Source organism: Paenarthrobacter sp. NPDC056912 (assembly GCF_042786555.1).
Lineage (GTDB): Bacteria > Actinomycetota > Actinomycetes > Actinomycetales > Micrococcaceae > Arthrobacter.
Map to the genome: position 1 here is coordinate 114,688 of NZ_JBHUCD010000008.1, position 95,170 is coordinate 209,857.

Sequence of the window (95,170 nt, forward strand, 5' to 3'; positions counted from 1 at the left end):
GCAGGAAGTCATCCGCGTGGACCACGCCCGCACGGCTGCCCAGTTCGTCCAGATGGGCCGCAACGTGGAGGGCCGAACCCTTGCCCAGGCTGTGCAGTGGCACGCCGAACACCGCGTGCTGCTCGACGGCACCCGGACTGTGGTTTTCAACTAGCACCACTGCCTGAGCCGTCTGGTCCAACTAGGCTGGGCTCCATGGCTCCCTCTTACACGTTTGCCGGGGACACCCCGGCCATCCACGAAACCGCCTTCGTGGCACCCACTGCGTCCATCATCGGAAAGGCCACGTTGGCTGAGGACTCCAGCGCTTTCTACGGCGTCTCCGTCCGCGCAGATACGGCCGCGATCAGCGTGGGCGCGGGCTCCAACCTGCAGGACAACGTAGTCCTGCACGCCGACCCCGGCTTCCCCTGCACCGTGGGAGAGCGCGTCTCCGTGGGGCACAGCGCAGTGGTCCACGGGTGCACAGTGGAGGACGACTGCCTCATCGGGATGAGCGCCACCATCCTCAACGGCGCCGTCATCGGATCAGGCTCGCTCATCGCTGCCGGTGCCGTGGTTTTGGAAGGAACGGTGATCCCGCCGCGCTCCTTGGTAGCAGGCGTACCCGCCAAAGTCCGCCGCGAACTAACGGACGAAGAGTTCGAGGGCGTCAAGCACAACGCTGCCCACTACAAGGAACTCGCCGCGGCGCACCGGGAAATGCACGCCTAACAACGAATGCCAGGCCTGCTCTGCGTCTTAACCCATGGGTTTGGGACGCAGAGCGGGCCTCACAACGCGCAGACGAGGCAATTCATGCGTTGGAGTATGTCGGGCAAGCTTGACTCCTTGTGTTCACTTCTTGACTGCAACGTCTCTTGTGAGGCAATCTTCTTGTCATGCCCGCTACGCAGCGCTCAACGAAGAGCCAACCAAGAAAACCCGGCTCGCAGTCCGCGCTCCGCCACCTCAATCAACAGCGCATCATCGAATGCTTGTTGAGTGGGCCCTCCACGCAGGCTGAACTCTCCCGGCAGACCGGGCTCTCCACGGCCACAGTGTCCAACATCGTGAAGATCATGCAGGACGCAGGCCTGGTTTCCACCGAACCCATCACCAGCTCCGGACGCCGGGCAACCAACGTAAGGCTGAACAGCAACGGTGCCGTCGCCGTCGGAATCGACTTTGGCCGCCGCCACCTGCGTGTGGTCCTCGCATCGCTGGGCTATCACGTCATTGCCGAGGATTACATCGAGTTGCCGCTGGGGCACCAAGCCGAAGAGGGCATCGCGGCAGCCGTCCGCCTTCTCGCGAAACTACTCGACGAAAACAGCATCGACCGCAGCGCCGTGGTGGGGGCGGGTGCGGGCATTCCCGGACCCATCGACCGGCGAACAGGCACAGTGGCACAGGGGGCAATCCTCCCCGAATGGGTGGGCATCGACATCCTCCATCGCCTTGAGGAAGCCCTGAACTGCCCCGTTTTCGTGGACAACGACGCCAATCTTGGGGCTCTCTCCGAAGTGACGTGGGGACCTCACAGCGGAGTCTCCAACCTGATGTTCCTCAAAATCGGTTCCGGCATCGGCGCGGGGCTGATCCTCAACGGCTTCCCCTACTACGGCAACGTGGGAATCACAGGAGAAATCGGCCACGCAACCATCCATGAGCACGGACTGGTTTGCCGCTGCGGGAACAGGGGTTGCCTGGAAACGATAGCGTCCACCACCACCATGATCGAACTGCTGGGGCGCGGCCAGGACAGACTCCTGACACCCCAGGACATCGTCAGGAATTGCCTTGCCGGCGACTCCGCCACCCAGCGGGTGGTGGACGACGCCGGCCTTGCCGTGGGACGCGCACTGGGCAACGTTTCCAATCTGATCAACCCCGAAGTGATCGTGGTGGGCGGCCCTCTCGCAGGCCTCGGCGATCTCCTCCTGGACCCCGTCCGCCGGGGCCTGGTGAGGCACGCAGTACCCGTGGTGGGCGAGACGACTCACCTCGCCATGTCCTCCCTCGGGGCACGTGCCGAAGCCCTCGGAGCGGCCGCATTGGTGTTCCAACACGCCGGTATTACTGGTAGGTAACGAAATCGTTAGCTGGTTCTTGCGTTCAAGTCTTGACGACAAGATGGGTGATCCAGTTTACTTTTTCATCAGACAGCTCCGCCATTTGGGGAGCCGACAACGAAGTCATGCATTGGAGGCGTAAGGGCTGATGACATCCCTCGACACGCAAGGTGAACCCATCCTTTTGGAGATGCGTTCCATCACGAAGGAATTCCCGGGTGTGAAGGCCTTGTCGAATGTGAGCCTGCGCGTCATGGCCGGCGAAATCCACGCCATCTGCGGCGAAAACGGCGCCGGGAAATCCACGCTCATGAAGGTCCTCTCCGGCGTCTACCCCCACGGAAGCTACACAGGCGACATCGTGTACCAGGCCGAAACCCAGCAGTTCAAGGACATCCGCGCAAGTGAAGCGGCAGGCATCGTCATCATCCACCAGGAATTGGCGCTGATCCCCGAGCTCTCCATCATGGAGAACATCTTCCTGGGGAACGAACCCACCAAGTGGGGAGTGATCGACTGGGCAGAAGCCCGCAAGCGTTCCCTCGAACTCCTGGCACGCGTTGGCCTGCGGGAGGATCCCGATACCCCCATCAAGGAAATCGGCGTCGGCAAGCAGCAGCTGGTGGAAATCGCCAAGGCGCTGAACAAATCCGTTCGCCTGCTGATCCTGGACGAGCCCACCGCGGCCCTGAACGAATCCGATTCCCAGCACCTGCTGGACCTGATCCTGGGCCTCAAGGGCAAGGGCATCACGTCGATCATCATTTCCCACAAGCTCAACGAGATCGAGCAGATCGCCGACGAGATCACCATCATCCGCGATGGAAAGTCGATCGAGACGCTGAACGTCAAACGGGATGGCGTGGACGAAGACCGCATTATCAAGGGCATGGTGGGCCGGACGCTCGAGTCCCGTTTCCCGGACCATGAACCGAAGCTCGGCGAAGTCTTCTTCGAGGTCAAGGACTGGACGGTGGGTCACCCGCAGATCCAAGACAGACTGGTCTGCAAGGGTTCCAACTTCTACGTTCGCCGCGGTGAAATTGTTGGCTTTGCCGGTCTCATGGGAGCCGGGCGCACGGAGCTGGCTCGATCCCTCTTCGGACAGTCCTATGGTCGCTTCATCAAGGGCCAGGTCTACAAGGACGGCAAGCCGGTCCACCTCCGCAGCGTCCGCGCCGCCATCGACGCCGGCCTCGGCTACGTCACCGAAGACCGCAAATCGCTGGGCCTGAACCTGCTCGACGACATCAAGACCACCACGGTCGCCGCCAACCTCCGCGCTATCAGCAAATACTCGGTGGTGGACACCCGCAAGGAATTCTCCGTAGCGGAGGAATACCGGAAATCACTGCGCACCAAGACCCCGTCCGTGGAAGAAGGCGTAGCCAAGCTCTCAGGCGGCAACCAGCAAAAAGTGGTTCTTGCCAAGTGGATGTTCACCGACCCCGACCTCCTGATCCTGGACGAACCCACCCGCGGAATCGACGTCGGCGCAAAGTTCGAGATTTACGGCATCATCCAGAGGCTGGCCAACCAAGGCAAGGGAGTGATTGTCATTTCCTCGGAGCTTCCTGAGCTCCTGGGCCTGTCCGACCGTATCTACACCATTTTTGAAGGCGCCATCACCGGCGTCCTGGACAAGAACGAAGCAAGCCAGGAAAGCCTCATGAAGCTCATGACTTCCGCCCGCAAGACCGCCTGACCGTTGGCCCAGCCTTACCCCTTCCTGACACAAGGACCAAAACAATGAACGCGCTCAAGAAGCTATTTGGTGGCAATACCCGCCAGTTTGGCATGATCTTCGCCCTGGTGGCACTTATCGTCTTCTTCCAGATCTTCACCGGTGGCCGTACTCTCACCCCCGGCAACGTGATCAACCTGTTCAACGGCAACTCCTACATCCTGATCCTGGCCATCGGCATGGTCCTGGTGATCATTGCCGGCCACATCGACCTCTCCGTGGGGTCAGTTGCAGCCTTCGTGGGCGTTTCCGTGGCCCTCGCAATGCGGGACTGGGGTCTGCCCTGGTACATGGGCGTCCTCTTCGGCCTGGTCCTGGGGGCTGTGATCGGCGCCTGGCAAGGACTTTGGACGGCATATGTGGGCATCCCGGCCTTCATTGTGACGCTGGCCGGCATGCTCATATTCCGCGGCTTCAACCAGTTCGTGGGCAAGTCCAACACCATCCCGGTTTCCAAGGAATTCCAGTTCATTGGTTCTGGCTACCTGCCCGAAATCGGACCCGATACCGGCTTCAACAACCTCACCGTCCTGCTGGGCCTGGTGGCCGTCGCGTTCGTTATCATCATGTCGCTGCGTGCCCGTGCCTCCAACAAAGCACTCGGAGCCGACGTTCCTGAGCTTTGGGTAGAGGTCACCAAGCTGGTCCTGATCTGCGGCGCCATCCTCTACGCGACGTACCTGTTCGCTACCGGTCGTCCGGGAACCTCGTTCCCCATCCCCGGCCTGATCCTGGCAGTACTCGTCCTTATCTACAGTTTCGTCGCGGACAAGACGGTCCTTGGCCGCCACATCTACGCCGTGGGTGGCAACCGCCACGCCGCCGAGCTGTCCGGTGTGCAGTCCAAGAAGGTCAACTTCATGGTCATGATGAACATGTCCATCCTGGCGGGCCTTGCCGGCATGATCTTCGTAGCCCGCTCCACCGCTTCCGGTCCGTTCGACGGCGTCGGATGGGAACTGGATGCCATCGCAGCTGTCTTCATCGGTGGCGCTGCCGTTACCGGTGGTGTTGGTACCGTGATCGGTTCGATCGTCGGTGGCCTTGTCATGGCCGTCCTCAACAACGGCCTCCAGCTCTTGGGCGTCGGCGCCGACCTTACCCAGATCATCAAGGGCCTGGTGCTCCTTGCAGCTGTCGCCTTCGATGTCTACAACAAAACCCAGGGCAAGCGGTCCATCACGGGCCTGCTGATGAGGGCTTTCCGGCGAAACGAGATCAACCCGGACGAAGCCACGCCCACCAAAGAGGTCATCTCCAAGGAAGCCTGACCGGTTTCCCACGACTCGCTCCACCCCACCCACACAGAAAGTGAACCAAGATATGCGAATGTTTGGTAAAGCAGGAAAGGCAGCAGCAGTCGCTGCCATCGCGGCACTGGCGCTGACAGCCTGCGGCCGCACTGACAGCGGCTCAAGCAGCAGCACAGCAGGCGGGGAAGCGTTCCCCAAGGACTCGCTGATCGGCGTCGCACTTCCGCAGAAGACAAGTGAGAACTGGGTCCTCGCGGAGAAGCTCTTCAACGATGGCCTCACCAGCGCCGGCTTCAAGGCCGACGTCCAGTTTGCCAACGGCGGCGTTTCCGAGCAGCAGAACCAGATCAGTGCCATGGTCACCAAGGGTGCCAAGGTCATCATCGTGGGAGCCATCGACGGCGCCCAGCTGGGTACGCAGCTTCAGCAGGCCAAGGAATCCGGCGCCACAGTCATCGCTTACGACCGTCTGCTCCTCAACACCGAGAACGTGGACTACTACGTGGCGTACGACAACTTCAAGGTCGGTGTGCTCCAGGGGCAGGCCCTGCTGGACGGCATGAAGGCCAAGAAGTCTTCGGGTCCGTACAACATTGAGCTCTTCGCCGGTTCCCCGGATGACGCCAACGCCAAGGTCTTCTTCGACGGCGCCATGAGCGTCCTGAAGCCGAAGATCGACGACGGAACCCTCAAGGTCCTGTCAGGCCAGACGTCCTTCGAGCAGGCTGTGACCCAGGGCTGGAAGGCTGAAAACGCCCAGCGCCGCATGGATACGCTGCTTACCGGCAGCTACGGCACCGCTTCACTGGACGGCGTCCTTTCGCCGAACGACACCTTGGCCCGTGCAGTGCTGACGTCCGTCAAGGCCGCCGGCAAGCCGCTCCCCGTGGTGACCGGCCAGGACTCCGAAGTTGAGTCCGTCAAGTCGATCATGGCTGGCGAGCAGTACTCCACCATCAACAAGGACACCCGCAAGCTCGTTGAGCACGCCATCACCATGGTGAAGGATCTCCAGGCTGGCAAGCAGCTGGAAATCAACGACAAGGACTCCTACAAGAACGGCGTCAAGACCGTCCCGGCATTCCTCCTGCCTCCGCAGATCGTTACGGCAGAGAACGTCAAGACGGCTTACGTCGACGATCCGGTACTCGGCCCGATCACCAAGTAGCACCGCTTCACAGCAAGCCCCGGTCCGCCATTGGCGGGCCGGGGCTTTCGCTTTGCTCGAATAGTGCTGGATCATTCCCGGCTTTCCCCTTCCAGGGGCTCGGAATGCCGGCGTTCGTGCTGGGGCGCTGGCGAATGATTCAGCAGAATGCTTTCACAGCCCACGCATAGCTTCGGCTGGTGTGCCGCACAGCAGCACTCAGCAGTCTTGGATCTGCAGCCCGCGTCCCAGCGGGCGCACAAATGTGCAGGTCCAAAGGAGAAACGTGAGCGTCCTTGCCCGAAGCGTAGGCAATGCCTTCCGCAACAAGATCAGAACGGCGGCGGTTGTCGCGGTGCTGGCCGTAGCCATCGGCCTGGCACTGGCCATGCTCGTAGCCAACCAGGCCGTGGGTGCCAAGGTCCAGGAGCTCAACGCTTCCGTGGGCACCACCTTGACGGTGAACCCGGCCGGCGGGCAAGGCTTCGAAGGCGGCGGCGAACCGCTCACCTCCACCGAAGCCCAGACCGCGGCTTCGGTGGCCAACGTAACCTCGGTTGTCGGCACCAAGGCGCTTCGCCTCCAAACGGCAACCACGACGACGACATCCACCGGCGCGACCACCGACACCACACAGCAGGCCGGCCCGGGCGGCGGCTTCGGTCCGGGCGGGCAGCAGGCCACGGTCAGCACCAACCTGGTTGCAGCCGTCGACGCCGGCACGCTGGGCGCCCGCAACAACACCAACGCCAACGGCGGCACCGGAGCCACGGGGAGCACCACCCAGCCGACCCGAACTCTCCCCATTACCGCAACGGGTATCGGCGCAGAGGTGGACAGCACCGGCAAAGCGCTCGATATCACCAGCGGGACGGGCCTTGGAGACTACACCACCGCTGACGCGAAGGCCTTGGTGGGTACATCACTGGCCGAGAAGAACAGCCTGGCTGCAGGGTCTACCTTCACCATCCAGGACAAGACCTTCACGGTGGCCGGCATCTTCGACGCCGGAACCACCTTTGGCAACAACGCCGTGTACGTGACCCTCCCGGAGGCCCAAACACTGGCCGATACCCCGGATGAACTCTCCACCATGATCGTCACGGTCAACAGCATGGAGAACGTGGACAGCACCAAAACCGCGGTCCAGGCAGCACTCGGATCGGACAAGGCCGACGTGACGCAGGGCCAGCGCAACCTCGAAACTGCTGTCAGCTCATTGGACAGCGTCAAGAACATTTCCTTGGTCGCCTTCATCGCGGCCCTGGCCACCGCCGGACTCATCATCCTGCTCATCATGGTGATGCTGGTCCGCGAACGTCGACGCGAAATCGGCGTGTTGAAGGCCATCGGTGCCCGTAACCGGACCATCGGCCTGCAGTTCGTGCTCGAATCCCTTGTTCTGGTTGCCCTGGGCAGCGTGGTGGGCGCAGCGATCGCCTCACTCGCCAGCGGCGGCATCGCTTCGGCGCTGATCAGTTCGAATACCAGCACGACGGCGGCTACCACCACCCAGCGCGGCGCTGGGTTGGCCGGGGCCATGCCGAACGGTGGAGTTCCCGGTGGCGGCGGCTTCGGCGGCGCCCAGGGCGGCCCATTCGGTGGCGCGTCCCAGCTGCTCACGTCCGTCACGGCGAGCGCCTCCCCCGGCGTGATCGCTGCAGGCATCGCCGCGGTGTTCGCGGTGGCCATTATCGGCGCGCTGGTCCCGGCGCTGCTGACCGCCCGTATCCGTCCCATCGAAGTACTCCGAGGAGAATAGCCGTGATTGAAGTAAAGGACCTCGTCCGTCAGTTCAAGTCCGGTGACCGGACCATCAAGCCCGTCAACGGTGTCAGCTTCGAGCTCGAAAAGGGTTCCCTGTCGTCCATCGTGGGCAAAAGCGGCAGCGGCAAGAGCACGCTGTTGTCCCTCCTAGGTGCGTTGGACAAGCCCACCAGCGGAGACGTCGTCGTGGATGGCGTCAGCCTGGCGGGACTACCGGACAGCAAGCTGACCGAATACCGTCGCCGGGACATCGGCTTTGTGTTCCAGCAGTTCAACCTGATCCCCAACCTCAGTGCGGTGGACAACGTCATGCTGCCCATGGAGTTCGCAGGTGTCCGTAAGGCGGCCAGGCTGAAGCGGGCCAAGGAGTTGCTGGAGCAGGTGCAGTTGGATCCGGAGAAGCAATCGCGCCGCACCAACCGGCTGTCAGGTGGCGAGCAGCAGCGCGTGGCGATTGCCCGGGCACTGGCCAACGAGCCCAAGCTGATCCTCGCTGATGAACCCACCGGCAATCTGGACGAGCAGACCGGCGAGCACATCATCGAGCTGCTGAGTTCGCTGAGCCGCGACCACAACACCACCATCCTGGTGGTCACCCACGACCGCAGCCTCGCTCAGAAAACCGAACGTTGTTTCAGGCTTCAGCAGGGCAGGCTTACCGAGGAGGTCAAAAGCGGATCGCGTCGATGACCTTGACGCGCACCGCCACGAGTGCGGGGATGGCTCCGGCGAGTGCGCCGACAAGGACGGCAGCGCCGAACCCCAACAGCGCGGCGTCGATGGGGAAGGCCGGATATTCAGTGAGACCCGGCGCCACTTTGGACTCGATCCAGGGGTTCTTCACCACGGCGACGGCCAGCATGACGCCCGCGAGGCCGGCCACGGCTGTGGCCACCACGGATTCCATCATGACGCCCACGAAGATCCGGCCCGAGGTTGCAGCGAAGCTTCGCCGGATGCCGATCTCGCGGACCCTGTAACGGACGGTGACCATGGAGATATTCAGCATCCCCACGGCGCCGAGCAGGAGCACCAGCCCGGCTACGCCGCCCACGATCCACTGCGCCGGCCCCAAGGGGTCCCCGTAGGCGGCGTAGTCCATCCGGCTGGCTTGGGCATAGGTCCCGGGGAACTGGCCTTGAAGGTCGGCCGAGATGGCGGCGGTCAGGGCATCGGCGTGCTCCTCCCCCACCCAGACCTTGAACTCCGACATCTGGGCGTCTATCCCGGTCATGGCGGCGCCCTTGGAAAGGATGAAGGCGGCGGGCGGTTGTTGCGGATAGGCATCCGGTACGACGCCGATGATCACCGCCGTTGCCGGCTGGTCTCCCGGGATGCTGACTGTGGGATCGGTGGTCAGGTTGGGCCTGCCCGCTTGATTGTAGAAGGCCTCGGAAACCACGACGGCGGGCGCGAGCCTTTGCTCGTCGTCCGGGGCGAACCAGCTTCCCTGCTGGAGCGGAACGCGGTGGATGACGCCGTAACCGATGTCCACGATGGTCATCTCAACGTTCGTCACTCCCCTGGGAAACTGGAATCCTTTCTGGGACCTGCCCACGTGGGTGGAAGTGGTGATGCCGAAGCGCTGTTGGATGCCCTGATAAGCCTTCTCGAGCTTGACCGGGTCAGGTGAGACCGGCCCGTTGACGCTCAGGGACAACGTGGCGACACGGCCGCCGTTGCGCTCGGACTGCACCTTGATGCCCTCGCGGACCAGGCTGCCCACCCCCACCACGGACGTCAACGCCGCCACGGACAACGCCACTCCGAGCAGGGCCAGCAGGATCCTGACTTTGTTGATGCGCAGTTCCTGCCATGCTTCAACAAGCGTGGAAACGAAGCCGGTCATGCGCCTACTCCTGCTGCTTCGGGTACTGTCAGCGGGCTCAACACTCCGGAGTCGAGGCGGTAACAGGCACGGGCCAGGGCGGCCACGTTGGTGTCGTGCGTGATGGTCACCAGGGCCGCTGCTGTTTCCGTGGCGACAGTGTCCAGCAGCGCCATGACCGATTGGCCGGTCTCGACGTCCAATGCACCGGTGGGTTCATCGGCCAAGATCAATCTCGGCCTACGAACCAGGGCGCGGGCAATCGCCACCCGCTGCTGCTCACCGCCGGAAAGCATGTTCGGCATGGTGTTGGCACGCTCGGCGAGGCCAACCCTGTCCAACATGTCCATGGCGAGTTCGCGACGGCGCCAGAACTCCCTTCCCTTGGCATAGAAGAGCGGTGTGAACACGTTGTCCAGGGCGCTTCGGCCGGGCAGCAGGTTGAACTGCTGGAACACGAATCCCACAGTGGAGCCGCGCAGCCTTGCCCTGGCGTTGTTGCCCAGCCTGTCCGCGGGCTGGCCCAGGAACTCGAGCTCTCCAGAGCTTGGAACATCCAGGAGCCCCAGCAAATTGAGCAGCGTTGACTTGCCGCAACCTGATCGGCCCACGATGGCCGTATGGTCGCCGCTGTGGACCTCAAGGTCGACGCCCCGGAGGATATGCAGTTGTTGGAAGTCCGGCAGCGTCACTGATCGGGTTACCGAACGGAGGCTGACCAGGGTTTCCTTGGTGGTTGTCTCCTCCATGCCGTCAGCCCGCCGGAGCGTAGGCGATCTGGCCCGGACCCATCATGGGATCCTGGACAGCAGGCGCACCGGGTACGAACTCAAGGACTTGCTCGCCTTCGGCAAGTCCCGCGGTCACTTCCACAACATTTCCGTCGTTGAGTCCCAGCTGGACTTTTCGCTGCTCGGGAGCAGCCCCCGTCCCGCCGGGACCGGCAATCCAAACGATCCCGTCCTTCACGCTTCCCTTCACCGAGGTCAAGGGAACGGTCACCGCATCCGGGGCCACGCCGGCGCTGACCGTCATGGTGGCACCGAGGCCGGCGAAGACCTCCTGGCCCGCGGGGATGGCGCAGCTGAGCGTGCCCGTGGGAGAACTGCCCTCCTCGGGCTGGCTTCCGCCACCGGGACCTGCCAACGCTGCGCCGATTCCCATGCCGGCGCCTCCGCCAGCGGAGCCCAAACCACCCGAGGCAGCGCCGCCGTCGGACGCGTTGTTCTTGAGTGTTACCTCAGTGCACTGGAACGGAGCCGGTCCACCCACCAAAGCGATCTCCGCCGGACCGGGCTTGCCGAGCAGGCGGTATTGCTGGGCAGCGGTGACAGATCCTGCCACCGTGTACGTGCCGGGATCGACCTTGCCCACGGACTCGCCCACGGTGACCTGTTGGTCGATCAGCGTGGTCAGGGACTGCAGGGTTCCGGCGCTCGGAGCCACGACGTCGAAGTAGTCGTACACGGGCTTCGGTGCGGTTGGCGTGCCGTCCTTGGTCGTCTGCGTACTGGTGACCGCCCGCTCGGCTTTGACCTGGAAGAGTGCCTCACCCTTGGCTACAGTGGCACCCTGCTCCACGAAGACCTTGATGACTTTGCCGGCGGAAGTGCTGCGCACAGGTTCGGCGGCGTCGCTCTGGACGGTGCCTTTGATTTCGACCGTGTTGGTAACGGTGGCTCGTGTCGCGGGGACCACCGGGATATCCACCTGGACCAACGGTGCGGGCTCGGAAGCGGCCGATGTAAGGCCATCTATGAAAGCGATCTTGACCAAAGCCACCGCGATAATCGCGAAAACCAACAACCAGGCAACCGGCAAAATGACGCGCCGAAAAGTACCCATCCCTGCTCCATTTCGGTAACTCCCCACAGAACCTCTGCGAGGGATGATTGCCTAAGCCTAAGCGAGGAATTTCATGGCGCGGGGCATTCGTTTGACTTGACAGAATGCTTAGCGTGTCGGTTGGCGGACCGCCCGGCGCACCCCTTCGCGCCCTGCGCGCCAGTGGTTGCGGGCGCGAACGGCGGCAACGGGTGCACGGGCTCAACAGCTTCTGAGAGGATAACAAGCATGACTCTCCCTATCGCCAAGCCGTGGCTGTTTTCCCAGACCAACCAGGATCCCCGAGCAGCTACGGGCCGTCGTCTGAGGTGGGGCGTCGTATCCACAGGGAACATCGCCAACAGTGTTTCCCAAGACTTGTCCTTGCTGGAGGACGCGGAACTGTACGCGGTGAGTTCACGCACCCAGGCTTCAGCGGACGCGTTCGCCACCGCTGCCGGATTCGCCAAGGCCTACGGGGACGACGGCGGTGTGCCCGGCTACCAGCGCTTGTTCGACGATCCCGCAGTGGATGTGGTGTACGTGGCCACTCCCCATGCGCAGCACTTCCAGATCGCCTCAGCCGCACTCCGCGCCGGCAAGCACGTCCTGTGCGAGAAAGCACTCACCATCAACGCCCGTGAAGCCACCGAGCTGGTGAAGCTGGCCAGGGAAAACAAGGTGTTCTTCATGGAGGCCGTGTGGAGCCGCTTCCTGCCGAGCATGCAACGGGCTTTCTCCATCGCGGCATCGGGCGAGCTTGGCGAGATTCAATGGGTCGGCGCGGACCTCGGTTTCCCGGCACCCTACGACCCCTCAGCGCGCATCTGGGCCCTCAACGACGGCGGCGGGGCACTCCTGGACCTCACCGTCTACCCCTTGCTCTGGCCACTGGGTACCTTGGGATTCCCGCAGTCCGTCACGGCGATCGGCTCATTGAACGAGGACGGCGTGGACACCCAGAACGCCCTGACCCTCGGCTACGCCAACGGCGCGCAGGCCCAGCTCACTTCCTCGCTGTTGGCGCACGGTCCGCGCACGGCAACTGTTGCTGGCGGGCTCGGCTATTTGCAGACCGTCGGCTCCGTGAACAACCCGCGAGAGTTGCTCATCCGGGTTGGTTGGGACGAGCCGCGCCACGAACGCTTCGACGTGGTGGGCATCGGCTACACGTACGAACTCCGCGAGGTGACACGCTGCGTGCAGCAGGGACTCACCGAAAGCCCGGTCATGCCCCTTGACGACTCCATCAACGTTATGCGCCTCTTCGACGGGGTGCGGTCCCAGCTGGGTATCCGGTACCCGAACGACGCACGGTGAGCGACGCCGCCCGGCGAGTGCCGCCGTCGTGAGTTAACTCGGGCGGGTTAACGCCCTTGTCGGGCCGTTTGCCGTACGAGCTTCCGGTCCAGCGACCAAGCGCCGGGGCCGAGGAACACGAAAGCCACGGAGATGGCGGCGTAGATAATGAGTAGCTCCGCCGTCACCCCCGCACTATCCGTCAGCAGCGGCTTGCCCGCTTCCGTCACGAACCAGATCCCGGCGAACATGATCGCCGCGAGGAATCCGGCCACGCGGGTCAGGGCGCCGAGCACCAGTAACAGGCCAAGGCCCAGCTCACCGGCGATCACCAGCCAGGCCACGATCTCGGGCTTCTGCACGCCCATGGCAGCAACCGACGCGGCGAAGGCTGCATGTCCTGCCATGAGTTTCTGAATGCCGTGGACCATGATGAGCGCGCCGAACACCACGCGCAAGATGGTGACGCCGCGGGCGGAGGACTTGGGAGAGGGGTGAAGGAATTTCACCCGTCCCAATCTTCCATGCCGGACGCCACCAGCCAAACGGACGCCGCCAAACGCCAGACACTAGGACAGCAGCGCGGGGATGTCCTTGACGCCGTCCAGGATGTGATGGTGCGGGTGCGCTGCCAAGTCGCCACGGCCCAGCTTGCCGGTCAGGACGCCGACTGCCGTGACACCGGCATTGTTGGCGGCGGCGAGGTCGTTCACCGTGTCGCCGGCGGCCATCACTGCGCGGACATCCTGCACCCCGGTCAGTTCCATGGCACGGTGGATCATGTGCGGCGCCGGCCGGCCAGCGGCTACTTCGTCGGAACACACGACGGCGTCAAGGAGGTTATCGTCGGAAACGCTCCATCCCAGACGCTCAAGAAGCGGCTCGGCGACGTCGCGTGAGAAGCCGGTGGTCAGCGCCAGCTTCACGCCTTGGCGGCGGAGTTCGCGGAACGCGTCCTCGACTCCTTCCAAGGCCACCGGCGGGTTGGCGTCGTAGAACTCGACCAGCAATTCCTTGAACCGGACGAACGCAGCGGCCACTGTTTCCGGATCCGCCGACCCTCCGCCGGCCTCGATCAAGGCCGTGATGGCTTCAACTTTGTCCGCACCCATCCATTCCTGGACGGCCTCGGGTGTGGTGCCCACACCGGTCTCTTCAACACAGCGGGCAAGGGCAACGTAAACGTCGCCGTGTTCGTCGATGGTGGTACCGGCCATATCGCAGGCAACAAGCTTGATCATGGGGTGGCTCCTTCAGTGTGGATGCGGACCAACGCGGCCCTGCGTTCCACGGTGTTGTCGATAGTGAAGTTTGTGAGCGCCGGCAAATAACGGTCCTCGGAATATTCAAGGGGTTGCCCGTCACCGGAACGGGTGATGCGGCGTTCGCGCAGCAGCGGAATGCCTTCAGGCTGCTCCAGCAGTTCGGCGTCCTCGTCATTGGCGGCCACGGCGTCGATCGTGTGCCGGGCACTGTGCAGGTCCACACCCTGGTCCTTGAGGAACGCGAAGATGGATCCCGAGTCCGTATCGAAGTCGAAGAGCCTGCGGCCTACCTCCAGGATGAACGTGGTGCGTTCGATCATGGCCGGGGACTTATCCAGGTAGCGGACGCGCAGCACCTCCACCACCGTGGTTCCGGGGACAAGGCCCAGTGCCTCGGCGGCTTCCGGGCTGGCCTCGCGGCGGGCCACTTCCAACGTCCGCTGGCCAGGCGTCTTGCCGATTCCCGAAGCCCACTCGGTGAAGGAGTTGAAGGTGGAGAACGATTGCGACGGCACAGAGGCACGAACCATGGGCGGACGTCCCCGCCCACCCGTGACGGCACCTTCGGCGCGCAGGAAAGCGAGTGCCTGGCGGATCGGTCCGCGGGACGTACCGAACTCGCGGCACAGCTCCGCCTCGCTGGGCAGCTGGAAGCCGGGAGGCCAGTCACCGTCAGTGATCCGGCGCATGAATTCCTCGCTCAACCTGACATGAAGGGGTGTGTTCTGCTGTGTGCTCACCAGTTGATAATACAAGTCAGACCGGACAAAAACACCGGTTTTGAGAGGCTCCAGATGAATTTGGAGTGAACTCAAATGAACAGACGTTAAATTCAGATTAACTTGTATATACAAGTGCCAATCTGGCTTGATTCCCCTCGATCCAGCGGCCAATCTCAATGGTGTGAACAACCCAAGCACCTCCTCCACGCACTTCAACAACAGCGCAAGCCAGCCCACCGACGTCGTGATTGTCGGCGCCGGCATCGTTGGCCTGGCGCATGCCGCGCACGCAGTTGCCAACGGCCTGACCGTCACCATCATTGAGCGCGACCATCACGCCGCCGGTGCCTCCGTCCGCAACTTCGGCCATTGCTGCATCACCGCGCAGTCCGGCGAACTGTACGAGCTCGCGCAGACCTCCCGGAAGTACTGGCTCGAGTTCGCCGAACAGGCTGGCTTCTGGGCTTCGGAGGCGGGCGCCGTGGTGCTCGCCCGCACCGAAGCCGAGATGAACGTCCTCCGCGAACTTTCCGCGGTCCGCGAGCCGGGCCAGGTTGACGTGCTCACCGCCGCTGAGACCCGCGCCCGCTTGGGTGCTGACGCTTCAACCGCCGAAGAAGCGAACGACGGCGGAGGTACTTCGGGCACAGAATGGCCAGGGCTCGTTGGCGGTGCCTTCCTCCGGGACGACCTTCGCGTCGACCCCCGCACCACCGTCGCAACGCTTGCCGAATGGCTGAGCCGGCAGCCCGGCGTCGAACTTCACTGGAACACTGCGGCGCTTGGCTTCAGCCAGGGTACCCACGGGGTGACGGTCCAGACGTCGCGCGGTGAGCTTCAGGCCGGGCAGGTGTTCGTGTGTGTCGGCCATGACGTGGACTATCTGTTCCCGGACCTGGCCGTTGAGCACCAGATCCAACGGTGTGCATTGCAGATGTCTTTGGCCGCCAAACCGGCTGGTGTCGACTTCGCGCCCGCTGTTCTCACGGCGACCTCCATGCTCCGGTACCCGGCATTCACGGATATGCCCGCCGCTGCCGCCCTCCGCTCCGAGGTGTTGGAGAACCAGCCCGAGCTCCTGGATATCGGCGCCAACGTCATGTTCACCCAGCGGCCCGACGGCACCATCATCCTGGGCGACTCGCACCACTATCACCACACGGCCGATCCCTTCCTGGACGAGGCCGTCAGCACAACCCTCAACACCGAAATCGTTGCCAGGCTCGGCGAGCAACTGGAGATCATCCAGCGCTGGCAGGGCGTCTACGCATCCTCGGACGTCGCCCCGATCCTGGTCCGCGAAGTCCAGCCCGGCGTCACGGTAGTCTCCGTGACCTCCGGCGTCGGCATGACCCTGTCCTTCGGCCTGGCACACCGCAATGTGTCGCGCTTGTCCTGAATCTCCCGTTCTCCCTCCCCTCCCTTCGCATAAGGATTCCCCATGAAAACCACGCCCTTCACAGGTTCCGCCCTTGCCCTCGCCGCCGCACTGGCACTGACTGCGTGCGGCGGTTCAGCCCAGTCTTCTCCAGAGGCAGCGTCCACCATCTGTCCCAACGGCGAGATCAAGTTCGGCATCGAGCCCTACGAGGACCCTGCCAAGCTCAAGCCCGCGTACGATGTCCTGGCCGCAGCGCTCTCCAAGAAGCTCGAATGCCCTGTCAGCGTGCAGGTTGTAGAGGACTACGCTGCCGAGGTCCTGGCCATGCGCAACGCCAAACTGGACCTTGGCCAATTCGGTCCTCTCGGGTATGTCTTCGCCGACGCGAAGGCCGGCGCCGAGCCTCTGGTGTCCTTCGGCACCGCCGAGAAAGAACTCAGCACCTACACTGCCGGGATCTGGGTTCCCAAGGACAGCCCCATCCATGGGATCGGCGACCTCAAGGGCAAGTCACTGGCCTTGGGCAGCGTTGGTTCGACGTCGGGCGATGTCCTTCCGCGCTTCGGTCTCCGCGAAGCCGGAATCGCCGATGCCGACATCAAGATGGACTACACCGGGGGCCACCCGGAGGCGCTGCTGGCCCTGACCAACGGCAAGGTGGATGCTGCCGAAATCAACTCGCAGACCCTGGCCACCGCCATCGCAGCCGGCACGTTCACCCAGGACGACTTCCGCCAGGTCTGGACCTCGAACCCCATCCCGAACGACCCCATAACGGTCCGCGGCGATGCTGCACCTGAGTTCAAGAAGGCCGTCAAAGAGGCGTTCCTTTCGCTCTCGCCGGAGGATGTCGCCAAAGTAGGCGAGTTCCTGGATGTCACTCCTCCGGGCCCGCTGCTGGAGGTCACCAAGGACAACTACAAGCCGCTGTTCGATCTCGCTGAGACGATGCACCTCACCGAGAAGGACCTGTAATGCTTCTCTCCGTCCAGGGCTTGCGGAAATCCTTCGCCGGCCGGACTGTCCTTGATGGCGTGGATTTCTCGGTGTCCGCCGGCGAACTCGTCGCGTTCCTCGGTGCCAACGGCTCCGGCAAGTCCACCACCCTGCGCTGCGTCATGGGCATCACCTCCCCGGATGCCGGGACCATCAGCATCGGCGGACAGGCCTTGGACTCGCTGCAAGGCCGTGAACTGCAGGAAGCCCGGCAACGGATGGCCATGATCTTCCAGAAAATCCATCTGGTCCCCCGCCGCACGGCCCTGGACAACGTCTGCGCCGGCGCCCTTGCCCGTATTCCCACGGTGCGGTCCCTCACCCCTTTGCTGTTCCCTGCCGACGTTCAGCAGGAAGCCCTCGACTGCCTGGACCGCGTTGGCCTGGCCGACCGCGCCTTCGACCGCGTCGGCCGGCTCTCCGGCGGACAGCAGCAGCGCGTCGCCGTAGCCCGGGCACTGTGCCAGCGGGCCGGCGTCGTACTCGCTGACGAGCCGGTCTCCGCACTTGACCCGCACGCCGCCGAGCAAGTCATGGCTTTGCTGCGCGAGCTCGCCCATTCCGAAGGCCTGGCAGTGGCCGCCGTCTTGCACCAGCCAGACCTGGCGCTGCGGTACGCCGACAGGTCGATTGGGCTTCTTCAGGGCTCCATGACCTTCGATTTGCCCTCCGCAGAGGTCACGGCCGACCACCTCGACACGTTGTACGCCCCGGACAGGAAGCTCGTAGCATGACACCCCAGACCCTGATCCCTGCCGTCGCGCGCCGGGACTCAACCAGCAAGACCCGCGTGGCACTGGTCCGCCCGAAGAAGCCGCTGCGATGGATCACGACGGCGGCAGTGGCTGCCGCCGTCGTCGGACTTCACGCTGTGGCCATCGAAGGGACGGACTTCAAGCCCGAACTTCTGGTGGACGGGTGGAAGGGCATGGCCGCCTTCATCGGCGATGCTTTCCCGCCGGACCTGAGCTGGGATCGCACGATTCGGCCGGGACTTGAAGCCACGCTGGTAACCCTGTGGATCGGCCTCCTGGGCACTACGTTGTCTGTGCCGTTTGCCCTGCTCCTGGCCGCGCTGGCTGCGGAAAACACCAGCCCGCACCGGCTGGTGTACCAGGCTGCGCGTGCGGTGTTGTCCTTCTTCCGAGCCGTGCCTGACATCGTGTTCGCGCTGATTTTCGTGACAGCCGTGGGGCTTGGTCCGTTCGCGGGCGTGCTCGCCCTGATCTGCCACAACACGGGCGTGATGGGAAAGCTGTGGGCGGAGTCGATGGAGGAGATCGACGCCGGGCCGCAGGAAGCGTTGCGAACGGCGGGCGCCAACCGGATCCAGCAGGTAGCCAATGCCACGCTTCCCATGGTGGTCCCCCAGTTCGTGGGCCTGCTGCTGTACCGCTTCGACGTCAACGTAAGGTCCTCGCTGGTCCTGGGCTTGGTGGGCGCAGGTGGCATCGGTCTGCTGATCAACCAGTCCATCAAGTCGTTCCAGTTCGACTCCATGCTCACGCACATCCTGATCGTGCTGGTGCTGATCATCGTGGTGGACCAGTTCTCCGCGTGGATCCGGAAGCGGTTGGCTGCCTAACCCCGTTCCGACCCAACTGAATAACAGCAAACGCTCCCATGAGCGGTCATTGCGTCGTTTGCTGCTATCCAGTTGGGTGAGTAGGGGCAGAATGGGAGATGGCCCTGTTTGGGGCTGTGGTTGGAGTCACGGACGTTGTGGATGGAGCAGGCATGCAGGTTGACGTTGTAGTTGTTGGCGGAGGAGCCATGGGATCGGCCGCCGCGTGGCAGCTCGCCCGAAGCGGCAAGTCCGTGATCCTTCTGGAGCAGTTCGAAGCCGGTCACCACATCGGCGCTTCCCACGGAACTACCCGCAACTTCAACACCGCCTACGCCGAAGCCGACTACCTGGACCTGCTGGCGGAGTCCAAGACACTGTGGGACGAGCTGGCGGCAGAAAACGGTGCGCCGCTCCTGGACCTGGTGGGGTTGGCGAACCACGGAAACATTCCACGCCTGAAGCAGGTCCGCGAAGCACACGAACAACGCGGCATCGAGAGCTACTTCATCTCCGCCGACGAAGCCGCCAACCGCTGGTTGGGCATGAACTTCAGCACCGACGTCCTGTTCGTACCGGGCTCAGGCCGCGTCCGATCCGCAGATGCCCTGGTAGCGCTCCGTAAATCCGCCGAGGCCCACGGCGCGGTCTTCAAGTACTCGACGCCGGTCCGCGACATTCGTGTTACCGGCGGCGAATCGGTGGTGGTAGTTACCGAGGAAACCGAGTACACAGCCAATCGTGTGGTGGTCACTGCCGGAGCCTGGACCCCCAAGCTCATCGGAAAGCTCACGGACCTGCCCGCATTGGTGGTCACGCAGGAACAGCCGGCCCACTTCACTCCACTGGATGACACCTTCGTGTGGCCGAGCTTCAACCACAGCCCGGACCCTGATCCGAACAACGAACTCTACGAGTACTGGTTCAGCCCCGTCTACGGCATGCTCACCCCCGGCGAAGGCGTCAAGGCCGGTTGGCACGGCGTCGGCCCCGTCATGGACCCCGACGAGCGCACGTTCGAGCCCATCCCCCAGCAGCTCGAAGCCTTGGTGCGGTACGCAGAAGAGTGGCTTCCCGGCGTCGACCCTTCCACTGCGGTTCCCATCAGCTGCACCTACACCACCACTCCCAACGAGGACTTCGTGCTGGACCGTTTCGGTCCGCTGGTGGTGGGCGCCGGTTTCTCCGGTCACGGTTTCAAGTTCACGCCCGCCATCGGCCGGGTGTTGAAGGACATCGTCGACGGCGGCATGGCACCAGAGCGGTTCCGCGCGCCCCGTTAACGGCAACTGACTCGCAATTGTGGTTGTTATGAGCTCTCAAAACAACCACAACTGCGAGTCAGTTGGGAATTAGCTAAGCGTCGCGAGGACCTTGTTGAACGTAGCCGACGGGCGCATGATCTCAGCGGCCTTGGCAGCGTCCGGACGGTAGTAGCCGCCCAGATCGACGGCGGGACCCTGGACTGCTGCGAGCTCGCCGACGATGACTTCCTCGTTGGAGGTCAGTGCCTCGGCGATGGCTGCAAAGGCAGCTGCCAGCTCGGCGTCTTCGGTCTGCTTGGCCAATTCCTGGGCCCAGTACGTGGCCAGGTAGAAGTGGCTTCCACGGTTGTCCAGCTCGCCCACGCTGCGGCGCGGGGACTTGTTTTCCAGCAGGAACGTACCCGTGGCGCGGTCCAGCGTGTCAGCCAGGACCTGCGCGCGGGCGTTACCCGTGGTGGTGGCCAGGTGTTCGAAGCTGACGGCCAGGGCGAGGAACTCACCGAGGCTGTCCCAGCGAAGGTGGTTTTCCTTCACGAGCTGCTGGACGTGCTTGGGAGCGGAACCACCGGCGCCGGTCTCGAAAAGGCCACCGCCGTTGATCAGCGGAACCACCGAGAGCATCTTGGCGCTGGTACCGAGTTCCAGGATCGGGAACAGGTCCGTGAGGTAGTCGCGGAGGACGTTGCCCGTGACGGAGATGGTGTCCTCGCCCTTGCGGATGCGCTCCAAGGTGAAGGCCGTGGCCTCAACCGGGGAGAGGATCTCGATCTGCAGGCCCTCGGTGTCGTGCTCCGTGAGGTACTCGTTGACCTTGGCGATCAGGTTGGCGTCGTGCGCGCGGCCCTTGTCCAGCCAGAAAACGGCCGGAGTCTGCGAAGCGCGGGCACGGGTGACGGCCAGCTTGACCCAGTCGCGGATCGGGACATCCTTGGTCTGGCATGCGCGCCAGATGTCGCCCGGCTGGACCTGGTGTTCGGTCAGGACGTTGCCCTTGCTGTCCACGAGCTGGATGGTGCCGGCTGCCTGGATTTCGAAGGTCTTGTCGTGGCTGCCGTATTCTTCGGCCGCCTGCGCCATGAGGCCTACGTTGGGAACGGTGCCCATGGTGGTGGGATCGAACGCGCCGTGTGCGCGGCAGTCGTCCAGCACGGTCTGGTACACACCGGCGTAGGAGCTGTCCGGGATGACTGCGAGGGTGTCAGCTTCCTTGCCGTCCGGGCCCCACATGTGGCCGGAGGAACGGATCATGGCCGGCATGGAGGCGTCAACGATGATGTCCGACGGTACGTGCAAGCTGGTGATGCCCTTGTCCGAGTCCACCATGGCCAGCGCCGGGCCGTCTTCAAGGCCCTTGGTGATGGCTGCCTTGACGCCTTCGCGGACGTCCTCCGGCAGGTCTTCAAGGCCGTTGAGGATCGCAGCGAGACCGTTGTTGGGGCTGATGCCCGCGGCTGCCAGCTGCTTGCCGTAGGTGTCGAAGAGCTCAGAGAAGTAAGCCTTGACGACGTGGCCGAAGATGATCGGGTCCGAGACCTTCATCATGGTGGCCTTCAGGTGTGCGGAGAAGAGGATGCCCTCTTCCTTGGCGCGGACAACCTGTGCTGCGAGGAACTCATCCAAGGCGTCGGCGCGCAGGACGGTAGCGTCCACGACTTCGTCGGCCAGGACGGGGAAGTCCTTCTTCAGGACCTTGACGGTGCCGTCTTCACGGACCAGCTGGATGCTCAGCGAATCGTCGGCCTTGAGGACAACGGACTTCTCGTTCGAGCGGAAGTCGTTCTCGCCCATGGTGGCAACGTTGGTCTTGGACTCGGCGGTCCAGGCACCCATGGAGTGCGGGTTCTGGCGGGCGTAGTTCTTTACCGACAGGGGTGCGCGGCGGTCAGAGTTGCCTTCACGCAGCACCGGGTTCACTGCGGAACCCTTGATCTTGTCGTAGCGCGAGCGGATATCCGTCTCGGTGTCCGAGGAGGGGTTGTCCGGGTAGTCCGGGAGGGCGAAGCCCTGGGCCTGGAGCTCGGCGATGGCAGCCTTGAGCTGCGGCACGGAGGCGCTGATGTTGGGCAGCTTGATGATGTTGGCTTCCGGCTGCTTTGCCAGTTCACCAAGTTCAGCCAGGGCGTTGCCTGTGCGCTGCTCTTCGGTCAGGAAATCGCCAAATACGGCGATGATGCGGCCGGCCAGCGAAATGTCGCGGGTCTCCACCTCCACACCTGCGGTCGAGGCATACGCTTCCACAATCGGCAGGAATGAGTAAGTTGCCAGCATCGGCGCTTCGTCTGTGTGGGTATAGATAATCTTGGCCATTGGCGGGGTTCTCCCTGAAAGTCTGCAGATTTCAACATCTCTAACTTACCCGAGTAGACCGTTTTGGCGGCCCTTCGTGTCCGGGATCACGTGTTCCGTTACCGCTCGCCACAGGAAGCAACGCCCGACGGCGACCTGACCACCGCTGTTGCCTGCCGACGTCGTGCGCTTGGGTCCTGAACCGCTCGACAAGAAGTGACAGCAAAATATCACAAACTACGAAACATCTCTTTACAAACTTGTCATACGTTGGATACCTTCAATTCCGTCAGTCGGCGGTCGCCATCACTGGCCGCCTCACTCCCTCGATAGGTAGGAACAACGTGACAAAAACCAAGACCCTGGCCACAAGCCTGCTGAGTCTGTCCGCTGCCGCAATCCTGGCGCTGGTCGGAACCACCAGCGCCAATGCGGCCCCCGTCAAGGACGCGGACTCCAGCGGCGCTGCAGTCAGCAGCCATGTAGCAAGCGATAGCGGAGCTGCAGACTACTGGACGCCGGAACGCATGAAGAACGCCACGTCCGGCGATGTCCTCGCCAGCAAGGCACTGGACCGCGGCAAGCTCCTCAACCTCGGCAAAGCCCCGGTCACTGAAGCCCCGGGCGCCGTGAGCAGCATCGCGGGCCAGCAGGCCGCCCCGGATTCCAAGGCCATCAACCTCAAGGTCAACCAGAGCGAGACGCCGGTCAAGCACATCGGCAAGATCTTCTTCACCCTGGGTGGCTCCAACTACGTCTGCTCCGGCAACTCCGTGACTGCGGCCAACAAGAGCACGGTCTCCACCGCCGGCCACTGCGTCAACGAGGGTCCCGGCGCCTACGCGACGAACTTCGTCTTCGTGCCGGCCTACCTCAACGGCGCAGCACCCTACGGGAAGTGGACGGCAAAGGCGCTGTACTCCCCCACCCAGTGGGCCTCCAACGGCAACATGCAGTACGACACCGCCTTCGCCGTTGTGAACACGCTCAACGGCCAGAAGCTCGCCGACGTCGTAGGCTCCTCCGGCGTTCAGTTCAACGCTGCACGCGGCCTGAGCTACAAGTCCTTCGGGTACCCGGCAGCTGCTCCGTTCAACGGTGAATCGCTCAAGAGCTGCTCCGGCACGGCCACCAACGATCCCTACAACCCGCAGTTCAACAGCCAGGGCATCCCCTGCAACATGACCGGTGGTTCCTCGGGCGGTCCGTGGTTCATCGGCAACAGCTCCAGCGGCTACCAAAACTCCGTGAACAGCTACGGCTACGGCAGCAACTCCTCCACCATGTACGGGCCTTACTGGGGCACCGTGATCCAATCCACCTACAACACCGCGGCGGCTTCGTAACCGAATTAGCAAGTCCCTGTTAAATACGACGGCGGCCGTCCCCTTCCGGGGGCGGCCGCCGTTGCGTTGTGGTGCAGGGAGATCTTCTAGTGGAAGAAGTGGCGTGCGCCGGTGAAGTACATCGTGATGCCGGCAGCGTTGGCTGCGGCGATGACTTCCTCGTCGCGGACCGAGCCGCCAGGCTGGACCACGGCGCGGACACCGGCGTCGATCAGGATCTGCAGGCCGTCAGCGAACGGGAAGAACGCATCCGAGGCTGCAACGGCACCGCGTGCGCGCTCAGGGGCGTCGCTCGCGTCGGCGTTGGACGCGCCGCCAGCACCTTCGACGTCGGACTCCACCGTCACGCCCAAAGTGTTGGCGCGCTCGACGGCAAGGCGGCAGGAGTCCAGGCGGTTGACCTGGCCCATGCCGATGCCCACTGCGGCACCGTGGTTGGCGATCAGGATGGCGTTCGACTTGGCTGCGCGGCAGGCGGTCCAGGCGAAGGCGAGGTCCGCGAGGGTTGCGTCATCGGCGGCTTCGCCGGCTGCGAGGGTCCAGTTGGCGGGGTTGTCGCCGTCGGCGTCCACCTTGTCGGACATCTGGACCAGCACGCCACCGGAAACCTGGCGCATTTCAGCCGGGTAGCGGCCGTAGCCCTCGGGCAGGGCGAGCAGGCGGATGTTCTTCTTCTTGGAGAGGATCTCCACGGCTTCCGGCTCGAAGTCCGGTGCGATGACAACTTCGGTGAAGATGCCCGCAACGGTCTGTGCCATTCCGGCGGTGACCGTGCGGTTCGCGGCAATGACGCCGCCGAAAGCGGAGACGGGGTCGCAGGCGTGGGCCTTGGCGTGGGCGTCGGCGATCGGGTCGGCAGCGTCGGCGGAACCGACAGCCACACCGCACGGGTTGGCGTGCTTGATGATCGCGACTGCGGGCTCAGCGAAGTCGAACGCTGCGCGGAGGGCGGCATCGGCGTCGACGAAGTTGTTGTAGCTCATAGCCTTGCCGTGCAGCTGGTCGGCCTGGGCGATGCCCGCCGGAGCGGCCTTGTCGACGTAGAGCGCGGCCTGCTGGTGCGGGTTTTCGCCGTAGCGGAGGACCTCGGAGCGCTCCAGGGCGAGACCTGCGTACGCGGGCCAGTCGATGACGCCGTCGCCGTCTTCGTCCAGGAACTGGGTTGCAGTCCAGGTGGCAACGGCATTGTCGTAGCTGGCCGTGTGAGCGAAGGCCTTGGCGGCCAGGCGGCGACGGGTGTTCAGGTCGAAGCCGCCGTGGGCTGCGGCGTCCACAACTGCGCCGTAGAAGTGCGGGTCCGTGACGATGGCGACGGCGGCGTGGTTCTTCGCGGCCGAACGCACCATGGCGGGGCCTCCGATGTCGATCTGCTCAACGACGTCATCCTGCGCTGCGCCGGACTTCACGGTCTCAACAAACGGGTACAGATTCACCACCACGAGGTCGAACGTTTCGATCTCCATGCCGGCAAGGGTGTCCATGTGGGCCTGGACGCGACGGTCGGCCAGGATGCCGCCGTGCACGCGGGGGTGCAGGGTCTTGACGCGGCCGTCCAGCATTTCCGGGGAGCCGGTGACTTCTTCGACTTCCTTGACCGGGATGCCTGCGGCGGCGATCTTCTTGGCGGTGGAGCCGGTGGAAACAATGGCGACGCCTGCTGCGTGCAGGCCCTTCGCGAGCTCCTCCAGTCCCGTCTTGTCGTAAACCGAGATCAGTGCACGGCGGATGGGAACACGGTCAAGCTGCGTCAAGCTCACAAAAGTCTCCGTCTTAGTTCGCGTAAATGTCGCGGGTGGTGGGGATACGGAGAGTTTATCGTGTTTCGTTGCCGAGCCGGTTTTGCGTCCTCGCTCGTGGATTGCGGGGCCCACTCTGCGCGCCATCGTTCCGACTTGGGACGCACACCAGACCCCACAAATTCGGCACCCCGTTGCAGGGCGCACTATGCGCGCCATCGTTCCGATTTGGGACGCACACCGGGCCCCACAAATCACGACGGCGGTCGCAGCCACCCACGCGAACTCAGGGCATCCCTGATCTTCCGCTCGGAATGTGCCCAGCCAGCATTCATCTGGACCTGTGAGAACTTCAGCACGATCCACCCCATGGCTCGGAGCCGATCATCACGCTCAATGTCCCTTACCCCATTGCACCGGGTCACTCCGATGATGGTCACCCTCATATTCGAGAGCGATCTTGTACTCCTTGTACTGCAGGTCGGGCGTGGATATGTAGATTCCACGCTCGTTGAAGATCGGTTGGGTAACCGCCGGCTCGGGCAGGCCGGCGTCGTCAATCTTCACACGCAAGCGGGACTCTTGCGGGGAGTCCACACCTGAGCGCAACAGCGGCAAGACCTCTCGTGCCATCCGAATTCCCTTAACCTTGGGGCGTCGATCAATGACTTCCTGGATGGCATCGATGGAAGCGAGCGGATTCTCCCGCGCCAACAAGTAGTCGCCGGAGGCTACGAGGGAAGCCCGCCCCATATGTCGTGAGAGATCCACCCACGTCCACTCCGGAGATGTCAGGTTGATGCCCTTGAAGACCCGGACATCCCTGGCCAGGAGCGGAGCCCGATGCCCAACCACTCCCCGACGTTTTACGCGGCCTATCTCCTGGCGTCGAGTGACGTGGATCAGGCCATTGCGGCCTTCCTCTTCCAGATAAAGGGGCAGCGGAATGGACCACAGAAGCGCAGCGGTCACATGGCTCACGGCGCAGCGTGGCGTCACGGAGGAGTGCAACCGGCCTAGCAACTCGAGGTCAGGCTCGCCGGTTCTTGGCACTCGTATGCCCCTGCTGGGCGTGATGAGGTCGCCAGTCTGAAGGCGCCATCGCGGGACTCCCGCGGCGTAGGCGTTTTCCACGAGGAAGCCACGAGGATCGAGGGAGGCTGGCAAAGGTGTCGGGTTCCGCATTCAACCATGCTCCCGAAAAACGATATTCAACATTCGGTTATCCACAGATTCGCCCCTTAGCGCCGGGGCGACCCCTCCTCCACAAACCGTTGTGAGGCCCGGTTTGCGCCCGATATCCAAACAATGGCACGCAAAGCGGGCCCCACAACGACACGCACGCAACATAGGGTTGAGCCATGGAAGCCCGCAACGATGTCGTTCTTATTGCCGATGTAGGGAAGAGCCGCTGCCGCGTGGAATTGCGCAGGGGTTCCGAGTTGCTGGGCGCCGCCGACCAGCACGGCTTCCCCGGGGTTCACGTGGACAACGGACCCGCTCTCGCGTTCGACCTCCTGCTCGAGACCGTCAGTCAGTTGCCGCCCGGGCTCCCCCTCGACTCGCTCACAGGAATCGGCGCTGCCGTGGCCGGCGTCGAAGCCTCTGCGGAAAAGTCACGGGAGCTCGCTGTGATGCTTGCCCAACGCTTCAGCGTCCCGGCAGCGGTGCTCTCCGATGCCACGGCCGCCCAACTCGGAGCACTGCAAGGCGCACCTGGCACCACCCTGATTGTTGGCACAGGCGCCGTGGCCTTCCGTTTCGACGACGCTGGTGTCCTCCACCGGGCCGATGGCTGGGGTCCCTACCTTGGCGATCGCGGCAGCGGACGGTGGATCGGTCAGCAAGGCCTTCAGGCTGTTCTTGAAGCGTACGACGGCGGCCCGGCAACGTCGTTGTCAGCTGCGGCTGCCGCTTTGGTCGAGTCGCCGGAAAGGCTTCCGGGTTGGCTCGCGGAGTCGGAAAATCCCTACAGGGCGATGGCCCGGTTCGCGCCGTCGGTGCTCAGCGCAGCGGAGGCGGGTGACGCCGTCGCGAATGGCATCATCAGTGAGGCGTGCCGCATCCTGACCCACACCGTTCAGCTGGCTGCAGGTGGCGATTCCGGTTCGGCGCCACGCGTGGCGCTCCTCGGCGGAGTGGTCAGTTCCGGGTTCTTCGCGGGACTCTTGCGCAAGTCCTTTGCTTCGGCTGGGATTGAGGTGGTGGCCCCGCTCGGCGATGGCTTGGACGGCGCTGCCCTCGCTGCGACGCGCCGCGGGCTCCTCCAGGAAAGGTACATCCACCGTGACGGAACAAACCGGCCCCACTGACGCGGACAAGCTCGCGGGCCTGCGCACGGAACTTGCCGGCTTACAGACTGAGGCTGCCACTGACGGTCTCAGCGAGTTGGACATCCTGGGCACTGACGAACTCGTCGCGGCCATGAGTGCCCACACTGCCGGGGTACATGCCGCCGTCGACGCCGCCAGCGCGGCGATCGTGCAAACCGTCGACGCCGTTGCGGAGCGGCTCCAGCGCGGTGGTCGCCTACTGTACGTGGGAGCCGGAACGGCCGGGCGGCTGGGTGTTCTCGACGCTAGCGAGTGCCCGCCGACGTTTGGCACCCCACCGGGACTCGTCGTCGGACTTATCGCCGGCGGTGTCCAGGCTATCCAGAAACCGGTGGAATATGCGGAGGACAACGCAACCGCGGGCGCACGCGATCTGCACGACATCAATGTGACCGAAGCGGACGCGGTTGTGGGTATTACGGCCTCGGGCCGTACGCCGTACGTGATCGGCGCGCTGGAAGAGGCCCGCAAGCGGGGTGCCTTCACGGCGTCGCTGGCGTGCAACAAGGGCTCGGCGGTGAGCCATTTAGCGGACGTCGCCATTGAGGTTGCGGTGGGGCCGGAGTTCATCGCGGGCTCCACGCGGCTGAATTCGGGCACCGCCCAGAAACTTGTCCTCAACATGATCAGCACGCTGGTGATGGTGAAGCTCGGCAAGACCTACGGGAACCTGATGGTTGACCTTCGCGCCACGAACGAGAAGCTGCTTGCCCGCTCGCAGCGGACCGTCCAGCACGCAACCGGCGTGGACGCGCACGTAGCAGTGGCGGCTTTGGACTCAGTTGGCGGGTCCGTCAAGGCGGCCATTTTGGTGCTCTTGACGGGCATCGAGGCTGGTCAGGCCAAGAGCGCCCTGGAAGAAGCCGGCGGTTTCCTGCGAAGGGCCATCGAAAACCAGAAGTAACCCGGACAGCGGTGCCGTGCCCAGCGCATAAAGTTGCATGCAGGAGGGCAAATGAATACATACACAGCCGTGCCCAGCGGCGAGCAAGTTGTGCAGGAACTGCCGTGGCGGTGGAAGGTCCAAGGCAGAATCTTCGTGATCGGCGGCCTGGGGTTCATGTTCGACGCCTGGGATGTCACCCTCAATGGCATCCTGATTCCGCTCCTGTCCAAGCACTGGTCCCTGCAGCCCGCCGACGCTGCGTGGATCGGTACGGCCAACCTGATCGGCATGGCCGTGGGCGCGTTTACGTGGGGCACCATCGCCGACACCATCGGGCGCAAGAAGGCGTTCACAGCCACCCTCCTGATCTTCAGCATCTTCACGGTTCTCGGCGCCTTCGCCCCGGACATCGTGTGGTTCTGCATCTTCCGTTTCATGGCCGGCTTCGGCTTGGGCGGCTGCATTCCCGTCGACTACGCGCTGGTGGGTGAGTTCACGCCGCGCAAGCAAAGGGGCAAGGTCCTCACGGCCATGGACGGATGGTGGCCGATCGGCGCTGCCCTGTGCGGCTTCATCTCGGCCGGTCTTGTGGCGGCCTTCGGCGACTGGCGCCTCACGATGCTGGTCATGGTGCTTCCCGCGTTGCTCGTTTTCTGGGTTCGGCGCAGCGTCCCCGAGTCCCCCATGTTCTTGATCCGCAAGGGACGGCGCGCTGAGGCTGCCGCCGTCATTGACAGTTTGGTGGAAGCCACCGGCGCTTCCCCACGGGCGTACAGCCTGCCGGAACCGCAGGCCGCGCCCCGGCTCTCCGCGGGTAGTGCATGGACGCAGTTGCGGAACGTCTGGACCTTCAATTGGAAGATCACCACGGCGGCCTGGGCCCTGTTCTTCAGCATCCTGCTGGTCTACTACTTGTCCTTGACGTGGATGCCGCGGATTCTCATTGGCGCCGGCTTCGAGGAGTACAAGGCGTTCGTCACGACGGCGAGCATGGCCGCCGTCGGACTCTTGGGCGTCGTGGTCGCCGCCCTGCTGGTGGAACGGGTGGGCCGCAAGTGGATCCTTGCCGTCACCGGTCCACTGTCCGCACTGACGCTGGTGATCGTGGCTTTCGTGGTGGATGTTCCCTCCGCTGCCGTGTTCTGGCTGCTGGTCTTCGGATTCGTGGTCCAGGTGGCCATCCCGGTCCTCTATGCCTATGTGTCCGAGCTGTATCCCACCGAACTTCGAGGCTCGGGCTTTGGCTGGGCTTCCACGTTCTCCCGCATCGGCGCAGGCTTCGGTCCGCTGGTGTTCGCGTCGTTCTTCTGGCCGGAGTTCGGGCTGGCGCAGTCGTTCGCCATGGCAGGTGGCCTGGTGCTGCTGTCCGTGCTGTGGATGGCTTTCTTTGCCCCGGAGACCAAGCAGACAATTCTCGAATAAGCCAACAGAGCCGCAGTTGCGCGCGTTTACGAGGCCTCGGAGTCATGCGGCGATCGAAAAACATGATTATTGAAGGGTGTCAATTAACATGGTGAAGTTCTCGAGTCGTTTGGTCGCTGACGTTGTTCAGTCGTCCTGGCAGCAAGTTGCCGACGGTGCCCGATTCGACGACGCTGGCGCGTCCGTAGGGTGTCCGTTACAACGGTCCGACGTAAGTTGAAGTCCTCGGGAGGGGGCTGGCCCCGCATGGGCAGGACCCTGACCGGCCGTTCCCTGTCCTTTGATGAACGAAAACAGATCTCTTTGCTCAGCGGCATGGAATCCGTGCGGGAGATCGCCAGACGTTTAGGCCGGTCGCCGTCGACGATCCCACGGGAACTTCGGCGGAATGCTGATGAGGTCTAGCGCTACCGGGCGACGACCGCCCATACACGCGCTCAGGGCCAAGGCGGCCCGGCACAAGAGCGCTAAGCTCAGCAGCAACCAAACCTTGAGCGGGGTGGACTGAACGGGGAACTGGTCAAGAACCTGCGTGCCAGCCGGCCCTGCCCAAAGACCAACGCCGCCCGGACGAACGCCGCGGCAGAATCCCGGACAAGGTCATGATCGCCACCCGCCGAGGTCTAAGACCGGGCGGCCAGGGAACTGGGAGGGAGACCTGGTCGCGGAGGCTCTCGCTGACCCGGGAAGGGCGCCGAGATGCGCAGGCACACGGAAGTGCTGGTCGCAGCCGATATCGATATCTACTTCTGCGCTCCCCGCTCACCATGGCAACTCCGCTCGAACTACAACACCAACACAGACCTGAGCACCTACAGCCAAGCAGACCTCGATTACGTCGCCCCCGAACTCAATGGCAGACCCCGCCAAGATTCGACTTCTGCGCCCCCAATAAGATGATCAGAATGGTCCTGTTTAACCGCTAGAAACCGCCCGGGAAAACGGGCAGATCCTACGGTTCTTCATTCGTCGTCTTGCATATCTATTTGGTAACGAACCAAATTTAATCGGGAATTCGCGTCACGATTACGTCAAATCCGTTTCAAGGCGAATCCTACAAAGATTTGAAATTTAGAAAATTAATCATTTAGTATCTCAAAATGAAGAATAAGCAGAATCGTCCTGTTGATTTGGTGCCGACCTTTTCTCCGAGCATTGGTTCTGTTCGGTTAGGGACAGCTGTCAATGCGTCCAAGCGTATGTTCGCGGTAGCAATGTTTGTCGTATCCCTTGGGCAGGGAGCCGCTGCGACAATAGCTGTGCTGTTCTTCACTCGGGTCGCTGGTGTGCCCTTACTTACCTTCGGGATCGTGAGTACAGTGGCGGCTGTCGTTGGGCTTGGTATGGGGGCGTGGCTCGGCAAGCTCTCTGATCGCGTGCCGGTACGAGGTCTCTACGTTGTGCTAATGCTGACCCAGGCGTGCGGCACGGCGATGTACGCCCTAATTCCGGGTGTCATTGGCTTCGCGATATTGCTCTGTAGCGTAACCGCCGCCCAGCGCGGTGCCGCAGCGGTCCGCGGGAAGTTTATCGCTTTGCTCGTCGAAAGAGCCGGCCGTGTTGAATACCGCGCACGCATCCGTGCACTAACCAATGCGGCTGCGGCAGTTGGTGCAGGAGTAGGCGCGCTCGTCCTGACTAGCGAAAGCACTGCGCCCTATACGGTCGCGATGCTCGTCATAGCCACGACCTTCCTGATTTCGGGCGCTTTCATCTGGTCGTGCAGGACAGAGAGCCACGCCCGAAACGTTCACTCGGACGCCGATGTAAGCCGGTCGACGGGCCGCGAGGGCAGCGAGGCTGCTGCTTTCGGGAACATCCCATTCCTGGCAGTCACCGCCCTCAATGCCGTCCTATTACTCCATTCCGGGATTATCAATATCGCGATACCTCTGTGGGTAGATCGTCAGACTGATGCTCCACTGTGGATAGTGGCCGTGATTATCGTTATTAACACACTAGGCGTGGTCCTATTCCAGGTACCGGCCACTCGACTAGTCAAGGACATTGAGTCCGCGACGCGCGCCGCCCGTGGGGCCGGCCTCGTGCTCGCAGCGTCCTGCGTGATACTGGCGGCCAGCAGCTTCTCGAGTGGGGTGGTAACCATCATCCTTCTGCTCTTCTTCGCCGTCGTCCACGTTGTTGCCGAACTCCTCCAGGCGAGTGCGGGCTGGACATTCAGCTTTGAGATGTCACCGGAATCTCGGATAGGCGAGTACCAAGGCGTCTTCAACGCCGGTCAGGACCTCGGCGCAATGCTTTCGCCCATGATGTTCTCGATGATCGTGGCCGCTGGCAGTCCCTGGCCCTGGGCTGTCCTCGGGGTGGCGTTCTTGGTTGTTGGATTTGTGATCAGGCACATAGTGCTTCGTGCACCAGTCCTGGACGAGGGATCGGCGGCCCAACAGGACAAACCAGTTGGAGCATTCGCTCGGCCGCCCGCACTTACAAGAAAGGAAGTTATTGAACGATGAATCGAATTATGGTGCTTCAGCAACCATCTTCGACCTCACCTATCGACGAGTGGATTCTCGCAGCATCGCCCGACACGGAGGTGATGATCGTGACAGGAATCGATTCGCGTCGGCTGCCGCCCGATGAGGATTCGCCGGCTGTCTGGGTGACGCTCGACGACTACTTCGGCGCGGGCTCAACTGCGTCGATTGTAGCCGCAGCCGAGTCCTTCCAACCTTCGTTGATTGCGAGCAACGCGGAAGATGATGTAGTCCGTGCGGCCGCGGTGCGGACGCTTCTCGCCCTTCCTGGTACCCCTGCTTGGCTCGCTCGTGAATTCAGGGACAAGGTCGCCATGAAGGCGCTTTTCGAACGCGCCCAAATCCAAGCAGTGAGGTGGCAGGCTATCGACTCCCTGACCGACCTCCTCGGAGCGATCGAGCGATTCGGCGACGTCATTGTCAAGCCGCGGGCATCCTCAGCCTCGCGCGGGATCATCCGCTTACAATCCGTCGAAGAGATTCGTGGCCATGCCGCCTCTCAACCGTCATTCCTGGACGACGTTGCTTCGGGACGCCTGATGGCCGAACAGTACACTCCGGGTGAGGTCTTCCACATAGATGTGCTGCTGGACGACCGCACCATCCGGCTGTTCTCTCCTTCGCGTTATCTTCACCCGCCGCATACTTTTGCTGAACACGACGTGGCCTCCGTGATGATTGACCTCGGCAGTAGCAGCTATGACGAACTTCGGGCAATGACCGAACGGCTGGTTGCGGCACTTCCGCCCAACAGCGGAGTAACGATCCTTCACTTCGAGGTCTACCGACACCCTGCGATGGGCTTCGTGGCCGGCGAAGTGGCCTGCCGACTGGGCGGGGGAATGATCAAGGCCGCCGTACAGGAAGCATTCAGTGCAGATCTGTCGCGAGAAGGGTATCTCCTTGCCGCCGGTTTGGTTGGCGCCAAATCCGAGATCTCCCGGTCCGCGTGTGTAGGTTTCGTCCTGTGGACACGGTCAACTCCTCCACCCATGGAAGACCTCCCGGCATGGACATCCAGGTACTGGAAGAAGGATCGAGACGCAGGAACGGCTCAGGACTCAATGGACACCATTGGGGGCACGCTCGTGTTCGCTAAGGACGAGGACCAGCTTGTGAGCAGGATGACGCAGCTGTGCGACCGGGAGCTCGTGTGATCGACACGACCGTCGGGTACGACGGGTTGGCGTTCGACCGCTCGCTCCACGCTGATTTCACAGCCGAACGAGTGAGGAACGCGAATCCGAACCCACTCCTCGATGCGATGCTCATGATCCGAAGCTTATTAACGATTGTTTGTAAAAGCCTATTTGTAAGGGAAATCAATGATCCTGACCGGACCCCAGATTGCTACTGCAGTCGCAGAGGGCGACATCGTGATAGCACCGTTCTCTCCAGCGAATGTGAACCCGAATAGCTATAACTTCACTCTCGGATCTACCTTGCGCGTCTACGACAGCGATGTCCTCGACCCGAGGGTGGCCAGTAGGTTCCATGAGTTCACAATCGGCGAGGAGGGATTTGTACTCGAACCTGGGCGGCTCTATCTCGCGCACACTCGCGAACGGCTCGGAGGGCACGTCTATGCTCCAACCTTCGCCGCGCGCTCCTCCGTAGCGCGCCTCGGGGTTTTCATCAACCTTTCGGCCTCGCTGGGCGATATCGGGTTCGTCGGGCAGTGGACTCTGCAGCTTTACACTGCCCAGCGAGTTCGGGTGTATCCCGGTATGTCCATCGGCCAAATGATGTGGTGGTGTACAGAGGGGGAGATCGACTTGTACGACGGAAAATATCAAGATGCGAAGGGGCCACGCAGCAGCGACATCCACCTCGACGTGCATAAACACGAGAGCCGAAATTCTCTTCCTCGTCTCGGCGCTGATGTCGACCCGGAGGATGTCGGCGGGAAGTTCGCGACACTATCGGTTCTGTCGCGGCAGTTCCCGGTCCCTCCAGCATTTTCTGTACCGCTCTCCTTTCTGGAGCGGTCGATTGAACAGAGCCTGCGGGACGAGATCGAGACAGCGATGGAGGACATCCGCGCTACAGTTGGCTCCTACTTCCTCGACGGCGTGGCTCGACTCGAGCGAGCTGCTTCGCAGTTCCATTTGACGTCCGACTCACGGGACTTGATCCTGACCGCACTCCGAGAACTGCGTCAGTCGGGGAAGCCGGTCCGTTTCGCGGTTCGCTCATCCTCGCTTCGTGAGGACGGCACTGCTGTCAGCGGAGCCGGAGTGTTCGCGTCAATACTCGATCTGTCCAGTGATGACGAGGTCCTCGCCGCTGTCGAAACAGTCTGGCGCTCGTGGTATTCAGCGCCTGCGGTCGCAGCTCGTGTACGGGAGCACGACTTCGAAGCACGATCGGAACTTGCCCTTTTCATTCAGGTTATGGTCAAACCGCGCCGTGCCGGCGTCGCGTTCACTGCAGACGAGGGTGACCTAGTCCGGATAAGTGCTGTCAATGGCCTTGGCGACGCGCTCATGGCAGGAATCGTCGCAGGGACATCAGCCGAGATCTGCGGCGGTGACCTTGGCGGTGACCACTCCAATGTCGTCGACTTGGCACGACAAGTACGTGACGTCCACGCCCATGAAGTTGATCTCGAATGGGCAGAGGACGATGAAGGAACGTGGCTTCTTCAGGCGCGCCCCGTAACGCGAGCACTCGACGCGGACAAGTCGAGCGACATGCCAGTCTTCGACGCTGCTCGGTTATATGGCGAGGACGTCCCAGGCTTCTCGCTGGGCGACGTCGCACCCATCTATGCGTCCTATGTGACGAAACGCGGTCCGGCCCACGCCCTTGCAAAGTCCCACGGACTTCGAACCGGCAACGGAGCAGTTCTTCGCTACAACCAAGCTGGCTTGGATCGGGCGATCGAAGCCGGATCCATTCTCGACATGATCCTAGGCACAGGCGCTCCGGAATTTGTCGCTGACCTTGGCGCTACCATTCGGCAGATCATCGAGCCGGAGGAACGACTCGCACATGTGCTGACTCAAGCGCTCCACGGTCGCCCGGAGGGCGCTTTCGCCCAAGCGGTCATCCGCGAGTTTGTACGCGGCGACGCCGGATTCATCTCCCATAGAGTTCCGGGGAAAGTTGTCGTCGAGATCTCGACGGACGGCCTGCTCGCGTTGAACCGTGGGACCGCGGCTGCAAGCACACTGGTCCTCTACGACGACGGGACTGTTGAATCAGATGCAGGCGTTCCTAAATCAAGCGCTGTAGCAATCCAGAGGAACGCAGCCGCGATCCGCGATTTCAGCGATGCGATGGCCGAGAAGTACGGTTCTACGGCTTTGGAATGGGTCGAGCTTTCGGGTGGACTGTTCTTCACCGACTACTCGCAGCAACGGTCAGGTCAAACGGAACTAAGTGTTGCACTCAACGTGATTGCCCCCGGTACCGCAAGGGGTCCCCTCGTCGACCTACGCAGCTACGATGAGGTGCTGACCCGACTCTCAGTGGGCCCGGCTGTGAGCATCAACCATAGCTCCGACCTCAGTGGACATGCCGGTCTTGAGGAAATCGCCCGTGTCATCCGGGCATCGACACGGCAACCTATCGTGAGAGCGACGTCACCATTCGCAGTCCTATCGGTGTTCCTCTCCGACGTCGCCGGGTTCGTCTTCGACGGCGGATCCAGCCTGTCACACCTAGGAATCCTCCTCCGAGAGCATGGTGTCCCCGCTGTAGTGGGAGCCACGACGGCCGGCGTCGGCGAGCACTTGATCGCAGACGGGACGGTGACCGCGCTGTGACGACCACGATACCCAACCCTCTGCTTCTTATTGGTGCTCCAGGCATGGTGGACGGACTGCGACCGCAGGACCTGCAATGGGGCGTGCTCGTGTCCGAACTACCGCGGGCCGCACATACGGAGATTCTCATCGATGGCACCCCCGCCAATACGGTCCTTGTCCGCTGGTGTGTTTCGGAGTCGACCGAGGTCGCCGTCATAGGGCCTGCTGGGACCATTCGCCTACCGTTCGGCAAGCTCTTCGATCAGATGCTGCCGGTAGGCGCACTCCGAGATCTCTCAGCCGCGGGAGGATACGTAGGGCCACTTCTACCCCAAGCGATCGTAATGCCCGTATCGAACGGAGAAGCGCATGTGTTCACCCGCCTGCGGTACTCCGACCAGGACGCCATATTTATCCGAGTAACGGACGCGCCGTTCCCTTGGGATGGCGGTGTTAGTCCAGCGCTGATTGAATCGATTGCACGGAGGAACAACGAGCATCAACTTTTCCTCAATAACCACCAGTGCTATTACGAGCGATACTTCCGCGGCGAAGAGATCGAGCACAAGTACACCCTTTCCGGCGGTGACATCTGGACGGCCACTGTCGAGTTGTATAACGAGGTCCGTACGGGTTTCTTGCAGGGTTTCGTCCCGGAGTACCGGGACGAATTTCAAACCTGGGACTATGGCAATCATTTGCACGCCATCGAGGAGCCGGAGTCAGAACGGGGTTACATCTCCTTCATACCGCTCGTTGGCGGAGGCTACACAGTGAAGAGGAAGTGGTTCGCAGAGGACGCATTCCGGCGCGGCGAACGAATGTCTCGTGAAACCGAATACATCCCGGATTTCTTGGCATACATTCGCGAGAGTACGGGTCTGAGCGCACGAGCGCTGCCATCATTCCGGCGCGTCCGCTACGACATCAATTTCGAATCCATCCGAACAGGTCACGTGTACGGGATCTTCTTTGACGAGTGCACAATCGAAGACGCACCTGAACACCGACTCATGCAGTGTGAACTTGAGTACTTGCGGACGAGGTCGGTATTGCGACGTGACGAGGGAGAGATCGTCAGCGAAATGGAAGAAGTCGCGCTTTGGCTTGAATCCTTCCTCGATCAGAAAGGATTCTCGTCGAAGCGGGGAACCTACTCGAAATTGTCTTTTCTTCGGGATGCCGTGAGCTCGGACGGACGACTTTTGGAGCGATATGTCTGACGAAACATTGGTGCTCTGTGATCTGGACGGGACACTTTACGAACGGGGCTCGCTGATCCCCGGCGCGCAGGAGGCCGTAGCTGCAATGAGGTCGGTTGCGACGGTCCGTTTTATGACAAACACAGATTCGTCTCCCACCGTCGACATCACCCGTCGACTTGAAGCGTACGGGCTCGGTTCCGTCGACATCGCCGAAGTATTCACGCCAGTCGCTGCTGCCGCGAAGAGGCTCTCTGGCCTGGATCGCGCCGTGTTATTGGTCAACCAAGGGGTCAGTGCTGAACTGGGAGCTGTCGTCCGGCCTGCTTTGGTCCGCGGCGAATCTGCGGGTGCCGTGGTCGTCGGTGATGTCAGGGGTGTGCTCGACTACGAGCTACTCGATCTGGCGTTCGACGCAATTAGAAATGGGGCAGATCTGTTGGCGTTGCAGCGGGGACGCTACTTCCGGGCAGCAGACGGCGATCACATCGACACAGGAGCCGTCGTCGCTGCCCTCGAGTTCGCGACCGGCGTGCAGGCGCAGATTCTGGGCAAGCCGAGCGTCGATTTCGTTGAGCTCGCGATCGCTTCTGCAGGTAGCCGGAACGAATTTGGACGAGTTATTGTCGTTGGCGATGATCGGTCGAGTGACATCCGGATGGCCGCAGATTCCGGCCTCGAATCCATCCAGGTGCGAACTGGCAAGGCCGCGGATCAGGCTGGTGATCAATGTTTGCCGGAGGCCGATCACGTGGTCGACACAATCCGCGAGGCTGTGCGTTTGATAGGCCTTCGCCTATGAGAGTGCTATGGCACATCTGGGACGGGGCGGCGGCGTGGATCGTCGACGCGCTAGTAGCGCACGGTTCTCTGCCCACGACGGCTGCCCTCCGGAAGAACGGTCGATGGGGCAGTGCAGGAGCACCACGTCCGAACTGTCAGACGCCGACCGGACTGGCGACTCTACTTACCGGCAAATCTCCCGCAGAACATGGGATTGCGGGCTTCTGGGTCCCCGGCCCGGAACCGGCCACGCGCAAGTCCCCAATACGGGGATTTACTGAAGGCCTCCTCCGAGTGAAGCCGGTCTGGGAAAGGAAAGGCTTCCCATCCACGCTGATTTCGGTCCACGCGCCATGGGTCATCGCGAACGATGGTTCGGTGCCGCATTCCACATTATTGGCGTCTGATGCCTTGAACGCCCGCGTGGCGGACGAGGGATGGGTCGCCATACCCGAAGGAAGCACTGGCTCAGAGTTGCCGTTCGCCGACCCTGGCAGCCCAGACGCCGTCGTAGTCCGCCGCCCTGACGGGCAGCTGTTCCTCGTCCAAGGCGAGGAGTCGATTCCGCTCGATGGACGATGGCGCAGTGTGTGGACCGAAGAAGGCCAGGGACGGTGGTACCGCACGAATCGGCACGCCGACGGCACGCTCGTCGTTGTTCGCTCCGGTATGTGGCGAACACGATTCGTGGGCCAGGTCGCGGACGTGGAACGGGCCCGGGCGTCCGAAGGGTATTTCGGCCCCTTCCTAGGGGACGGAATGGGGGCGCTCTATCGCTCCGGTGTTTTCGGGAAACGCATCGGGGACGGGGGCACCGGTGAAGCGGAAGACATCCTGCTTGACGCTGCGGAGATTGTCATCCGGACGATGTGGGGTCCGTTCGAGAATGCACCCCTAGGCGAGCTCGCCGTCTACTACGCACCTGTCGCAGACGACATCGGGCACGAACTAGTCGGGCTCCTGGACGCGCAGGATCCTGACATCCAGAGTGTGGCATGGGACGTCATCAGACGTGCCTATCGATTGCTCGATGACGGGCTGGCACACATTATTGAACGTAACTCACCGGATGTCGTGATCATCTCAGCCGATCATGGGATGGCCCCGATTCGACACACCTTTCTGCCGAACGTGGTGCTCAGGGACGCCGGCTTCGCACGGTCGGACGCGGCGGGCGAAGCGGACCCTAACGCGTCCGATGTCTGGTACCACGTGGCGGGGACTGGACTGTTGCTGGCGAATCACCGAGGTCTCTCTGGCGGGTGGCTCGATGAGGCCGAGGCAAGAACCGCGTTGGGAGCGGCCATGAGGATCCTGCTAGGAGCAGTCGACGAAAGAGGGGTGCCGGCGGTTCACTCCTTCGCCGATGCCCACGGTAACTCGGTCTCTCCGGCCGATCCGCCCCGTGACGAGGTGTACGTGGTGTTCCGATCAGATGTTCTCCCGCGTGCGGACCTTCCAGAGGCCTCGTCCGCATGGGGCGCGCCACTGCGTTCAGGTGCCCACGTGACGAATGATGGCGACCCTCGGCTCCGGGCCACCTACACGGTGTCAACCATCGGGAGACATGAACGATCCATGGAGCACCACATCGAAAACACGGACATTGTGGGAATCGTCTATGAATACCTGCGGGAGGAGGCGGCGTGGTCCGGATCGCTGTAATCGGGCATTCGGGGGCGGGGAAGTCGACATTTGTCTCGTGTGTACAGGCCTTTTATGGAGCCGAAGGGAAGTGCGTAGAGTCAATAAAATTGGCGACCCCGCTGTACGAGCTTCAGCAGGCGTTCCGGCTGGCGGCTGGAGTTGACTTCTCTTTGGAAGTCCAGGACCAGCTCCTAATGGAGGACATCGCCCGACATCTTCGCCGACTGAACCCACGCGCGCTCGTTGATCACTTCCTGGATAAGTCGCCGCCAGCGCCGCAGAGGTTGTTATCAACGACGACCTCCGCGATCCATACATCGACGCGGTGGCCCTCCGACGGCACGGATTCCATATGGTCAGAATTATTGCGTCCGACAAGGTTCGTCACGCGAGGCTCCGTCTGCGCGGGGACGTCTCCACATCCGATGCATCTGCTGCAGAGATTCACTCTATCGACGTCGAGGCTCAAATCGAGAACGTCGGCTCAATCAAACAATTCGAGAGAAGCATCATCAAAGTATTGGAGAAAATGCAATGATCCTCACTGGGCGACAAATAGACCATGAGCGCAGCCTCGGCAGGCTGGTAATCGAACCGTTCCTACCGGAACGGCTTGAGCCGAACAGCTACGGGTTTACCTTGGGCGACACAGTGATGACGTACGCCGACACAGTCCTCGACCCGAGGTCAGAACCGCGCATCCTTGAGGAAGTCATTTCCGCAGATGGATACGAGTTCCTGCCCGGTCGAATCTACCTCGCCTCTACGGCTGAGCGAATGGGTAGCGACAATTATGCCGCGACGCTGCACGCCCGTCTGTCCACTTCGCTGCTCGGGGTCTGGATACAGTATTCCGCCCCGTTGGGTCATGCCGGGGCGATCATCCCTTGGACTCTCGAGATCAAGGTCGAGCGTCCTGTTCGGCTCTATCCGGGAATGCTCATTGGCAAGTTGGCCTTCTGGAAGATGCACGGGCCTGCCCAGACATACGACGGTAAGTACACCGGCTCCCAGGGTGCCATGGCCTCTCGGATTTGGACCGAGACCAGTGCTCCTGGACAGCATGCTCCCTTGCTGGTGTCCGAAGAAGTGCTGGTCTGATGTCTGTCCACGATTTGATCGTGGTCGGTACGAACAAGGCACATGCTCTCGGATTCCTCTGGCCTGATCCGGCAGTTCACCTCATCACAGAGCCTTGGTACGAGTCCGACTACCGCGGACTTGGTGTCCAGTCCATCTCGGTCGTCCCCGACGTCCGGGACGTGGAAGCAGTGCGTCGAGCCGCTGACTCCGTCATCTCATCTTCGCCGAGGCTCCGAGTACTCGCGCCGTCCGAACGAAGCGTCCTGGCCGCCGGCTTTCTCCGAACCTGCTACGGTCTCGAGGGAACGGGGTTTGAGACGAGTGTGAACTTCACATCCAAGCCGATCATGGCGAGGAAGTTCGCTGAGGCCGGGGTTCCGGTCGCGGGGAACGCATGGGTCACGACCGCGCCGGCGCTCGTGGATGAGGTCTCGCGCCGTGGCCACGATGTGGTCATCAAGCCCGCCATGGGCACCGGGAATGCGGGTGTCTTAAGGATCTCCGGGGGCGAGCAGCTCCAAACCTATGCCGAAAGCATCTCAGTGCCACCACCGGGCGGTTGGCTCGTTCAGGATAGAGTGGCCGTCGAACATGAGTTCCATCTCGACGCGCTCGTCGTCAACCATCAATTGTGCGGACCAGTCGTATCCCAGTACTTCGAGCCGTGCCTCAACTGGACGACAGGGACGTTCTTTGGTTCGTTCGTCCTCGACGAGGCCAACCCTACAGCGCTCGACATCATCAGTTTGGGCAATCGGGCAGTAAGGGCGCTTGGCCTCCGTTCCGGAGTCGTTCACCTCGAAGTGTTCCAGGATCGCTACGGACTCATCTGCAACGAGATCGCCTGTCGGCCCGGAGGAGACGGCGTCACACTCTCTGTCTCGGCAACGCGCGGCCGGGACTTCTGGACGGACGTCATCGCGCTGGAACGAGGATGGAGCTCCGATCATTCCTCATCCATTTTTCCCGGGTACGGGTGGGTCGCGTTGCCGCGAGGGTCTGGTCGGGTGCGTTCGATAAGTGACCGTCGAGAGCTGGAAGGAATCGACGGTGTAGTAGCGGTAGACCTCACGGTCCGAGAGGGCGACATAATGCGTCGATCGAACGGCGGATACGCCGCGGCCGGTTTCTGTCTGGTTCAGTCCCGTGACGATCTACCCATGGAACGCATCAGAGAGCAGATCCGTGCCCAGTTCATTCTTGAGGCCGACCCCGTTGCTTGAGAGCCAACTTTGCGAGGTTTGCCAGGGTCTGGACCAGGAGGCGGCGCTCCACTACCTTGATGCGTTCGTGCAGGGTTTCCTCGGTGTCAGCCGGGAGGACAGCCACGGCCTCCTGGGCGATGATGGGGCCCGTGTCCACGCCGGCGTCAGCCCAGTGGACCGTACAGCCAGTGACCTTCACACCATAGGCCATGGCATCGCGGACTCCGTGGGCGCCCGGGAAGGACGGGAGCAGCGCGGGATGGGTGTTGACGTACTTTCCGCCGAAAGCATCGATGAAGTCGGCGCTCACGATCCTCATGAAACCGGAGGAAACCACCACGTCCGGCTTGTAGGACAAGACCTTGTCCCGCAAGGCAGCGTCCCACTCGTCCCTGGTTGCGAAGGAGTTGAAGTTCACTACGAAAGTTTCAATGCCCGCTTCGTCAGAGCGTTCCACGCCGTACGTATCGGGGCGGTCGGCACCCACGGCGGCGATCTCGACATCCAGTTCACCCGACTTCACGGAGTCCATGACTGCCTGAAGATTGGAACCGGTACCGGAGACGAGGACAACAATGCGCATTGCACTAGCTTATGGGCGGCTCGCGTAGGCTGGAAAACATGAATCCCGACGTCGCTCCAAGGCCGAGCCAGCAACCCCGCTCCGAGGCCGAAAAGTCCGCATTCGCCGTGACGCAAATTCTGTTTCGTGCGTTCCTCTTGACGGCGTTGGGATCGTTCTTCGTGTTCTCCCTGAACGTGAATTACGTGTGGTTGAGCGCCATACTCACGCTCGCCGGTTTGGTGCTGGGCATCGTGGTTCTGGTGCGGACTGTGAAGTTCAAGCACCCGAAGTTGGTGTTGTTCGGGACAATCTCAGGGCTGGTGGTTTCGGCAGTGATGTGTCTGCTGATCCTGTCATCGGTGCTCTTCTTCAAGCAGGTCAGCACCTATCAGGACTGTTCCCGCGGTGCCTTGACTGAATCCGCCAAAACACAGTGCCTCACCGAGTTCGAGAACTCAATGCCTGCCCCCATGCGGTAAGCACGGCTGAGGCTCCCACCGCAAACCCGACCAGGCCAGCCTAGGCGTGTTCGTCGTCGTACGCTGCTTCGTCCAGGTTGGCCTCGCGAAGCTTCTGGCGGCGTTCCAGCCAGGGTCCCACTGCGTAACCGATCACGACGCCGATGCCCACTTCCGCGGCCAGCCAGACTGCCGTCCACAACGGGTGTGGCCCGATTTCCGTGAGCCGTCCAATGCCGGCCGAACCGCGCGCGATCCAGGCAAGGGCACCACTCAGCAGCCCGGCAACGGCTCCAATGAAAACGCCCAGGAACAGGGTGGATACAGTCGCCGTGAACCAGCGCGCCTTGATCTTGATGGAGAGCCACTCGTCAAAGTGGTTCTCGCCCTCGCGCAGGAACCACCAGCCCGCCAGGATGCCGGCCACTACCGGCAACGCGAGTGCCATGGCCCCGGCGTCGAGCTGTCCTGCGGGCAACCCGCCGAAGATCGGGACCGCAGGAAGGGGTCCGACGGCGGTGCCCAGCGGACCCACGTGGGAACCGACCCCTAGGGAGAAGCCCGCACCGGAGGACCAGGCCAAGGCGAAAATGACCAGGTTGGGCAGGAAGCCTAGTTGCGCGATGGTGAGGACGCCGCCGCCCAAAGCGCCCGCTTGGAGACCTTCGTAGACGGCGATGATGTCCGTCCAATGCATCACAATGGTCGCGGCCAAAAGCAGTGCGGCCAGGCAGACGGCTGCCATGGTGGCGACGAAACCGGCCTTCAACGCCGAGCCCACGTAGGAGCCGGCCCATCGCGAATGCTGGCTGGTGCGTGCGAGCCAAGCCACGGCGTCCACGCCGATCAGGCGGCTCCAAGAGCCGGCTTCACGTCGGGCGCCCACCACCATTCCCAGGCCGAAGGAGATCAGCGGAATGGTCATTGCCAACCAAAGATTGATGACTACTTCCGGGGTGCGGCACACGAATCCGGTGGCTGTGCCGAATGCTGCGTAGACAACGAAGGCACCCAGGAACGCCTGCCACAACTGGTCCGTGTACGACGCCCGGGCAAGCCGCCTGCCCGCCCGCCACGCCAGCATGAACGGAATGAGCGTCAGGCCCAGCGGGATGAGGGACAAAAGGCCCGAACCTGGCTGGGCTGCCGTTCCCAGGTTGACCTGCGCCAAGTCCAGCGGAACGCCGTGAATCAACAGCCACGCCTGGCCTGCCAAACGAGCAAGGAAGTCGACGTTGCGGTTCTGAAAACCGTCCGTCGCCCACACCCCCACCAGCGGCAGCACGACAACGATGGCCGAAATGAAGGCTGCCTGCGCCGCTTCCAAACCACCCTGCAGCCAAAGGGGCATCGGGAGTCCACGGTTTCCGGTCTGATCAGCGCGCAGTTTCATCGTGATCTATCGTGCCATGTCGGGCACCGCTCCCCCGGCAGGCTGCCCTTGAACTGCCGCGAATTCCAGCGCTTTTTCCCGGAACGGGCCGTAAGATTGGAGGTGTTCTCAAGGGGTGAATGGAGGACACTGATGACCACCTCAGCTTCACACGCCAACGGCGTCCACTTCGGCAGGCAAGACATCCAAGTGGTCGGCTTGGGCGTGGGTGCCGCGATCGCGTTGGTGGGTGTCCTCGGGTTCATCCCCGGCATCACCACGCAGTACTCCGAGTTGCGGTTCCTCGGACCGGATTCCCATGCGATGCTCTTCGGCGTCTTCCAAGTGTCTGTCCTGCTCAACGTCCTGCAGCTGGCCATCGGCGTGGCCGGGTGGTCCATGTCCCGCACGGCGCATGGTGCCCGCAACTATCTCATGGGCTTCGGCGCCCTCTACGTTCTCCTCAGCATTTACGGACTGAGCGTGGGCGTGGACTCCGCCGCAAACTTCCTGTCCCTGAACACAGCCGTCAACTGGGCACACATGGTGCTGGGCATTCTGATGATGGCCGCCGGCTGGATGTTCGCGCAGTACTACACAGACGATAAAAAGGCCCGGAAATAATCGAAGCCGGGAACTAGGAGCGGCCAATGGATAGGTGTCACAACTAATAACAGAAAGTCGTACTAGCAGCTGGTGCAACCTCCCTTCGGATTCTCTCCAACAGGTTGCACCAGCCTTCTTTGTGCTGCGCCCCTTGTGTCTCGCCGAAGGGTTAGCTCTCGGCACATTGGAGCTTGGTTTCCGCCGAGACCTCACCCCTCGCGAACCGTGCAGGGTAAGGTTCGACGGCGGATGGCCGGGGAAGGCGAACATGCCGGCCGGGGCGCCGCCCGGCCGCCGCACAAGTGACGCACAATTGTGCTGGACTTCCCTGCTCCGCCCGAACAAGACTGTGTACACGAGCAACCACTTGGCCTATGGGGGTCAACCAATGTGGCCGGTTCACACAGTCTGAAGGGACAGGTCAATGGACGACCTCGCAGCCTTCTTTCCACTGATCGCCGGAATTCTTGGCGTCGTTTTCGTGATTGGTTTCGTGTGGCTGGCCACCAAGGCGATGTGGAAGGTCGCGGAACCGAACGAAGCCCTGATTATCTCCGGCCTCACACGAGGCACGCTGGAGAATACCGACGGCATGGACTTCAAGATCGTCACAGGCAAGGGCGCCTTGGTGGTCCCCGGACTTCAGACGGTGAGGACGCTCGCCTTGACGCTGAACGAAACCGAGCTCAAGGTTTCCTGCGTCACCTCTCAGGGGATCCAGGTGATCGTGGATGGTGTGGTGATCTACAAGATCGGTGACGCCCCTCCGTTCATCGCCAACGCGGCTCGGCGGTTCCTGGGGCAGCAGCCCAAGATGGAGAGCCAGGTTTACAACGTCTTTGAGGGGCATCTTCGCTCGATCATCGGCAGCATGACCGTGGAGGAGATCATCCGCGAGCGAGACAAGCTCGCGTCATTGGTCCGCAGCGCGAGCGGCGTGGAAATGGAGAAGCTTGGCTTGGTAGTGGATTCGCTGCAGATCAAGGACCTGCAGGATCCCACGGGATACATCCAGAACCTGGCCAAGCCGCACATCGCACAGGTCAAAATGGAGGCCCGCATCGCCGAGGCAACACGAAACCGCGAAGCTGCTGAGAAGGAAGCCGAAGCCGCTGCCTTGATTGCCGACGCGCAGAGCCTCTCGGCCATCAAGCAATCCATGGCGCAAGCGAACGCCGAGCAGGCCCGCGCCAACGCTGCCCAGGCCGGGCCGTTGGCCGATGCCACAGCCCGCCAGCAAGTGGTGGTCCAGGAAACTGAAGTCGCCAAGCTCGAAGCCGACCGGGAAGAACAAAAACTACAGACCACCATCCGCAAGCCTGCCGACGCCAGGGCCTACGCCCAGCGAACCGATGCCGAAGCAAAGAAGGCTGCGGACATCAGCGCTGCAGAAGCCTTGGCCAAGCGTACGGAGCTGGAAGCGCAGGCCAATGCACGACGCGCGGAACTCGAGGCCCAAGCCAACGCGGGAGCTGCAGCCGCCATGGCCGGCGCTACCAGGGTGACCGGTGAGGCTGAGGCAGCGGCGACGACGGCACGTGGCAATGCGGCGGCCTCCGCGGTGAAGGCCAAGGCGCTGGCTGAAGCAGACGGCATCAAGGCACGCGGCGAGGCTTTGGAATCCAACCAGGACGCTGTCATCTCACAGCAAATCGCGGAAAACATGCCGGCCATTGTGTCTGCCGCGGCAGAGCCGTTCTCCCGCATCGGGCAACTCACCGTGCTCAACGGCGGTGACGGTCTCAACAACATGGTGGGCGGGATCCTCTCCCAGGTGGGTAGTTTCCTGCCGTCGCTTGCTGCGGCGCTGCGGGGGAAGGAAGCCCCCGCCTCCACGCGTCCGGCTCCCGCTGCGCCGCCGGTGAAGCCCGCGAAGGCGCCCGATGCATAAAGAGGTCAACCGCACCCTCACCGGCAAGATCGGCAGGGTCACCGGAACCATCGCCCCGGGCACCCTCGGCGAAGTCATGCTCCCTTTCCACGGCGGCACCAGCGCCTTCTTCGCCCACCCGTTCGACAAAACGAGCGTCTTTCCAGTAGGCGAGAAGGTGCTGGTGATCTACTACGAGCCGCCGCAGACCGTGTACGTGGATGAGCTGCCGGAGGTGCTGCGGGAGTAGCTGCCCGCATTCGCCGAGGGGCGACATCTCGGCACTTTCGAGCCCGCTTTCCGCCGAGATCTCACCCCTCGTGGTCCCGGCCCAAGCCTTCGAAATCGGCGCGGAGAGTCAAGAACAGCTCCTCCACCGTTAGACTCCGGAACGTGGATTTTTTGGTATGTGGCGATTTTTTCTCCATCACGTGTGGGACTTGGATCGCGCTCTTGAACGGATTCGTTGGTGCTTCCGTCGCAGCAGTCCTAGGCGCGCTAGTAGCATTGGGTGTTGTCATTCTTACGAATAGGTTTCAACGCAAACAGTCCGCAAAGGTCTTAACTGAGCAGCGGGCCGGTTTGGAACGCCAGCTTTCCGAGCAGCGCGCTGCCTTGGAGCGACAACTCCAAGAACAACGTGATGAAGCTTCCCGGCAACGCGAGTTCCTGGCAATCAGCGACCTAGTAGCAGCCGTGCAGCTGGGGGCCAACACGATTGGCAGCGAACAAGACCTGGGGCAAGTTTTCGCTAACACGGAGGCGGCAGTAACACGGTGGGGCTTTGAAATCGCTTCGGATGCAGCCAAGACTGAATTTGATTCTTGGCCTCCACTATTGTGGATGATCCAAACGCAAGCTCGAGTGGCGTCTTTCCAACGAAGTAAGGATCCTGCGACGTATGCGTCCGCACTCAACGCCGTGGTGACCGCAACTGCAACTGTGGTTAAGACGGCCAAACGTTGGCCATCGGCTTCTGAAGTAGCGCGTTCCGAGTTACTCCACAACATGGCAACGGTCAGAGTACGGCTAGCCGCCGAGGCGGAACAGCTAAAGGCTGCTGTTCTCAACAATGCCCGACTCGTTGATGATGATCCTTCTCGGATGAAACGAGAAACGAGTCCAGAGGAAAGCGTGCCCAGTAGGGGCGTTCTGTAGCCATAGCGCCCAGCGCCCCACGTCTCCGCTCAAAGCGTCCTCTTGCTCGTCACTGGCCCGGTCATGGGTGTAGGGAGAAGGCCTACAGAATCGCCGTCATCACATTCCAGCCCGCACCAACTTGGCTTCCCGTCGGCCACGCAGCTCCCCCACTCCCTGAGTAGAGCCAGAGCTCGCCGGTCGCATTGCGGGCAAGAATGTCAGGATGCCCGTCGCCGTCGAAGTCCTCCGGTCCAACCAAGGAGTTCAGGCCGTTCCATCCCATGCCGGTGACGCGCTGCGGCAACCAGCCACCTGCGCCGCTGCCGGGGTAGAGCCACAGAACGCCGGCGGAATCCCGGGCAGTGACGTCGGGGGTTCCGTCGCTGTTGAAGTCGCCTACACCGGTGATCTCCGTCAGGGCGGACCAGCCGCTGCCGATCTGCACCGGTGACAACCAGCCGCCGGAGCCGTTGCCGCGGTACAGCCTGAGGATTCCCGATGCGGTCCGGGCCGCCACGTCAACGAACGCGTCGCCGTTGAAGTCGCCGACTCCCTCAATCGCAGTCATACCGGCCCAGCCGGTGCCCACAAGGACGCGTGCCGTCAAACCGCCCGAGCCATTGCCCGGGTAAAGCCACAGCAGCCCGCCACCGTCGCGGGCCAGGACATCGGCGTTGCCGTCACCGTTGAAGTCACCGGGAGCAACCAGGGCATTCATGACATTCCAGCCTTGCCCCATCTGGACGCGAGACAGCCATCCGCCTGAACCGTTGCCCCGGTACAGCCACAGCACGCCGGCCGCGTCCCGCGCCAGGACATCAGCCTTGCGGTCGCCGTTGAAGTCGTTCTTGACCGGCTGATCCACGCCTGCGTCAATGACCCCGACGGAGGTCCGTGCGTAACTGACCACATAGACCCTGTCAGTGGTGGTGTTGACGGCAGCAGAAACGGGCTGGTTTCCCGTGTAGACCACCGAACTGCTGTTGTCCCGTCCGTCGATAACGGTAGTTCCGCCGCCGTAAGTAGGTGCGTAGATCTTGTTGTTCGTCGAATTCACCACAACTTTGTTGACGCGTGACGTCGTGTTGATCGTGGTGGTCTCGGTCTGGGTTGCACCGTCGAAGATCTTCACCCCGCCGTCGACCGCCAGACCGTCCACGGCCACGTAAATCCGGTTGGTGGCAGTGTTGACGGCGACGTTTCCCAGCTTGGTGGAGGATGCGATGGTCGCAGTGACCGTGTCGCTTGCACCGTCAATCACCAACAGGGTGGCGGCCGGGTTGGCGAGCGTTGAAGCGTAGACCTTGTTGGTCACAGAGTTAACTGCCAGAGCGAGGATGGGACTTCCACTGGGAGCGATGGTTCCTGTGACGGTCCCGCCCGCCCCAATGACCTTGATGGTGCCGTCGGATAGAACGTAGGCCTTGCCGGTCGCAGGATTCAGCACGATGTCCTGCGCACCGCCGGCGAGCGCCACGAACGAGGTAGCAAGGGTGGAACCGTCAATGATGGTCACGCCACCCTTGACGCCCACATAGATCTTGTTCGTCGCCTCGTTGACCGTCACTGTGTAAGGATCAGCACCCACGGTAACTGACGCCGTCGTGGCCTCCGTGGCCCCGTCAACCACGGCGACGGTCCCGCCGATCTGGCTTGCATAGATCTTGTTGGTGACGCTGTTGACGGCAACGTCCCAAGGCATGTCGCCGACGTTCAGGATGCCTGACGCGGTGACTCCGTTGATCACGGACACCCCTTCAAACGTGGCCACATAGGCCTTGTTGGTCACCGGGTTGACTGCGATTGATCCCGGCCGTTCACCGACCGGGACGAAATCTGTCGCCGCATCAGCCGCGGCTGGCGAAACGGGCGACGCAAAGGTTCCCAGCAGCAACGCCAGGCCCAAGCCGGCGGCGACTGACCGCGCCGCTGCCCGCCGCCGTCGTCGTACGTTTACTCCCCCAAGCGCGCGCGAACTATCCCCAACAGCAAACATGGCAAGACCCCCAGAACTAAGACGCCCAGCGCGTCGATGAACCAGAGTCTACGCGGCACCAACCACAAAACATGAGCCCCACCTGTTAACCAACTCTTCCTCCACAGGCCACCCGTTCGAACCCGCACCGCCAACCGCCGCGACCACCGTGGAAGGCGTGAGGATCGCAATCGTCGCCGAGTCATTCCTGCCATTGATGAATGGGGTAACCCACTCGATACTGCGGGTGCTGGAGCATCTGCAGGAACGCGGGGATGAGGTGATGGTGATCGCGCCGTCGACGTCGGACACTGATGTTTCGAGCGTCGAGAAGGGTGCGTATGTGCACCGGCTTCCCTCGGTGCCGCTGGCCGGTTACACGAATGTGCGGGTGGCGTTGGGTGGTGTGAATCGGGTCAAGCGAATCCTTGCCGATTTCTCGCCCGACGTGGTGCACCTCGCCTCCCCTTTCGTCCTCGGCTGGCGCGCCGTGCAGGCCGCCCATCAGCTTGGCATCCCGACTGTGGCCATCTACCAAACCGAGGTTCCCAGCTACGCCGCCCGCTACGGCGTGCCCTTCCTGGAGAACTGGGCTTGGAACCGTGTAGACAACATCCACCTCCTGGCTACCCGAACCCTGGTGCCGTCCACTTTCGCGCTGAACCAGTTGCGCGGTCGCGGCATCTTGCGCGTGGACATGTGGCGTCGCGGTGTGGATACCGCACGCTTCAACCCCGCGAAACGTTCGACGGCGTGGCGCAGCGCCGTAGCGCCGGACGGTCACCGGATCATCGGCTACGTCGGCCGACTCGCCGTGGAGAAACAGGTTGAAGACCTCGCTGTTCTTGCTGACCTGCCGAACACCAAGCTGGTGATTGTGGGTGATGGTCCGCAGCGCGCCGCACTTGAGGCCCAATTGCCGGACGCTCATTTCGCCGGGTTCCTCGGCGGCGATGCGCTGGCCGAGGCCGTTGCCTCATTCGATTTGTTTGTCCATCCCGGCGAATTCGAGACCTTCTGCCAGACCATCCAGGAAGCCATGGCATCAGGCGTTCCCGTGGTGGCGACCGGCCGCGGCGGGCCCTTGGACCTCGTGGAAAACTCGCGCACCGGCTGGCTGTACGAACCCGGAAACCTCACCCAACTGCGTGACTACGTGCAGGATCTGATCGGCGACGACGCCAAGCGCCGCGCGTTCGCTACGGCAGCAACCGCGTCGGTTCAAGGCCGGACGTGGCCTGTGCTCAGCGCCGACCTGGTGCGGCACTACGACGAAGTCATCTCCGGTGTGCCTGAAGAAGCCGGCCCCACCGAACTCACCTCAAGCAAAGGACCCTCCTCATGAAGATCTCCGTGATCGGCTGCGGCTACCTCGGTGCAGTCCACGCCGCCACGCTCGCGTCCATGGGCCACACCGTGGTGGGGGTGGACGTCGACTCGCACAAGGTTGACCAGCTCAACAAGGCGCTGGCTCCCTTCCATGAACCTGGCCTGGACGAACTTCTCCAGGACGGCAGAACCACAGGCCGTCTTCTGTTCACCACCGATTTCTCCTTGGCAGCGGACGCGCAGGTCCACTTCCTGTGCGTGGGTACCCCGCAGTCCAAGACCTCTGACACCGCCGATCTCTCCTACCTGATGGGCGCCACGAAGAGCCTCCTGCCGCACCTGGCCAAGGGGGCCGCCGTCGTCGGTAAATCAACGGTGCCGGTAGGCACGGTGGAGGCTCTTCGCGCGATACTGGCCCGACGATCTGACGTGCTGCTTGGCTGGAACCCCGAATTCCTGCGCCAGGGCACCGCCGTCAAGGACTCGCTGGTTCCCGATCGCCTGGTCTACGGGGTCCCGGGCGGGAAGGGTGCCGCTGCCGGCGCACCGGTTACCGCCGTTCTCGACGCCGTGTATGAGCCACTGATCACCGCCGGAATCCCCCGGTTGGTCTGCAACTTTGCGACGGCTGAGCTGATCAAGTCGGCGTCGAACGCGTTCCTGGCCACGAAGGTCAGCTTTATCAACGCGATGGCCGAACTGTGCGACGCGTCGGGCGCTGACGTGAGCGAGCTCAGCGAGGCCATGGGCCTGGACCCGCGCATCGGCAACCGGTACCTGCACGCCGGACTCGGGTTCGGCGGCGGCTGCCTGCCCAAGGACATACGGTCGTTCCGTGCGCAGGCCCGTGAGCTTTCCGTGCCGTCTGTGGATGAGTGGATGGGCCTGGTCGACTCGGTGAACCTGGACCAGCGTTCCCGCGCCGTCGACGTAGCCCGCGAAATGTGCCGTGGCTTCCTGTCCGGCCGAACAGTGACCATCCTCGGCGCCGCCTTCAAGCCCGACACCGACGACATCCGCGATTCCCCCGCACTGGACGTCGCCCAGCAACTCGCAGCAGCTGGTGCACACGTGACCGTCACCGACCCCAAAGCCATCAACCACGCCTGGATCCGCTACCCGCAGATCCGCTTCGAGGCCTCCACCAAGCGTGCCCTCGAAGGCGCCGAACTGGTGCTTCTACTCACCGAATGGGACGAATACGTCTCGCTTTCGCCGTCGGTAGTCGGGTCACTGGTACGACGCCGGATGGTGCTGGACGCCCGGAACGTCCTGGACGCCGAGGCCTGGCGGAGTGCGGGGTGGACGGTCCGCGGGTTGGGTACCGGCGCTTCGGTGGCGGCGGAAGAGCGGACGACGATGGTGAACAGGCACGCGCGGGCGTAGTTCACCCGCCCTCGCGTCAATGGATCCGTTCCGACGCGGGTAGCAGGCGCGGCGCCTCCGGATCAGCGTTGTCGACTACTCGGGTGGCTCTGTTCCACGGCTCGGCATTCTCAAAATAAAGACGCTGGCCTCCCACATACCTGCGCATCGACGGATGTTCCGGATCCGGATGGCCGCCGTCCCTAACAGCCATGCGGCGGGCAGTTTCGGTGAACGGGACATCAAGGAAAATCGAATAGTCCCAGTGGCCGGTCATCTCGTCTCGATGAAGGAACATACCCTCGACCAGCACCAAAGCGTCATCGGGTGCACACCGCGGATCAGGCTTCAGCCTGGTGTTACGGCGGACATCAGTGACTGCCGGCAGGTAGACACCATTTCCGCACTTTCCCAGCGGTTGCAGGACGTACTTATCCAAGGCGGCGTAGTCATAGGTATCCAGCCAAAATCCTTCGGGCGACGTCCTGCCCCGGCGGTGGCGCACTTCTTGAAGGTTGAGGAAGTCATCCACGTGGATTGTCACGACGGGTCTGCCCTCCAGTGCCGGGGCGAGATCCTTTGCGAAGGTCGATTTGCCGCTTCCGTCGGCTCCGTCAATGGCGATCAGTTTGCGGCCCGGACCCAGGTCCTGGATCTCCTTGGCAAGAAACTGCAACAGTTCAGTCCGATTCTGCGCAGCGTTTTCCCCAGTCATCCGACTATGGTGGCACACCTACCGGACCCGTCCAAACACCTATTTTCACGTTGTTCGCCACTCAGATCCTGCGTCAGGAGTACCTATATTTGGCGTTCGGCGACTAGGTGGTTCTTCGCGCGGTTAGCCTCCGCATATGATCACTCACTATTACCCAACCGCGCTCCGTGTTATGACCAGCATCGTTGCCATTTGCTCAGCCGTGTCGGCGACATTGATGGGGACTGCTCCCGCGCCGCAGGGGTTGAAGGTCCTTGACCCCGGCGCGCTGCAGGCCGCCGTCGTGGTTCTTGTCGCGGCGCTGGGTGTCGTGGCACCGGTGACGATGCTGATGGTGCGGCCACTCAAATATTTGCTGCTCAAAGCGGCCCTCTTCACCGCTTCCGGTTTCGGCAACGCCATGACGCTGAGCCCGTATTTGGCGGTTCCGTTTCAGAACACGGCCGCGTTGCTGGCCGTGATCGGTTCCCTCTCAGTCACCATCGCGAGCATCGTCGCGTACATGGAATCTGTGGAACTCAAAAACGCGGAACGACGGGCGAGCAACACCTAGACAGCCCCGGCGACACCTATCTTTCGGTGTCAGGGCCCGCCAAACACCTAGATTGCCCCACTTTCAGCACTCAGTTCTCCCAATCCACCACCTAGTAGGTGGAAACGGGCCATAGTCTCCTGTTGTGCCTCCGGAGCGGGAACCCGGTGTCCGGCGGGAGCCCCCTTCGCTCCAGGCGTAGGAGGCACTACGGCACGGCTCCACGGAAAACCCCTAAGTGGAGTCGTGCCCAGCCGGCCCGGCGGTTCAGTTCCGGCCGAACGGTCCCGGACTAGTTAGCTATGCGGAGCCGCAGGAGTCGGTACACGATGCCAACGGCAAACATCAGCACACCCAGCCCAACGGAGAGCGGCGGTAGCGTGGCGACTAGTGCCACGCAGGCAACAGCGCCGGAGATTTGGAAGACCTTGGCGTATCTACGGTCCTCCGCCGGCTGGGTGTAGGCAGCCACGTTGGCCACCAGGTAGTAGAGCAGCACTCCAAAGGAGGAGAAACCGATGGCACCTCGAAGATCTGCGACGGCGATGACCAGGCAGATCACCACTGCCAGCGTGATTTCGGCCCGGTGCGGGACTTTGTACCGCGCATGTACCGCGGCCAGCCACTGCGGAAGATCGTGTTCCCGGGCCATGGCCAGGCTGGTCCTGCCCAGCCCGGCGATCAGTGCCAACAACGCACCCAGGGATGCGATAGCAGCACCAATGCGAACCACTGGTGCGGCCCACGGCGACGAACCATTCTCGACGGCGGCCGCCAGCGGCGTCGGACTCCCCGCCACTCCGTCAGGGCCCAGAGCCGCGAGCAGTGAGACTGCAACCACGGCATAGATGACCATAGTGATACTCAAAGCGATGACGATGGCCCGGGGTATGGTTCGTTTGGGTTCGCGCACTTCCTCGCCCATTGTCGCGATCCGCGCATAGCCGGCGAATGCAAAGAACAGCAGCCCGGCGGATTGCAGGATGCCGTACCACCCTTGGGCCAACAAGCCTTCGCCCGCAATGTTGCTGAAGTCTGGTCCTCCCCCACCCCAGGTCGCCGTCAGGGCAACGGCCAAGGCAATCAGGACCGCAATCACCAGCACGCGCGTCAGCCCGGCCGTGCGGGTCACCCCGTGAAAGTTCACAGCGGTCAAAACCACGACGGCGGCGATCGCCACCGGGCGCTCCCATCCTGGCGGTGCGGCATAGGCGGCAAACGTCATGGCCATAGCTGCGGCACTGGCTGTCTTACCAATGACGAAACCCCAGCCGGCCAAGAACCCCGGCCACGGTCCGAGTCGTTCGCGGCCATAGACGTACGTACCGCCGGCCGTGGGGTACGCGGCCGCGAGCTGGGCGGAAGACGTCGCGTGGCAGAAGGCTACGAACGCGGCAACAGCCAACCCCACAAGGAGCCCTGAACCTGCGGCGGCAGCAGCGGGTGTGAACGCAGCGAACACTCCTGCGCCGATCATCGAGCCCAGACCGATGAGTGAAGCATCAAAGGTGCCGAGCCGGCGGGCCAACGCCGGGGATTCGCTGCTCACGGGAAACCCTTCACCCTTCCAAGAACTGACGTCGATAATGGCGCAAGCGGCCGTCATCAGCGGATACGTCGAGCGTAGCCCGGCTCAGCGTGGCGGAAGTGAATTGCTCACGAGCATGACAAGACTATTGCGCGACGTCGCACCTGTCTTTTTCAGTGCATTCGAGATGTGGTTCTCCACCGTCCTGGCGCTAATACCCAAGCGTTCGGCGATTTCCACGTTGCTGCGTCGGCCCGCCATTGCAGCAACCTCAGCTTCCCTTTCGGTCAGCGGCGTGGACCTGAACGCGTTGAAGGAAAGGTGTTCGTTCGTTGTAGGGAATCTGATGGAAAACTCTGACGATGCTTGTGCAATGGCGTCCGCAGCCACGGTATCGCCCTCGATCACGTGCCGCTTGACGGCACCCCGGAGCACCATTCCCACTTGATAGGTATCGGCGTCGGCTTCGTAGTGCTTCAACAGAAGGCCAAGCAGTGTGAAATCACCTTCCACCGCAGCCGTAGCGATGGCAACGAATTGGTCGTGGGCTGCGACACCGCTCTCACGCAGGATTTTCCGTAGAACGTCCAGGACCGGCCGTCCCGGACATAGGCAGGTGCAGAGGAGAGCTGTCATCATCGCCTCAAGAACGTAGCCGCTCTTCAATTGGCGTTTGATGAGGCCCACCGCCTTGCGATCGAACGCTGAGGGCTGGGCGTTGTTGTGGGCTATGAGCTCATAGGCGCCCTTGCCAATCCCCGGCAGTGGGCCGACGTCGGGCACTCCGCTTCGTGCCTGCGCCGCGATCGACAATGATGGCGACACAGCGGTGGTCGCGTGCCGCAGCCCTGCCAAACGAAGCATGGCATCGTAAAGGGAGTCCACCACGAAGCCCGGCCGGCCCATCGCAAAGACACTGCTCATGAGGTACTCCGCTTCCTCGAAGTGCCCGCGGTAGAGCAGCCCGTGGGCTGCGACAAAGCTGCTGGTGACCACGCCGAACTGGTCGAGGTTCTTACGGGCTTCAGTACGCCAGTCCAGCGCGAAGACAAGGGACTCCTCGACCTGTCCGCTGGCGAAGAGCGCGAAGCCACGGATGAAGGGGCGAAGGTGCGGGAAAGCGTCGCCGTCGTCGTCCCCGCCGGCCGCGGCTTCGAGGGCCGCCGACGGCTGGAACCGATACAGCTCCAATAGCCCATGGACCAGGGTCCCCATGCCCTGCGGCCTTTCAGTCGGGCCAGCTAGCGGCCGCCCCTCAGTGGGTGGAACCCGGCTGTGGGAGGCGGTGAGGAAGAGGATTGCGGCCTCGGCTTCTGCAGATTGTCCGGCATGGTCCGCATGGTCCGCGGCAAACTTCTGCAGGATTCCGACGCCGACGCCAAGACCCTGTCCCGTGTGGATGGCGAGCATGGCCTCCGTGATGGCCAGAAACAGAAGGTCCCCGGGATCTGCGTCGGTGACTGCAGTTTCCTGGCAGATTCGCGCCGCGCGCTGAAAGTCGACGGGCGCACCCCAGTAGATTCTCAGAATCGACGCAGCATTCGCCGCTGTCTTGTTGGCTTCCCAACGCTGAAAGCGAATGGCTTCGCGTGCTGAGCTGTGTTCGTGGAAATGCCTGGCCGTCAGGGCGTCGTCACCGCCTTTCTCCCGACGGAGTGCAGCCAGAACCCGGGAAAGGCAATCGGCAGTCGCCGGATTATCTCTTGTAGATTGCGGGGCAGCGTCAAGCACACCAGCGATCTTGCTCTGCAGAAGGTGCCGGTTTCGGAGCATCTTCTGCCCGCGGAAGTAGTCAGCGATAACGGGCGGGCTGATGGCAGCTATCGAGCCGTTCTGGTGATCGTCCAGGACGGACAGAAGACCGCGCCGCTCAAGGTTTTCCAACACTTCGTGGCGTATTACTTTCTGAAGCACATCCAGGCGTGCCGTCCCGAGTAGTGCCATGACGTGCAGCGCGGTGAATTCCTCCGGACTCACCTCAGCCAGCAGTTCCTCAATCGTGCCGCTCAGGTGCTCGTTCCACAGAGTGTTCGTGGCCATGCACCACCGCTTACCCTGCTTGACGAGGAGGTTGCTCACCGACGCCGTCTCCGCAATGCGCACAACAAGCCGGGGGTTGCCCGCCGACTTCGTCAGGATGCGGGCCGTGGTGTCCGCGTCTGCCGGAGCACCGAGCACCTCCGCAATGAGGTTGTGTACTTGCTCGTAGTGAAGGGAGTCCAGCTGCAGGAGGGCCTGACGCCCGTTATTGAGGACTGCCAACTGGCCTTTGGAGAGCGCCCAGGTTTCAGGTGCCGTGGCAAGCAAGGGACAGTCCGATCTGCGCCGAACGGCTTCCAGAACGGCCAGAGACTCGTTGTCCACCAAATGGATATCGTCGACTACCAGCACATGCCTTCCGGACATGGCCAACTGACCTGAGAGCGCATCTGCGGTGTCGAAAACCCCACTGCGGCCCGGCCTCATGTCGAGCCCGAGGCCCTTGATAGCCGAGTACGGAATGCCACGGTGCGTGCGGAGTCCACTGATGAAGTGCACAACAACACCCGTTTTCTCCAGGTTGCCGATGACACTACGAACCACGGACGTCTTGCCGCTCCCAGGCGCACCGACAACACGCACTCCGATGCCGGCTGCAACGAAGTCGAGGATCCGCTGAACCTCTGAATCGAACACTCGACCTGACCCTCTTTTTCTCTGACTGCCCGACATGCGGCTCACTTCGCAGGCTAGATCGAGAAAACGGGACTAGGTGGCAGAAGGGCCTTGCACAGGCACATTTGGGTCCATCTAGGTGGTGATTTGGGCAAAACTAGGTGGTGGCGGGAGTCGTCTAGGTGGTGGAGGCGCTGTTGCTCTGCCCTTGGCTGTGTTCTCGCGTTTTTCATCAGGACCCCATGCCGTGGTGGTTGCTTGCTCTCAACGCTACGAGCGGCCGGGGACGAATTACAGCGGTGTAATTCGCTATGTGGATATGTGTTCGACTCGCTAGATTCGACTAGTAGATATGTTCCCTTGGTGGGCAGACAAAAAGCAGGGCCGGTCAGTGACCTGCCCTGCTTCCGCCAAGGCTAGGCAGCCTGGATCTCTATTGCCGGGGAACCCTCGGAGCCTAGAACCTGTATCCGCATACTGCCGTGAACCACGTCGAGGAACCGGAGACGCCTCAGATTCGAAGCTCCGCCCCTACCTGTTGTTGCTCCGGATAACCCATATGCGGCTCACTTCATCGACTAGATCAAAAAATCGGAACTAGGTGGTGGAACGTCCTCGCACAGGCACTCTCAGGGCCTTCTAGGTGGTGATTTCGGCAAAAAACAGGTGGTGACGAGTGTCGTATAGGTGGTGGTTGCGGTCGGAGACAGGTGATTAGTTGGGAAAAATCCCCACATTGTCGGTGCCGCTCCAAAAGGCTCAAAAAATTAGGGGTTTGACAAAATGCGGCTCGCGGGTTGAGAGTAATGTCCAATCACCTAAACAACCAGGGGCACAGTAGCCTCGAACAGCACGAGTGATTCCTCTTGTGTCAGCTAGCAAACGTATTTCACCCGCCGAAATTCCCGCGGGCGTCTGGGGAAGACTACAACCTGAATAGCTCTTGAGACCATTTCCATTGGGGGAAACATAATCATGAAAATCCGCACTGGCATCGCAGCAATATTTCTGTCAGCATTCATCGCAACTCTGGCAACTCCGGCCCATGCCGCTAATGAACCGGACAGCACGCAGACACTCAAGGACATCACCGCACGTAAATCTGCATCAAGCTCTGGAGGCTTGAACCCGTCAAGCCTTAAGAAGGGCGAACCAACGTACTCAACAACAGCTGTCGGATCTCGGCGCGCCAGCTTGTATTCAGGAAATTGGATGCTTTTCACAGAGGAGAATGTTGACTTCTACTACAACTGGAGCAGTGTAACCAGCAGTTACGGTTATCAACGCGTAGGTGCTTTCGGATTCAACACAATCCAAGCACTTGGAATTAATCGAAGTTATGCAAGCAACTGGCAGCACTCTTATATGGCACTGACTGATGCAGGCGTGGGCTCTCCTACGCCCTGGGGGAATGTCAATATTTACCACTCAACCGTCGTTCAGCGTGCAAATGTCTACGGCGACGGTGCTTGGTCAGCATGGCAGCAGTAGTCGCCTAGCCCGCAGCCTACAGGGTCCGGTCGCCAGTGGCCGCCCCCTCCATCGATGAGGACTCATGCTACGCATAACAAATCTTTCCAAACGCTATGGACGCAAGAAGGTATTCCACAACGCATCATTGACTATTCCTTCGACCGGCATACATCTACTTCGCGGAGAGAACGGGAACGGCAAGACCACCCTCCTTAAATGCCTGGCTGGACTGGAACGGTATCAAGGGCGCATCCTTTGGCATGATGATTCACTTGTGAATAAGATATCCGCGGTTTTTGACGATTCCGCAGTGCATGGGAGACTCACAGGTTTACAGAATCTCAGGGCCCTGCTGGATATCTCGTCAAATCAGGTTGAGGATGCTCCCGCAGTCAAAGCATTCTTCAATCGTGAGCTACTTGCGAGACGGTCTGCGACCTATTCGTTGGGACAAAGGAAAAAGATCAAGCTAGCAGCCGCCTTCGCTGCAGGGAAACCATGCATCTTGCTGGACGAGCCGCTATCGGGTCTAGACAATGCGGGACGAACTGGCTTGACCAAACTGCTGGAAGTTGCTGCAGACTCCACGTGTGTCATTATTTCCGACCATGAATCCTCGTTCTACCATCATCTTGCCTCTTCCGAGTTCACAATACGGCAAGGAAGGATCATGCATGGTTCAGACGAGATCCTTACCAAGGTCGATAATCCCGATGAATAGTCTCACGCGTTCTATGCGAACCGAGTTGAGATATCAGCACTGGAGCAGAATGCTTCTGCTCCCCATCGGTGGCCTCGCGTTATCTCTCGTGTTCGCATTTACTGGCAGCGTCAGCAATGTTGAGGCGAGCATGACTCGCCTTCAGACTACGGAGGCGCAAGCATCGGCCAACGGAGTGTCCTTGACCCAGGCCATGGGGCACCCGAGCAGCGTGGTGATCCAAGACGGTCAAAAACTTCTGGACAATCCACTCCGCGTTGATTACGAGCGGGCTTACCTTGCCTACCAAGCCCTCGAAGGAACGAATGCCATAGGTACTGGGCTGGAAATGATCACCTTTCTGGTCATTCCGCTGCTCTTCTTCGTCTACGGGTGCGGAGTGGCCGCAGGCGACGCACGCCGTCGGATTCTGAAGGACCGGGTGGTCTTCCAGGGCGCGGGACCATACATTGCCGCTAAGGCGGCTACAGTCACAGCAGTTTCCTTGGCTGCAGTCCTGATCGCGGCGACGTTGAGCCTTTCTGCCGCGCCTATCCTCAGAGCTGCCCTGTTAAACACCACCGGTCGCAACTTCCCGTACCCGGTGGAGACCCTGAGTGTTGGCAGTCCCGCAGTGCAAATCGCCTTCAGCGGTAGCGTGGCAGTCTTGTTCGGGCTTTTGGGTTTGTTTGTTGGGCTGGTGGCTCGAAGCATGCTGATACCGAGCTTGGCCGCTGGAGGGCTGCTTATGGTGGCTCCTTTCGCGGGGCCCTGCGATCCGCGAAATATTCTCACGGCCGCCGGTGAGGGTGTCTTCAACTACTGGGGCGGGTTCACCCCACGCCCGCCATTTCCCGTGCAGGTTGAACTCGGCCTGTTCCTCCTGGTGGGAGGATTGGTCCTTGTTGTGCTGGTGTCCGTCGCTATCTGGTCACGGATGACGAAATTTGTCTAACCTGCGGCTGCGGGCACACAAAAAATGAGGGCACAAAGAAGCAGGGCCGGTCAGTGACCGGCCCTGCTTCTTAGTTATCCGAAGACTAGATAGCCTGGATGTTTACTGCCTGGGGACCCTTGGGGCCCTGCTCGACGTCGAAGGAAACCTTCTGGTTCTCTTCGAGGGAGCGGTAGCCCGAGGAGTTGATCGCAGAGTAGTGAGCGAAAACGTCCTGGCTGCCATCTTCAGGAGAGATGAAGCCGAAGCCCTTTTCGGAGTTGAACCATTTCACGGTACCTGTAGCCATTTTTTCAGTCCTTACTGAAGGTGGAGATTCTCCCGACTTTCGGGTCTCCGGTGTGGGGTGTTCTCCACCGTTACTTCAGAAGGTCACGATCCAGAGGGACCGTGGGGACTGCCTGAACTACCAAATGCCAAACACAACAACACCGTCAAGTCTACAGAGTTCTGAGCAGATAGCTAGTGCCGGGACACATTTATCTCTCCGGTGTGGCTATCCGGTCCAAAATCTACCGATTCCTCAGTTTGTCCGTTCCAGCTTTCCATCCACTCGCCGATGCCACTCGCGGCCATCGCTGTCGGTGAAGGCGACCGACGGCATGTAGTCCGTATTCCCAGGAATTGGTTCAAGAACGCGGTGCTGTTCCATGAACACCGGCCAACGCCTCCGCTCGCTGAAGAAGTACCTTCCTGGCGGCAGGATCTTGGCGGCTGCCTTTATCTCGGGAATCGGGGTCCCGGTTCCACTCCTGCCTTCCGCCCTGTTCAGTTCCACCGCAAAGGCCGGTGAGTCGCTTGAGTTCACCAGTTCGATGCCCCATTGGAGGATTCCATCCACTTCGCCCCGGACGGGCCAGAATGCGATTTGCGATGCCTGCCTCCGTTCCTCCAAAGCGACAGCACGCTCATCCCGGTCGCCTTCCAACTCCAACATGCGTTGAGCTCCTCGGACTGCCTCGCCCGAGTGCCGCGTCGCCCTAACCACAAAGAACAGAGTCACGCAGGCAGCAACTGCCCCAATCAGCTCTCCTAGATCGGCCCAAAAATCCATATGCAACCTTTCGACGTCAGTCAGCTGGGCAGGTGCCTGCCCTTATGTGAGTGACGTCAACGACGGCGGCATGACGGGATGCGCTTCACGAACCTGACGGACGGCTCGGGAGGCCCGGATGCACTGGATGCACTAGCCACGGCGTCCAGGCACCCATTGCGCATCAGACTCGATGATCATGGAGTCCAGGAACCGCAGGTCGTAATCGGGACTCATACGGAACCCTCTCCGTGTAACCTCAGTTCATATTCTGTGCGGCGCTAGGAGGCATGCGTGGTTCGAGCGGAGAACGGGACGCTATCGGGTGTTCTGGAAGGGAAAAAGCAGTACCAGGTCCCGCTTTACCAGCGTGTTTACTCGTGGGGCAAGAAGCAACTTGACCAGTTGTGGTCGGACGTCGTCGAATTGGGGCGGGTTCTTAGCGACGACCCGAAGGCTTCACACTTCATAGGTTCACTCGTGCTGGCTAGTAGTCCTGACTTCGGCGCCATCGGTGTCAATAAATTCCTTGTTGTCGATGGCCAGCAGCGATTAACCACACTGACTCTCCTTCTGGCGGCGCTCCGTGACCATCTATTTGAGACCGGGGATACTGATCGGGCGAACGGCATAGACGCGCAATACCTGATTAATGTCTTCGACGCCGGCAAGCCGCTCAAGGTGCTGCCGACCCAGGCGGATCGGGCCGCGTACACGGCGGTGCTGAATCGCTCGCCGCAGGCCGGTGGCGAGGATGCAGTGGGAGACGCCTACCGGTTCTTCCGGTCAAAGATAGCGGCGGCAGACGATCCGGATGATCCACACGACCTTGAGATGCTCGAAGCCGCAGTAGTGCGTGGGCTCGCGCTCGTTGTTGTTACAGCCGAGCCGTCCGACAATGCGCACCGAATCTTTGAGTCCCTGAACAACACGGGACTTCGGCTGACGCAAAGTGACCTTCTGAAGAATTATCTGTTTATGCGGCTCAACGGCCGCGCCGAAACGGTCTACGACAATATTTGGCTTCCCTTGGAGAAAAAGCTCGGATCCGAAAATCTTGAGCTCTTGTTCTGGCTGGACCTTGTTCAACGAGACGAACGGGCGAAACAGGCGGACACCTACCTCGGACAGCAAAAACGGTTTGAGAAGCTCAAGAGCATCGACGAGGTCGAGGCTGAAGTGGTCCGGATCGCCAAGCTCGGTGACGTGCTGGCAACGATTCTTACCCCGGAGTCAGAGAAGCACCCGGAGATTCGTCGCCGCCTCACACGGATTCGGGCGTGGGGTTCAACGACTGCGTATCCGGTGGTGATGCAGATCCTCACCCGACGTGCCGCCGAAAGGGCCCCTGACGACGAAGTCGTGCGGGCCCTGACGTATCTGGAATCGTACTTTGTCCGTCGCGTGGTCATTGGACGCGCCACAGCAAACCTCAACCGCACCCTGCTCCAAGCCGTTAGCGCGATCAGCGACGCTGACGCAAGCGACGTTGCACTGCGCGAATACCTGTCGCGCGGGCGCAAGTACTTCGCAACCGACCTCCAAGTGCGCGAGGCGGTCACGACAATTGCTTTCTATTGGCAAGGCCGCGGTCCACAGAAGAAGCTCATTCTGCAATGGCTCGAAGAGGCCTACCGACCTAAGGAAATCGTGGAAGTCGACCCGAAACAGCTGACCATCGAGCACGTTTTGCCGCAGACGATGTCGGATCCGGCACGGGAGGCGTTTGCAGAGAGTTTCGCGGACGACGCCGACATCGACTACGAGCATGAGCGCCTCGTTCACACGCTCGGCAACCTGACGCTGAGCGGTTACAACAGCGAGCTCAGCAACAAGCCGTTCCAGGAGAAGCGCGAAATGCTTGCCCAGAGCGGCTTGTTCATGAACCACGCCATCGCAGCACACGGTTTATGGGGTGCTGAAGAAATCAATGCCAGGAGTTCCGCTTTGGCGGAGAAAATCATTGAACTGTGGCCCGGCCCGGATGAGAGCATCACCGCTGGTGACGATGAGCCATCTGCGCTGCGAAGCCAGATCGCGGGAATACTCGCTGAAATCCCGGCAGGACGCTGGACCACTTACGGTGACGCCGCCATCGTGGCCGGCACCTGGGCTCAACCTCTGGCCGGAATCATCGCCAACTATCCGATGCCCAACGCGTGGAGAGTCCTGCAGAGCGGTGGAACAATTTCGCCCGGTTTCCGGTGGGCAGAACCCGGCCGCAGTGATGACCCTCGCGTGACACTTGAGAGGGAGGGGCTCCGGTTCGACGCACGAGGACACGCCAACCCGGCGCAGTTCATGAGTGCAGAAGAACTCGCCGAAGCGGCAGGTCTCGACGTCGACGAGGATGCAATTGCCGCACGACGCATGAAGTCCGTGCCCCAGGCCAAGGCGGGAGATCGGGTATCCGTTAGGGATGCCCAGCTGGAGTTCTTTAAGCGGGTTCGCGATTACGGGCGCACCAATGCAGCGAACATCAAATCATGGGGAAAGGCCGCGGCACAGAACTGGTACGACGTCAGAATCGGAGATCCACGCGGCGTAGTATCACTTACCGTCAACTCTCAGAAGAAACGGGCCCAAGCCTCTTTTTGGATTCACGATGACAAAGACCTCTTCGCCAAGTTGTTAGCCCAGCGCGAAGCGCTCGAAGCCGATTTAGGCTTCGCCCTAAGCTGGGATGACAAACCGGGGCGCAAAGCATCCGCACTCGGCATCACGCGTCCTGGAGACTTCATGGTCGAATCCCAATCGCAAGAACTCATCGAGTGGCTCGTGACCAAGGCAGAAACGTACGCTCAGGTATTGCCGAAATTCCTCTGACGCAGAATCCTCACCGCAGCACCGCGAAAATGAGGATAGGGACTCGACCCGCCAGGAGGCACACCGCGGAAAGCCTGTCGCCCACGACGCTGGCCAGAGCCGTGAGCATGAGTGCCACAACTACAAGACAGCCGGACGCCGTAAGCCACTGACATTTTTTGGCAGTCTGTTAGCCCTATTGCGGCTCGTCACCTTTGGTTGCGCCCTGGAGCCTTTCCTTGATCACCCAGCTGGAAATTGCCGGAGCGGCAGTCGCGATGAGGCACGCCGTTGCCCAGAAGTTGTCCGATAGTCCGCTGACTAGCAGAAACAGACTAAGTGCAGCCACCACCCACGTTGCGATATCGAGTGCCCGAGTCAAGCCTGCGGTCGACATGTGCAAATCATCCCCCAGATTCTTTTCCCGAAAGCCTACGTCCTTTGACCACACAGGGCACCCAGCGGCCTCGCCTCCTCGGAAGTGGGGCGGCGCCCAAATATGGTGGTCTGAGCCGATCTGAAAGAGGAGCATCCAAGTGGAAGACAACACCGGGCCTGAACCAATCCCTCACTTCGAGGGCCAGATCTCCATCAACGACTTCCTGCCGCCAAGCCCGGCAATAACTCCCGTCGACATACGAGAGCCAACAGACCTCGAACTCGCTGCATTTTTCGAGGCAGCAGGCAGCTGAACCCATCCCCCGTAGCCGCGCCCGAGCGTAAAGTTCGTCTCATGGGACGGACCCCAGATACCGTGATCATCGGCGCGGGCCAAGCGGGACTTGCGACGAGCTACTGGCTGACCCAGGCCGGCGTCGAACATCAAATCCTGGAACGGCGCGACGCGTTGGGTGGTGCGTTCCAAGACCGCTGGGACGGGTTCTATATGAACACTCCCAACTTCACACTGGACCTCCCCGGCATGCCCTACGCCGGCGACGACCCCGAAGGCTTCCTCCCCCGCACCGCCATCGTGAACCTGCTCAGGCGCTACGCGGAGGTCATCAACGCACCTGTCCACACCGGCGTCGACGTCACCCGCCTGTCCGCAACGGCCGACGGCACCTTCAGCCTCGAAACCTCCCTGGGACACCTGAACGCACGGAGAGTCGTGCTTGCCACCGGCGCCTATCAGGTCCCCAAACTCCCAGCCATGGCAGCCAAGCTCCCCACGGCGATCACCCAACTCCACACTCACGACTACCGCAACCCTCAGCAACTCCCAGACGGCGGCGTCCTCATCGTCGGCACCGGCCAGTCCGGTGGTCAGATCGCCGAGGAACTGCACGACGCCGGCCGCGAAGTCCACCTCGCCGTCTCCACTTGCCCCGAAGCACCCCGCCGATACCGCGGCCAGGACATCCTCTACTGGCTCCTCGAAACAGGCAAGCACGGCCCCGATTACGGCATCAACGCCCTCACCCGCGAGGCGCTCCCCTCCCCCGCCGCCCGCTTCGCCTGCAACCCGCTCCTCTCCGGCACCAACGGGGGCCACGACATCCGCCTCCGCGAACTCGGCCGCCGCGGCATGCACCTGCACGGCCGCCTGGAAGACATCGACGACGGCGACATCACCTTCACCGACGACCTCCCCGAACGCCTCGCAACAGTCGAGTCCGGATTCGATCAGCGGATGCGGAAGGCGATTGACGGATACATTGCGGTTGCCGGGTTGGATGCGCCGGAGCAGCCTCCGGTTGCCGCGGATGGGTGGATGCCGTCGGAGCCGGCTCGTATGAACCTGGCAGATGCCGGCGTCACCTCAGTGCTTTGGGCGACCGGGTACGGGCTGGACCTGTCGTTCATCGACGTGCCCGTGCTTGATGAGTGGAGATATCCGCGGCACACCGCAGGCGTTACGGAACAGGCTGGGTTGTATGTGGTGGGGCTCCCCTGGCTGACGCGGCACTACTCGTCGATCTTGGGTGGGGTGGGCCTGGACGCCGAGTACGTGGCGGGAGAAGCTACCCGCCACGCATAGGCCGTCCGAGCAGGTTATTGTTTCGTCCACGCACCGCAGCGAGTCGTCTTGAAGTCCTGACCGGCGGACAGGGTCACAGTTGGGCGTCCACCACTAACGATGTCGTTGTCAATAATGTCCGCGCCGTTGGATCCAGTCCGATAGATGCCCCAGTAGCAGCTGGAGGAAACTTCTGTGTCAGTTCGATAGGTGCCTGGCTCGATGTCGACTCCCACCGTCCACGTACCCTCTCGAACTGTGTTCGCAGCCTTTTGCTTTTCCGCTACGGTCACAGCTTCTTCACGCGTCTTTACTGCAGCTTCGGCTGTTTTAACTGCTTCCTCGCGCTTCGTGAGCTCCTGGCCGAATGCCGTCACCCTGGTCTCGCGAGCCTTCATGCCGTCTTCAAGTGTTTTATAGTCCGCCTTGGCCTTGTTTAGTTCGCCACTAAGGCGAACTCCGTCAGCCTGCAGGCTTTTGTACTCTTGGCTGTTCCGGGGGTCCGGCAAGATCGACCCCAAGTAAACCGCCCCGCCCAACACAATGACGACCACGGCAGCGACCAGAAGCCATCGTCGGCCACGGCGGGGTGTCAGCTGGATTTCATTCGCCCCACTCCCACTTGTGCCCAGCTCCGTGGCAGGTTCCGGTTGTGGCTTCCGCCACGGCCGCCAACTCCGCTTCTTATCCTCTACTGTCCCGCTCGCGATCTCGATCGCCGGGATCTTCACCGGTCCTGAACTCACAGTGAGATCCTCTTCGTGTTTTGGTGCCTGGGAAGGCATGTCCGGCAGGACCTGCCCGTGTTCTGTGGTGGCCATGGATCTCCATTGAGGTTGGACGAATGAACGCTCGCCGTTGTTGGGCGAGGCGTTTGGGGTGCACTCCAGAGAGTGGGAGGTTTGGGTGCGTCGTTGCTACACGTCTGTGAAGCGCAGCACGACGTTCATGCCGGAATCTGGGTGATAGCTCCATGAAGCTGAGAAATTATCCCAAGACTCACGCTGCGTCCCATCCAGTGCACGAGTCGAGCCCATCTGTTCGCGAACGTAATCAGGAACGCTGACGGCCTCGAGAGCACATTCGATGTCGCTCCATGCCAGACCATTCGCGTCGTCCTCGCCTTTCCCGTCCAGAGAAAGGGTGTGCCCGTCGTCACCCAATTTTGCTGAGATTGCTTTTCCCGACAGCTTGCATTTATTTACTGCAGCGGCAAGAGGCTTCGGCTTGTTCGCTTCTGCCTCGGCGACCGCTGCGGCATTCGCGGCCTGCACCATCCCATTGACAGACACAGTCCCTACGACTCCCAACAGAAGACCCACGACCAAACCAACAACTCCAAAAAGAGCAGGCTTTGCGCTTCGCCCTGGTCGCATCGCCGGCGGCAAACCGTGATCGGCTGGGGCAGCCTCAGCGTGACGGTGTGAGGGCTCATTCACGACGGCGTTAGCAGGAATGCCGTGGTTGGGCACTCCGCTCCCGGGATCGTGTTGAGGCACTTCGGGGATTGTCATTTCTTCTCCATGAGGTTGCGTATTAAGAGGTCGGGGCAGGGCAGAGCCAGGTGAGGCGCACTTGGGAATCTCGAGGACAGAAAGGTCAGTCCGAACGAAATGTGTCTTCTTGGGATGATTAGAGGAGCGTCAGGCTACCGGATCTTGGGACCATCCAGGGACGCCAACGGGTGCCGCTCGGGCGAAACAGCGAACCAACGAGGCCTATATTGAGCAGCCATAATGACGTCCCCCAAAGAACAGAATCGATACCGGCCGCGACCGGGAACATAGGCGGACCATGTCTCTGATGGGCCGCCGAAACTGAGTGTATATGCATGCAACTGAAATGCCAGTTTCTTTGTTATGTCGGGTCCGTAGGGGCAGATTTATGACAAACCCAATCCCATCACGATGGCTATCCCCTCTCCACACCTCGACGAATGGTTCACCGCACGGGAGCGATCGGAACTAGCGTTCTTCCGGGCAGCGTTCTTCCGGCGTCGGTCAACAACGAACTCATCGGATCGCTGAGTCCCGAGGATCTGCATAGGGTGAGGTGGCTCGGTCAGGTCATTAGGGTCGAAGGGTCATCAGATTAATGTGCCAGCGCAGCCGCAGTCGAAAACACATCGGCCGGCATGTGACGATGTAGTTTCCAAGTTATCGCGATCGGTTTGGCCCCTACATGTTGAACGTAGTCGACCTGTCCAAGGCAGGTATAAGGAACCGTGAGACCCGTTTCGTCTTCGCCGGTATCACGAGTGAACAGTAGGATACGCGACCCATGAGTTCTCCGGTCCAGGTAGCGCTTTCCAGTTGGGCTCGTTGGCGATGTGGCATTCTGCGATTCCCAGTGAAAGAGTTCCGGGCTGATCGCGTAGTCCTTGTACATCGTTGTGGCCGAATGCTTTCTGTCGTCCTTATTCAGAGTGACAAAGAGAGCATCGGTCTTCGTACTGGGGCACCAGGCAACGCCTTCGCGGTGTTGCACGTTCTTCCCGAGTTCAAGGGAGCCGTACTGAAGCGCGGCGAGAATTTCTTCCCGCCGGTACGTAGCGTGAGTCAATAGCGGAACATGTTGGAGCCCAGCGCCGAGACCTTTCGCAGCGTGCTTGGATGACGCAACGCCCAGGCTCACGATCTGCCGAATCTCGCTGCACACAAAACCGTAGGCGCGTAGGTGGTCGAGACCGTCGTCGTATGTCTTGAAACCGCCGCCGTCGTCCCAAAGCGTATAAAACAGCATTCGCGCGTAAGTCTGCTCTCGGGCGCCCAACTCCGAATAGCGGGGTGCATCTAGTTCAACCAGCATGGAGTATGCATCGGCACGCTCCGAATCGTCTACATGAATAAGTGCAGCCATCCGTCCCAGCAGCTTCTTTTCCTCCGCACCGGAATGGTCGTGGTGGATACCTTTGAGTACCGACTCAAGACCTGAAAAACCCTCAATGAGCTGAGCTTGGCGAAGGTAACCCGTCCACGAATTTCGTGTCGAGCGGTAGATCGCTTTCAGCTCGTTGCCGGATTCACGCAAGTACGCGCCAAGCTCGATCTCGCCATACGATGCCACATCACTGACCAGTTGATTCCGATTGAAGCGCAGCTGCGCCTTGATGTTGTCCAGCACGACTTTCTGGGCCACACGATCCAGCACAATCTGAGACCCTGATGGAAGATACGGAAATTCTTCCTTGACAGCCTTTTCTAGTTGCTTTCGCCCGTAACCAGTAAGCGCTCTGTAGCGCAGATCAAATCTGAACTCGCGGTGCTGTTGGCCAATAAAGTCCAAGACCGTGAGCACAGCCTTGTCTTCAGCGCGGCGTAGGCCCCGGCCCAACTGCTGCAAAAAGATCGTAGCGCTCTGAGTCGGTCGCAACATGAGGATGGTGTCCACTTCAGGGATATCCAGCCCCTCGTTGAAGATGTCAACCGCGAATATACAGTTAATCTCGAGTTTTCTCAGCTGCTGCAAGGCGTCAGCACGCGCAGTCTCATCGGTGCCCCCGTCGACCGCGACGGAAGCGATGCCGGCATCGTTGAACACATTTGCCATGTAGTGCGCGTGCTGCACCGAGACGCAAAAGCCGATGGCGCGCATAAGACCCGTGCCAACGACTTTGTCCCGAAGCGCTTGGATGACCTTCGACGCCCTAGCGTCGTTGCCTGTATACAACCCGTCCAGCCCAGTCATGTCGTAGCCCCCGCTACGCTTCCACGCGACCTTGCTGAGATCAACGTCGTCAGAGACGCCGAAGTAATGGAACGGGACTAGAAGATCGGCGTCCAATGCGTCCCACAGACGTAGCTCGCTCGCTGTTCTTCCATCAAAGAACTCATTCGCCACATTGCCGCCGTCGCCCCGTTCCGGCGTTGCGGTTAGCCCGATGAGCTGCTGTGGCTCCAAGTACTCGATTAGCTGCCGATAGGTGGGTGCCAAGGCGTGGTGGAACTCATCGATCACGACGACGTCGAACTGGTTGGCGGCGAACGTCTCGACCCCGAGGGACGCCAAGGACTGTATTGAAGCAAAGACCTGCGTCCATTGTTCGGGCTTGTGATCGCCGACGTAGAGTTCGCCAAAAGCACCGTCCTGCATGACGTTTCGGTAGGTGCGCAAGGACTGCCTCAAGATCTCTTGCCTGTGGGCCACGAACAGCAAGGAAAGCGGCCTTCCAGCTGCTTCGCAGAGGCGCTTGTAGTCGAGCGCCGCGATCACCGTTTTGCCGGTCCCTGTTGCAGCTACAAGAAGATTCTTGTTGAACCTCTTTGACCTTTCTGCTTCGAGGTCTTCCAACATTTCTTCTTGGTGGAGGAACGGCACAACTTCGAGCCCTGTGAAGGATTCCGGGGCGGCTGTTCGTCTCCCGCCATTACGTTCCAGCGCCGCGTCCAGCTTGTCGCCGTCTCGGTCTGGGTCATAGGTGTGGAATGCCCTTTGCTCCCAATAACTGTCGAACGTCACCTCAAATTTCTTGAGCAACTCCCGTGTAGTAATGGAACTCAGGCGGACGTTCCACTCCAGGCCGTCCAAAAGAGCCGCTTGACTGAGGTTCGAGCTACCTACGTATGCCGTGTCGAACCCTGTGTGGCGCCTGAAGAGCCAGGCTTTGGCGTGCAGGCGGGTCGCCTGGGTTTCGTAACTGATCTTCACTTCGGCGCCGTATCGACGAACGAGTTCATCGATAGCTCGGCGTTCGGTAGCTCCCATGTAGGTCGTTGTAATGACCCTGAACTTCACATCTCGCTTGTTCAATTGCTCAAGGGCGGGCGCAAGTAGCCTAAGACCGGTCCATCGCACGAATGCGCACAGCAGATCAACGGTGTCCGCCGATTCAATCTCAGTTCGAAGCTCCGCTGCAAGGTTTGGATCGTCCTTGCCGTTGGTGAGCAGCGCTGATTCACTGAGCTTTGTTGTGGGCCGCCTGAGCTGGCGCCGCTTCAACGCATCCGGTCGATGGAGTGAGAGGAGCTGGCGTGGTCCGGCGGCAATCTGGTTGCCGGCTTCGACCTGAGCCAAGAGCCGGTTTGCCAGAGAGACGCGTTCCTCTGGCTTGGCTGCTTTGAGTGCGTGAGCGACGGTGTCTGCGACGTGACGAGCAATGACCTCCGGAGCATCGTCTTGGTCGATCTCATCGACCGTCGCGCTGAGTTCCGGTACGAGTGCCAACTTGGCTTCAAGGCTCGCCGTTTGCAGGAGCTCATAAAGTCCTTCAGGGAGCCTTGTCCGCTCCGATCCCCCATCAAATGTATTCACTGCGCCAGGGTATTGGCTGGGAGTGACAATCAACAAAGACTCGCCAACAAAGACTCGCAACCCGCGCTTTCAAATAGCACTACCGCATGACAATCTCGGTGGGGGGAACTGCTCAGCAGTAGCGGCCTTGAGCCTGCTGGTGTTGTCAACTGGGGTAAACCCGTACCTATGACCGTTCCCGGCGTCTCTGTGGTTGCCTCCACACCAGATCTGAATGCCGCAGTTGGGCGAGTTCCGGCCTATAGACCGAATACTGAGGCGCTCCAGGCACTCCGGAAGCTATGCCCGAATCCAACGATGGACGGACAAGCGGCAACAGACCAGGAAGTCATAATCGTCGACCGCCAAGCGGTGCTGGACGGCAGGACTGGAACCGCCATTGGACGAGTCGACCGCCGCAACAACAGCCGTCACGACTTCGTGATCGATCCGGGAACAGGACAATTCATCGGGGAACGAGTCGTCACGCTAAACGGTTACGGTGACATCCCACCAGGAACGGCCATCGCCTGGACAGCGATTACGACGTCGGTAGTCACCTCAGCGCCCACACCTGAACGGTGACCGGTCAGGCACCGTAGCGAAGAGACGTAGAAACCAACTCGCCCGGGCGGGACGATGTCGTGTACAGCCGGCTCCAGACTCGGCCAGATTCTCTGCAGCGGCGTGCAGGACCCAGCCCGAGGCAGCTGGCGACGCTTGGCGTCCCTCTTATGGCCTATGGCCGGCGAGGCTATTGTCGCCGTCGTCGATCTCCGGCACCGTGCCCTGATGCGGTAAGCCGACCGCAAGACCGACGGCGTCGATCTTGCGGTCGGTTGAGCACCTAGAAGCCTTCGCGCAGCACCTAGAAGCCTTCGCGCAGCACCTATTTTGCGTGTCAGCACCTAGACCCGAAATCAAAAACCGCGTGTTTTCAAGCAATACCAACACCTAGGGATTTCCTTCGGCCACCTATTCGCGATTTTCGGACAAAGACTCCTGTTCGGAAGAACGAACACCGAATGGGGGCCTGATGGCTGTTTTTGATATGGGTGCGCAGACACTCGTCACGCTTGCGAAGCAAACGGATGCTTCGCATCAGGACCTGGGTGCTTTGGTGCGGCGTTTCGTGGACGCCGTGACCCCATTGGAGGGCAAGTTCAGCGGCGCCGGCAAGGCCGCGTTCGATGCCTTCAAGAACCGCTCCGATGTTGTCGCTGCGGAGTTGAACACCGCCCTGGCCGCGATCGTCCACGGCCAGTCCGGAATGAACACCGCTTTCACCCAAGGCGACCTCGCCGCCTCGGACAACGCACGCCGGGCCGAAGGCGCAGCGAACTTCGACGCCGCACGATTCCAAGGACGGGCATAACCATGACCAGCAACCGCATCGGCTACGACACCAACGTCTCCGCCCAGGTCCAGTCCGACATCCAGGCCCTCGCCGCGCAACTGGAAAGCCTCGTCTCCGCCCGGCAATCCGACGTCAACCAAGCCATGGCCGACTTCCGCGCCGACGGCGTCGACGCCGAATACCAGGCAGTCGAAACCCGCTGGGGCGCCGCCGCAGCCGAGGTACGCGGAATCATCGCACTCGTCCGGACCACCCTTGCCCAGAACGACGACACCGCCACCACCGCCGCTACCTCTGCCCGCAACGCCGTGCAGAGCATCGGCTAACTGGCATGGCTGTCTGGGATATCGATGTGGCGGGGGCAACCTCAACACTGACTGGGACCGCTGCGCAGGTCGAGGCCACCCGGCCCTCAGTGGCCGGGATGGGCACGGCATTCGAGGAGGCAGAGGCAGCGATCCCTCGTGACGCTCCCGTGGTCCTGGCTGCTCTGGACGATGTGGTGACGCTGCGACTCGCACCCGCGGCCACTGAGGTGGCGAGCCGCGCCGAGAACGTCATCACCGCTACGGCACAGGCATTGGCCTTCTATCAGCAAGGAGATCTGGTCATGGCTACCGCTGCGCAGCGGGCGGCGGGGTTGGTGGACCATGCCGCAGTGGCCGCTCCCGTCGGTGGGTCTGCGAGACGGGCAAGGGACTAGGACCATGGCCGATAGCCTGGGCGTTGGCCCCTCCGGGTTGAACCCGACGGGCGGGTTTACCCTTCCTGATGTTGATTCCCTCGATGCCGCTGCGCGGTCCTTGCGGCAGCACGCTGATGACTTCCTGACCGGGGTCGCGACCGCGACGGCGATCTGGCGCGGTTTGTCCTCCTCGTACTCCTCGGACGAGTCCCCCACCGTGCTTGCCGCGTTCGGGACCATCATGCCCGCGGCCCAGCGCGTGCAGGGAACCGGGGCCGGCACGGCGGCGGCGTTAACGGTCTTTTCCGGAACCTGCCGGGACTTGAAGCTGCGCCTCGAAGCATACGGCCGACAGGTCCACGTCCTGGATGCTGACATCGACGTGTTCCCGACCACCGTGGAGAAAACCAATGTGGTCAAAGACGAGGTAATCACCACCACCGTGCGGCAGCACTGGACCGGAGAAGCGGACCTCACCGCCCGGCACGACAGGCTCGCCGCCGAGGTCAAGGTCATCCACGATGACTACCTGACCGCGCAGAACACCTGCGCGGCGGCCTTGGCCGAGGTCTCAGGCGGGCCAACGTACCGGGCGCCCCGGTCCGGGACCACGATCTGAGGGCCGGGAACGTCGTGGACGAGCTCCTCTGGGACGCCGGGACGTTCCTGGGCATCGAGCACCCCCAGGAAGAACACCCGTGGGGCACCCAAACGGTTCCGTTCCGGCCCAACGACATGCTCGGGCTCGTGCAGGGCTTCGGCGCCGGAGCGGTCGAACTCATCGACGGGGTCTGGTCCTACACCGGGACCGAGGACGACATCAAACGACAACGGGCCTTCGCCGCGGGGGCCGCGAACGCGGCCGCGCTCGGCACCCTGGCCGGCACCCCCTTCTCCGCCTGGGACGAGTCCCGCAGACAACGCGACGCCGCCGACGTCAAAAACGCCCAGGACCTGCTCGGCTCCCTGGGACCGGCGTTCATCCACGCCGATCAGGCCGACACCAACCCCAACTGGGCCGCCGGGGCGACCATCTTCAACGCCGTCGGCGTCGTCGGGTCCCCCGGTGCCGGTGCCGCCGTGAAATCCGGGGCCTTGGCGAGCAAGGCCGGTTCCGTGGCCGAACGGCTCAGCGTCTCCACCGTGCAAAGCACCCGCCTGGGAAATCTCTCGGCCCTGCTCGGCACCACCGCGAACGGCCTGAACACCGCCGGAGTGTTCCTGGCCAAACCCGGCTCCCTGACCCTGAAAGTCGCCGATATCCTGATGCCGAACACCACCGCCAAGGTCATCGACACCATGGCCCAGTCCCGCGCCGCGACCTGGGCCGCGATCACCGACGCGAAAACCACCGCCACGCAAACGATCACCGGGACCAAACACGCAACAGCCGACGCCCTGGGCACCCTCGCCCACGGACTCCGGGCCGCCGAAATCAGCATCCCCGCTACCCTCACCCCGGACCCCAACGGGGCCCTGACCCGCACCGGCTTCCACACCGGTATCCCCGACAAACTCGACACCACAGCCGCCACCATCCGGGCCAACAACCCGCCCGCCTTCGTGCCACCCACCACGAACAAAACTGGTTTGCCCACCCTGGCCGGACCCGCCGTCGTGCCCGAGCATTTCGTCCGCCCGAACACGATCGTGAACACCGTGAAAATCACCCACGGTGACCTGCTATTCCCCGTCAGCCGCGGGGACAACTTCGCCGCCAGGACCGGGCTGGAACCCCACACCGAATACATCATCGATCACCGCACCACCATGAAAGACACCACCGGTGGTCACACAGCCATCACCCTGGAGAAGTTCTACACCGACCAAACCGGCACAGTCACCATCGTCGATACCTACGCCGGGGTCAAAGGTGCCTGGTCCATCGAGCTGAACAAACCCATGCCCAACGTCACCTACAACGTCATCGCCGAAGTCGACGGCGGACTGCAAAACACCTTCACCCTCGTCATGGACAACAACGCACACCTCGCCACCGCCAAAGGCCACATCACCTCCACCCTCATCGGCGACAGCAACCGCAACGGATGGCAACAAGTCAAAACCGGCCGGCTCGGCGGCCCAGGCTACGACGGCGGCCACGCCGCACCCTCAGCCCTCGGCTTCATCGGCGAACGCAGCGGACTCTTCCCCCACCACGAATGGCAAAACCGCAAAACCGGAACACCCAACGAAATCAACGAATCAAACAACTTCCACGACACCGAAATGGAAGTCATCAACAGAGTCAAAGGCAAAATAACTGAAGGAAAACCGATCGACCTCACCTGGGACATGACGCTCAAACGAAGCACTAACTCAGCCGTTCCGAGCTCGATAGAACTGCAGCACTTCTTCGGATCAGAAGACCCGGTAGTCGTGAGATTCAATAATCTGAAGATAAGTAAGTAGGTTTGAGTACAGTGAGCACAGCGAATCTGAACGGTGACAATTGGGTCATGCTTGGGCTTAGCCAGCTCCGAGACGATGCGTTCGGCCCTTCGGGCTTCGCCCTCGGGGAAAGTGAACTGATCGACGTTCTGGTCCATAGGACTACCAGCACCTTCTGGCGAGGGCGAATGTATCGCGAGGGCCAACGGGTCCCCCGCGGGCGGGATTTTCAGTTCTCCGATGAATCCTTGGCCGAATGGCTTGGTGAGTGCCGTGCTCGTGCCTACCGGCGTGGCTTAGGCACCTGGACGACCGCCGAAGTACATGTTTATGACGACCGTCCCGGCAGGCTTGACCTATTCGACGAGGAACGGCTAGAACGGGCTTCCGACGGCGAGTGGTTCCCGGGAGGCAAGCCATCTGATGCGACTGCCTGGTCCCAGCAGCTCCTCGCCTACCCCCGAACAGTCGACAACATCCCGGCCTGGATGTGGGACATTTTCCGGGCCGAAGGCGTCACTCCCCCGATCTACAACCCAGAATTCAAATCCGTGGACTGGAACAACCGGCGCCGACCTGTCACAGATCGCGGAACAGACTTCACCGTGGAACCAACAATCATCGACCCCTCCAAAGAACCCGGCTTCTGGACCAACATCAGCAGGAAACTCTTCGGCAGCTCTTAGCGGACGGATGCTCTCCGGCGTCGTACTGTCTGTAAGAGCACGACGGCGATAAGCCGGCTTGGCCACCGACGGGCCGGCTGCCAATTTGGCCGGGTTCGATTGCATCTCTCACATAGACGTACCCAGTACCGTCAAGATGATATTTTGATCCGACCATCCAGTGAGGGTCGACATGGAATCGTGGCAGTGGCTTTTGGTCCTTATAGCTGGGCTGCCGGCAGTATTCGTCATGGGTGCAGTCATCTGGGGAGTGTTAGACGTTCTCAAGGACGACCGGCTCGACCAAACCGCCAGGGTTCTTTGGGTGTTGCTGCTGTTCGTACTGCCGCTCTTCGGAATCCTGGCTTGGCTCTACGCCAGGCCCCGGTTGACGGGGTTAGCTGACGGCTTCCGTTTGACGGCCGTGCCCTCCGTGAGCTAGACGGAGCATCGCTGCAAATCAACGTCTTCGAGCTTGGAATACTGATGGATGACGCTCTCAAGGAGCTGGGCGTGGCGACGGCCGACATGACCAATGACGATGCCCAACTCGTGGCCGCTTACCACCACGCTTGCCAAGCCATCGAGCGAAACTTGCCGTTACGGGAACTCGCAGCGTGGGCGCATCGGTTTGTCGGCCACGAAGGACACCCAATAGCGCAGGAGTTGGTTGAACTCGATGACGCCTACGATGCCTACGAATCCTGGGGCGAGGAACCCGACGCCATGCCGGTGATCAAGAGGTTCGTCGACGCAGCGGAACCGGAGATTGAGAAGTGGATGCGACCAGGAGCCACGAAGTAGTGGGAGAACGGCACGTTCTCTGGACTTGGCCCACCACGTTCGGGCCGGACGAGATTGTGCGTTGCATGGTCGACTACGCCTTCAGCGTCGAGACACAGGGCGGCCACGTCCTCAGGGTCGAGTGTGAATTCATTTACACGGCAGCTTCGGGCCAAGTTCATCGTGTTGACCCCGCTGAGGATCCTTCCTCGTTGGCGCCAGCACTCTCGAGCGCACGTTCCTCAGTCACAGCGGGGTTCGCTGACAACCGTGGAACCCCTCATATCGACTTTGCCGACGGTAGCGCCATGGATGTCGAGGCGAACAACCTCTCTGGACACACCTCAACCCAATTGAAGAGGCGTCCCGGCTTGGTCAAAGGGCCAGCGAATGGAGCACCCCGGAGTTGTGCTGCGGCCAATGAGTCACAGCTGCAAGGATGGGGGCATGGACGGAACTGTCGAGCCCTTGCTAAGTGGACCTCGTGGGCGTCGCTTGTGCCTCGAGCTGGTGATGGAAGCCGATCAGCGAATTCGGAGAGATGTACTTGGACTCGGATTCAATCTCGATCCCGGAGCCGGGAGCTCAAGGTATATGCTCACTCTCGGTTCCGGCGAGCCCGAACCTGTTCAGTCTGTTCCGTCAATCGCCGACCTCGCCGCCCGCACCTCGACGCTGGAGCTGGACTCGCTCACTTCGGCAGAAGTACAAAACGCACTGCAACGCTCAGTCGATGCCGCCAGATATTGGCAGGAGCCCGACGGCGAGGACGTCCTCGCCGCCACGGAAGTGATCACGGAAGCCCTGGCGCACGTCGCGCAAAGCCTGGCCGGGTCTCCCGCAACACAGTGGTGGGACCAGAAGGCCCAACCGGCACAGTGGGCAATCGACTGGCGCTCGGCTGACGATCCAGCGCCGCTGCCCCGAAACCCGCAACGAACACTGGCCGACTGGGCGCAGAAGGAACGGGCCCAAGAAATTCGTGCGGCCAAGGAACGGCCGCAGAACCCGCATGCCAACTGGAGCGGTGACTGGTGGTCCATCCCCCATGGGCTGGTGCAAACAGTGGCGCGAATCCCTGACGGGCTCAGTCTCGTTGAAGATTCCCTTGGTTGGGAACACGCCACCACCGTCCCCGTCACAGGAACAGGCAGGATTCTCGAAATCGAGTCGGCCGAGGACTGGACTGATCTGTGCCGTACTTTCCCGTTGGAGGTCACCGCGTCCCGCCGGCATGACTGGTTCCGGACTACCGGTCGTGCGTTGACGGACGGGCCGCCGGCCACAGTTACCACCCGCCCCACGCTTCCCGGTAAATTTGGAGGAAGAGTTACCTGACCCTCGGTGAGTACCACGCCGCACCTCACGAAAGCAGGATCATATGACTGTCTCTCCCCTGATCTGGGGCATCACCATCGTCGTCATTCTGGCGCTGCTAGCGTTCGACTACTTTTTCCATATCCGGAAAGCGCACGTCCCTTCGCTGAAGGAAGCGGCCATCTGGTCGTCCATCTATGTGGGCTTGGCTGTGGTCTTCGGCATCCTGGTGTTGATCTTCGGCGGGGCCCAAATGGGGTCCGAGTACTTCGCCGGTTACATCACGGAGAAGGCCCTGTCCGTGGACAACCTCTTCGTGTTCCTGATCATCATGGCCAGCTTCCGTGTACCCCGCGAGGATCAGCAGAAGGTCCTGCTCTTCGGGATTGTGTTCTCGCTGATTGCCCGGACCGGTTTCATTTTCCTGGGTGCTGCGCTGATCAACTCGTTTGCGTGGGTGTTCTACATCTTCGGACTCATCCTGCTCCTCACGGCAGGCAACCTGCTCAAGCCTGGCGACCACGGAGACGGTCAGGCCAACAACTTCATCATCCGGCTCGCCAAAAAGCTCTTCCACACCACGGACAAGTACGACGGCGACAAGCTCTTCACCATGGTCAACGGCAAGCGCGCCCTGACTCCCATGCTCCTGGTGATGGTGGCCATCGGCGGCACGGACATCCTGTTCGCCCTCGACTCCATCCCGGCCATCTTCGGCCTCACCCAGAACGTCTTCATCGTCTTCACGGCAACAGCGTTCTCCCTCATGGGCCTGCGCCAGCTGTACTTCCTGATCGACGGCCTGCTAGACCGCTTGATCTACCTCTCCTACGGCCTGGCCGCCATCCTCGCGTTCATTGGCGTCAAACTGATCCTCCACGCCCTGCATGAGAACAACCTGCCGTTCATCAACGGCGGCGAGCACGTCAACGTCATCGAGATCACCACGGGCCTCTCGCTGAGTGTCATCATCGGCGTCCTGGTCATCACTGTGGTGCTCTCACTGATCAGCCCAGCGGGCAAGGCCCAGACGGCCATCAACAACGCCCGCCGTCACGCCGTCGATTATCTGGACCTCGACTACACCGCCGACGCCAACGAGCGCGAGCGCATCTATCGTGCCCTCACCGCGGAAGAGGCCCAGATCAAGCAGATGGATATCAAGTACCGGAACAAGGCCAAGGACGTGGAAGAGATCCGGAAGCAGGTGGCCGAAGCGCACCGCCAGCACGAGGCCTTCCTGAACCGCTAGGGCGGATTATTACTCAGCTGCTTGCTCTGCGGCTGCCTTCAGGTCAGCGGCGAACTGCTCAAAGCTGGCGTCGAAGGACGGGATCTTGCTGGCAAAGAGCGGGAAGACCGGACCGCCGATGCGTTCGGTCATGTCGAACAGTGTCTGTCCGCTGTTCGTCTCAGTGAGGGTGTAGACGCGGGATCCGAGCGCGTCGCCCCACACGAGCCGACGGGACGGCTCGAACTCTTTGATCTTGAGCTTGAACGTGCGGCTGGGATCCAGGGTGGAGACCAGCCGAATGGCGGAGCCCGGGGTGATCTCGCCCTGCAGGGAGACGATGGTCGAGTTCCACTGAGAGTAGTCAGCGGCCGTAGTCAGAAGATGCCACACGGTGGCTGGAGCGGCATCAATCGTGACAGCCACTTGGGTTGTGCGGCTGAAGGTCTTGCTGACGGTGGTGGCGGGCCCATCCGGGTTGGTTGACATGGCATTCCGCTTTCTCAGGAGGATACGGTTCTGCACCGTCTCCCTCAGATGCTACATTCCAGCTGCCACACCGGCACCGCTCTTAGACAGCCGGCTTCCGCCACATCACGGCAAGCACCAGCACCACGGAGCTCAGTCCAAGCATCACCAGCACCATGAGGCCCCAATTGGCTTGGTTCACGCCCGGACCGTACAGCACACCGATCAGCACGGTGGCTGTGATGGCCCCGAGGTACCGGCAGGTCTGGAAGATTCCGGCCGCCACTCCCCTCTCCTCGGGACGCGCGGAAACGTACAAGCCTTGGTTCGATGCCGTACTCACCACCCCATACGGGACACCCATCAGGGCAGTGAGCACGAACACGATCGGCGCCCACAGGGAAACGGTCAAGAAGCCGAGCGCGCCAGCGGCTACGGTCAGGATCACCACGCCGGTGATCAGCACGGGACGCACACCGTAGCGCTCAATCCGCCGAACGGTCAGGGGCGTCACCACCACCGACAACGCGGCGAGGGGCAGCATCAGCAAACCCACCACACCGGCGTCGAAATGGCCTGCCTCCTGCAGCAACTGCGGCAGGCCGAAGAACGCAAAATAGTAGACGCCGCTGAAGACAATGAACAGCAGGTAGACCAGCAGCAGCGGACGGTTCCGGCCCAGCAGGCGCAGGTCCAGGAACGGCGGTTTGAAGCGCAGCTCGCGCCAGGCGAAGAGCGCGGCGATCACGACGGCGACCCCCAGCAGGTGCCAGCGGTAGTCGGGCATCACGTTGAGCAGGGCCATCATGGCGAGCATGAGCGAGGAGACGAACGCCAGGATGCCTGGGATGTCCGAATCGCGGATGAGCTTTCCGAGGGAACCCGTCTCACGCCCCGAATCCACGGGTGCAGCTTTGTACACCACGATCATCGCGAGCAAGGCGATGGGGACGTTGATGGCAAACAGCGCCTGCCACCCCACCAGGCTCACCAGCAGACCGCCCACCACAGGACCCACAGCCGCGGCGGAAGTATTCGCCATCTGGATCCGCCCCAGCGGTCGCGTTGAGGGCAAGTTAGCCAACCGGCTCAGTTCGGTGACCATGACGACGGCGGACGGGTACGCCGTCGCGGTCCCTACGGCCATGAGCGCACGGGCTACGCAGACCAGCGCGAAGTTGGGCAGGAACGGTGCGATCGCGCAGGTAACCGCGACCAGTGCCATGCCGAACATGAACAAACGGCGCGGGCCGAAGCGGTCGGCGAACCGGCCCATGAGCGGCTGGCCGGCCGCGGATGCGAGGTAGAACGCGGTGATCACCCAGGTGACCGTGGCGACGTCGAGTGCGAAATGCTCCCGAAGGACCACCAGTGCAACAGCGATCATGGACGAGTTCAGCGGGTTCAGCGCCGTCCCGAGGCTCAGCGCGGCAATCGCGAGTCCGGGCCGGGGGTTGTTGTTCGTCACCCACCCCAGTCTGGTGCATGGTTGCCTCGGGTCACGAAACGGGGTCACTGCGCGGACGTCGCCAACGGGCCTGCGCGTACCAGCCCTACTCCTCGAAGTGCGTGGTGACCTTCCCCGACGAAACCGCGGCGATGATCGACTGGGCCAGAGCCCGCAGCTTGATGTTGCGGTTGCTCGAGGCGGTCCTGAGGATGGTGAAGGCCTCGTCCTGGCTGCAACTGTTCTGAGCCATGATCGCACCCACGGCGAGGTCGATGACCGTGCGGGACTGCATGGCCGCGGCGAGGTCGTTCCTGGCATCGCTGAGCTGGGCGATCTTCAGGGCGAGCCGCAGGGACTTGGCGGCATGCGATGCGAAAACCTCGGCTCGCTCCACGTCTTCTCCGTCGAATGCGAAGGTCCGCTCGGAGTAGAGATTCAGCGCGGCCCGGGTGTCGCCCTCAACGAGGAGGGGCACGCTCATGATGGATCGGAGCCCTTGATCGGCCGCCGCCTCGACGTACCCGGGCCAGCGGTGTTCGCGGAGCAGGTCCGGCACCAGGACTGAGGTGAGCTTGTCCATGGCGGTGAGACAGGGGCCCTCAAAGGTGCTCTGTAATTCGTCCATGATTCGGGCGCGCTGGTCGCTGCTGGCAGCTGTTGCCGACTTCTTGCGACGCAGGACGGTGATACCGCAGAAGACAGGAGCGTTGGGGTGCGAGAGGCTCTCGGCTGAAAAGGCAGCGAGGTCACTCAAGAAGGCCTCGACGTCTTCACTGCCCAAGACGAGGTCCAGAAAATATCCGTTCTGGAGGGCATCCTGCTCGGGACGGGGGTTACTCATGGCACGTTCCTACTGACTGAAAAGCGTCCCCAGCAGACAGCAAAGGAGCGAATATCGCCGCCCTCTGCAAAACGGTCTGGCAATACCTTATCCCCCAACGATCAACGGTACAAAGTTGGGCGTCTGGGTCTCACCTGCAGCAACGTTGGCATGTTGGGACCCTGCCTAAACGTGGGCAGGGTCCGTGGAGAAGCGTGCCTCCCGTGCGCCCAACTCGTTACCCTGCGGACGGCTCAGGATGCCGTAGAGTTCCGGCCGACGACCACGGATCCAGCTGCGCCCGGTCGACAGGGGTATGAGACCGAGATCCAAATCTGCCGTCACCACAGCTTCATCGGCCACCCACGTCTCGGCCACAATCGATCCGCAGGGATCGATGATCATTGCATTCCCTGTCCGGATTTCATCGTCGTCGCGGCCCACGCCGTTGCTGAAAAGAACGAAAATCCCATTGTCGTGGGCGCGGGCGGGCAGCCACCGCATAAGCCACTCGCGGCCCTTGGGGCCGCGGAAATCGGCCTCAATCGCTGCAGGATCTCCTTCACGGTTGTCCCACAGCTCGGCGGGGACGGGCTTCATTCCACGGGGGCTGACGGAGTTGGTCAAAGATCCCTTGGCCCCTCTGTTCCTGCAATCCGTCGAGGCGATCCGGGCCTAGCTTCGGGCCGCTGCCGTGGAGCCCCTCACCACCAGTTCCGTTCCCAACTCGATCCGCTGCGGCAATTCTTCGTCACCTTCAAGGTGCCGGAGCAGCGCACGCATGGCGGTTTCGGCCATCTGGACCACGGGCTGGCGGATGGTGGTGAGGCCGGGTTCGATCCATTCGGCAGCGGGGATGTCGTCGAAGCCAATGATGGAGAGGTCCTCGGGAATACGCAGGCCAGCGGATCGGGCGGCACGGTAAGCGCCAAGGGCTTGGGCGTCGTTGCCGGTGAAGATCGCCGTGGGCCGCTCGGAAAGAGCCAGCAACGCTTCGGTCCCCCGGGCCCCGGATTCGATGGAGAAATCGCCGGGCACCATCAGCGCAGGATCCACGTCAACGTGAGCTCGCCGCAACGCAGCCAGGTACCCGTCCTCACGGGCACTGCTGCACTGCAGGTCCTCGCGTCCGCCGATCATGCCGATCCGCGTGTGCCCGAGCTTCAACAGGTGCTCGGTCGCGGAGAAGGCACCATCCCAGTTGGCGGCACCCACGGTCATGAGGTCCGGCCCGGGCTGGCCCACAGGATCAATCAGGATGACGGGGATGCCCAGGGATTTGATGCGTTGGATCTGCTTGGAGTCCAGTTCATAAACGGCCAGCAGCACGCCGTCGGACTTTCGCTCGGCGAGGTTCGCCAGCCACGGGCGGATGCGCGAACCGTCCAGGGACAAGCTGCTGACCACCGTGCCGTAACCGGCTTCCTGGGCCACGCGCTCGACGCCCTCGATGATTTCGCAGGCCCACTCGGACGCCATGCCCGGGAACACGAGGTCGATCAGTCCGGCCTTCTTGCTGCGCTTGGCGGGCCGGCGGGCGTAGTCGCGCTTGGCGATGATCTCTTCGACCTTCGCCCGGGTGGCGGCCGCTACATGCGCATGGCCGTTGAGCACCTTGGAAACCGTGGGCACGGACACTCCGGCCTCCCGCGCGATCTCGCTGATGGTCGCCCGCCCCGAGTCCTGCTTGGTCACCATGGAACCCACCCCTTCCAGCCGGGAATCACCTCCCGGCCACGACAGTTTCGGAAAGTTCCCACGCCTGGATGCGGCCGCACATGCCGTAGATCCTGCGGGTTTTCCGTTCGCCCATCGTAGTCCGCGAGTCCTGCATGTAGAAACTTTCCATCGACTCGAGAGACTCCAACTGCCGGGCCGTGACGTCCGCCTGCCGCTCCGCTCCCCCGGCCAGGTACCCGCGCCAGGCCTCAGTCCTGCCACTGACCAACCGTGCGGCGGAAGCATGGAACTCGGCCAGGGCTGACACGCCAGACTCTTCAACCGCGGCCTTCAGCTTCAGATATCCCGCCAGGGCAAGGTCACGACGACGGCGCGCTGCGGCCTCCGCAGCCGCGTCACCGCCGTCGGCGTCCCGGGACGGAAGGGACGCGGCCCGCGAGTACGCTTCCACGTCCACCAGATGTTCCGGCGGAAAGGTCATCACGGCGTCGCCGTTCTCGGGCAGCCCGGCGTTTTGCATGACGACGAGCACCCTCAAGTCGCCGGAGTCATTGATGGCCCGGTGGACGGTACCGGGCGTGAACCAGACCACCGTTCCGGGCTCCAACGGCGTGGACGTGAAGCCGCGCGAGTCCAGGGTCTCCAGCCTGCCGCTGCCCTGCTGAACTACATAGGCCTCCGTCGACGCGGCGTGCAGGTGCGGCGACCCTCCGGCCGCGCCGTCCGCGCCCACCCAGCTGTAGATACTGACTTCAGAAACCGCCGTAGCGCCAGGGAACGAGTTGCACATCTCAGGCCCAGCCATCCAGGGCGCCCTTGGCAGCGCGTGCGAGCGCGGCGGCTTGGTCGTCTGAAACGGACCCGTCAGCGATCACGACGGCGTACCGGTACGTCAGCGGTTCGCCTTCCCTGAGCGGGACTACTTGGCTGAAGAAGGGGGCCGAGCCGAGGCAAGCGAACATGGAAGAGCGGGCGAACCACTGGTTGGAGGCGCCGGGGTTGGACTGGTCTTCGACGAACAGGATGCTGGACTTCCGGCAGGTGACATCGTGCTGGCCGGTGAAGGCGATCCAGGGTGAACGTGTGCCCATGAACTCGTCGGCTCCAGTCCCGGCCTCGGAGCGGAACTCGCCGCCGGTGAACGAGCGTGGTCCGCGCCAGAACAGGCCGCCGTAGCCTGCGTTGTCACGGCCCTCGGTGGTGGGGCTGCCGATGCCGATCTCGGCACCGGAGACGTTGTCCATGGTGGTTTCGAAGAGGAGTGCCCACGCGTTGACCGCGGGAAGGAGCTGGATGCTGAACCTGCGATTCTCGGCGATGAGCCGCTGGCCTTCCTGGCCGGTTTCGGCAGGCTGCGCCGTCCAGAGCAAGGCTTCCGCGGCGGTGATCCCGGCCTCGGACTGCTCGATGCTGGTGAAGGCCTCATGGTTCATGGCCCCGTTGTTATCGAGGTCCGCGTAGCCGGTCTCACGGGTGTACGTGGCTCCGCCCCAGAAGTTGTGCTCCCCCACATTGGGCAGCGCCCACGAAAGTCCCTTGTGCCAGACGTGGTCCCAAGGCCTTGAGATGGTGACGTCGTCGCCTTCCAAGGTGGTCAGCGGGTGGAAGAAGGGGCGCGGGCTTTCGTACTGCTCGTCCGTGGGGAGGTACGTGTAGCTGGCGATGTCCTGGGCGCCAACTGTAAAGGTCAGGGAGCGGCCGTCGTCGGTGTAGCTGAGGGCATCGGTCAGGATGGTCTGGGCTGTGGTGGTCATCAGTGATCTCCGGTTGTGTGCGAATTAGATGCGGGCCGTGGAGGCCAGGACACGGGTGCCGCGGCCCTCGCCGTCCATGCCCTCGTAGAAAGCGTGGCCAGGGACGATTTCTCCGCGCCGCACGGGCCGGCCGGTGAAGGCCGAAGCGTAAATCGCGGCAGCGAACTCCAGTGTCTGCCTCGCGGAGTCCGCGCCGGCTGGGAGCGGCAATCCGGCGTCGAGCGCGTCATACATGGCAAGGAACTGGGCAGAGTGGCCGCTTCCGCGCTCCAGGGGCTGGCTGGACCACGCGCTGGAGACCTCGGCCTCGTAGCCGGGGGCCGCGGTGATGGTCCAGTCCTTGGTGCCGTAGCCGTAGAGGTGGCTGAGTTCGATGGTGGCGAACTCGCAATCGACCCGGATGTCGGAGGTCTCACGCGGCGAAAGCAAGGAGTTGATGACAGTGGCCGCTGCGCCGTTCTCGAAGCGCACCAAGGCTGCGGAGAAGTCCTCCGTGGACGTGGCGCGCGCCTGCCTGGAGGCGATCGCGTTGACCTCTTCCCACGGGCCGAGCAAGTGCAGGAGGAGATCGAACTGGTGGATGCCGTGGCCCATTGTTGGTCCGCCGCCCTCGGCCTTCCAGGTGCCGCGCCACGGGAGATCGAAGTATTCGTCCGGCCGGTACCAGAGGGTGTCACAGCGTGCGACCAGCGGACGGCCGAACTCGGCACCGCCTATGAGTTCGCGGGCCGCGGCTGAGGCATCGCCGAAGCGGTGCTGGAACACGCAGGAGAACTGCGCGCCTCCTTGTGCTTCTGCATTGTTGAGCCGGTCGAAGTCCGCCAGGCTGAGTGCCGGTGGCTTCTCGGAGAGCACATGCGCGCCGGCTTCGAGGCACTCAATGGCCTGGTCAATGTGCATCATCGGCGGAGTACACAGGTGCACGATGTCCGGCTTGGCCTCGGCCAGCAACTCGGTGAGGCTCTGGTAGCGGCCCCCGATCCCATGATCGTCCGCGAACGCCTGGAGACGGGCATCGTCTACGTCGCACGCAGCCACCAACTCTGCCCGGTTATCGGTTCGGGCGAGGTTGGACGCGTGAACTGCCGCGATCCCGCCCGTTCCTACGATGGCCACTCTGTACGTCTGCATGCGCATGTCTCCGTCATGTTCTTGAATAGATGTTCGGAAAGTTTCGGATTTCTCCCAGTGCCTTGACTCCATGGATGCATGGCACTTCGTCAACGCTAGGGAGAATCTGCTCGTAAATCAACACTTTCAAAGGGTGGAAAGTAAATATAAGTTTCTGATAGTTTCTAGAAATCATCTTAGAATCCAAGGAGAAGCCTGTGAGCACCGGCGCCGCCGATCAGCAAGCACTTGCCCGCATTCCAGCGTCGGACGTCGTCGAGCACCTCATCCGTGAAATGACCCTTGAGGAAAAGCTCGCCCAACTGGTGGGAGTATGGGTCAACGCCTCCACGGACGGCGATTCCGTTGCCCCGCTGCAAAGCCAGATGGCCGGGGACGCCCGCTCCTGGGACGACATCATCGCTGACGGCCTCGGGCAGATCACGCGCATGTACGGCACGGTTCCCGTGGAACCCGCCGAGGGCGCGCGCCGGCTGGTCGCCGCGCAGGAGCAGATCATGGCCGCGTCCCGCTTCGGCATCCCGGCGCAGGTCCACGAGGAATGCTTGGCCGGACTGGCCGCCTGGAAAGCTACGGCCTTCCCGGTCCCCCTGGCCTGGGGCGCAACATTCAACCCCTCGTTGGTGCGCGACATGGCAGCCCGGATCGGCACAAGCATGCGATCACTGGGAGTTCACCAGGGCCTGGCCCCTGTCCTGGACGTCGTCCGGGATCTGCGCTGGGGCCGGGTGGAGGAGACCATCGGCGAGGACCCTTACCTGGTGGGAACAGTGGCAACCGCTTATGTCCAGGGCCTGGAGTCCACAGGCATCGTTGCCACGCTCAAGCACTTCGTGGGCTACTCCGCCTCCCAGGCCGGCCGCAACCACGCGCCCGTCTCCATGGGCCCCCGCGAACTGGCCGACGTCATGCTGCCGCCGTTTGAAATGGCGATCCGCCACGGCGGCGCGCGTTCGGTGATGCATGCCTATACCGACGTCGACGGCGTACCGGCCGCCGCGAACCGCGCCCTACTGACCGGGCTGCTTCGTGAGGAGTGGGGCTTTGCCGGGACGGTGGTGGCCGACTACTTCGGCGTGGCGTTCCTGGACGTCACCCACGGGGTGGCCGCGGACTCCGGTGACGCCGCAGTGCTGGCCTTGCGGGCCGGCGTCGACGTTGAACTGCCTACCGTCAACTGCTTTGGTACGCCGCTGCTGGAACGCATTCGCGAGAGCGCGCTGGACGAGTCCGTTGTTGACGAGGCATTGCGCCGGGTCCTGAAACAGAAGGCCGAAGTTGGCCTGTTGTCTCCAGACTTCTCCCCTGCTCCGGAGGCGTTGTCCGGCCCGATCGAATTGGATCCGCTGGAAAACCGGGCTTTGGCCCGTGAGTTGGCAGCGCAGTCGCTGGTGCTGCTGAGCAACCGGCCCCTTGACGGAGTTCCTTCCCTGCCTCTGCCTGTGTCCGGCTCCATGGGTGTTGTTGGGCCGCTGGCGAACGATCCCTTTGCGATGCTGGGCTGCTACTCCTTCGATGCCCATGTGGGTGCGTCGCACCCCGAGGTGCCCATGGGCATCTCCGTTCCGTCCGTTGCGGCAGTGGCTTCGGCCCGGTTCGGCTCTGTTCTCACGTCTGTCACCGGCAACTGCGAGTCCGCCACCGACCAACAGATCGCCGAGGCTTGCAAGGTCGCCGCATCCGTGGAGACCTGCGTAGTTGTGGTGGGCGACAACGCCGGGTTGTTCGGCCGCGGCACGTCCGGGGAAGGCAACGACGCCGCGGACCTGCGCCTGCCCGGTGACCAGCACAGGATGCTGGACCTTGTCCTCGCCGCGTGTGCCGAATCCGGGACGCGGGCCGTGGTGGTGGTGCTCAGCGGGCGACCCTACGCGCTTGGCGACTTCGTGGACCGTGCAGACGCAATCGTCCAAGGCTTCTTCCCCGGCGAAGAGGGTGCCGAGGCACTCTGGGACGTACTCACCGGCGTCGTGAATCCGTCCGGCAAGCTGCCCGTTTCCGTGCCGCGCACCTCCGGCGGCCAACCGGGCACCTACCTGCATTCACGGCTCGCTGGCCGTACCGAAGTGAGCGCACTGGACCCCTCACCGCTGTTCGGTTTCGGACACGGCCTGTCCTACACCACCTTTGAGTTGTCGGGTCACCAGTGCAGCGCGCCCACAATGACGACGTCGGACTCGGTCACGGTGAGCTGCGCGGTCACCAACACCGGTTCGTTGTCCGGCGCTGAAGTGGTGCAGCTGTACTTGGAGGACCCTGTAGGCGAAGTGGTTCGTCCCGTCCGCGAGCTGATCGGCTACGCCCGCGTCGAGCTGGAAGCCGGCGCGTCCGCCGTCGTCGATTTCGTGGTCCACGCGGACCGGACCTCGTTCACGGGGCTGGAGCTCTCCCGCATTGTGGCGCCGGGATTGGTGAAGCTGCATGTTTCGACGTCCAGCGTGTCCGATGCTGCTACCCATGAGGTGATCCTGCACGGGCCCCGGCGCGTGGTGGGCTTCGAACGGGAGATGCTGACGCCGGTGGAAGTTCGCGGCTTGGCCTGATGGTGCCTGTACCGTCACCACTTACTTTGGACTCCGCGGGGCTCAAATTCAGCCGATTTCGGTTGTAAAACCTCGCCACAGGGTTCAAAGAGGGTCGGGAAGGTACAGTCCATGGCCGGGTCCGTTCGTCCATGGGTAGGCTTCGGAGATGCTTCCCCCTCCGACCACCCGGCTGCGCTTCCGCGAAATGACGCTGGCTGATCTCGACGTGATGAGCTCGATGCTCGGCGATCCCGCGGTGATGACGTACTACCCGGCACCCAAATCGCGGGAAGAATCAAGGGCTTGGATCGAGTGGAACCAGGCGAACTATGCTCGCCACGGGTACGGGTTGTGGATTGTGCAAACGCACGACGGCGGGTTCGTGGGCGACTGCGGGTTGACGTGGCAGGACGTCAACGGGCGATCCGAGCTGGAGGTTGGCTACCACGTGCGTTTGGAGCTGCAGGGGCGTAGGTACGCCACAGAAGCGGCTTTGGCCTGCCTGGCCCTTGCACGGGATGTCGTAGGGGTTGGCCGCGTGGTGGCCATCATCCACCCCGACAATCTGGCCTCGCGTCAGGTAGCTGAACGGCTGGGAATGCGGCACCTTGAGGACGATTCTGCGGGGTCAACGGTGCGGACCGTGATGGGCGTCGACCTGGGATAGTAGACCACGTTCAGTGACCTAGGCGATCCGCGCGTCCGGGTCAGGGTCCTTGCGGGTGTCCAACATGCTGATGATCTTGCTTTCCAGCGCGGCAACGGTCGCTTCCGGCAGGACGATCAGCCCATCGAGTTCCTTGCGGGCCCGTTTGTACGCCGTTTGACGTTCGGCAGGAGTGGCCGCGGTGTCCTCAGCAATACGCAGCAGCTTCCTAGCCGTGGCGAGCCGCTGCCGCTCCGGGCCGGTGAAGTTGCCGTCCTTGATGCGCCTGGCTTCTCGTTCGGCCACATCGAAAGCCAGCTCGAAGCTGTGGACAGCCGCCCGATACTCAGCCAGCCGGGCCGGCGTCGAAATTTCTTCGGGCGCTTCAGGACGCAGGCCGTCGGCCTCTTTCTTGGCACGCAGGAACGCGACTGTGAGGGGCTCCCGAACGTCCGTCATGAGAGGGAAGTCAATGAGCTTCCCAACGTCGAGCTCATAGTCGAGCCACTTGTGGTTTACCGAGTCGTGCGCGGCCAACAGCGAGACTACTTCGGCTTGGTTGGCTTCCTCGTGTACCGCCAATTGGTTCCGCAGCTTCAGCAACTCCACCTTGCGGCGGTGCCGTTCCTCGCTGGCTTTGGACCACGACCTTGCCCACCCGCCAGCCATACCGCCAATGGGAAAGATGAGCCACCAGTAACTGCCAAGGAAGTCGAAGAGGGGTTCCACTGCTCCATCCTCCCACCGGCGCGGACCGCGGCTCAACCGCCTTCAGATCCGCCAAGCCCGAGCTGAGCCACACGCCCTGCAGCCCTTAGCTTCCAGCCAGCCGACTTCAGCATGAGAGATTCTTATTCTCAGCTGATTGGAGCATAAGCGTTCCAAGTTGCTCGATAGGCTCGTTCCGACCGCCATCTTCAGTCTGGAAGGACACACCTTGCCCATCACGAATGACCACGACGACGTGGCATCCGCCAACACCCCATCCACCAAGCCCCTGAACGTTGTGGTTGCAGGCTCCACGAGCGCGGCCGGCCAAGCCGTCGTCGGCTCCCTTGTCGCCTTGGGCGCCCGGGTTGCCGCAGTCGACTTGGATGCGGCCAGGCTCGAAACGCTCGCCCGGTCCCACGACGGCGTAGTGCCGTTTACCTGCAACCTGGCGGACAAGGCCTCGGTCCAGGATCTGGCCGAGTCGGTGCGCGCCGAGTTTGGACGCGTGGACGGGCTGATCCATTTGGTGGGCGGGTGGCGCGGCGGCGAAGGGATTGAGGGGCAAAACGACGACGACTGGGACATCCTCCACACCAGCATCATGACGACGCTGCGGAATACGTCCCGCGCGTTCTACTCCGACCTGGAAACCTCGCCGCGCGGACGCCTTGCCATCGTCTCGGCGACCGCCGCGGCCAAGCCCACCGCGTCCGGCGCCAGCTACGCAGCGATCAAGGCCGCCGCCGAAGCCTGGGTTCTTGGCGTCGCCGAGGGATTCCAGGCCGCCCAGTCCGGCCACAAGACCGAACCCAAGGAACAGACCTCGGCGGCCGTGGTGTTCGTGGTCAAAGCACTCCTGGATGACGCAATGCGCGCCGCAGCACCACAGCGCAAGTTCCCTGGCTACACCCACGTCAACGAGCTTGGCGACCACGTTTCGGCCCTCTTCGCCGCTCCGGCTTCCCACCTCAACGGCGCCCGTCAGCACCTGGGCTAGTTCCGTCGTCGTACCCTGTCGCTACCATGTCCGGTATGGACCAGCGACTTCACTTCATCACCTTTGCCACGTCGGATCTCAACCGTGCCCGCGCCTTCTACAAGGACGGGCTCGGTTGGGATCCGCTGATGGACGTGCCCGGCGAGATCATCTTCTTCCAGGTCGCCCCCGGCCTGGTGCTCGGCTTGTTCGACGCCGAAAAGTTCGATCAGGACCTCAACAGCACCACAACTACAGCGGGCGTCAGCGGAGTAACGCTCTCCCACAATGTGGGCAGCGCCGCGGAAGTGTCCAGCACCATCGAGAGTCTGGTGTCGGCCGGTGGCACTGTGCTGAAGCCGGCCCAAGCCGGTGCATTCGGCGGCATCTTCCACGGACACGTCAAGGACCCGAACGGCATCATCTGGGAGATCGCACATAATCCCGGCTGGAAAATTGACGAAGACGGCACGGTGGTCTTCGGATGAGCGCCTTCCCTCCGACGCTTGCAGACGACGTCATCAACCAAGGCGAACGCGCGCAGTTCGAAGCCTTTCTGGATGAGCACCGCAGGGCACTGAACGCCAGCCTGGACGGACTCACCGAAGAACAGGCACGACGACGGCTGGTCCCCTCGCGCACTACGCTCCTGGGCTTGGTGAAACACGTGACCTTCGTGGAAAAGGTGTGGTTTGACGAAGCCATCACCCGCAGGTCACGCGCCGAGATAGGCATCCCAGCGTCCCCCGACGAGTCATTCATCCTGGGCGAGGAGGACACCATAGCCAGCGTACAAGCGGCTCATTTGACGGCGTACGAGGATTCCAGGCGGGCAGCCGCGGAACTCGGGCTGGATGACCTATTGCTGGGAAACCGCCGCGGTCCGCTCCCCCTTCGGTGGGTTTATCTCCACATGCTTAGGGAGCTCGCCCAGCACTGCGGCCACGCGGACATCCTGCGGGAGCAGGTGACGTCCTAGCCGCAGGAAGTCTCGAGACTTGTTCCAGACACCCCTTCCCCGACGCTCTCTCACTTCCCGACACCCGTTTCCCCGACGCTCACTCACCTCCCGACACCCTTTTCCCCGACGCTCTTTCACGTCTGGTGACTGGCTCGATGGGGCCTTATTTTGTCGGTGCCTGGTGACAGGGTTGATTCATGGAAGGTACGGGGCAATTCGTGGCACGTCGGGCTATTTCGCCCGCCATGAGTTTCGTCGCGTCCCGGCGTTCCGGGGGCCTCATCACCGAAACTCGTGGCGGCGCAGCCTCGCGCGCCTCGGTGGTCGCCAGGAGTTCAGCCTCCAACCACGGAATCCGGGTGCTGCCGGCCGCCGGGACCAACAGCACCGCCGGAGTGGACGCGTTGCTCGATCAGGCCACCCAAGCACTGACCTCGCTGCGGTCATCCGCTGCCACCGATGCCGGGGTGCTGGGCTTTAGTGAAGCCGCCGACTTCGCGGGCAGCATCGAGGACATCTCCCGGACAGTGGAATACCTGCAAATCATCGCAGCCCACGCGGTCGAACGGACCCGCCGCGAAGCCCGGAACGCCTCTCCGGTCCCCGGCGCTGGCGCCGCGCCCGGGTGGCAGACTGGATGGAGCACGACGACGACGCCCGGCCCGGTTGCGCCCCCACCCACCGGACACCCCCACACCACAGCCATCGATGCGTCAGCAGGGACGATCGCGGGGGCCGGAGCCGGGGTGGGGGCGGTGGTCAACCCGACCGATGACGGGTACCGGAACGCCGCGGAATTCCTCCGTGCCCGGCTCCGGATCAGTATCAGCGAAGCACGCCGCCGGCTCGCCCTCGCCGCCGAGGTCCTGCCCCAGACGGGAATGACCGGTCAACACATCCCGGCCCGGCGGGAGATCCTCGCCGACGCCCTCGTTTCTGCGCAAGTACCGTCCCGGTCCGCGACGATCATCAGCACCGCACTGAACACCGTCCGGCACCTCGTCACCGACGAGACCGCCGCGACCATGGAACAAGCCCTCACCACCACCGCCATCGACTCCGACCCGGA

At 62.1% G+C, this 95,170-nt stretch carries 87 protein-coding genes and 3 pseudogenes (1 of these 90 cut by a window edge); 60 read left to right on the top strand and 30 right to left on the bottom strand.

Annotated elements, in window-relative coordinates:
- From purU to ACFRJ9_RS10990, 8 genes are all read left to right on the top strand, one after another.
- On the top strand, positions 1 to 154 hold the final stretch of the coding sequence (gene purU, locus ACFRJ9_RS10955) for a formyltetrahydrofolate deformylase (RefSeq protein WP_377667443.1). Its footprint begins 698 nt before the window's first position; the window shows 154 of its 852 coding nt (coding positions 699–852); the start codon falls outside the window, past its left edge; it ends in the stop codon at positions 152 to 154.
- 41 nt (positions 155 to 195) lie between these two features.
- On the top strand, positions 196 to 714 hold the full coding sequence (locus ACFRJ9_RS10960) for a gamma carbonic anhydrase family protein (RefSeq protein ID WP_377667444.1): 519 nt from the start codon (positions 196 to 198) through the stop codon (positions 712 to 714).
- Between the two features lie 167 nt (positions 715 to 881).
- The gene (locus ACFRJ9_RS10965; protein ID WP_377667446.1) at positions 882 to 2,072 is read left to right on the top strand and encodes an ROK family transcriptional regulator; all 1,191 of its coding nucleotides are present in this window, start codon (positions 882 to 884) and stop codon (positions 2,070 to 2,072) included.
- Positions 2,073 to 2,202: 130 nt separating this feature from the next.
- Positions 2,203 to 3,759, top strand: coding sequence for a multiple monosaccharide ABC transporter ATP-binding protein (gene mmsA, locus ACFRJ9_RS10970; protein ID WP_377667448.1), 1,557 nt, complete (start codon positions 2,203 to 2,205; stop codon positions 3,757 to 3,759).
- 44 nt (positions 3,760 to 3,803) lie between these two features.
- Positions 3,804 to 5,069 (top strand): multiple monosaccharide ABC transporter permease, encoded by a 1,266-nt coding sequence (gene mmsB / locus ACFRJ9_RS10975; protein WP_377667451.1) that lies wholly within the window; start codon positions 3,804 to 3,806, stop codon positions 5,067 to 5,069.
- 52 nt (positions 5,070 to 5,121) lie between these two features.
- Positions 5,122 to 6,219, top strand: a complete 1,098-nt coding sequence (locus ACFRJ9_RS10980; protein ID WP_377667454.1) for a substrate-binding domain-containing protein — start codon at positions 5,122 to 5,124, stop codon at positions 6,217 to 6,219.
- Between the two features lie 265 nt (positions 6,220 to 6,484).
- Positions 6,485 to 7,960 (top strand): ABC transporter permease, encoded by a 1,476-nt coding sequence (locus ACFRJ9_RS10985; RefSeq protein ID WP_377667456.1) that lies wholly within the window; start codon positions 6,485 to 6,487, stop codon positions 7,958 to 7,960.
- Between the two features lie 2 nt (positions 7,961 to 7,962).
- Positions 7,963 to 8,655: an ABC transporter ATP-binding protein gene (locus tag ACFRJ9_RS10990; protein ID WP_377667459.1), complete on the top strand. Its 693-nt coding sequence runs from the start codon at positions 7,963 to 7,965 to the stop codon at positions 8,653 to 8,655.
- On the opposite strand, the gene ACFRJ9_RS10995 is transcribed toward ACFRJ9_RS10990, so the two are convergent.
- The 3 genes from ACFRJ9_RS10995 to ACFRJ9_RS11005 are packed head-to-tail and all read right to left on the bottom strand — an operon-like array spanning position 8,633 to position 11,638.
- Positions 8,633 to 9,814, bottom strand: coding sequence for an ABC transporter permease (locus tag ACFRJ9_RS10995; protein ID WP_377667461.1), 1,182 nt, complete (start codon positions 9,812 to 9,814; stop codon positions 8,633 to 8,635). The genes ACFRJ9_RS10990 and ACFRJ9_RS10995 overlap by 23 nt on opposite strands.
- Positions 9,811 to 10,542, bottom strand: coding sequence for an ABC transporter ATP-binding protein (locus ACFRJ9_RS11000; protein WP_377667463.1), 732 nt, complete (start codon positions 10,540 to 10,542; stop codon positions 9,811 to 9,813). The genes ACFRJ9_RS10995 and ACFRJ9_RS11000 overlap by 4 nt, the downstream gene beginning before the upstream one ends.
- Positions 10,543 to 10,546: 4 nt before the next feature.
- Positions 10,547 to 11,638 (bottom strand): hypothetical protein, encoded by a 1,092-nt coding sequence (locus tag ACFRJ9_RS11005; RefSeq protein ID WP_377667465.1) that lies wholly within the window; start codon positions 11,636 to 11,638, stop codon positions 10,547 to 10,549.
- 228 nt (positions 11,639 to 11,866) lie between these two features.
- On the opposite strand from ACFRJ9_RS11005, the gene ACFRJ9_RS11010 reads away from it, so the two are divergent.
- Positions 11,867 to 12,937: a Gfo/Idh/MocA family protein gene (locus ACFRJ9_RS11010; protein WP_377667467.1), complete on the top strand. Its 1,071-nt coding sequence runs from the start codon at positions 11,867 to 11,869 to the stop codon at positions 12,935 to 12,937.
- A 47-nt stretch (positions 12,938 to 12,984) separates the two neighbouring features.
- Here ACFRJ9_RS11010 and ACFRJ9_RS11015 read toward each other — a convergent pair whose 3' ends face one another.
- From ACFRJ9_RS11015 to ACFRJ9_RS11025, 3 genes are read right to left on the bottom strand one after another with little or no spacing between them, the layout of a single operon-like run.
- Positions 12,985 to 13,425 (bottom strand): DoxX family protein, encoded by a 441-nt coding sequence (locus ACFRJ9_RS11015; RefSeq protein ID WP_377667469.1) that lies wholly within the window; start codon positions 13,423 to 13,425, stop codon positions 12,985 to 12,987.
- A 60-nt stretch (positions 13,426 to 13,485) separates the two neighbouring features.
- On the bottom strand, positions 13,486 to 14,157 hold the full coding sequence (locus tag ACFRJ9_RS11020) for a phosphonatase-like hydrolase (RefSeq protein ID WP_377667471.1): 672 nt from the start codon (positions 14,155 to 14,157) through the stop codon (positions 13,486 to 13,488).
- On the bottom strand, positions 14,154 to 14,921 hold the full coding sequence (locus ACFRJ9_RS11025) for a GntR family transcriptional regulator (protein WP_377667473.1): 768 nt from the start codon (positions 14,919 to 14,921) through the stop codon (positions 14,154 to 14,156). Before ACFRJ9_RS11025 ends, ACFRJ9_RS11020 begins: the two co-directional genes overlap by 4 nt.
- A gap of 163 nt (positions 14,922 to 15,084) precedes the next feature.
- Here ACFRJ9_RS11025 and ACFRJ9_RS11030 point away from each other — a divergent pair, with 163 nt between their 5' ends.
- The 5 genes from ACFRJ9_RS11030 (at position 15,085) to ACFRJ9_RS11050 (ending at position 20,127) form a co-directional block, all read left to right on the top strand.
- Positions 15,085 to 16,302: a TIGR03364 family FAD-dependent oxidoreductase gene (locus ACFRJ9_RS11030; protein ID WP_377667475.1), complete on the top strand. Its 1,218-nt coding sequence runs from the start codon at positions 15,085 to 15,087 to the stop codon at positions 16,300 to 16,302.
- 42 nt (positions 16,303 to 16,344) lie between these two features.
- Positions 16,345 to 17,259, top strand: coding sequence for a phosphate/phosphite/phosphonate ABC transporter substrate-binding protein (locus tag ACFRJ9_RS11035; RefSeq protein ID WP_377667477.1), 915 nt, complete (start codon positions 16,345 to 16,347; stop codon positions 17,257 to 17,259).
- Entirely contained in the window at positions 17,259 to 18,014 is a 756-nt protein-coding gene (locus tag ACFRJ9_RS11040) for a phosphonate ABC transporter ATP-binding protein (RefSeq protein ID WP_377667479.1), read from the top strand. Before ACFRJ9_RS11035 ends, ACFRJ9_RS11040 begins: the two co-directional genes overlap by 1 nt.
- On the top strand, positions 18,011 to 18,865 hold the full coding sequence (gene phnE, locus ACFRJ9_RS11045) for a phosphonate ABC transporter, permease protein PhnE (RefSeq protein ID WP_377667481.1): 855 nt from the start codon (positions 18,011 to 18,013) through the stop codon (positions 18,863 to 18,865). Before ACFRJ9_RS11040 ends, phnE begins: the two co-directional genes overlap by 4 nt.
- Positions 18,866 to 19,017: 152 nt before the next feature.
- Positions 19,018 to 20,127, top strand: a complete 1,110-nt coding sequence (locus tag ACFRJ9_RS11050) for an FAD-dependent oxidoreductase (RefSeq protein ID WP_377667484.1) — start codon at positions 19,018 to 19,020, stop codon at positions 20,125 to 20,127.
- A gap of 69 nt (positions 20,128 to 20,196) precedes the next feature.
- Here the strand turns inward: ACFRJ9_RS11050 and ACFRJ9_RS11055 are convergent, their stop codons facing one another.
- Complete coding sequence (locus ACFRJ9_RS11055; protein WP_377667486.1) at positions 20,197 to 22,416, bottom strand: NADP-dependent isocitrate dehydrogenase; 2,220 nt, start codon at positions 22,414 to 22,416, stop codon at positions 20,197 to 20,199.
- 323 nt (positions 22,417 to 22,739) lie between these two features.
- Here ACFRJ9_RS11055 and ACFRJ9_RS11060 point away from each other — a divergent pair, with 323 nt between their 5' ends.
- Positions 22,740 to 23,741: a trypsin-like serine peptidase gene (locus ACFRJ9_RS11060; protein ID WP_377667488.1), complete on the top strand. Its 1,002-nt coding sequence runs from the start codon at positions 22,740 to 22,742 to the stop codon at positions 23,739 to 23,741.
- An 86-nt stretch (positions 23,742 to 23,827) separates the two neighbouring features.
- Here ACFRJ9_RS11060 and purH read toward each other — a convergent pair whose 3' ends face one another.
- Entirely contained in the window at positions 23,828 to 25,498 is a 1,671-nt protein-coding gene (gene purH, locus ACFRJ9_RS11065; protein ID WP_377667490.1) for a bifunctional phosphoribosylaminoimidazolecarboxamide formyltransferase/IMP cyclohydrolase, read from the bottom strand.
- Between the two features lie 372 nt (positions 25,499 to 25,870).
- Positions 25,871 to 26,662 (bottom strand): hypothetical protein, encoded by a 792-nt coding sequence (locus tag ACFRJ9_RS11070; RefSeq protein WP_377667492.1) that lies wholly within the window; start codon positions 26,660 to 26,662, stop codon positions 25,871 to 25,873.
- Positions 26,663 to 26,838: 176 nt separating this feature from the next.
- Between ACFRJ9_RS11070 and ACFRJ9_RS11075 the strand changes: the two genes are divergently transcribed.
- The 13 genes and pseudogenes from ACFRJ9_RS11075 (at position 26,839) to ACFRJ9_RS11135 (ending at position 42,303) form a co-directional block, all read left to right on the top strand.
- Complete coding sequence (locus ACFRJ9_RS11075; RefSeq protein ID WP_377667494.1) at positions 26,839 to 27,789, top strand: N-acetylglucosamine kinase; 951 nt, start codon at positions 26,839 to 26,841, stop codon at positions 27,787 to 27,789.
- A complete protein-coding gene (murQ, locus tag ACFRJ9_RS11080) occupies positions 27,764 to 28,714 on the top strand; it encodes an N-acetylmuramic acid 6-phosphate etherase (RefSeq protein ID WP_377667496.1) in 951 nt (316 codons plus the stop codon). The genes ACFRJ9_RS11075 and murQ overlap by 26 nt, the downstream gene beginning before the upstream one ends.
- 51 nt (positions 28,715 to 28,765) lie before the next feature.
- On the top strand, positions 28,766 to 30,118 hold the full coding sequence (locus ACFRJ9_RS11085) for an MFS transporter (protein WP_377667498.1): 1,353 nt from the start codon (positions 28,766 to 28,768) through the stop codon (positions 30,116 to 30,118).
- Between the two features lie 246 nt (positions 30,119 to 30,364).
- Positions 30,365 to 30,523, top strand: coding sequence for a helix-turn-helix domain-containing protein (locus ACFRJ9_RS11090; protein WP_377667500.1), 159 nt, complete (start codon positions 30,365 to 30,367; stop codon positions 30,521 to 30,523).
- Between the two features lie 809 nt (positions 30,524 to 31,332).
- On the top strand, positions 31,333 to 32,592 hold the full coding sequence (locus tag ACFRJ9_RS11095; protein WP_377667502.1) for an MFS transporter: 1,260 nt from the start codon (positions 31,333 to 31,335) through the stop codon (positions 32,590 to 32,592).
- Entirely contained in the window at positions 32,589 to 33,770 is a 1,182-nt protein-coding gene (locus tag ACFRJ9_RS11100) for an acetyl-CoA carboxylase biotin carboxylase subunit family protein (RefSeq protein ID WP_377667504.1), read from the top strand. The genes ACFRJ9_RS11095 and ACFRJ9_RS11100 overlap by 4 nt, the downstream gene beginning before the upstream one ends.
- A gap of 168 nt (positions 33,771 to 33,938) precedes the next feature.
- The gene (locus ACFRJ9_RS11105; RefSeq protein ID WP_377667506.1) at positions 33,939 to 36,383 is read left to right on the top strand and encodes a PEP/pyruvate-binding domain-containing protein; all 2,445 of its coding nucleotides are present in this window, start codon (positions 33,939 to 33,941) and stop codon (positions 36,381 to 36,383) included.
- Positions 36,380 to 37,588, top strand: coding sequence for a hypothetical protein (locus ACFRJ9_RS11110; RefSeq protein ID WP_377667508.1), 1,209 nt, complete (start codon positions 36,380 to 36,382; stop codon positions 37,586 to 37,588). Before ACFRJ9_RS11105 ends, ACFRJ9_RS11110 begins: the two co-directional genes overlap by 4 nt.
- Entirely contained in the window at positions 37,581 to 38,369 is a 789-nt protein-coding gene (locus tag ACFRJ9_RS11115) for an HAD-IIA family hydrolase (RefSeq protein ID WP_377667510.1), read from the top strand. The genes ACFRJ9_RS11110 and ACFRJ9_RS11115 overlap by 8 nt, the downstream gene beginning before the upstream one ends.
- Positions 38,366 to 38,584: pseudogene (locus tag ACFRJ9_RS11120) on the top strand (alkaline phosphatase family protein); the annotation flags it as partial. The gene ACFRJ9_RS11115 and the pseudogene ACFRJ9_RS11120, both read left to right, overlap by 4 nt.
- A 144-nt stretch (positions 38,585 to 38,728) precedes the next feature.
- Positions 38,729 to 40,015 (top strand): alkaline phosphatase family protein, encoded by a 1,287-nt coding sequence (locus ACFRJ9_RS11125; RefSeq protein ID WP_377667661.1) that lies wholly within the window; start codon positions 38,729 to 38,731, stop codon positions 40,013 to 40,015.
- Positions 40,016 to 40,531: 516 nt separating this feature from the next.
- Complete coding sequence (locus ACFRJ9_RS11130) at positions 40,532 to 41,098, top strand: deoxycytidine deaminase (RefSeq protein WP_377667513.1); 567 nt, start codon at positions 40,532 to 40,534, stop codon at positions 41,096 to 41,098.
- Entirely contained in the window at positions 41,098 to 42,303 is a 1,206-nt protein-coding gene (locus tag ACFRJ9_RS11135) for a hypothetical protein (RefSeq protein ID WP_377667515.1), read from the top strand. The genes ACFRJ9_RS11130 and ACFRJ9_RS11135 overlap by 1 nt, the downstream gene beginning before the upstream one ends.
- Here the strand turns inward: ACFRJ9_RS11135 and purN are convergent.
- Positions 42,275 to 42,868: a phosphoribosylglycinamide formyltransferase gene (gene purN / locus ACFRJ9_RS11140; RefSeq protein ID WP_377667517.1), complete on the bottom strand. Its 594-nt coding sequence runs from the start codon at positions 42,866 to 42,868 to the stop codon at positions 42,275 to 42,277. The genes ACFRJ9_RS11135 and purN overlap by 29 nt on opposite strands.
- Positions 42,869 to 42,879: 11 nt before the next feature.
- On the opposite strand from purN, the gene ACFRJ9_RS11145 reads away from it, so the two are divergent.
- Positions 42,880 to 43,329, top strand: coding sequence for a hypothetical protein (locus ACFRJ9_RS11145; RefSeq protein WP_377667520.1), 450 nt, complete (start codon positions 42,880 to 42,882; stop codon positions 43,327 to 43,329).
- 40 nt (positions 43,330 to 43,369) lie between these two features.
- Here the strand turns inward: ACFRJ9_RS11145 and ACFRJ9_RS11150 are convergent, their stop codons facing one another.
- Complete coding sequence (locus tag ACFRJ9_RS11150; protein WP_377667522.1) at positions 43,370 to 44,701, bottom strand: DUF6350 family protein; 1,332 nt, start codon at positions 44,699 to 44,701, stop codon at positions 43,370 to 43,372.
- Between the two features lie 132 nt (positions 44,702 to 44,833).
- Here ACFRJ9_RS11150 and ACFRJ9_RS11155 point away from each other — a divergent pair, with 132 nt between their 5' ends.
- The 4 genes from ACFRJ9_RS11155 to ACFRJ9_RS11170 all read left to right on the top strand — a co-directional run bounded on the left by ACFRJ9_RS11155 (position 44,834) and on the right by ACFRJ9_RS11170 (position 48,314).
- The gene (locus ACFRJ9_RS11155) at positions 44,834 to 45,304 is read left to right on the top strand and encodes a DUF4383 domain-containing protein (RefSeq protein WP_377667524.1); all 471 of its coding nucleotides are present in this window, start codon (positions 44,834 to 44,836) and stop codon (positions 45,302 to 45,304) included.
- 406 nt (positions 45,305 to 45,710) lie between these two features.
- Positions 45,711 to 47,177 (top strand): flotillin family protein, encoded by a 1,467-nt coding sequence (locus ACFRJ9_RS11160; protein ID WP_377667526.1) that lies wholly within the window; start codon positions 45,711 to 45,713, stop codon positions 47,175 to 47,177.
- On the top strand, positions 47,170 to 47,406 hold the full coding sequence (locus tag ACFRJ9_RS11165; RefSeq protein ID WP_377667528.1) for a hypothetical protein: 237 nt from the start codon (positions 47,170 to 47,172) through the stop codon (positions 47,404 to 47,406). Before ACFRJ9_RS11160 ends, ACFRJ9_RS11165 begins: the two co-directional genes overlap by 8 nt.
- Positions 47,407 to 47,549: 143 nt before the next feature.
- Positions 47,550 to 48,314 (top strand): hypothetical protein, encoded by a 765-nt coding sequence (locus ACFRJ9_RS11170; protein WP_377667530.1) that lies wholly within the window; start codon positions 47,550 to 47,552, stop codon positions 48,312 to 48,314.
- Between the two features lie 82 nt (positions 48,315 to 48,396).
- Here the strand turns inward: ACFRJ9_RS11170 and ACFRJ9_RS11175 are convergent, their stop codons facing one another.
- Positions 48,397 to 50,292, bottom strand: a complete 1,896-nt coding sequence (locus ACFRJ9_RS11175) for an FG-GAP-like repeat-containing protein (protein WP_377667533.1) — start codon at positions 50,290 to 50,292, stop codon at positions 48,397 to 48,399.
- 157 nt (positions 50,293 to 50,449) lie between these two features.
- Here ACFRJ9_RS11175 and ACFRJ9_RS11180 point away from each other — a divergent pair, with 157 nt between their 5' ends.
- Together ACFRJ9_RS11180 and ACFRJ9_RS11185 are read left to right on the top strand one after the other, a co-directional pair.
- Positions 50,450 to 51,616 (top strand): glycosyltransferase family 4 protein, encoded by a 1,167-nt coding sequence (locus tag ACFRJ9_RS11180; protein WP_377667536.1) that lies wholly within the window; start codon positions 50,450 to 50,452, stop codon positions 51,614 to 51,616.
- Positions 51,613 to 52,986, top strand: a complete 1,374-nt coding sequence (locus tag ACFRJ9_RS11185) for a UDP-glucose dehydrogenase family protein (protein WP_377667538.1) — start codon at positions 51,613 to 51,615, stop codon at positions 52,984 to 52,986. The genes ACFRJ9_RS11180 and ACFRJ9_RS11185 overlap by 4 nt, the downstream gene beginning before the upstream one ends.
- Positions 52,987 to 53,002: 16 nt before the next feature.
- Here ACFRJ9_RS11185 and ACFRJ9_RS11190 read toward each other — a convergent pair whose 3' ends face one another.
- Positions 53,003 to 53,680: a uridine kinase gene (locus tag ACFRJ9_RS11190; RefSeq protein ID WP_377667541.1), complete on the bottom strand. Its 678-nt coding sequence runs from the start codon at positions 53,678 to 53,680 to the stop codon at positions 53,003 to 53,005.
- 136 nt (positions 53,681 to 53,816) lie between these two features.
- Here ACFRJ9_RS11190 and ACFRJ9_RS11195 point away from each other — a divergent pair, with 136 nt between their 5' ends.
- Positions 53,817 to 54,233 (top strand): hypothetical protein, encoded by a 417-nt coding sequence (locus ACFRJ9_RS11195; RefSeq protein ID WP_377667543.1) that lies wholly within the window; start codon positions 53,817 to 53,819, stop codon positions 54,231 to 54,233.
- Between the two features lie 271 nt (positions 54,234 to 54,504).
- Here ACFRJ9_RS11195 and ACFRJ9_RS11200 read toward each other — a convergent pair whose 3' ends face one another.
- Positions 54,505 to 55,761: an APC family permease gene (locus ACFRJ9_RS11200; protein WP_377667545.1), complete on the bottom strand. Its 1,257-nt coding sequence runs from the start codon at positions 55,759 to 55,761 to the stop codon at positions 54,505 to 54,507.
- 84 nt (positions 55,762 to 55,845) lie between these two features.
- A complete protein-coding gene (locus ACFRJ9_RS11205; protein ID WP_377667548.1) occupies positions 55,846 to 58,416 on the bottom strand; it encodes a LuxR C-terminal-related transcriptional regulator in 2,571 nt (856 codons plus the stop codon).
- A gap of 954 nt (positions 58,417 to 59,370) precedes the next feature.
- Between ACFRJ9_RS11205 and ACFRJ9_RS11210 the strand changes: the two genes are divergently transcribed.
- From ACFRJ9_RS11210 to ACFRJ9_RS11220, 3 genes are all read left to right on the top strand, one after another.
- A complete protein-coding gene (locus ACFRJ9_RS11210; protein WP_377667551.1) occupies positions 59,371 to 59,886 on the top strand; it encodes a hypothetical protein in 516 nt (171 codons plus the stop codon).
- Between the two features lie 64 nt (positions 59,887 to 59,950).
- Positions 59,951 to 60,589 (top strand): ATP-binding cassette domain-containing protein, encoded by a 639-nt coding sequence (locus tag ACFRJ9_RS11215; protein ID WP_377667554.1) that lies wholly within the window; start codon positions 59,951 to 59,953, stop codon positions 60,587 to 60,589.
- 130 nt (positions 60,590 to 60,719) lie between these two features.
- A complete protein-coding gene (locus ACFRJ9_RS11220) occupies positions 60,720 to 61,523 on the top strand; it encodes a hypothetical protein (RefSeq protein ID WP_377667557.1) in 804 nt (267 codons plus the stop codon).
- An 85-nt stretch (positions 61,524 to 61,608) separates the two neighbouring features.
- On the opposite strand, the gene ACFRJ9_RS11225 is transcribed toward ACFRJ9_RS11220, so the two are convergent.
- Entirely contained in the window at positions 61,609 to 61,812 is a 204-nt protein-coding gene (locus ACFRJ9_RS11225) for a cold-shock protein (protein WP_011773907.1), read from the bottom strand.
- A gap of 234 nt (positions 61,813 to 62,046) precedes the next feature.
- The gene (locus ACFRJ9_RS11230; RefSeq protein ID WP_377667560.1) at positions 62,047 to 62,460 is read right to left on the bottom strand and encodes a hypothetical protein; all 414 of its coding nucleotides are present in this window, start codon (positions 62,458 to 62,460) and stop codon (positions 62,047 to 62,049) included.
- 390 nt (positions 62,461 to 62,850) lie between these two features.
- On the opposite strand from ACFRJ9_RS11230, the gene ACFRJ9_RS11235 reads away from it, so the two are divergent.
- Entirely contained in the window at positions 62,851 to 65,382 is a 2,532-nt protein-coding gene (locus ACFRJ9_RS11235; RefSeq protein ID WP_377667562.1) for a DUF4268 domain-containing protein, read from the top strand.
- Positions 65,383 to 65,557: 175 nt separating this feature from the next.
- On the opposite strand, the gene ACFRJ9_RS11240 is transcribed toward ACFRJ9_RS11235, so the two are convergent.
- Complete coding sequence (locus ACFRJ9_RS11240) at positions 65,558 to 65,758, bottom strand: hypothetical protein (RefSeq protein ID WP_377667565.1); 201 nt, start codon at positions 65,756 to 65,758, stop codon at positions 65,558 to 65,560.
- 139 nt (positions 65,759 to 65,897) lie between these two features.
- On the opposite strand from ACFRJ9_RS11240, the gene ACFRJ9_RS11245 reads away from it, so the two are divergent.
- Both ACFRJ9_RS11245 and ACFRJ9_RS11250 read left to right on the top strand, forming a co-directional pair.
- On the top strand, positions 65,898 to 66,053 hold the full coding sequence (locus tag ACFRJ9_RS11245) for a hypothetical protein (RefSeq protein WP_377667568.1): 156 nt from the start codon (positions 65,898 to 65,900) through the stop codon (positions 66,051 to 66,053).
- Between the two features lie 41 nt (positions 66,054 to 66,094).
- The gene (locus ACFRJ9_RS11250; protein ID WP_377667571.1) at positions 66,095 to 67,342 is read left to right on the top strand and encodes a flavin-containing monooxygenase; all 1,248 of its coding nucleotides are present in this window, start codon (positions 66,095 to 66,097) and stop codon (positions 67,340 to 67,342) included.
- 14 nt (positions 67,343 to 67,356) lie between these two features.
- On the opposite strand, the gene ACFRJ9_RS11255 is transcribed toward ACFRJ9_RS11250, so the two are convergent.
- From ACFRJ9_RS11255 to ACFRJ9_RS11265, 3 genes are all read right to left on the bottom strand, one after another.
- Positions 67,357 to 67,875, bottom strand: coding sequence for a hypothetical protein (locus ACFRJ9_RS11255; RefSeq protein WP_377667574.1), 519 nt, complete (start codon positions 67,873 to 67,875; stop codon positions 67,357 to 67,359).
- A gap of 363 nt (positions 67,876 to 68,238) precedes the next feature.
- Positions 68,239 to 68,835 carry a hypothetical protein gene (locus ACFRJ9_RS11260; RefSeq protein WP_377667576.1) on the bottom strand — a complete coding sequence of 199 codons (597 nt, stop codon included), beginning with the start codon at positions 68,833 to 68,835 and terminating at the stop codon, positions 68,239 to 68,241.
- A gap of 577 nt (positions 68,836 to 69,412) precedes the next feature.
- Positions 69,413 to 72,571 carry a DUF3427 domain-containing protein gene (locus ACFRJ9_RS11265; protein ID WP_377667579.1) on the bottom strand — a complete coding sequence of 1,053 codons (3,159 nt, stop codon included), beginning with the start codon at positions 72,569 to 72,571 and terminating at the stop codon, positions 69,413 to 69,415.
- Between the two features lie 297 nt (positions 72,572 to 72,868).
- On the opposite strand from ACFRJ9_RS11265, the gene ACFRJ9_RS11270 reads away from it, so the two are divergent.
- From ACFRJ9_RS11270 to ACFRJ9_RS11325, 12 genes and pseudogenes are all read left to right on the top strand, one after another.
- On the top strand, positions 72,869 to 73,135 hold the full coding sequence (locus tag ACFRJ9_RS11270; RefSeq protein ID WP_377667581.1) for a hypothetical protein: 267 nt from the start codon (positions 72,869 to 72,871) through the stop codon (positions 73,133 to 73,135).
- A 451-nt stretch (positions 73,136 to 73,586) separates the two neighbouring features.
- Positions 73,587 to 73,925, top strand: a complete 339-nt coding sequence (locus tag ACFRJ9_RS11275; RefSeq protein ID WP_377667583.1) for a hypothetical protein — start codon at positions 73,587 to 73,589, stop codon at positions 73,923 to 73,925.
- A 2-nt stretch (positions 73,926 to 73,927) separates the two neighbouring features.
- Complete coding sequence (locus ACFRJ9_RS11280; protein ID WP_377667585.1) at positions 73,928 to 74,233, top strand: pore-forming ESAT-6 family protein; 306 nt, start codon at positions 73,928 to 73,930, stop codon at positions 74,231 to 74,233.
- Positions 74,234 to 74,238: 5 nt separating this feature from the next.
- A complete protein-coding gene (locus ACFRJ9_RS11285) occupies positions 74,239 to 74,610 on the top strand; it encodes a DUF6507 family protein (protein ID WP_377667587.1) in 372 nt (123 codons plus the stop codon).
- A gap of 4 nt (positions 74,611 to 74,614) precedes the next feature.
- Positions 74,615 to 75,211, top strand: a complete 597-nt coding sequence (locus ACFRJ9_RS11290; RefSeq protein WP_377667589.1) for a hypothetical protein — start codon at positions 74,615 to 74,617, stop codon at positions 75,209 to 75,211.
- A 14-nt stretch (positions 75,212 to 75,225) separates the two neighbouring features.
- Positions 75,226 to 77,004, top strand: coding sequence for a hypothetical protein (locus ACFRJ9_RS11295; RefSeq protein WP_377667592.1), 1,779 nt, complete (start codon positions 75,226 to 75,228; stop codon positions 77,002 to 77,004).
- Positions 77,005 to 77,015: 11 nt separating this feature from the next.
- Complete coding sequence (locus ACFRJ9_RS11300) at positions 77,016 to 77,669, top strand: hypothetical protein (protein ID WP_377667594.1); 654 nt, start codon at positions 77,016 to 77,018, stop codon at positions 77,667 to 77,669.
- A gap of 172 nt (positions 77,670 to 77,841) precedes the next feature.
- On the top strand, positions 77,842 to 78,090 hold the full coding sequence (locus ACFRJ9_RS11305) for a PLDc N-terminal domain-containing protein (protein WP_377667597.1): 249 nt from the start codon (positions 77,842 to 77,844) through the stop codon (positions 78,088 to 78,090).
- A 44-nt stretch (positions 78,091 to 78,134) separates the two neighbouring features.
- Positions 78,135 to 78,452, top strand: coding sequence for a hypothetical protein (locus ACFRJ9_RS11310; protein ID WP_377667600.1), 318 nt, complete (start codon positions 78,135 to 78,137; stop codon positions 78,450 to 78,452).
- Positions 78,453 to 78,508: 56 nt separating this feature from the next.
- Positions 78,509 to 78,745: pseudogene (locus ACFRJ9_RS11315) on the top strand (DUF6188 family protein); the annotation flags it as partial.
- A 133-nt stretch (positions 78,746 to 78,878) separates the two neighbouring features.
- A complete protein-coding gene (locus ACFRJ9_RS11320) occupies positions 78,879 to 79,769 on the top strand; it encodes a hypothetical protein (RefSeq protein WP_377667603.1) in 891 nt (296 codons plus the stop codon).
- Positions 79,770 to 79,812: 43 nt separating this feature from the next.
- The gene (locus tag ACFRJ9_RS11325; RefSeq protein ID WP_377667606.1) at positions 79,813 to 81,000 is read left to right on the top strand and encodes a TerC family protein; all 1,188 of its coding nucleotides are present in this window, start codon (positions 79,813 to 79,815) and stop codon (positions 80,998 to 81,000) included.
- A 9-nt stretch (positions 81,001 to 81,009) separates the two neighbouring features.
- On the opposite strand, the gene ACFRJ9_RS11330 is transcribed toward ACFRJ9_RS11325, so the two are convergent.
- From ACFRJ9_RS11330 to ACFRJ9_RS11365, 8 genes are all read right to left on the bottom strand, one after another.
- Positions 81,010 to 81,468, bottom strand: coding sequence for an SRPBCC domain-containing protein (locus ACFRJ9_RS11330; RefSeq protein WP_377667609.1), 459 nt, complete (start codon positions 81,466 to 81,468; stop codon positions 81,010 to 81,012).
- 82 nt (positions 81,469 to 81,550) lie between these two features.
- Positions 81,551 to 82,915, bottom strand: coding sequence for an MFS transporter (locus tag ACFRJ9_RS11335; RefSeq protein ID WP_377667612.1), 1,365 nt, complete (start codon positions 82,913 to 82,915; stop codon positions 81,551 to 81,553).
- Between the two features lie 85 nt (positions 82,916 to 83,000).
- The gene (locus tag ACFRJ9_RS11340) at positions 83,001 to 83,738 is read right to left on the bottom strand and encodes an ANTAR domain-containing protein (protein ID WP_377667615.1); all 738 of its coding nucleotides are present in this window, start codon (positions 83,736 to 83,738) and stop codon (positions 83,001 to 83,003) included.
- 165 nt (positions 83,739 to 83,903) lie between these two features.
- Positions 83,904 to 84,344, bottom strand: coding sequence for a nitrilase-related carbon-nitrogen hydrolase (locus ACFRJ9_RS11345; RefSeq protein WP_377667618.1), 441 nt, complete (start codon positions 84,342 to 84,344; stop codon positions 83,904 to 83,906).
- Positions 84,345 to 84,392: 48 nt separating this feature from the next.
- The gene (locus tag ACFRJ9_RS11350; RefSeq protein WP_377667621.1) at positions 84,393 to 85,415 is read right to left on the bottom strand and encodes a LacI family DNA-binding transcriptional regulator; all 1,023 of its coding nucleotides are present in this window, start codon (positions 85,413 to 85,415) and stop codon (positions 84,393 to 84,395) included.
- Positions 85,416 to 85,440: 25 nt separating this feature from the next.
- The gene (locus ACFRJ9_RS11355) at positions 85,441 to 86,187 is read right to left on the bottom strand and encodes a cupin domain-containing protein (protein WP_377667663.1); all 747 of its coding nucleotides are present in this window, start codon (positions 86,185 to 86,187) and stop codon (positions 85,441 to 85,443) included.
- Between the two features lies 1 nt (position 86,188).
- Positions 86,189 to 87,151: a PmoA family protein gene (locus ACFRJ9_RS11360; RefSeq protein ID WP_377667624.1), complete on the bottom strand. Its 963-nt coding sequence runs from the start codon at positions 87,149 to 87,151 to the stop codon at positions 86,189 to 86,191.
- Between the two features lie 24 nt (positions 87,152 to 87,175).
- Complete coding sequence (locus ACFRJ9_RS11365; protein ID WP_377667627.1) at positions 87,176 to 88,282, bottom strand: Gfo/Idh/MocA family protein; 1,107 nt, start codon at positions 88,280 to 88,282, stop codon at positions 87,176 to 87,178.
- A gap of 197 nt (positions 88,283 to 88,479) precedes the next feature.
- Here ACFRJ9_RS11365 and ACFRJ9_RS11370 point away from each other — a divergent pair, with 197 nt between their 5' ends.
- Positions 88,480 to 90,825 (top strand): glycoside hydrolase family 3 N-terminal domain-containing protein, encoded by a 2,346-nt coding sequence (locus ACFRJ9_RS11370; RefSeq protein WP_377667630.1) that lies wholly within the window; start codon positions 88,480 to 88,482, stop codon positions 90,823 to 90,825.
- A gap of 148 nt (positions 90,826 to 90,973) precedes the next feature.
- On the top strand, positions 90,974 to 91,474 hold the full coding sequence (locus ACFRJ9_RS11375; RefSeq protein ID WP_377667633.1) for a GNAT family N-acetyltransferase: 501 nt from the start codon (positions 90,974 to 90,976) through the stop codon (positions 91,472 to 91,474).
- 18 nt (positions 91,475 to 91,492) lie between these two features.
- Here the strand turns inward: ACFRJ9_RS11375 and ACFRJ9_RS11380 are convergent, their stop codons facing one another.
- Positions 91,493 to 92,182 (bottom strand): hypothetical protein, encoded by a 690-nt coding sequence (locus tag ACFRJ9_RS11380; RefSeq protein WP_377667636.1) that lies wholly within the window; start codon positions 92,180 to 92,182, stop codon positions 91,493 to 91,495.
- A gap of 214 nt (positions 92,183 to 92,396) precedes the next feature.
- Here ACFRJ9_RS11380 and ACFRJ9_RS11385 point away from each other — a divergent pair, with 214 nt between their 5' ends.
- From ACFRJ9_RS11385 to ACFRJ9_RS11400, 4 genes and pseudogenes are all read left to right on the top strand, one after another.
- Positions 92,397 to 93,161, top strand: coding sequence for an SDR family oxidoreductase (locus ACFRJ9_RS11385; RefSeq protein ID WP_377667665.1), 765 nt, complete (start codon positions 92,397 to 92,399; stop codon positions 93,159 to 93,161).
- 35 nt (positions 93,162 to 93,196) lie between these two features.
- Positions 93,197 to 93,628, top strand: coding sequence for a VOC family protein (locus ACFRJ9_RS11390; RefSeq protein WP_377667638.1), 432 nt, complete (start codon positions 93,197 to 93,199; stop codon positions 93,626 to 93,628).
- Positions 93,625 to 94,119 carry a DinB family protein gene (locus tag ACFRJ9_RS11395; RefSeq protein ID WP_377667640.1) on the top strand — a complete coding sequence of 165 codons (495 nt, stop codon included), beginning with the start codon at positions 93,625 to 93,627 and terminating at the stop codon, positions 94,117 to 94,119. The genes ACFRJ9_RS11390 and ACFRJ9_RS11395 overlap by 4 nt, the downstream gene beginning before the upstream one ends.
- Positions 94,120 to 94,298: 179 nt before the next feature.
- Positions 94,299 to 95,170 (top strand): annotated as a pseudogene (locus ACFRJ9_RS11400) (HNH endonuclease); the annotation flags it as partial.

Coding starts and splice junctions, on each gene's coding strand:
- ACFRJ9_RS11130 (WP_377667513.1), top strand. CDS start 40,532: ATGATCCTCACTGGGCGACAAATAGACCATGAGCGCAGCCTCGGCAGG.
- ACFRJ9_RS11365 (WP_377667627.1), bottom strand. CDS start 88,282: ATGCAGACGTACAGAGTGGCCATCGTAGGAACGGGCGGGATCGCGGCA.
- ACFRJ9_RS11090 (WP_377667500.1), top strand. CDS start 30,365: ATGGGCAGGACCCTGACCGGCCGTTCCCTGTCCTTTGATGAACGAAAA.
- ACFRJ9_RS11290 (WP_377667589.1), top strand. CDS start 74,615: ATGGCCGATAGCCTGGGCGTTGGCCCCTCCGGGTTGAACCCGACGGGC.
- mmsB (WP_377667451.1), top strand. CDS start 3,804: ATGAACGCGCTCAAGAAGCTATTTGGTGGCAATACCCGCCAGTTTGGC.
- ACFRJ9_RS11145 (WP_377667520.1), top strand. CDS start 42,880: ATGGGCGGCTCGCGTAGGCTGGAAAACATGAATCCCGACGTCGCTCCA.
- ACFRJ9_RS11250 (WP_377667571.1), top strand. CDS start 66,095: ATGGGACGGACCCCAGATACCGTGATCATCGGCGCGGGCCAAGCGGGA.
- ACFRJ9_RS11310 (WP_377667600.1), top strand. CDS start 78,135: ATGGATGACGCTCTCAAGGAGCTGGGCGTGGCGACGGCCGACATGACC.
- ACFRJ9_RS11000 (WP_377667463.1), bottom strand. CDS start 10,542: ATGGAGGAGACAACCACCAAGGAAACCCTGGTCAGCCTCCGTTCGGTA.
- ACFRJ9_RS11100 (WP_377667504.1), top strand. CDS start 32,589: ATGAATCGAATTATGGTGCTTCAGCAACCATCTTCGACCTCACCTATC.
- ACFRJ9_RS11375 (WP_377667633.1), top strand. CDS start 90,974: ATGCTTCCCCCTCCGACCACCCGGCTGCGCTTCCGCGAAATGACGCTG.
- ACFRJ9_RS11225 (WP_011773907.1), bottom strand. CDS start 61,812: ATGGCTACAGGTACCGTGAAATGGTTCAACTCCGAAAAGGGCTTCGGC.
- ACFRJ9_RS10980 (WP_377667454.1), top strand. CDS start 5,122: ATGCGAATGTTTGGTAAAGCAGGAAAGGCAGCAGCAGTCGCTGCCATC.
- ACFRJ9_RS11220 (WP_377667557.1), top strand. CDS start 60,720: ATGACTCGCCTTCAGACTACGGAGGCGCAAGCATCGGCCAACGGAGTG.
- ACFRJ9_RS11075 (WP_377667494.1), top strand. CDS start 26,839: ATGGAAGCCCGCAACGATGTCGTTCTTATTGCCGATGTAGGGAAGAGC.
- ACFRJ9_RS11105 (WP_377667506.1), top strand. CDS start 33,939: ATGATCCTGACCGGACCCCAGATTGCTACTGCAGTCGCAGAGGGCGAC.
- ACFRJ9_RS11085 (WP_377667498.1), top strand. CDS start 28,766: ATGAATACATACACAGCCGTGCCCAGCGGCGAGCAAGTTGTGCAGGAA.
- ACFRJ9_RS11190 (WP_377667541.1), bottom strand. CDS start 53,680: ATGACTGGGGAAAACGCTGCGCAGAATCGGACTGAACTGTTGCAGTTT.
- ACFRJ9_RS11320 (WP_377667603.1), top strand. CDS start 78,879: ATGGACGGAACTGTCGAGCCCTTGCTAAGTGGACCTCGTGGGCGTCGC.
- ACFRJ9_RS11280 (WP_377667585.1), top strand. CDS start 73,928: ATGACCAGCAACCGCATCGGCTACGACACCAACGTCTCCGCCCAGGTC.
- ACFRJ9_RS11040 (WP_377667479.1), top strand. CDS start 17,259: ATGCTTCTCTCCGTCCAGGGCTTGCGGAAATCCTTCGCCGGCCGGACT.
- ACFRJ9_RS11285 (WP_377667587.1), top strand. CDS start 74,239: ATGGCTGTCTGGGATATCGATGTGGCGGGGGCAACCTCAACACTGACT.
- ACFRJ9_RS11355 (WP_377667663.1), bottom strand. CDS start 86,187: ATGTGCAACTCGTTCCCTGGCGCTACGGCGGTTTCTGAAGTCAGTATC.
- ACFRJ9_RS11010 (WP_377667467.1), top strand. CDS start 11,867: ATGACTCTCCCTATCGCCAAGCCGTGGCTGTTTTCCCAGACCAACCAG.
- purN (WP_377667517.1), bottom strand. CDS start 42,868: ATGCGCATTGTTGTCCTCGTCTCCGGTACCGGTTCCAATCTTCAGGCA.
- ACFRJ9_RS11165 (WP_377667528.1), top strand. CDS start 47,170: ATGCATAAAGAGGTCAACCGCACCCTCACCGGCAAGATCGGCAGGGTC.
- ACFRJ9_RS11150 (WP_377667522.1), bottom strand. CDS start 44,701: ATGAAACTGCGCGCTGATCAGACCGGAAACCGTGGACTCCCGATGCCC.
- ACFRJ9_RS11135 (WP_377667515.1), top strand. CDS start 41,098: ATGTCTGTCCACGATTTGATCGTGGTCGGTACGAACAAGGCACATGCT.
- ACFRJ9_RS11325 (WP_377667606.1), top strand. CDS start 79,813: ATGACTGTCTCTCCCCTGATCTGGGGCATCACCATCGTCGTCATTCTG.
- ACFRJ9_RS11035 (WP_377667477.1), top strand. CDS start 16,345: ATGAAAACCACGCCCTTCACAGGTTCCGCCCTTGCCCTCGCCGCCGCA.
- ACFRJ9_RS11230 (WP_377667560.1), bottom strand. CDS start 62,460: ATGTTGGAGTTGGAAGGCGACCGGGATGAGCGTGCTGTCGCTTTGGAG.
- ACFRJ9_RS11275 (WP_377667583.1), top strand. CDS start 73,587: ATGGCTGTTTTTGATATGGGTGCGCAGACACTCGTCACGCTTGCGAAG.
- ACFRJ9_RS11395 (WP_377667640.1), top strand. CDS start 93,625: ATGAGCGCCTTCCCTCCGACGCTTGCAGACGACGTCATCAACCAAGGC.
- ACFRJ9_RS11160 (WP_377667526.1), top strand. CDS start 45,711: ATGGACGACCTCGCAGCCTTCTTTCCACTGATCGCCGGAATTCTTGGC.
- ACFRJ9_RS11095 (WP_377667502.1), top strand. CDS start 31,333: ATGTTTGTCGTATCCCTTGGGCAGGGAGCCGCTGCGACAATAGCTGTG.
- ACFRJ9_RS11270 (WP_377667581.1), top strand. CDS start 72,869: ATGGACGGACAAGCGGCAACAGACCAGGAAGTCATAATCGTCGACCGC.
- ACFRJ9_RS11020 (WP_377667471.1), bottom strand. CDS start 14,157: ATGATCAAGCTTGTTGCCTGCGATATGGCCGGTACCACCATCGACGAA.
- ACFRJ9_RS11050 (WP_377667484.1), top strand. CDS start 19,018: ATGCAGGTTGACGTTGTAGTTGTTGGCGGAGGAGCCATGGGATCGGCC.
- ACFRJ9_RS11175 (WP_377667533.1), bottom strand. CDS start 50,292: ATGTTTGCTGTTGGGGATAGTTCGCGCGCGCTTGGGGGAGTAAACGTA.
- ACFRJ9_RS11055 (WP_377667486.1), bottom strand. CDS start 22,416: ATGGCCAAGATTATCTATACCCACACAGACGAAGCGCCGATGCTGGCA.
- ACFRJ9_RS10995 (WP_377667461.1), bottom strand. CDS start 9,814: ATGACCGGCTTCGTTTCCACGCTTGTTGAAGCATGGCAGGAACTGCGC.
- ACFRJ9_RS11005 (WP_377667465.1), bottom strand. CDS start 11,638: ATGGGTACTTTTCGGCGCGTCATTTTGCCGGTTGCCTGGTTGTTGGTT.
- mmsA (WP_377667448.1), top strand. CDS start 2,203: ATGACATCCCTCGACACGCAAGGTGAACCCATCCTTTTGGAGATGCGT.
- ACFRJ9_RS11350 (WP_377667621.1), bottom strand. CDS start 85,415: ATGGTGACCAAGCAGGACTCGGGGCGGGCGACCATCAGCGAGATCGCG.
- ACFRJ9_RS11215 (WP_377667554.1), top strand. CDS start 59,951: ATGCTACGCATAACAAATCTTTCCAAACGCTATGGACGCAAGAAGGTA.
- ACFRJ9_RS11360 (WP_377667624.1), bottom strand. CDS start 87,151: ATGACCACCACAGCCCAGACCATCCTGACCGATGCCCTCAGCTACACC.
- ACFRJ9_RS11305 (WP_377667597.1), top strand. CDS start 77,842: ATGGAATCGTGGCAGTGGCTTTTGGTCCTTATAGCTGGGCTGCCGGCA.
- ACFRJ9_RS11115 (WP_377667510.1), top strand. CDS start 37,581: ATGTCTGACGAAACATTGGTGCTCTGTGATCTGGACGGGACACTTTAC.
- ACFRJ9_RS11260 (WP_377667576.1), bottom strand. CDS start 68,835: ATGACAATCCCCGAAGTGCCTCAACACGATCCCGGGAGCGGAGTGCCC.
- ACFRJ9_RS11210 (WP_377667551.1), top strand. CDS start 59,371: ATGAAAATCCGCACTGGCATCGCAGCAATATTTCTGTCAGCATTCATC.
- ACFRJ9_RS11195 (WP_377667543.1), top strand. CDS start 53,817: ATGATCACTCACTATTACCCAACCGCGCTCCGTGTTATGACCAGCATC.
- ACFRJ9_RS11155 (WP_377667524.1), top strand. CDS start 44,834: ATGACCACCTCAGCTTCACACGCCAACGGCGTCCACTTCGGCAGGCAA.
- ACFRJ9_RS11390 (WP_377667638.1), top strand. CDS start 93,197: ATGGACCAGCGACTTCACTTCATCACCTTTGCCACGTCGGATCTCAAC.
- ACFRJ9_RS11340 (WP_377667615.1), bottom strand. CDS start 83,738: ATGAGTAACCCCCGTCCCGAGCAGGATGCCCTCCAGAACGGATATTTT.
- ACFRJ9_RS11330 (WP_377667609.1), bottom strand. CDS start 81,468: ATGTCAACCAACCCGGATGGGCCCGCCACCACCGTCAGCAAGACCTTC.
- ACFRJ9_RS11185 (WP_377667538.1), top strand. CDS start 51,613: ATGAAGATCTCCGTGATCGGCTGCGGCTACCTCGGTGCAGTCCACGCC.
- ACFRJ9_RS11070 (WP_377667492.1), bottom strand. CDS start 26,662: ATGCGGAACCCGACACCTTTGCCAGCCTCCCTCGATCCTCGTGGCTTC.
- phnE (WP_377667481.1), top strand. CDS start 18,011: ATGACACCCCAGACCCTGATCCCTGCCGTCGCGCGCCGGGACTCAACC.
- ACFRJ9_RS10965 (WP_377667446.1), top strand. CDS start 882: ATGCCCGCTACGCAGCGCTCAACGAAGAGCCAACCAAGAAAACCCGGC.
- ACFRJ9_RS11240 (WP_377667565.1), bottom strand. CDS start 65,758: ATGTCGACCGCAGGCTTGACTCGGGCACTCGATATCGCAACGTGGGTG.
- ACFRJ9_RS10960 (WP_377667444.1), top strand. CDS start 196: ATGGCTCCCTCTTACACGTTTGCCGGGGACACCCCGGCCATCCACGAA.